This is a genomic window from Stenotrophomonas sp. A3_2 (genome assembly GCF_036624925.1).
Classification (GTDB): Bacteria; Pseudomonadota; Gammaproteobacteria; order Xanthomonadales; family Xanthomonadaceae; genus Stenotrophomonas; species Stenotrophomonas hibiscicola.
On the sequence record NZ_JAZKVY010000131.1, the window covers coordinates 1 to 90,310 of the forward strand.

At 66.9% G+C, this 90,310-nt stretch carries 75 protein-coding genes, 1 tRNA gene and 1 pseudogene; 24 read left to right on the forward strand and 53 right to left on the reverse strand.

Annotation, left to right across the window (positions count from 1 at the left end; genetic code table 11):
- Nucleotides 1–592 precede the first annotated feature (592 nt).
- From pepQ to rph, 7 genes are all read right to left on the reverse strand, one after another.
- Nucleotides 593–1,924 carry a Xaa-Pro dipeptidase gene (pepQ, locus tag R5H29_RS03040; protein WP_332328715.1) on the reverse strand — a complete coding sequence of 444 codons (1,332 nt, stop codon included), beginning with the start codon at nt 1,922–1,924 and terminating at the stop codon, nt 593–595.
- Nucleotides 1,925–1,999: 75 nt separating this feature from the next.
- Complete coding sequence (locus R5H29_RS03045; RefSeq protein ID WP_021203954.1) at nt 2,000–2,374, reverse strand: PilZ domain-containing protein; 375 nt, start codon at nt 2,372–2,374, stop codon at nt 2,000–2,002.
- Entirely contained in the window at nt 2,371–4,650 is a 2,280-nt protein-coding gene (locus tag R5H29_RS03050) for a DUF1631 family protein (protein ID WP_332328716.1), read from the reverse strand. Before R5H29_RS03050 ends, R5H29_RS03045 begins: the two co-directional genes overlap by 4 nt.
- Before the next feature lie 195 nt (nt 4,651–4,845).
- A complete protein-coding gene (gene hemW, locus R5H29_RS03055; protein WP_134735213.1) occupies nt 4,846–6,072 on the reverse strand; it encodes a radical SAM family heme chaperone HemW in 1,227 nt (408 codons plus the stop codon).
- Nucleotides 6,073–6,128: 56 nt separating this feature from the next.
- Nucleotides 6,129–6,725 (reverse strand): RdgB/HAM1 family non-canonical purine NTP pyrophosphatase, encoded by a 597-nt coding sequence (gene rdgB, locus R5H29_RS03060; RefSeq protein WP_005410891.1) that lies wholly within the window; start codon nt 6,723–6,725, stop codon nt 6,129–6,131.
- Nucleotides 6,722–7,111 carry a VOC family protein gene (locus R5H29_RS03065; protein ID WP_005414366.1) on the reverse strand — a complete coding sequence of 130 codons (390 nt, stop codon included), beginning with the start codon at nt 7,109–7,111 and terminating at the stop codon, nt 6,722–6,724. Before R5H29_RS03065 ends, rdgB begins: the two co-directional genes overlap by 4 nt.
- On the reverse strand, nt 7,108–7,833 hold the full coding sequence (gene rph, locus R5H29_RS03070; protein ID WP_049426699.1) for a ribonuclease PH: 726 nt from the start codon (nt 7,831–7,833) through the stop codon (nt 7,108–7,110). Before rph ends, R5H29_RS03065 begins: the two co-directional genes overlap by 4 nt.
- Before the next feature lie 124 nt (nt 7,834–7,957).
- On the opposite strand from rph, the gene R5H29_RS03075 reads away from it, so the two are divergent.
- A complete protein-coding gene (locus tag R5H29_RS03075; RefSeq protein WP_021203951.1) occupies nt 7,958–8,818 on the forward strand; it encodes a YicC/YloC family endoribonuclease in 861 nt (286 codons plus the stop codon).
- 57 nt (nt 8,819–8,875) lie between these two features.
- On the opposite strand, the gene selD is transcribed toward R5H29_RS03075, so the two are convergent.
- The 9 genes from selD to R5H29_RS03120 all read right to left on the reverse strand — a co-directional run bounded on the left by selD (nt 8,876) and on the right by R5H29_RS03120 (nt 18,999).
- A complete protein-coding gene (gene selD, locus R5H29_RS03080) occupies nt 8,876–9,955 on the reverse strand; it encodes a selenide, water dikinase SelD (RefSeq protein ID WP_332328717.1) in 1,080 nt (359 codons plus the stop codon).
- Nucleotides 9,956–9,981: 26 nt separating this feature from the next.
- Nucleotides 9,982–10,077 (reverse strand) — tRNA-Sec (locus tag R5H29_RS03085).
- A gap of 24 nt (nt 10,078–10,101) precedes the next feature.
- Complete coding sequence (gene selB, locus R5H29_RS03090) at nt 10,102–12,033, reverse strand: selenocysteine-specific translation elongation factor (RefSeq protein ID WP_332328718.1); 1,932 nt, start codon at nt 12,031–12,033, stop codon at nt 10,102–10,104.
- Nucleotides 12,030–13,454, reverse strand: a complete 1,425-nt coding sequence (gene selA, locus R5H29_RS03095) for an L-seryl-tRNA(Sec) selenium transferase (RefSeq protein WP_332328719.1) — start codon at nt 13,452–13,454, stop codon at nt 12,030–12,032. Before selA ends, selB begins: the two co-directional genes overlap by 4 nt.
- Before the next feature lie 4 nt (nt 13,455–13,458).
- Nucleotides 13,459–14,442 carry a formate dehydrogenase accessory protein FdhE gene (fdhE, locus tag R5H29_RS03100; protein ID WP_332328720.1) on the reverse strand — a complete coding sequence of 328 codons (984 nt, stop codon included), beginning with the start codon at nt 14,440–14,442 and terminating at the stop codon, nt 13,459–13,461.
- A gap of 483 nt (nt 14,443–14,925) precedes the next feature.
- The gene (locus tag R5H29_RS03105; protein ID WP_332328721.1) at nt 14,926–16,530 is read right to left on the reverse strand and encodes a glucan biosynthesis protein D; all 1,605 of its coding nucleotides are present in this window, start codon (nt 16,528–16,530) and stop codon (nt 14,926–14,928) included.
- A 105-nt stretch (nt 16,531–16,635) separates the two neighbouring features.
- Nucleotides 16,636–17,448, reverse strand: coding sequence for a bifunctional DNA-formamidopyrimidine glycosylase/DNA-(apurinic or apyrimidinic site) lyase (gene mutM / locus R5H29_RS03110; RefSeq protein WP_332328722.1), 813 nt, complete (start codon nt 17,446–17,448; stop codon nt 16,636–16,638).
- A 19-nt stretch (nt 17,449–17,467) separates the two neighbouring features.
- Entirely contained in the window at nt 17,468–17,800 is a 333-nt protein-coding gene (locus R5H29_RS03115) for an EF-hand domain-containing protein (RefSeq protein WP_155028744.1), read from the reverse strand.
- On the reverse strand, nt 17,797–18,999 hold the full coding sequence (locus R5H29_RS03120; RefSeq protein ID WP_171953204.1) for an acyl-CoA desaturase: 1,203 nt from the start codon (nt 18,997–18,999) through the stop codon (nt 17,797–17,799). The genes R5H29_RS03115 and R5H29_RS03120 overlap by 4 nt, the downstream gene beginning before the upstream one ends.
- Before the next feature lie 187 nt (nt 19,000–19,186).
- Between R5H29_RS03120 and R5H29_RS03125 the strand changes: the two genes are divergently transcribed.
- Nucleotides 19,187–19,972, forward strand: coding sequence for an ABC transporter ATP-binding protein (locus tag R5H29_RS03125; protein ID WP_227844187.1), 786 nt, complete (start codon nt 19,187–19,189; stop codon nt 19,970–19,972).
- 128 nt (nt 19,973–20,100) lie between these two features.
- Here R5H29_RS03125 and R5H29_RS03130 read toward each other — a convergent pair whose 3' ends face one another.
- Both R5H29_RS03130 and R5H29_RS03135 read right to left on the reverse strand, forming a co-directional pair.
- Nucleotides 20,101–21,303 (reverse strand): DUF4785 domain-containing protein, encoded by a 1,203-nt coding sequence (locus tag R5H29_RS03130; RefSeq protein ID WP_332328723.1) that lies wholly within the window; start codon nt 21,301–21,303, stop codon nt 20,101–20,103.
- An 11-nt stretch (nt 21,304–21,314) separates the two neighbouring features.
- Nucleotides 21,315–22,193, reverse strand: coding sequence for a hypothetical protein (locus R5H29_RS03135; protein ID WP_058983200.1), 879 nt, complete (start codon nt 22,191–22,193; stop codon nt 21,315–21,317).
- Between the two features lie 262 nt (nt 22,194–22,455).
- Here R5H29_RS03135 and R5H29_RS03140 point away from each other — a divergent pair, with 262 nt between their 5' ends.
- Entirely contained in the window at nt 22,456–23,295 is an 840-nt protein-coding gene (locus R5H29_RS03140; RefSeq protein ID WP_021204632.1) for a phosphatase PAP2 family protein, read from the forward strand.
- Between the two features lie 132 nt (nt 23,296–23,427).
- Here the strand turns inward: R5H29_RS03140 and R5H29_RS03145 are convergent, their stop codons facing one another.
- The gene (locus tag R5H29_RS03145) at nt 23,428–25,698 is read right to left on the reverse strand and encodes a TonB-dependent receptor (protein WP_058983198.1); all 2,271 of its coding nucleotides are present in this window, start codon (nt 25,696–25,698) and stop codon (nt 23,428–23,430) included.
- A gap of 159 nt (nt 25,699–25,857) precedes the next feature.
- Between R5H29_RS03145 and R5H29_RS03150 the strand changes: the two genes are divergently transcribed.
- Both R5H29_RS03150 and R5H29_RS03155 read left to right on the forward strand, forming a co-directional pair.
- The gene (locus R5H29_RS03150; protein WP_021204630.1) at nt 25,858–26,871 is read left to right on the forward strand and encodes a TIGR00266 family protein; all 1,014 of its coding nucleotides are present in this window, start codon (nt 25,858–25,860) and stop codon (nt 26,869–26,871) included.
- 184 nt (nt 26,872–27,055) lie between these two features.
- On the forward strand, nt 27,056–28,048 hold the full coding sequence (locus R5H29_RS03155; RefSeq protein WP_019658835.1) for a patatin-like phospholipase family protein: 993 nt from the start codon (nt 27,056–27,058) through the stop codon (nt 28,046–28,048).
- A gap of 41 nt (nt 28,049–28,089) precedes the next feature.
- Here R5H29_RS03155 and R5H29_RS03160 read toward each other — a convergent pair whose 3' ends face one another.
- Both R5H29_RS03160 and R5H29_RS03165 read right to left on the reverse strand, forming a co-directional pair.
- Nucleotides 28,090–30,087 carry a hypothetical protein gene (locus tag R5H29_RS03160; RefSeq protein WP_332328724.1) on the reverse strand — a complete coding sequence of 666 codons (1,998 nt, stop codon included), beginning with the start codon at nt 30,085–30,087 and terminating at the stop codon, nt 28,090–28,092.
- 85 nt (nt 30,088–30,172) lie between these two features.
- Entirely contained in the window at nt 30,173–30,655 is a 483-nt protein-coding gene (locus R5H29_RS03165; RefSeq protein WP_004153377.1) for an Lrp/AsnC family transcriptional regulator, read from the reverse strand.
- Between the two features lie 125 nt (nt 30,656–30,780).
- On the opposite strand from R5H29_RS03165, the gene phhA reads away from it, so the two are divergent.
- Complete coding sequence (phhA, locus tag R5H29_RS03170; RefSeq protein WP_019658833.1) at nt 30,781–31,674, forward strand: phenylalanine 4-monooxygenase; 894 nt, start codon at nt 30,781–30,783, stop codon at nt 31,672–31,674.
- Between the two features lie 31 nt (nt 31,675–31,705).
- Nucleotides 31,706–32,365, forward strand: coding sequence for a DUF4375 domain-containing protein (locus R5H29_RS03175; RefSeq protein WP_308305329.1), 660 nt, complete (start codon nt 31,706–31,708; stop codon nt 32,363–32,365).
- Between the two features lie 55 nt (nt 32,366–32,420).
- On the opposite strand, the gene R5H29_RS03180 is transcribed toward R5H29_RS03175, so the two are convergent.
- The 9 genes from R5H29_RS03180 to R5H29_RS03220 all read right to left on the reverse strand — a co-directional run bounded on the left by R5H29_RS03180 (nt 32,421) and on the right by R5H29_RS03220 (nt 41,898).
- Nucleotides 32,421–33,521 (reverse strand): GDSL-type esterase/lipase family protein, encoded by a 1,101-nt coding sequence (locus R5H29_RS03180; protein ID WP_332328725.1) that lies wholly within the window; start codon nt 33,519–33,521, stop codon nt 32,421–32,423.
- Nucleotides 33,522–33,622: 101 nt separating this feature from the next.
- Nucleotides 33,623–34,378 carry a 2-dehydro-3-deoxy-D-gluconate 5-dehydrogenase KduD gene (gene kduD / locus R5H29_RS03185; RefSeq protein ID WP_332328726.1) on the reverse strand — a complete coding sequence of 252 codons (756 nt, stop codon included), beginning with the start codon at nt 34,376–34,378 and terminating at the stop codon, nt 33,623–33,625.
- A gap of 71 nt (nt 34,379–34,449) precedes the next feature.
- The gene (kduI, locus tag R5H29_RS03190; RefSeq protein WP_019337387.1) at nt 34,450–35,298 is read right to left on the reverse strand and encodes a 5-dehydro-4-deoxy-D-glucuronate isomerase; all 849 of its coding nucleotides are present in this window, start codon (nt 35,296–35,298) and stop codon (nt 34,450–34,452) included.
- A 197-nt stretch (nt 35,299–35,495) separates the two neighbouring features.
- Nucleotides 35,496–36,554, reverse strand: coding sequence for a LacI family DNA-binding transcriptional regulator (locus R5H29_RS03195; protein WP_019337388.1), 1,059 nt, complete (start codon nt 36,552–36,554; stop codon nt 35,496–35,498).
- Between the two features lie 39 nt (nt 36,555–36,593).
- Nucleotides 36,594–38,183 carry a family 43 glycosylhydrolase gene (locus R5H29_RS03200; RefSeq protein WP_019337389.1) on the reverse strand — a complete coding sequence of 530 codons (1,590 nt, stop codon included), beginning with the start codon at nt 38,181–38,183 and terminating at the stop codon, nt 36,594–36,596.
- Nucleotides 38,184–38,200: 17 nt separating this feature from the next.
- Nucleotides 38,201–39,484 carry a TRAP transporter large permease gene (locus R5H29_RS03205; protein ID WP_005421133.1) on the reverse strand — a complete coding sequence of 428 codons (1,284 nt, stop codon included), beginning with the start codon at nt 39,482–39,484 and terminating at the stop codon, nt 38,201–38,203.
- A 3-nt stretch (nt 39,485–39,487) separates the two neighbouring features.
- Entirely contained in the window at nt 39,488–40,018 is a 531-nt protein-coding gene (locus tag R5H29_RS03210) for a TRAP transporter small permease (protein ID WP_019658831.1), read from the reverse strand.
- A 10-nt stretch (nt 40,019–40,028) separates the two neighbouring features.
- Nucleotides 40,029–41,030, reverse strand: coding sequence for a TRAP transporter substrate-binding protein (locus R5H29_RS03215; RefSeq protein ID WP_021204623.1), 1,002 nt, complete (start codon nt 41,028–41,030; stop codon nt 40,029–40,031).
- 40 nt (nt 41,031–41,070) lie between these two features.
- The gene (locus R5H29_RS03220; RefSeq protein ID WP_019337392.1) at nt 41,071–41,898 is read right to left on the reverse strand and encodes a 2-keto-4-pentenoate hydratase; all 828 of its coding nucleotides are present in this window, start codon (nt 41,896–41,898) and stop codon (nt 41,071–41,073) included.
- A 174-nt stretch (nt 41,899–42,072) separates the two neighbouring features.
- On the opposite strand from R5H29_RS03220, the gene R5H29_RS03225 reads away from it, so the two are divergent.
- Genes R5H29_RS03225 through R5H29_RS03235 form a run of 3 tightly spaced genes read left to right on the forward strand, consistent with a single transcriptional unit; the run spans nt 42,073 to nt 45,305 of the window.
- Nucleotides 42,073–43,047 carry an alpha/beta hydrolase gene (locus tag R5H29_RS03225; RefSeq protein WP_308305331.1) on the forward strand — a complete coding sequence of 325 codons (975 nt, stop codon included), beginning with the start codon at nt 42,073–42,075 and terminating at the stop codon, nt 43,045–43,047.
- Complete coding sequence (locus R5H29_RS03230) at nt 43,044–44,666, forward strand: carboxylesterase family protein (protein ID WP_332328727.1); 1,623 nt, start codon at nt 43,044–43,046, stop codon at nt 44,664–44,666. Before R5H29_RS03225 ends, R5H29_RS03230 begins: the two co-directional genes overlap by 4 nt.
- A gap of 51 nt (nt 44,667–44,717) precedes the next feature.
- Nucleotides 44,718–45,305: a cysteine dioxygenase family protein gene (locus R5H29_RS03235; RefSeq protein WP_019658826.1), complete on the forward strand. Its 588-nt coding sequence runs from the start codon at nt 44,718–44,720 to the stop codon at nt 45,303–45,305.
- A gap of 34 nt (nt 45,306–45,339) precedes the next feature.
- Here R5H29_RS03235 and R5H29_RS03240 read toward each other — a convergent pair whose 3' ends face one another.
- Nucleotides 45,340–49,143, reverse strand: coding sequence for a LamG-like jellyroll fold domain-containing protein (locus tag R5H29_RS03240; protein WP_332328728.1), 3,804 nt, complete (start codon nt 49,141–49,143; stop codon nt 45,340–45,342).
- 138 nt (nt 49,144–49,281) lie between these two features.
- Nucleotides 49,282–52,032, reverse strand: a complete 2,751-nt coding sequence (locus R5H29_RS03245; RefSeq protein WP_029550752.1) for a TonB-dependent receptor — start codon at nt 52,030–52,032, stop codon at nt 49,282–49,284.
- A 285-nt stretch (nt 52,033–52,317) separates the two neighbouring features.
- Between R5H29_RS03245 and R5H29_RS03250 the strand changes: the two genes are divergently transcribed.
- The 4 genes from R5H29_RS03250 (at nt 52,318) to R5H29_RS03265 (ending at nt 55,583) form a co-directional block, all read left to right on the forward strand.
- On the forward strand, nt 52,318–53,337 hold the full coding sequence (locus R5H29_RS03250) for a sugar kinase (protein ID WP_155028732.1): 1,020 nt from the start codon (nt 52,318–52,320) through the stop codon (nt 53,335–53,337).
- A complete protein-coding gene (gene eda, locus R5H29_RS03255; protein WP_155028731.1) occupies nt 53,324–53,962 on the forward strand; it encodes a bifunctional 4-hydroxy-2-oxoglutarate aldolase/2-dehydro-3-deoxy-phosphogluconate aldolase in 639 nt (212 codons plus the stop codon). The genes R5H29_RS03250 and eda overlap by 14 nt, the downstream gene beginning before the upstream one ends.
- A gap of 96 nt (nt 53,963–54,058) precedes the next feature.
- Nucleotides 54,059–55,087: an alcohol dehydrogenase AdhP gene (adhP, locus tag R5H29_RS03260; protein ID WP_180877398.1), complete on the forward strand. Its 1,029-nt coding sequence runs from the start codon at nt 54,059–54,061 to the stop codon at nt 55,085–55,087.
- A gap of 103 nt (nt 55,088–55,190) precedes the next feature.
- Nucleotides 55,191–55,583 (forward strand): hypothetical protein, encoded by a 393-nt coding sequence (locus R5H29_RS03265; RefSeq protein WP_332328733.1) that lies wholly within the window; start codon nt 55,191–55,193, stop codon nt 55,581–55,583.
- Between the two features lie 75 nt (nt 55,584–55,658).
- On the opposite strand, the pseudogene ligD reads toward R5H29_RS03265, so the two are convergent.
- The 3 genes and pseudogenes from ligD to R5H29_RS03280 form a co-directional block, all read right to left on the reverse strand.
- A pseudogene (ligD, locus tag R5H29_RS03270) lies at nt 55,659–56,606 on the reverse strand (non-homologous end-joining DNA ligase); the annotation flags it as partial.
- 109 nt (nt 56,607–56,715) lie between these two features.
- On the reverse strand, nt 56,716–57,636 hold the full coding sequence (locus R5H29_RS03275; RefSeq protein WP_021204616.1) for a Ku protein: 921 nt from the start codon (nt 57,634–57,636) through the stop codon (nt 56,716–56,718).
- Between the two features lie 163 nt (nt 57,637–57,799).
- The gene (locus tag R5H29_RS03280; protein WP_021204615.1) at nt 57,800–58,198 is read right to left on the reverse strand and encodes a hypothetical protein; all 399 of its coding nucleotides are present in this window, start codon (nt 58,196–58,198) and stop codon (nt 57,800–57,802) included.
- A gap of 148 nt (nt 58,199–58,346) precedes the next feature.
- Here R5H29_RS03280 and R5H29_RS03285 point away from each other — a divergent pair, with 148 nt between their 5' ends.
- The gene (locus R5H29_RS03285; RefSeq protein ID WP_332328729.1) at nt 58,347–58,685 is read left to right on the forward strand and encodes a hypothetical protein; all 339 of its coding nucleotides are present in this window, start codon (nt 58,347–58,349) and stop codon (nt 58,683–58,685) included.
- Nucleotides 58,686–58,766: 81 nt separating this feature from the next.
- On the opposite strand, the gene R5H29_RS03290 is transcribed toward R5H29_RS03285, so the two are convergent.
- Nucleotides 58,767–60,857: a TonB-dependent receptor family protein gene (locus R5H29_RS03290; RefSeq protein ID WP_134732002.1), complete on the reverse strand. Its 2,091-nt coding sequence runs from the start codon at nt 60,855–60,857 to the stop codon at nt 58,767–58,769.
- A 172-nt stretch (nt 60,858–61,029) separates the two neighbouring features.
- Between R5H29_RS03290 and R5H29_RS03295 the strand changes: the two genes are divergently transcribed.
- The 3 genes from R5H29_RS03295 (at nt 61,030) to R5H29_RS03305 (ending at nt 64,327) form a co-directional block, all read left to right on the forward strand.
- On the forward strand, nt 61,030–62,232 hold the full coding sequence (locus tag R5H29_RS03295) for an amino acid aminotransferase (protein WP_111099267.1): 1,203 nt from the start codon (nt 61,030–61,032) through the stop codon (nt 62,230–62,232).
- 259 nt (nt 62,233–62,491) lie between these two features.
- Nucleotides 62,492–63,508 (forward strand): class 1 fructose-bisphosphatase, encoded by a 1,017-nt coding sequence (locus R5H29_RS03300; RefSeq protein WP_021204612.1) that lies wholly within the window; start codon nt 62,492–62,494, stop codon nt 63,506–63,508.
- Between the two features lie 108 nt (nt 63,509–63,616).
- On the forward strand, nt 63,617–64,327 hold the full coding sequence (locus R5H29_RS03305) for a 2OG-Fe(II) oxygenase (protein WP_019658815.1): 711 nt from the start codon (nt 63,617–63,619) through the stop codon (nt 64,325–64,327).
- 62 nt (nt 64,328–64,389) lie between these two features.
- Here the strand turns inward: R5H29_RS03305 and R5H29_RS03310 are convergent, their stop codons facing one another.
- The 17 genes from R5H29_RS03310 to dnaA form a co-directional block, all read right to left on the reverse strand.
- Nucleotides 64,390–64,860, reverse strand: a complete 471-nt coding sequence (locus R5H29_RS03310; RefSeq protein ID WP_332328730.1) for a hypothetical protein — start codon at nt 64,858–64,860, stop codon at nt 64,390–64,392.
- A complete protein-coding gene (locus tag R5H29_RS03315) occupies nt 64,857–65,147 on the reverse strand; it encodes a hypothetical protein (RefSeq protein WP_019658813.1) in 291 nt (96 codons plus the stop codon). Before R5H29_RS03315 ends, R5H29_RS03310 begins: the two co-directional genes overlap by 4 nt.
- A gap of 141 nt (nt 65,148–65,288) precedes the next feature.
- Nucleotides 65,289–66,380: a PA0069 family radical SAM protein gene (locus R5H29_RS03320; protein WP_332328731.1), complete on the reverse strand. Its 1,092-nt coding sequence runs from the start codon at nt 66,378–66,380 to the stop codon at nt 65,289–65,291.
- Nucleotides 66,381–66,524: 144 nt separating this feature from the next.
- Entirely contained in the window at nt 66,525–67,268 is a 744-nt protein-coding gene (locus tag R5H29_RS03325; protein WP_111099271.1) for a pyridoxine 5'-phosphate synthase, read from the reverse strand.
- Between the two features lie 9 nt (nt 67,269–67,277).
- Nucleotides 67,278–67,547, reverse strand: coding sequence for a hypothetical protein (locus tag R5H29_RS03330; protein ID WP_019658804.1), 270 nt, complete (start codon nt 67,545–67,547; stop codon nt 67,278–67,280).
- Nucleotides 67,548–67,587: 40 nt separating this feature from the next.
- The gene (gene cls, locus R5H29_RS03335; RefSeq protein ID WP_026346894.1) at nt 67,588–69,048 is read right to left on the reverse strand and encodes a cardiolipin synthase; all 1,461 of its coding nucleotides are present in this window, start codon (nt 69,046–69,048) and stop codon (nt 67,588–67,590) included.
- Between the two features lie 101 nt (nt 69,049–69,149).
- Complete coding sequence (locus R5H29_RS03340) at nt 69,150–69,563, reverse strand: biopolymer transporter ExbD (RefSeq protein WP_005411740.1); 414 nt, start codon at nt 69,561–69,563, stop codon at nt 69,150–69,152.
- A gap of 3 nt (nt 69,564–69,566) precedes the next feature.
- Complete coding sequence (locus R5H29_RS03345; RefSeq protein ID WP_005411739.1) at nt 69,567–69,992, reverse strand: biopolymer transporter ExbD; 426 nt, start codon at nt 69,990–69,992, stop codon at nt 69,567–69,569.
- Nucleotides 69,993–70,054: 62 nt separating this feature from the next.
- Nucleotides 70,055–70,816 (reverse strand): TonB-system energizer ExbB, encoded by a 762-nt coding sequence (gene exbB, locus R5H29_RS03350; protein WP_004132614.1) that lies wholly within the window; start codon nt 70,814–70,816, stop codon nt 70,055–70,057.
- Between the two features lie 93 nt (nt 70,817–70,909).
- The gene (locus R5H29_RS03355; protein WP_332328734.1) at nt 70,910–71,575 is read right to left on the reverse strand and encodes an energy transducer TonB; all 666 of its coding nucleotides are present in this window, start codon (nt 71,573–71,575) and stop codon (nt 70,910–70,912) included.
- Between the two features lie 143 nt (nt 71,576–71,718).
- On the reverse strand, nt 71,719–72,906 hold the full coding sequence (locus tag R5H29_RS03360) for a lipopolysaccharide assembly protein LapB (protein ID WP_021204595.1): 1,188 nt from the start codon (nt 72,904–72,906) through the stop codon (nt 71,719–71,721).
- Nucleotides 72,907–73,038: 132 nt separating this feature from the next.
- Nucleotides 73,039–73,845 carry a M48 family metallopeptidase gene (locus R5H29_RS03365; protein ID WP_019658801.1) on the reverse strand — a complete coding sequence of 269 codons (807 nt, stop codon included), beginning with the start codon at nt 73,843–73,845 and terminating at the stop codon, nt 73,039–73,041.
- A gap of 71 nt (nt 73,846–73,916) precedes the next feature.
- Nucleotides 73,917–74,762, reverse strand: a complete 846-nt coding sequence (locus tag R5H29_RS03370) for a CPBP family intramembrane glutamic endopeptidase (protein WP_155028722.1) — start codon at nt 74,760–74,762, stop codon at nt 73,917–73,919.
- A gap of 67 nt (nt 74,763–74,829) precedes the next feature.
- Nucleotides 74,830–77,289 (reverse strand): DNA topoisomerase (ATP-hydrolyzing) subunit B, encoded by a 2,460-nt coding sequence (gene gyrB / locus R5H29_RS03375; RefSeq protein WP_019658799.1) that lies wholly within the window; start codon nt 77,287–77,289, stop codon nt 74,830–74,832.
- A 112-nt stretch (nt 77,290–77,401) separates the two neighbouring features.
- Nucleotides 77,402–78,496: a DNA replication/repair protein RecF gene (gene recF / locus R5H29_RS03380; RefSeq protein WP_134732187.1), complete on the reverse strand. Its 1,095-nt coding sequence runs from the start codon at nt 78,494–78,496 to the stop codon at nt 77,402–77,404.
- A gap of 979 nt (nt 78,497–79,475) precedes the next feature.
- Nucleotides 79,476–80,576: a DNA polymerase III subunit beta gene (gene dnaN, locus R5H29_RS03385; RefSeq protein ID WP_005411731.1), complete on the reverse strand. Its 1,101-nt coding sequence runs from the start codon at nt 80,574–80,576 to the stop codon at nt 79,476–79,478.
- Nucleotides 80,577–80,851: 275 nt separating this feature from the next.
- Nucleotides 80,852–82,183, reverse strand: coding sequence for a chromosomal replication initiator protein DnaA (gene dnaA / locus R5H29_RS03390; RefSeq protein ID WP_019658797.1), 1,332 nt, complete (start codon nt 82,181–82,183; stop codon nt 80,852–80,854).
- Nucleotides 82,184–82,438: 255 nt separating this feature from the next.
- On the opposite strand from dnaA, the gene rpmH reads away from it, so the two are divergent.
- The 6 genes from rpmH to R5H29_RS03420 all read left to right on the forward strand — a co-directional run bounded on the left by rpmH (nt 82,439) and on the right by R5H29_RS03420 (nt 90,241).
- Nucleotides 82,439–82,579 carry a 50S ribosomal protein L34 gene (rpmH, locus tag R5H29_RS03395; protein ID WP_005411729.1) on the forward strand — a complete coding sequence of 47 codons (141 nt, stop codon included), beginning with the start codon at nt 82,439–82,441 and terminating at the stop codon, nt 82,577–82,579.
- A 5-nt stretch (nt 82,580–82,584) separates the two neighbouring features.
- The gene (rnpA, locus tag R5H29_RS03400; protein WP_021203275.1) at nt 82,585–83,079 is read left to right on the forward strand and encodes a ribonuclease P protein component; all 495 of its coding nucleotides are present in this window, start codon (nt 82,585–82,587) and stop codon (nt 83,077–83,079) included.
- A complete protein-coding gene (gene yidC, locus R5H29_RS03405; protein ID WP_180877403.1) occupies nt 83,079–84,794 on the forward strand; it encodes a membrane protein insertase YidC in 1,716 nt (571 codons plus the stop codon). Before rnpA ends, yidC begins: the two co-directional genes overlap by 1 nt.
- Before the next feature lie 177 nt (nt 84,795–84,971).
- The gene (locus R5H29_RS03410; RefSeq protein ID WP_332328732.1) at nt 84,972–87,644 is read left to right on the forward strand and encodes a polysaccharide deacetylase family protein; all 2,673 of its coding nucleotides are present in this window, start codon (nt 84,972–84,974) and stop codon (nt 87,642–87,644) included.
- Nucleotides 87,645–87,647: 3 nt separating this feature from the next.
- The gene (gene mnmE / locus R5H29_RS03415) at nt 87,648–88,997 is read left to right on the forward strand and encodes a tRNA uridine-5-carboxymethylaminomethyl(34) synthesis GTPase MnmE (protein WP_180877405.1); all 1,350 of its coding nucleotides are present in this window, start codon (nt 87,648–87,650) and stop codon (nt 88,995–88,997) included.
- A gap of 137 nt (nt 88,998–89,134) precedes the next feature.
- The gene (locus R5H29_RS03420; protein ID WP_227845084.1) at nt 89,135–90,241 is read left to right on the forward strand and encodes a glycerophosphodiester phosphodiesterase; all 1,107 of its coding nucleotides are present in this window, start codon (nt 89,135–89,137) and stop codon (nt 90,239–90,241) included.
- Nucleotides 90,242–90,310 lie beyond the last annotated feature (69 nt).

Consider the following 90,310-nt stretch of genomic DNA (forward strand, 5'->3'; position numbering starts at 1 on the left):
GAGAGCGACGGGGTGAGGGCGGGGTACGGGGTGTCCTGCAGGGCTTGCAGCCCTGCACCCGCGGTAGTGCCGGCCGCTGGCCGGCAACCTCAACAGCAACAGCAACAGCAACAGCGGGCATTCCGTGGGATGGCGGGGTACTGTGGGTTTGCGGGGCCGCCGCAAGTACGTCCTTGTAGGCTTGGTCGCCGCATCCATGCGGCTCACACCCCGCAAACCCACAGTACCCCGCCTTCGACAGGTTCACGCGGCTGTTAATGGGTGCCGACCGTTGGTCGGCACATCTGTCAGACATCGAATGAATCATCCACGCATGGCGTGGATCTACTGGCAATTGCGGCTGTTGGTAGGTGTCGACCTTGGTCGACACAGAGCGAGCGCAGCGAGTGACCCGCTTCTGCTTTTCTTTTTCTTTTCCGTGGTTGGACGCACGCAGGAAACTGTCAAAGGCCGGGCGGCGTGGGTTTGCAGGGACCGTTGGCGCCATGGATGGCGCCATCGAGCCCCCATGGATGGGTTTACGGCGTGTCCTGCAAACCCACCCCGCCCGGCAAAGCGCGGCTTTTGCTCCAAGCGACCAACCACGAGGGGCTCAGCCGTTGGCCGCCGCAAACGCCGGCCGCGTCAGGTTGTCCGCCTCGCCCTCAGTGCACAGCACTTCGTCTTCGATGCGGATGCCGCCATACGGACGGAAGAAGTCCACACGGTCCCAGTTGATCGCATCACCATGGCCGGCGTCCTTCACTTCGTTCAACAGCATGTCGATGAAGTACAGGCCCGGTTCGATGGTCACCACCATGCCCGGTTCCAGCACGCGGGTCAGGCGCAGGTACGGGTGGCCGGCCGGGCGTTCGATGCGGCCGCCTTCGTCGCTGGCCGCGAAGCCGGCCACGTCGTGCACCTGCAGGCCGATCAGGTGGCCGATGCCGTGCGGGAAGAACGCGGCGCTGACGCCGGTCTCCAGCGCGGTCTGCGGCGAGACCTTGATCACGCCGAAGTCCTTCAGCACGCCCATCAGCGAAAGATGCGCGTCCACGTGCAGCTGCTTGTAGTCGAAGCCCGGGCGCACCGCCGCGCACATCTGCTGCTGGGCGGCGTCGACGGCGGCGATCATCGCGGCGAATTCGGCGTGGCCCTGGGCGGCGTAGGTGCGGGTGATGTCACTGGCGTAGCCGTGCGCGCTGGCACCGGCATCGATCAGGAAGCTGCGCAGCGGTTGCGGTGCCTTGCGACCCAGCTCGGTGTAGTGCAGCACGGCGGCGTGTTCGTTCAACGCCACGATGTTGCCGTACGGCAGCTCGTTGGCGTCCTGGCCGACGGCCTGGCAATAGGCCATGTGGATGCTGAACTCGTCGGCGCCGTTGCGGAACGCGGCTTCGGCGGCGCGGTGGCCACGCACGCCCAGCACCTGCGCCTGGCGCATCAGCGCGATCTCATACGGCGTCTTGCTGCCGCGGTGCCATTCCAGGTAATTCACCACCGGCGCCGGGTTGTTCGGCACGTAGTTGCCCAGCGCGCTCTGCGGTTCGCCGAGGATCGCGCAGCGCGCCGGGTCGGCCGGCAGCAGGGCCAGTGCTTCGTCCGGCTTGCGGATGATGTGGATGTCGAAGTGCTCCACCCACCAGCCGCTGGGGGCGTCCGGCACCACGTGCCAGTAGTCGAAGGGCTGGTGGAAGATCACGGCCGGGCGCTTGCCCGGAGTAAACACGATCCAGCTGTTGGGCACGCGGGTCAGCGGCAACCAGGCCTTGAACTGAGGATTGACCGCATACGGGTAATCGCGGTCGTCGAACACCTGGTAGTGCAGGGTGCCGCTGGGCACCACCAGATGGTCGAAGCCGCCGCGGGCCAGCGCCTGTTCGGCACGTCGGCACAGCACGGCCAGGTGGTCGGAATACAGGGCGCCGGGGTCTTGCTGGATCATTGCGGTGGCTCGACACGGAAAACGGTCCTAGATTCTGCCGCATACCGCGAAAAACCGCTGTGCCGGAACCGGCGCTCAGGCCGTCGAAACCGGTCCCTCGTCGCCGTCCTCGCCCACCCACTGCCGCAGCAGCTGCCGATGCTCGCGTGACAGGGTGAGGAAGCGGAAGCCGGTCCAGCTCTGCCCTGGTACGTGCGCGGGCTCGCTCCATAGCAGATGCACGCCCACGTCGATGGCCTGCTGGCGGCCATCACCCAGTGGCAACGGGAAGCGCAGCTGGTACAGCGCATCCTCGCGCAGCGGCACGCTGGCCAGCATCAGCATGCCGGTTTCGGAGACATTGCCGAGGCGCCCAACCACGCACTCGCGCATCTGGTCGGTGACCGGCACCAGGTCCGAGACCTGGCGGCGCGGCGCGCGGCGGGTGTCCTGCGGCGGTACGGCCTTCATGCGGGGGTCTCCTGTGCGCGGCCCGTGGCCAGTGCGCGCAGCGCACCGAGGCTGGCTTCCCAGGCACGGTCGACCAGCCGGCCCTTGTCTTCGGTGACCAGCTGCGCGCGGCCGGCACTGATCTGCCGGGCCAGCGTATCAAGGTCGGTATCGGCGATCTTCTGCCCGCGCGGATTGACGAACAGGGCGTGGCCGGTCAGCAGGCTGTACCAGGACAGGCGCTGGCGTCGCAGCGTGCCATCACCGGTATCGATGTCGAACCAGCTGCCGAACGGGAGCGTGGACAGTTGCTGGTAGGCGGCTTCTTCGGCACTGCTGCGAGGCGTTGCAGGCGAGGTGCCGGTGGGTGTACCAGCGTGCTCGCCCAGGCGCGCACGTGCCTTCAGGCGTGCGCTGAGCTCGGTACGCGAGGTGCTTTCATCCTCGCCACCGGGCGTGGCCAGCCTGCGCGCGACGGCGGCGGCTTCCTCGGCGTGGTAGCCGACCTGCAGCAGGGCCGCCTCCACGTCCGCTTCCAGCGCGGTATCGGTGCCGCCGGGGGCATCGATGGCCTGGGCGGTAATGGCAGCGATGCGCTCGGTCTGTTGCAGTCGTTCCTGCCACTGCGGTGAATCGTCGCCATGGCGCAGGCGGGTGAGGGTCAGTGCATCGGCCCAGGCCTGGCGCAGCAGGGTCTGCACGAAGCGCGGCGGCGACTGCGCGTCGCAGCACTGGTCGATCTGCGCGGTGGCCTGGCGGCGGGCAAGTTCCAGCCGCTCCTTGCCGCGGGCGGCTTCCACATGGCGGCGCTCGGCCAGCTCGGCGCGATGCGCTGCGGCGCGCTGATGCTGCTGCACTTCCTCGTTCGCGCTGGCGAAGGCCTCCGGCGCCCGCGCATCCTGGCCCAGCAGGCCCTGCACGCTCTGCGCCATGCGCTGCAGCAACTGCGGGTCGACATCATCGTCGCCCAGCCAGTGGGCGCCGACTTCGGCAATCTGGTTGAGCAGTTCGCGCGCGGGGTGTTCGTCGCGCACGAAGAAGCCCGGATCGGCCATGGCGGCGCGTGCCAGGGGTACCTGCAGGCGCGCCAGCAGCGCGGCCGGCACTGGATCGGGACGCTGCTGCTGTTGCACCTGCTGCATCAGCATGCGCAGCAGGTCGAGGCTGTCGCGGTCGTGGCTGCCCAGCTGGGCCTGCGTGCCATGCTCGCTGCGCAGTTGCGCCACCACGGCCGCCTGCAGGTCGGCTACGCCGGTGGCGGCGCTGGACTGCGCCTGCAGGCGTGCGAGAACCGCATCCACGGCCGCGCTCGGCACTGCATCGCGATCCGCAGGTGCTGCGCTGGCATGGCGTGCCTGCTGCAGCAGCGCATGCAGCGCGCTGCCCGTGGAGGTGGTCAGGCCCGGCGAGGCCGCGCCGGCTGTGCTGTCATCCTGGAAAGCGTCCTGCACCAGGCTGGACCAGGAGCCGGCCGGTGCCGATCCGTTCCAGCCGGTCAGTGGCGCGGCGGCACGCTTTGCGGGCTGCGTGGCGCGACCACCGCCCACCGACTGGGTGATGATCCGCCGGGTGCTCGATGAACGCGCCAGATAGGGGGTGTAGACCAGGCCGGGCAGCACGCCGTGCTGGGCCAACAGGGCATTGGCACGGTCGAGGATGTCGCCCAGGCGTTCCAGCACCTGGCGTTCGAAGCTGCGGTACAGCGCCAGCTGAACGTCGACGGTGAGCGAATCCTGTTCGGCAATCCGGCGCAGCATGGCGCACAGTGCCTGCGGTGCCAGTGGCAGGGTGTCGGCCTCGAAGGCCGGTGCTGCCGCCAGTACGCCCAGGCGTTGGCCCAGCAAGTTGAGCGTGTTGGTCGAACGCAGCGTCTCCCGCCGCACCATCTCGGTCAGCAGCAGGTCGCGGTCCACTTCATGTTCATCGACCAGCGACAGCCCGAGCATGCCGGGCAGCGGCGGTGGCGTGGAACCGGGGCTGAAGTGGGCCGTGGGTTCGCGCAGCCGTATCAGCGCATCGGCCACGGCATCAAGCATGCGGTCAGCGAAATGACCGGAAAAGGCGTGCAACTGGCCACGCTGGGCCATCAGCTCGGCCTGCTGCTGCGGATTGCGTGCGCGATCGGCATCGTGCAGCAGGGTCTGCTCCAACGCTTCGACGGTCAGGATCAGCGGCGCGGCCAGCGTCTGTCGGCAGAGGCCGATCAACGCACCCAACAACTCGCGCACCCGCGGTGGCAGGTTGCTGGCGGCGAGCCGGGCTTTGTCGGCGGAGGTGAGGGAAAAGACAGCTGACATCGGCAGGCGGTATCCGGATTCCCGCGGATCGATCTTGTGAATCTACCGTGTCGGCCGCAGTCGGCGCTACTTTAGGCTGAACGGGAATCGCATCCGCCCGGTATGGCCCTGATGTGCGGTACTGCCGGCCGCTGGCCGGCAGCGCTGTCTTTACCGGAGTGCCAGTGGCCGGCACTACCCTCTGCCAAGCGAAGATCACTCCTCCAGGAACAGGCTCACCACATCGTTGGTGAATCGGCGGCCCAGCTCGGTCGGCTGCACATGGCCATCGGTCATGTCCAGCCAGCCGCGCTGCACGGCCTCGGCCAGGGGAGCGTCCAGCACGCTGCGCGGCAGCCCCGTGCGCGACTCGAAATCGCGCAGGCCAAAACCTTCGTGCAGGCGCAGCAGGTTGAGCATGTATTCGAACGGCAGGCGCTCCGGCGCGATCACGTCGTCGCCGCCGAACGAGGCGGGCGTGCCGGCGCTGTCCAGGTAGGCCTGCGGGTGCTTCAGCTTCCAACGCCGCAGCACATGCTCCTCGGCGCCGGAACTGATCTTGCCGTGCGCGCCGGCACCGATGCCCAGGTAGTCGCCGAAGCGCCAGTAGTTCAGGTTGTGCGCGCTCTGCCGGCCGGGGCGCGCATAGGCGCTGACCTCGTACTGGCCGAAACCGGCCTGTGCCAGCAATGCCTGGCAGTGTTCCTGCATGTCCCAGGCGTTGTCTTCGTCGGGAATGCCCTGCGGCGGCCGCGCGAAGAACACCGTGTTCGGTTCCAGGGTCAGCTGGTAGTGGGAGATGTGTGCCGGCTGCAGCGCGAACGCGCGTTCCAGGTCGGCCTCGGCACCGGCCAGGGTCTGTTCCGGCAGCGCATACATCAGGTCGATGTTGACGTTGTCGTAGCCCGCGTCCTGCGCCATCTTTACCGCGCGCTCGGCTTCGCCACTGTCGTGGATGCGGCCCAGGCGCTTGAGCATCGCATCGTCGAAACTCTGGATGCCGAAGCTGAGGCGGTTGACGCCGGCCGCGCGGTAGCGGTCGAAGCGGCCATGCTCGGCGGTGCCCGGGTTGGTTTCCAGGGTGATTTCGGCGTTGGGGGCAAAGCGCAGGCGCGCGCTGGCCTGCTGCAGGAAGCGGTCGATCGCCTCCGGCGGGAACAGGCTGGGCGTGCCGCCACCGAAGAACACGCTGTGCACCACCCGGCCCCAGACCAGCGGCAGGTCCTGGTCGAGGTCGCGCAGCAGCGCATCGATATAAGCGTCGAACGGCAGCTCGCCCTTGGCCTGGTGCGAATTGAAATCGCAGTACGGGCATTTGCGCACGCACCACGGCAGGTGCACGTACAACGACAGCGGTGGCGGCACCAGCCGCGGCGGGTTGTCGTGGTCGGCGGAGCAGGCTTCGCCGGGCAGGTGGTTGCAGTGGTCGTGGGCGTGCGGCATGGGCTTCTTCGGTAGTGCCGGCCGCTGGCCGGCTTCCCAGGGTCGATCGGGTGGCGTCAGTACAGCGTCGCCAGTTGCTGCTTGAGCTGCTGCAGGGCAATGGCGCGGTGGCTGATGGCGTTCTTCAGTGCCGGCTCCATTTCCGCGGCGGTCAGGCCGTGGGTGGTGTCCAGGAATACCGGGTTGTAGCCGAAACCATTGGTGCCGCGCAGTTCGCGGATGATCTGGCCTTCCCAGCGGCCTTCGCAGATCAGCGGCTGCGGGTCGGTGGCGTGGCGCAGCAGCACGATCACCGCATAGAAGCGGGCGCTGCGCTGGCCATCGGGAATGTCGGCCATCGCGTCCAGCAGCTTGGCATTGTTGGCCGCAGCATTGGTCGGGTGGCCGGCATAGCGTGCGCTGTACAGGCCCGGCGCACCGCCGAGGGCATCGACGATCAGGCCCGAATCATCGGCCAGCGCCGGCAGGCCGGTCGCTTCGCAGGCCGCGCGTGCCTTCAGCAGCGCGTTCTCGACGAAGGTCAGGCCGGTCTCTTCCACATCGCCCAGGCCCAGTTCGGCGGCCGAGGTGATCTGCAGCGGCAGATCGGCAAGGATCTCCTGCATCTCCACCAGCTTGCCGGCGTTGTGGCTGGCCAGTACCAGTTTCTTCATTGACGGGGCTCCAGCAGGTCCCAGGTGTTGCCATACAGATCGCGGAATACCGCAACCGTTGCATAGGGTTCTTCGCGCGGCGCTTCCAGGAACTCGACGCCGGCGGCGACCATCGCCGCGTGGTCGCGGCGGAAGTCGTCGGTGTTGAGGAAGAAGCCGACGCGGCCGCCGGTCTGGTTGCCGATGCGGCTGCGCTGTTCCTCGTCGCTGGCGCGGGCCAGCAGCAGGGCGGCGGCGCTGCCGTCTGTCGGGCCGACCACCACCCAGCGCTTGTGGCCCTGGTCGATGTCCTCCAACAGTGCGAAGCCGAGCTTGCCGGTGTACCAGGCAATGGCTTCGTCATAGTCGGCCACCACCAGGGTGGTCAGGGCGATGCGGCGGTTCATGCCGACAGCGCCGCCTGCTGCGCGGCCAGCAGCTCGGCCACGCCCTTCTCGGCCAAGCCCAGCAGCGCGTCCAGTTCATCGCGACGGAAGGCGTGGCCTTCGGCGGTGCCCTGCAGCTCGATGAAGCCGCCACCGTCGTTCATCACCACGTTCATGTCGGTGTCGCAGTCGCTGTCTTCGGCGTAGTCCAGGTCCAGCACCGGGGTGCCGCGGTACACGCCTACCGACACGGCAGCCACTGCGCCCAGGATCGGGTTGCGCTTGATGTCGCCACGCTTCATCAGCACGTTCACCGCATCGACCAGCGCCACGTAGGCGCCGGTGATGGCGGCGGTGCGGGTGCCACCGTCGGCCTGCAGCACGTCGCAGTCGAGGGTGATGGTGCGCTCGCCCAGCGCGTTGCGATCCACGCAGGCGCGCAGGCTGCGGCCGATCAGGCGCTGGATCTCCAGCGTGCGGCCACCTTGCTTGCCACGGGCCGCTTCACGGTCGCTGCGGGTGTGGGTGGCGCGCGGCAGCATGCCGTATTCGGCGGTGACCCAGCCTTCGCCCTTGCCGCGCAGGAAGCCCGGCACGCGGTTCTCGACGCTGGCGGTGCACAGCACACGGGTTTCACCGAAGCACACCAGCACCGAACCTTCGGCGTGGCGGGTGAAGCCGCGTTGGATGACGACCGGGCGGAGCTGGTCGGGCTGGCGGCCGCTGGGGCGGGAATCGGACATGGTGCGGGTTCCGTAATGGCGAGGGAGTACGCCGCCACGCCCGCGGCCTTCACGGGGCGGGCAAGGGGGCTCTGGTGAGGGCGCTAGGGTACCATTCCCCCTTTGCACGCACCGGACACAATCCATGATTCGAAGCATGACCGCCTATGCCGGCGGCGAGCGGGTCACCCCGTGGGGCACGCTGGGCTGCGAGCTGCGCTCGGTCAACCACCGCTTCCTGGAGGTCGGCACCCGCCTGCCCGAGGAGCTGCGGGCGCTGGAACCGCAGCTGCGCGAGCGCATCGCCGCGCGCCTGAGCCGTGGCAAGCTGGATCTGGTGATGCGCCTGCGCGCGCCGGAAGCGGCGGCCAACCTGCAGGTGGACGAGGCGCTGCTGGGCCAGCTGGGTCGCCTTGCGCACCGGCTGACCTCCGATTTCCCCAACCTCCAGGTCAGCTTCACCGACCTGCTGCAACTGCCGGGCGTGACCCGCGGTGAGGCCACCGATGCCGCCGCTCTCCAGGCCGAGGCACTGGCCCTGCTGGACCAGGTGCTGGAAGGTTTCGTCGAGGCCCGTGAGCGCGAAGGCGGCAAGTTGTCGGCGGCCATCAGTGAGCGCGTGGACGGCATCGAACGCATCGCCACCGAAGTGCGCACGCTGATTCCGGCCATTCGCGACGGCCAGCGCAGCAAGCTGGCCGCACGCCTGGCCGACCTGCCGCACCCGGTCGACCCCGGCCGCGCCGAGCAGGAACTGGTGCTGTGGCTGCAGAAGCTGGACGTGGATGAAGAGCTGGACCGCCTCGGCAGCCATATCGTCGAGATCCGCCGCGTGCTCAAGCAGCGCGAGCCGGTCGGCCGCCGCCTGGACTTCCTGCTGCAGGAGTTCAACCGCGAAGCCAACACGCTGGGCTCGAAGTCGGTGGACAGCCGCACGTCCAATGCCGCGGTGGAGCTGAAGGTGCTGATCGACCAGATCCGCGAGCAGGTGCAGAACATCGAGTGATGTTGCATCCAGCGATACAGCAGGGGCGCCTTCGGGCGCCCTTGTCGTTCCAGCGCATCAGCGCACGCTGACGCCCGGCGCTCCTTCGGCCAGCCGCCCCACCACGGCCGCCTGGACGAGCCCTGCGTCGTGGAAACAGGCCAGCACCGCGTCCACCGCTTCCGGGGCACAGGACACCAGCAGGCCGCCGCTGGTCTGCGGGTCGGTCAGCAGCGGCTGCCAGTGTGCCGGCAACCCATCGGCGAAACGCACCTCGGCACCATACGAGGCCCAGTTGCGGTTGGATGCGCCGGTCACGCAGCCACGCTGCAGCAGCTCCAGCGCCTGCGGCAGCAGCGGCACCTGTGCACTGTCCACCTCGGCAGCGACACCACTGGCGCGGCACACTTCCAGCAGGTGGCCGAGCAGGCCGAAGCCGGTGACGTCGGTCATGGCATGCACGCCGTCCAGCGCAGCCAGGGGCACGCCCACGCTGTTCAGGCGGGTGGTCGACGCGATCATCTGCCGGTAGCCGTCGGCATCCAGCACTTCTTTCTTCAGTGCTAACGAATACACACCCACGCCCAGCGGCTTGCCCAGCACCAGCACATCGCCGGCGCGGGCATCGGCATTGCGCTTGAGCCGCTGCGGATCGAGCACGCCGATCGCGGCCAGGCCGTAGATGGGTTCCACCGAATCGATGCTGTGACCACCGGCCACCACGATGCCGGCGTCGGCGCAGGCGCGTTCTCCGCCCTGCAGGATGCTGCGGATGGTGTCCTGCGGCAGCGCGTTGATCGGCATGCCGACGATGGCCAGTGCGAACAATGGCCGGGCGCCCATCGCGTACAGGTCCGACAACGCGTTGGTGGCGGCGATGCGGCCGAAATCGAACGGATCGTCGACGATCGGCATGAAGAAATCGGTGGTGGCGACAATCGCCTGGCGATCATCGAGGCGGTACACCGCGGCGTCGTCGCTGGTCTCGCGGCCAACCAGCAGTTCGGCCGGTGCCGGAAGTGCTGGAACGCCGCGCAGCAGTTCGCTCAGCACGCCCGGCGCGATCTTGCAGCCGCAGCCGCCGCCATGCGCGAGAGACGTCAGTCGTTGCGGGGCATCGGCCGTTGACGGGGCGGGGGACTGCACGTGCGTGGCCATGCCGACATCTCCAGCGGAAACACGAATGGCGGAAGACAGCAGGAGTCGAACCTACCAGGGAACGATCGACGCCCCCTACTGGGTTTGAAGCCCAGCCGCATGCCCGGATGCGCATGCCTTCCGAAAGTACGGCGGTAGCGGTGGGCTCAGTCGCGGGCTGCGTTCCACTGCAGGTCGCCGCGCGGCCGATGCTGGTCACCGACGCGTCGAGTGTAGCCAACGCGGTTGAAGAACTCCAAGATCTGGATGCTGCGCTTGCGGCCCAGGCCGATGGCATCGCGGAAAGCGGCCGCATCCACCGCGCCGCTGGCCTGCGACAGCTGCGCGACGATCGCGGCGAGTTCGGCAATGCGTGCGGGTGCATAGAACAGGTCCGGCACCACCTGGAACAGCTCGCCACGTGCGGTGGCGCGGCGCAGGACGGCGCGGATCTCGTCTTCGGCCATTCCGATCTCCGCGGACAGGGTGCGCACCCACGGTGGATCGAAGCCACCGGCGTGCAGTTGCGGCAGCACGCGTTCCAGCAGCAGACGCTCGCGTTCCGGTGGCGCATGGTCATGGCCGGGCAGGCGCCACCAGGCACCCACGCGTTGCACACTGCCGTCGTCCAGTAGCTCCTGCAGCAGGGCATTCCAGAGGCTCGCTGCAAGCGAGGGCAGGGTGCTGCGCTGCAGGCGGCCGCTGTCGACACCGGGTTCGTCGGGGCGTCGCTCATGCCAACTGCGCAGTGAGGTGACTACCTGCTCGCGCAGCAGCTGCCAGTGCGAGGCGAGGATGACCACCGTGTCTTCGCGGGTGATGACGCGCTGTGCGCCTGCGGGAAGAACGATCCGGTCGGCGGCGCGCCGGCAGTAGCGCTGCAGCGCGGCCATGGCAACACCGAAGGGCGCCTGCTGCAACAGTGGGCCGATTCCCGCACCCGCGGCCAGTTGCTCCAGTGCTCCCAGCCATGCGAGCCGTGCAGGACTGCGTCGGCGCCGCTGTGGCGGGTCCGGATCGAGCACGAGGCCGCCGCCCAGCGTGTGGGTGGCCGCTGAATCGCGGGCAATGAAGCGGTCGCCACACATCGCACAGACCGGAGCATCGAACACCAGCTGCACCAACTGCCCATCACCGTGGTCATGGTTCTCCAGCAGCACCACATGGGCCTGCCGGTGCATCGTGCCCCAGTGGATATGCAGCGGTGCCCAGTCGCGCAACGGTGCGGCCAACGCGGACAGCCGCAACCGCACATCAACGCGGGTGGTGGCCAGCAGTGCGCGTGCGTCGGCGATCCAGTCACCGCGGCGGATGTCATCACGGGCGATGGCCGCCAGGTTCAGCGCGCAGCGCTGCCCGGCCATCGCGTGGTCACTGGCCTGGTTCTGCGCGTGGATGCTGCGTATGCGCACTTCAGTGGCGGCCGGCATCAGCTGCAGATGCTCACCCACCGCGGCGATGCCGCCGTGCACTGCGCCGGTCACCAGCGTGCCGTGGCCGGCCAGCGAGAACACGCGGTCCACCGGCATGCGGAACAGCTCGCTGCGCAGTTCGGCCTGGCGCGTGCTGGCGTCGTCCGCCGCCCAAGCGTGCAGCTGGGTACGCAGCGCGTTGATGCCAGCATCGTCGGGTGCGGTGCTGTTGCAGGTGAACACAGGGGAATCCTGCAGCGGCGTGCCGGCCAGCAGGGCAGCGACCTCGATCTCGACCCGGGCCAGGCGCGCCGCATCCACACGGTCGATCTTGGTGAGCGCCACCGCACCGCGGTTCACGCCCAGCAGTTGCAGGATGGCCAGATGCTCGCGGGTCTGTGGCATCACGCCGTCGTCGGCAGCGATGACCAGCAGGGCGACGTCGATACCCGTGGCGCCGGCCACCATCGTATGCACGAAGCGTTCATGGCCCGGCACATCGACGAAGCCCAGCGTCGCGGCCGGACCTTCGACGTCCCCGCTTTCCACCGGGACATAGGCGTAGCCCAGTTCGATCGATATGCCGCGCGTACGCTCTTCCCGCAGGCGATCGGTTTCGATGCCGGTCAGTGCGCGTACCAGGCTGGTCTTGCCATGGTCGATATGCCCGGCGGTGCCGACGATCATGCCTGCAGCATGCTCCATTGGGCCAGGAAGGCCGCTTCGTCGGCGGGTTCCAGGCAGCGCAGGTCCAGCCACAACGCGTCATCGGCAATGCGGCACAGCACCGGGCGCGGCAGCTGACGCAGATGCCTGGCCAAGCGATCCAGTCCGCCACGGCGCGCGCAGATAATGCGCAGTCCGGCGCTGGCCAGCTGCGCCTGTGGCTGGGCGCCGCTGCCGATCTGGCTGTTCATCGAAGCAGGCTCGAGGGTGTAGTCCGCCGCCAGCGAGGCACGCATCGGCTGCAGCAGGCGCTGGGCCTGCGCATCGATATGCTCCTGCGTGCGCGAGAGCGTGCGTAGTGTCGGCAGCCGCTGTGCCAGCAGCTCGGGTTCGCGGTACAGGGCCAGCACCGCTTCCAGTGCGGCCAGGCCCATCTTTTCCATGCGCAGTGCCCGCTTCAGCGGGTTGCGGTTGATCCGTGCAATCAGGTCGGCGCGGCCGGCGATGATCCCGGCCTGGGGCCCGCCCAGCAGTTTGTCGCCACTGAACGAAACCAGATCGGCGCCGGCCGCCAGTGCTTCCTGCACGGTGGGCTCGTGCGGCAGGCCGAAGGCCGCCAGCTCGCACAGGCTGCCACTGCCCAGGTCCACCACCAGCGGCAGGCCATGTTCGTGCGCGATCACAGCCATTGCCGCAGTGTCGACCTTGGCAGTGAATCCGGTGATCGCGTAGTTGCTGGCATGCACCTCCATCAGCAGCGCTGTGCGCGCGCCGATGGCGTTGGTGAAGTCGGCCGGATGGGTACGGTTGGTGGTACCCACTTCCAGCAGCCGCGCGCCCGCGCTGCGCATCACATCGGGGATGCGGAAGGCACCGCCGATCTCCACCAGTTCGCCGCGCGACACCACCACCTCGCGGCGGTTGGCCAGGCTGTTGAGCAGCAGCAGGACCGCCGCCGCATTGTTGTTGACCACGGTGGCGGCTTCGGCGCCGGTCAGTTCGCAGATCAATGCCTGCACCCGCGCATCGCGGTCGCCGCGACGGCCACGGATGACGTCGAACTCCAGATCCACCGGCGCGGTCGTCGCGCGGGTGACGGCCTGCACCGCAGCCTCGGGCAGCAATGCGCGACCCAGGTTGGTATGCAGTACGGTGCCGGTCAGGTTGAACATCGGTTGCAGGTCCAGCCGTGCATCAGCTGCCAGTGCGGCCTCGACTGCCGTCGCCAGCGCCGGGCCGTCGACCGCTTCCTGCAGCTGCGCGGTCGACAACTGACCGGTGCTGATACGGTCGCGCAGCACCTGCAGGTGCGAACGCAGCAGCTGGGTGATGCGGCTTCGACCGTGGCCTTCGATCAGTGGCGCCAGTGCAGGCAGGCGCAGCACCCGGTCCAGCGAGGGCAGGGCGGCGGCCGATGCCGGGGCGGGGGGCATGGCTGTCATCGCCTCAATCGCCGTCGGATTGCCACAGCAGAGGATTCTGGCTGGCACGCGCATAGCCTTCCTCGGCCAGCAGCAGATCCAGCGCCAGCGTGCCGAGGTCATCGGCCACCGGCTCCAGTGACGGTTCCTTTTCCAGATACAGGATCTTGCGATAGCCGTGGCAGTGGTCGCAGGTCTCGGCGCGTACCGCGCTCTCGCGCACCGCCTCGCCGCTGTCGCCATCCACGTCGGCCAGGGCGCGATAGGCGATGTCCTTGCCGGCGGCACCACACTGGCTGCACTGCACGCGCACGTAGTGCCACTGGCAGGCGCACAGCGAGCACGACAGGTAACGGTAAGATGCATAGGGTGGGCGTGCCTGCACCACGCTGGTCACCGGCAACGTGCCGCACAGCGGGCACAGCCCTGGCGCATCAGCCAGCGGCTTCAGGTCGGTAGGGCGGAAGCTGGCTGCGAGCACCGCCCAGTAAACCTGCAGTGCGGTCATCACCAGCAGTGCAGCGACCGCATCCACCGATGGCGCGTCATCACGCTCCAGCACCGCGTGCGCCTGCGCATCCAGCCAGGCGTCATCGGCAGCCGCGACGCGTTGCAGCTCCTGTCGGGTTTCCAGCGGCAGCCCCATTTCGTCGGCACAGTGCTGGCACAGCGTGCGCAGCCAGTCGCGCCAGCATCCATCCAGCTGAAGCGAGTTGGCCGGCCGCAACGGCATGCCGGCACCGGCCGCCGCACTCGACTGCTGCGCACGTGCCTGCGATTGCAGCGCTTCGCGTTGCTGTGGTGTCAGTTCGTCCAGCAGTGCCTGCTGTGCATCTGCCAACGCCGCCAGCAGCTGCAGGTAACCGCCGATGGCACTGTGCGCGGCCAGGCTGCGCAGGCGTGTCGCGCGCTCGGCGAACAGGGAAGCGACATCGGGCAGGATGATGCGCGGAACATCGCGCGAGGCCAGTGTCTCGATCTCACCGGGTTCAAGGATGCGTTGCGCCATGCAGGGCCAGCCAGAAGAACCAGGCTCCATCCTCGCCGTTGTCAGCGCTGGCGTCCAGCGTGTTGCCGGCCATTTGAAAGGTTGGGGTCAGATCCGTTTTCCACAGGAAAACGGATCTGACCCCATCGGTTGGTTGAAAGTGGATCCCGAGCGTTGGTCGGGATTCGATCAGTGCCGACCAACGGTCGGCACCCACCGACAGATCGCGGCCAACTGTCGAGGGCGGGGTGGGGCCGGTTGCGGGGGCGTGAGCCGCATGGGCCCGAGGCATGCTTCGGGCGGGTTGGGCAGGACGCCCAACCCCGGTCTTGCCGTGTGCGCAGGACAGCGCACACGAGCAAGCGGCGACCGAGCTTACAGGGACATACTTGCAGCGTCCCCCGCAACCGGACCCACCCCGCCATCCCACGGAATGCACGCATTTGACGTTGCCTTGGCTTGAAGCGGGTGCAGGGCTGCAAGCCCTGCAAACCCAACCCCCTCTTAGTACAGCGTGCGCTCCGGCGCTCCGGCCGGCGGCGGGGTGTACTGGTACAGCCAGGTCTCGGTGAGGGTCTTACCACCACTGCGCAGGAACAGGCGGATGTCGATCTGCTCGGTACTGCCTTCCGGCGGCACCAGGTCGAACATCGCGCGGTAGCCGTTGATCTCGCGCAGCGGCCGCGCCGACACGATCTCGACCCGGCCCCGGCTGGCTTCCACCACCGCCTCGACCTCGCCCTTGTCGATCAGCCTGGCCAGTTCGCCACCTTCGAAGTCCACCGCGAAGCGCCAGCTGAAGTACTCGCGCTTCTTGCCGACCACACCGCCCAGGCCGGTGCGGCTGGCCACGCAGTGCGCCATCGGCGGCCGTGTCGGCGGCTCGGCGCCCCAGTACAGGCGGTAACCGACCAGCAGCTCCTGGCCCGGCTGCGGCTTTTCCTTGGGATTCCAGAACGCCACGATGTTGTCGAAGGTCTCGTCCACGGTGGGGATCTCCACCAGCTGCACCGAGCCCTCGCCCCATTCGCCCTTCGGCTCCACCCACAGGCACGGCCGCTTCTCGTAGAACACGCCGTCATCCTGATAGTGGTCGAAGTTGCGGTCGCGCTGCAGCAGGCCGAAGCCGCGCGGGTTGCGGTCCACGAACATGTTGAAGCGCAGGTTGCGCGGGTTCAGCAGCGGGCGCCAGATCCATTCGCCGGCACCGGTCCACAGCGACAGGCCGTCGGTATCGTGGATCTCCGGGCGCCAGTCCCAGCCCATGCGGCGGTCGTTCTCGCCCACCTGGTACATGCTGGTGCACGGCGCGATGCCCAACCGCTCGATCGCCTTGCGCGGGTACAGCGCGCTGTCGATGTCCATCAGCAGCACGTCACCGTTGGTGATCGCGAAGCGATAGGCACCGGCCACGCTGGGCGAATCCAGCAGGCCGTAGACCACGATCGTGTCCGAATCAGCCGACGGCTGTTCCAGGTAGTAGGCGATGAAATCCGGGAATTCCTCCGGCTTGCCCATGCCGGTATCGATCGCCAGGCCACGCGCGGACTGGCCGTACTGCCCCTCCTTGCCGACCGCGCGGAAGTAACTGGCGCCGAGGAAGGCGGCGAAATCGCGGTCGGTGTCCTTGCGGGTGTTCAAGCGGAAACCGGCGAACCCCAGGTCGGCCGGCAGCTCGCCGTCCTTGATGCCGCTCTTGCCGTAGTTGAATGCCGCGCCGTCATAGGCCAGCTCCTGCGCCTTGCCGTCGACCACGTCGAACATGCGCACCGGCGAATGGAAGTACAGGCCCAGATGGAAGAACTTGGCCTGGAACCTGCCGGGCTGGTCAGCCCACAGCGCATGGTCCTGGCGGTAACCGATCGACTGGTACTGGTCCCAGTCCAACCCTTCCAGGCGACCCGGCAGCACCCGCTTGTGGCTCTTGTAGGGCGCCTGCGCCAACGCGCGCGCCTGGCCTTTCAGGGTGGCGAAGTCGAACGGCTGCGGCTGGCCGAGGCGGCGCAGGCCCATCTGGCCGCTCCTGCTGGCCGCGCACGCGGGCAGGGACGGCAGGCCGAATGCAGCCAGGGCTAGGGAGGCATTGCGGATGAAGTCGCGTCGTTGCATGCAGGCGCGTCAGGCACAGAGGGAAGGTCGGCCATGATAGGCAGACAAACGTTAACGGGCAGCGGAGACGTCTCCTGCCCGTTCAGCTGCCGCTGGCCGCCCGGCTCAGCGCTGGCAGTGGTTGCACCAGACGCTGGCGCGCTGGCCGATGGTGGCGTGCTTCAGCGCGCGCCCGCAGTTCGGGCACGGCAGCCCGTCGCGGCCGTACACCAGCAGCTCCTGCTCGAAGTAGCCCGGCGCACCGTCGGGGCTGATGAAATCGCGCAGGGTGGTGCCGCCGCGGGTGATGGCGTAGCCCAGGATCTCCTTCACCGCGTCGGCCAGCCGCTGGTAGCGTTCTCGCGAGATCTTTCCTGCCTCGCGCAACGGACTGATACCGGCCTTGAACAGGCTCTCGGCGGCATAGATGTTGCCGACGCCCACCACCACCGCCTGGTCCATCAGGAAGGTCTTCACCGGCGCACTGCGGCCCCGGCTGCGGGCGAACAGGTAGTCGCCGTCGAAGGCCTCGTCCAGCGGCTCCGGACCCAGCCCCTGCAGCAGCGGGTGGACCTCGCCGGCCGGCTGCCAGAGCAGGCTGCCGAAGCGGCGCGGATCGTTGAACCGCAGCAGGCGGCCGTTGTCCAGGCTGATGTCGACGTGGTCGTGCGTGCGCAACGGGGTATCGCCGGGCAGCACGCGCAGGCTGCCGGACATGCCCAGGTGCAGCACCGCGCTGCCGACGGCGGTATCCAGCAGCAGGTATTTGGCGCGCCGGCGGATGTCCTCGATGCGCTGCCCCGGCATCAGCTCGGCCACTTCCGGTGGAATCGGCCAGCGCAGGTCGGCGCGGCGCAGGATCACGCCATGCACGCGACGGCCCTGCAGGTGCGGCGCCAGGCCGCGGCGGGTGGTTTCGACTTCGGGCAGTTCGGGCATGGGGTGATTCTACGCCCGCTCAACGCGGCGGCGCGGACAGCTCACGGGCGTCGAGGAAGCCATCACTATTGGCATCCTGCTTATGAAAGCGCTGCACGATCACCTGCCGCTGCTGCTCGCGACTGATCGTCCTGCCCTTGCCACCGGGCAGCTCCTCGGCCGTCAGCACACCATCACCGTTGCGGTCCATGCGGTCGAAGGCATACAGCATCCACTGCACGTACTCGGCCTCGCTGACCCTGCCGTCGCCATCGCGGTCCATCCGCTGCAGATAGCTGGCGGTGTCGGTGACCTGGGCCAGCGCCGCGCCCGGCAGCAGTGCCGCCAGCAGAAGCCCGTACCCTGCCCTCACGCGCCCACCAGGCTGTAGCCCTTCAAGCGTGCGGCGTAGGCCTGCAACGCCGCGATACCGCTTCCCTCGGCCTCGCGGCACCACGCCTGCAGCTGATGCAGGCGCTCGGCAGCATCGTGGCCGCGCGCCTCCAGCAGTGCCGCCAACCGCGCGCGGTACTCGACCAGGGTGCGGATGCGCGGGCGCTGTGCCACCCAGGCGCTCAGCTGGGCACGGCTGTCCGGCTTCAGCCAGCGGCCATCGTTGACCAGACCGCGGCGCAGCCGGCGCGGCAGCAGGCGACGCAGTTTGGCCCCGGCCTGCGCGGCTTCCTCGCGCAGGGCCGGCATGAACACGTTGCGCTGGTAGTCGGTCATCGCCTGGAAGCGGTGCGACAGCAGCGCCTTAAGGGTCTCGGCATCGGGCACGGCGATGTTCGGGCGTACGTCCATGGCCGGTGCCACCCGCAGCACCCTGGCCAGTCGCAGCGCCTGCAGCAGGCGGATCGCACTCCAGCCGATGTCGAATTCCCAGCGCCGCATCGCGAAGCGCGCCGAGCTGGGGAAGGCATGGTGGTTGTTGTGCAGCTCCTCGCCACCGATCCAGAACCCCCACGGCGTGAGATTGGTGGAGGTATCGGCAGACTCGTAGTTGCGGTAGCCCCACCAGTGGCCCAGGCCGTTGACCACGCCGGCCGCCCAGAACGGGATCCATGCCATCTGGATCGCCCACAGGGCCACGCCGGGCAGGCCGAACAGCACGCTGTTGATTGCCAGCAGCAGCACCGGGCCCAGCGTGGCGTGCGGAGTGTACAGGTGGCGCTCGATCGCATCGTCCGGGGTGCCGCGCCCGTACTGCTCAATGTCCGCGCGCATGCCACGCGCTTCCCGATACAGCTCCACGCCATGCCAGAACACCGTGCCGATGCCGCGGGTAACCGGGCTGTGCGGGTCGTCCTCGGTCTCCACCTTGGCGTGGTGCTTGCGGTGGATGGCCACCCACTCGCGGGTGATCATCGAGGTGGTCAACCACAGCCAGAAGCGGAACAGGTGGGCCAGCGCCGGGTGGAAATCGACCCCGCGATGGGCCTGGCTGCGGTGCAGGTACAGGGTCACCGAGAAGATGGTGATCTGGGTGAAGACCAGCAGCACGGCCAGCATGGCCCACCACCCCAGGCCGAGAACACCACCAGTCAACAGGGACATCAGGGCATCAGGCATGACGGCTCTCCGGATCCACGCGGGGATGGCAGACATGATGGGCGCTTGCGTTGCAAACTGCATCCCTGCGGCGATGTATCGCATCGCCATCCGTGGCACCGTTCACAGTTGGGGACCTGAGTTGTCGAGCCTTGATCCACGCGCCAGCCGCATTTCCGCCGCCCCGCCCGTCGCGGAGCTGCCCCCCTTGATCGAACTGGACCGCGCCACCGTGGTGCGTGGCCAGGTGAAGGTGCTTCATGGGCTCAGCCTGCGCATCGCGCAGGGCCAGCACACCGCCCTGCTCGGCCCCAACGGCTGTGGCAAATCGACCTTCATCAAGCTGATCACCCGCGAACTGTATCCACTGGCGCAGGGCGACGGCACGGTGGCGGTGAAGGTGCTGGGCCAGAACCGCTGGCAGGTGGACCGGCTGCGCTCGCAGCTGGGCATCGTCACCGGCGACCTCAGCAGCAACCTGGCCGACATGCCCGGCCTGACCGTGGAACAGGCGGTGCTGTCCGGCTTCTTCGCCAGCTACGTGGTGCCGGCCTTCCGCGAGGTGACCGCCGACATGCGCGCCCGTGTCGGCGAGACACTGGCGATGACCGGCGCGCTGTCCCTGCGTGAACGTGCCTACGCCGAGCTGTCGGCCGGCGAAACGCGCCGCGTGCTGATCGCGCGCGCGCTGGTCAACCGGCCGCAGGCGCTGCTGCTGGACGAACCCTCCACCGGGCTGGACCTGGTCGCCCGCGAGCAGCTGGTGGCGACCATGCGCGTGCTGGCCCAGCAGGGCATCACCTTGGTGCTGGTGACCCACCACATCGAAGAGATCATTCCCGAGATCGAACGCGTGGTGCTGCTGCGTGACGGCCGCGTACTGGCTGACGGTACCCGCGCCGAGCTGCTGCGCAACGAACCGCTGTCGGCGGTGTTCGGTGGCGCGATCACGGTATGCGAGCAGGAAGGCCGGCTGACCGCGTACGCGGGATAATCGACATGCCACTGTAGAGCCGAGCCTATGCTCGGCTGCTTCTGGCCGCGGGGAACGGCAGCCGAGCATAGGCTCGGCTCTACAGAAAACGGTGCAGCGGGCCGGAACCCGGCCCGCTGCACCCTTGCTCAGAACCTCAACGCCAGCGCGCGCGACTCGATCGGTGCCATCCGGCTCTGGTCCTGCAGCTGCAGGTCGCGCAGCTCGTACGGTGCGCCAAAACCGGCCGGCAACGCGGCCTGGTCGAACGGCAGCACCAGCTGGCCTGCGCCCGGGCCATCGAACCACGCCGCCGCGTGCGCCTGTGCAACCGGCTTCAGCTGGCCATCGCGGCCGGTGGCATACAACGTGCCACGCGCCTCGTAGCGACCGGCGGCGGCCACCTGCAGCGGCAGCGCGACCTGGCGGCTGGCCGGGTCGGGTGCCGCCTGGCCACTGAAGCGAGCAGTGGGCCGTGCCACCGCGAAGGCCACCTTGCCATCGCGCAGCACGCCATCGGCCTGGGCGAACACCTGCAGTTCCCACAGCCCCTGCACGGTGCCGACGTCGGCCGGGATCCGCACCTGCGCGCGCAGGCTGCCATCAGTGGTGCGCAGCAACCGCTGCGGCCAGCTGCGGCCATCCGGTGCGACCAGCAGGGCTTCACCGCCCAGGCTGCCACGGCGCGAGGCCAGCTGCGCGGTGGTGGCGCCGTCTTCCAGCAAGCGTGCCTGCAGCTGCACGTTGCCACCGGCCAGCACCTGCGCCTGGTTGGCCTGCACTTCCAGCCGCAGCGGGCTGTTCGGCTCAAGCACCTGCACCACATAGCGGCCCTGCGCCTGCGTGCTCTGCAGCGTGTACGCACCGGCCGAACTGGTCGCGCCGGTGCGCAGCATGCTGCTGCCATCACTCACCGGCATGCCGGCATCCTGCAGCGCGCGCGCATCGACACTGCGGGCCACGCTGCTGCGGCCAGCCGGGTCGCGCATCTGCAGGGTGTTGGCAGGCAGCGCGCGGGCACCTGCGGCCGGGCTCAGCTGGATCACCGCATCGGGCGCCGTCAGCGGCAGGTCCAGGCCGCGTTGCAGCTGCGAGCCATCGACCTGCTGCCAGTAGCTGCGGCTGACCGAGGCATACGGCGTGGCCGCCTGCAGCGGTTGTGCCGGGTCCAACGCCCAGGCGAAGGACAGCGGTGCACGTTCGCTGTCATCGGCCGGCAATGGCGCGGCAACCAGCGCCGCAGGCACCTGGTCGCCCACGCGGGCCGCCTGCAGAGGCTGCGCGGCCTGCGCGGCGGAAAGGGACAGGACTGCCAGCACCGCACTGGCCAGCAGGGTGGAATGAATCGTCATGGTCGTCTCCCTCACTGGGTCAGGTCGTTGCGCAGCAGGGTGCCGAGGCCGAAGCACTCGCGGCGGCTCTGGTTGTGGCTGAGCGGCTCTGCCCCCTGGGTGCGCTGCGTGTCGGTGAACCAGGTGGTGCCGGCGGCCTTCTGGCTGCTGCACTCCAGGAAGCCATCGGAGCAGGAGGACAGCCAGTTCTGGGTGAACTCCAGGCCGACATTGGCGGCGTAGCCACCGCAGTAGCTGTTGCTGTCCCATACCGCCGATTCCACGTCGCTGCCGACCACCGCACGGAACGGCTTGGGCAGGGCGGGACGGCCTGCGGTGCCGTAGAGGTTCTGCGCGTTGTAGGTGGCCATGCTCGCCACCTGCTGCTGGCGCACCGCGTCGTTCTTGTAGCCCAGCAGCCAGCCCAGCGAGGTTTCGAAGGTATTGCCGTTGAGCACCGCATCGGCCAGCGGCGTGCCCGCCGAAGACGGCGCCAGCGCGGTGACCTTGCGCACCGTGCGGATGATCTTCGGATAGCGGCTGTCGTAGGTCGGGTTGGACAGGATCCAGCGCACCACGTTGCCGCCGTTGGAGTGGGTGATCACCACCAGCTGGGTGATGCCACGGCTGTCGATGAAACGGGTCAGCTGGTTGGCCAGGCAGCCGGCCGCCTCCGGTTTCCACATGTACTGGGTGAAATCGCAGTTGATGACCACGTAATTGCTGCTGTTGGGCAGGCCCTGGCGCACGGTGTCGATGATGGTCGGCTGCCAGTAGTCCTGGGTGGCGTTGGTCTGCGCGCCGGTGCCATGCACGAAGGCCACGCCGACCACGTCGGCGGCCTGCGCCGGCGCTGTTGCAAGCCCCAGGAGCAGGGCCAGGACGGTACTTCCTGTTGCGGTGCTGCGCATCGCGTCTCTCCCTCTGTCTTCGGATCCCCCCGACCCGGCTGGAACTGGACGGCCTCTGGTGCCTGCCGATGTGCCGATGCTCACGGCGCGGGCGCGTGAAAGTCCGTGCGCTGCGCCCGGATTCAGGAGACTGGCGTCACTTGATGACGTTTTTCATCTTGTTTCGATGACCATGCCGGTTCTGGCCGTATGACCGATGGCCACTGCGGTGCCGCACTGGGACTGCGATCATGACGCGATGTTCTTTCTCCGGAGCCCGTCCATGTCGCTGATCTCCCACCCTGCCCGCCCGCTGCTCGGCCTTGCCGTGGCCGCTGCCCTGGCCGGTTGTGCCGCCACCGCCGCCAAGCCGACCGCCGTCGAAGCCAACATCACCACCAAGGCGGTGGGTTATCTGGACAAGAGCGCGGTTCCGGCCAGCCTCGACCTGGTACCGGCACCACCGGTGGCCGGTTCGGCCGCGTTCGCCCTGGACGAGCAGGTCAGCCGTGAGGCCCGCGCGCTGCGTGGCAGCCCGCGCTTCGCCCAGGCCGGCGTCGATGCGGAACTCGGTTTCCCCGAAGGCGCCAACCACTTCTCCTGCGCCGCCGACATCGACGTCGATGCGGTGAAGACCCCGGCGCTGTATCGCCTGCTGGAGCGCAGCCGGATCGACGCCAGTGCGGCGACCAAGGCGGCCAAGAACCACTACCAGCGCCCGCGTCCGTTCATGGTCAACGGTGAACCGACCTGCTCGCCGAAGGACGAAGACGGCCTGCGCAAGAACGGCTCGTACCCGTCCGGCCACACCTCGATCGGCTGGGCCTGGGCACTGATCCTGTCGGAGATCGCGCCGGACCGCGCCGATGCCATCCAGGCCCGCGGCCGCAACTACGGCGAGAGCCGCCTGGTGTGCAACGTGCATTGGCAGAGCGACATCCTCGAAGGCCGCTTCATGGGTGCCGCCGCCGTGGCCCGCCTGCACGACAACGCGGCCTTCAACAAGGACCTGCTGGCCGCACGCAAGGAGATCGAAGCGGCGCGCAAGGCCGGCCTGCACTCCAGCCGCGACTGCGCCACCGAGAATGCGGTGCTGAAGGTGCGCCCGCAGAGCGCGCTGTAGGCCACGCCTCTGTAGAGCCGAGCCATGCTCGGCTCAGAGCAGCCGAGCGCAGGCTCGGCTCTACACGAAGCAGGAAACAGAAGGGCCGGCAGTGCGCCGGCCCTTCTGCATTGCATCAACGCAGCCACCGCATCAGAACTTCGCGGTGAACTCCACGCCCCAGGTACGCGGCTCGTTGAGGAAGCCGGTCAGGTTGTTGAAGTCGATCGCGCCGACCACGCGGGTCTGGTTGGTCAGGTTGCGACCGAACACCGCCACGTCGTACTGGCCGTAATCCCAGTTGTAGCCCAGGCGCAGGCCGCCTTCCAGCGAACTGCGGCCGCGGAATTCCGGCGACTCGTAGATGAAGAAGTTCACCGCGCTGCGGTAGGCCCAGTCGGTGTAGGCGTACAGCTCGCTGCCATCGCTGAGCGGGAAGCCCACGCGCAGGGTCGCGTTGTGGATCCATTTCGGCGCCTGCGGCAGCGGGTTGCCGTTCACCAGCGCATAGGTGCCGCCGTTGATGACCGTGGTCGGGTCGTTGATGGTGCAGCCACCGCCGCAGATCGCCACCGCAAGGTTCTTGTCCTTGATCTCGGTGTCGTTGTAGCTGCTGCCGAAGGTCAGCAGGACGTTGTCGGCCAGGTAGGCTTCCAGGTCCAGTTCCACGCCCTGGCCGATGGTCTTGTCGGCGTTGAGCAGGGTGGCGGTGTTGTTGGCACCGCCCACGGCGATCAGCTGCTGGCCGTCAACGTTGTAGCGGAACACGCTCAGGCCCAGGCGCGCGCGGCGCTCGAACAGGTCGGCCTTGATGCCGGCCTCGTACGAGATGACCTTCTCCGAATCGGCCTGCGACAGGCCCGGCGCAAAGGCCAGGCGGCCCTGGATCGACGGCGCGCGGAAGCCCTTGGCGACGCGGGCGTAGGCGTTGATGTCGTCGGTCAGCTTGTACACGCCGCTGACGTCCCAGCTGACGTCGTTGACGTCGGTGTTGGCCAGGTACGGGCCGCTGACCGGGGTGCCGAACGGAACGGCCTGCAGCACGCTGGCGCTGAAGTCCTTCTTGTCCTGGGTATAGCGCACGCCGGCACGCAGCTTGAAGCGGTCGGTGACATCGAAGTCACCCGAAGCGAACACCGCCCACGCCTTGTTGCGCTGGTTCTGCACCACGTGTCCGGTCTGCGGGTTGCCCGGGGTCAGCGAGTCGTAGTTGAAGTTGTTGATGGTCACGTCTTCATCGAAGTAGAAGACGCCGGCCTGCCAGTCGAAGCGGCCCCATTCGTTGGACTCGATGCGCACTTCCTGCGTCCACTGGCGGTGGTGCGGCAGGCCGTCGGCCGACTCCGACGAGAACGGAATCAGGCCCGGACCGTAGTTGCCGGCACCGAGGAAGGCCGCGCCGTAGCCACCGTCGATGTCGCCACGGTTGAGCGACTCGGCGGTTTCATAACCGGTGATCGAATGCAGGGTCACCGAACCGAGGTTCCACTGCAGGCGCGCGCTGCCGCCCCAGGTCTCCAGGTCGGAGAAGTTGACGCCGTCGTTGGCCACCTTGTCGCGGTCGAAGTTCTCGACCAGCGAATTGCCACCTTTCTGGATGATGTTGGCGCGGAACAGGCGGGCGGTACCGTTGAGCTTGCGCTTGTGCAGGTTGAACAGTGCTTCGAAGTCGTCGCCTTCGTACAGGAACTGCACGCGGCCGGCGGCTTCGTCATAGCCTTCGAAGCCACTGTTGGGAGCGCCGACGCGGGTGTTGTCGACCCAGTCGTCGCGGCGCTGGTAGATGGCCGAGACGCGTGCCGACCAGCGGTCGGTCAGCGGGCCGCCGTAGGCGCCCTGCACGTTCCAGCTGTTGTAGCTGCCGTAGCCGACACGGAGGTAACCATCGGCATCCTGCGACGGGCGTGCCGAATCGAACTTGACCACGCCGGCCGGGGTGTTGCGGCCGAACAGCGTGCCCTGCGGGCCACGCAGCACTTCCACGTTGGCCAGGTCGAACAGCGGGAAGCCCTTCAGCAGCGGGCTTTCCTGCACCACGTCGTCATACACCAGCGACACCGGCTGCGAGGCATTGAGGTCGAAATCGGTGTTGCCCAGGCCGCGGATGTAGAAGCGCGGGAAGGCACGGCCGTAGGACGACTCGATGTTGAGGCTGGGCACGCGTGCGGCCAGGAAGCGGATGTCATCGCCGGCCGAGCCGAGCACATCCAGCTTCTCGCCCTGGATCGCGCTCAGTGCGACCGGTACGTCCTTGGCGTTCTCGACGCGCCGCTGCGCGGTCACCTGCAGGGCATCGAGGGCAACCGGATCCTTGGCAGCGGGAGTTTCCTGGGCGGCCGCAACCAGCGGCAGCAGGGCGGAAAGAGCGGCAACGAGGGGGCGCGCGACCGGAAGGCGGCCACGGGAAGTACGGGTCGGGGACATGGCGGTAGGCTGTGTTTGGAGGGGTGGTAAAACGGCGCTACCAGATAATTGTTGCAATACAGCACCTGCCCCGCAAATGCCCGCCGTTCATGGGCCTGTCGCCCCGGCCCGGGCGCCCTCGCTAGACTCGGGGGTTTCCAGCCCTGCGGAGCCGCCGCGATGACCCAGTGGTATTTCCATGCCTCCGCCCAGGCCGAGCGTATCGGCCCGCTTGATGACCAGGCTGCGCGCCGTTATGCGCAGGCCAACCCGCGCGCGCTGGCCTGGTGCCAGGGCATGAGCGGATGGACCTCGATTGCCGAGGTGCCGGAGCTGCAATCTGCGGCCCCGGGCATGCCGAACAGCCCGCCGCCGGTCCCCTCCGCCAGCGGCCGCGCCGACGACATCGAATTCCGCATCGTCGGCCATGAAATGCAGTTCGTGGAGATCGAGCTCGACCCCGGCGAGAGCGCCATTGCCGAGGCCGGCGCATTGATGTTCAAGGACGCCACCGTGCAGATGGACACGGTGTTCGGCGCCGCCAACGGCGACCAGGGCGGCGGCTTCATGGGCAAGGTGATGGCCGCCGGCAAGCGCGTGCTGACCGGCGAGAGCCTGTTCGCCACCGTCTACACCCAGAGCGGCCACGGCAAGGGCAAGGTCGCCTTCGCCGCGCCCTACCCGGGCACGGTGCTGGCAATGAAGCTGGACCAGCACGGCGGCCGCCTGGTCTGCCAGAAGGACAGCTTCCTGGCCGGCGCGCGCGGCGTGCAGATCGGCGTGCAGTTCCAGCGCAGGATCATGACCGGCCTGTTCGGCGGCGAAGGCTTCATCATGCAGAAGCTGGAGGGCGACGGCTGGGTGTTCATCCACGCCGGCGGCTGCGTGGTCGAGCGCGAGCTGGCTGCCGGTGAGCGGCTGGACGTGGATACCGGCTGCGTGGTGGCCTACCACCCCACCGTGGACATGGACGTGCGCCGTGTTGCAGGCATCAAGAGCATGCTGTTCGGCGGCGAAGGCGTGTTCCTGGCCACGCTGACCGGTCCAGGCAAGGTCTGGCTGCAGTCGCTGCCGTTCTCGCGCCTGGCCGGCCGCATGTGGATGGCCGCGCCGCAGGGCGGCGGCCAGAACCGCGGCGAAGGCTCGGTGCTGGGCGGCCTGGGCCGGATGCTGGACGGCGACAACCGGTTCTGACCGCCTCGCGGTAGTGGCGGGGGCGGGGCGGGGGGGGGGGCGTTTCTACCGGGGGCGCCCGGCCGCGGCGCGGCACTACCCGAAGCATCCGATGAATGGGCGGGCCGACCTACCCTGCCCGCCCTGCGGCACCTTCGGTATGCTGGCGCCCTTTCCTGAATCCGGCGCCGCGAGCGCACTGCCGATGAGCCTGTTCCGACCCCGCATGCTGCTGTCCGTCGCCCTGATCGGCCTGCTGGCCGGCTGCGGTGGCGACCCGGTCCGCCCTGCGCCGCCGCCGGCGCCAACCGTGGTACCGCAGGCCAAGCCGGTGAAGATCGGTATCGCCCTCGGTGGTGGCGCAGCCAAGGGCTTCGCCCACATCGGCGTGATCAAGATGCTGGAGGCCAACGGCTTCGAACCGGCCGTGGTGTCCGGCACCAGTGCCGGCAGCGTGGTCGGCGCGCTGTATGCCAGCGGCATGGATGCGTTCCAGATGCAGAGCAAGGCAGTGGCGCTGGATGAAGCCAGCATCCGCGACGTGCGCCTGTTCTCCGGTGGCCTGGTGCAGGGCCAGAAGCTGCAGGACTACGTCAACGAGCAGGTCGCCAACCGCCCCGCCGAGCGCCTGAAGAAGCCGTTCGCCGCAGTCGCGACCCAGCTGGAAACAGGCGAGCGCGCGATCTTCGTGCGCGGCAACGTCGGCCAGGCCGTGCGCGCCTCCAGCAGCATTCCCGGCGTGTTCGAACCGGTGAAGATCGGTGGCCGCAACTACATCGATGGCGGCGTGGTCAGCCCGGTGCCGGTCGATGCCGCGCGCCAGCTCGGCGCCGACTTCGTGATCGCCGTGGACATCTCCAGCAAGGCCAGCGGCAAGGCGCCGACCGACATGCTGGGCATCGTCAACCAGTCCATCTCGATCATGGGCCAGCGCCTGGGCGAGCAGGAACTGGCACGCGCCGACATCGTCATCCGCCCGAAGGTGCTGGACATCGGCGCCGCCGATTTCAGCCAGCGTGGCACCGCGATCCTGGAGGGCGAAAAGGCCGCAATGGCCGCGATGCCGCAGATCCGCGCGAAGATCCAGCAGCTGCAGCGTGCACGCGCCGCGGCCGCCGCACCGGCACCCGTGGCCGCGCCGAAGTGCGAGGAAGCCTCGCGCCTGGGCAAGCTGATGGGCCGCAAGGACAAGTGCTGAGCTGAGCCGGCGTGTCGCTGCCAGACAGCGACGCGCGCGTTCTAGCGCGCAGGCCGGTAACCGCTGGCCTGCTGCCGCTCGCGCCTGCGCGCCTGACGGGCCTGCTCCTGCAGTGTCGCCGTGTGCTGCAGCTGTTCCATGCCATCGGCCGGCACATGCAGCTGGCGTCGCGCACGGGTGAGTGCCAGATAGACCGCGCGCACCGGGTTGTACCAGATGCGCCCGCCCTGCCCCGCACTGAAGCAACCGGGTGACAGCGAGACCACGTCGAACTGCAGGTTCTTCGCGTGTTCGGCCAGGCACAGCGCCACCCGCCCTTCAGCAGGCGTGTCCTGGTCGTCGAGCGCCTGCAGCAGTGACTGCACCCGATCGGCAGACGCAAACAGTTCGACCAGCGCGCCCTGCCCTTCGTCGGCCTGCGTGGCCAGGAAGCGCTCCTGTGCCGGGTCCGAGGCGCTGTCGCGGCGCCGGCGCCACGCATCCAGCGGCCGCTGCAGCACGCTGCGCAGCGCGCGCAGCGATGCCGGATGCAGATAGGGCCGCAGCCCGAGCGCGTGCAGCTGTGCCGCATCCAGGGCCAGATCGGCGACGCTGCCATGGATGCGCAGGCCCTCGCTCGGCACCTGCGCCCAGTGGCGGTAATGCAGCACACCGGTGGCGCGGTCGGCGGCACCGACGAACGGCCCACTGTCCTGCCCCAGTCCATCCAGTGCCAGGGTCTGGTTGACCAGGCCCTCGACCTGGTTGCCCTGGCGCACCGACTGGTGCATTTCCAGCACCTTCGACGCGGCCCAGCGCGGCACCGTACCGGTCAGGCACTGGTGCGGATCCCCCAGGCTGACCACGCCAGGCGCATGGCCGGCCAGCAACTGCTTCCACGACGGGCTCAGGTCATGCGCCTCGTCCACCAGCAGCATGCCCATGTCCAGCGGCGGGGTAACGCCGCGCAGCGCCAACCACTTGCCGATGTGCGCCGGGCTGAGGCTCAGCAGCGTGCCCCGCTGCAGTTCGGCGTCGAACATGCAGCGCCAGACGTGCTCGGCGGCCGCCATGTACGGCGACACGTCGAGCATCGCGGCGGGCACCGACCGGTCGAAATGCTGGAACGCCAAGCCCGGTGCAGACGACGCGCACCAACGGTTGATGGCCTCGAACGCAGTCAGCAGCACCTGCTCCGGGCTGCGCCCACCGATGCCCTGCAGGCCGATGCGGCCGGCAATCTCGCGCGGCGTGCGGGTGCTGCGCCGGTAGCTGGCAACGAAGCCACCGGTGTGGCCGCTGCGCGCGGCATGCTGCGCCACGCGGTTGGCGAACTCGATCTGGGTCAGCAGGCGCACCGCGGTGCTGGCCGGCACGCGGCTGCGGAAGGCTTCCACCTGCCCACGCGAGGGCGCCACGTAGGTGTAGCGGCCGGGCCGCGCCTCCATCAGCGCCAGCACCAGGTGGCCCTTGCCGGTGCCGGCATAGCCATCGAGGTCGATCAACTCATCGGGGTTGGCGGCGATGGCGCGCAGCACGCGGGCCTGCTCGGAGGTGTACAGGCCATGGTGTTCGACCGCACGCGCGTCCTCGGCGGCCACGTCATCCTGCGTGAGCGCCTCGTCACTGGAAAAGGTGGCGGGAAAGCGGATCTCATGCTCGGTCAGGGTTTCCTGGCAGGCCTGCTGCAGGGCCAGGCCCGGATACTCCAATGGCGACTGCGCGATGACGTCCTGCAGGATCTGCGCCGGCGCCAGCAGCACGCCGTGGGCGGCCAATGCGGTCAGCCAGGCATCCAGCTCCGGCTGGCCTCCGCCACCGGGGCCGGCCAGCTCCGCGGCGGCGCCTTCGTTGCCAGCAAACAGCGCGCAGGCATCATGCAGCAGGCGTTCGATCTCGGCCGCTGGATGCAGGCGCGCCCGGCACAACTGCGCGGCCATCAGCCCGGCCTGCTCCACTGCCGTCTGCGGCGGCGTGCCGTGAGCGATGTAACGTGCCAGCGACTTGCGCTGCAGCGGCAGGAAGATGGTGGTGGGCACCGGGTGCTGGAGTTCGGACATGCGTGGAACCGGAAAGGAACGCTGCGGCGCGCGCAGGGCGGTGATGCTCGGCTACCCGCCCGGCCGCGTCAAATCGCCGCTGCGCTCATTCCAGCTGCGACAACGGCAATGCCTGGAAGCCCTTCACCGTGCGCAGCACGAAGCTGGAATTGGCGTCGGCCACGCCGCCGGCGTTGAGCAGGCGGTCCAGCAGGAAGTGCGAAAAGTGCTCCAGGTCGCGCACGTAGACGTGCAGCAGGTAGTCCATGTCGCCGGTCAGCGCATGGCAGGCCACCACCTCGTCCCAGCCCTGCACGCTGTCCACGAAGTGGCCGATGGCGGCCTGGTCGTGCTTTTCCAACTGCACGCGCACGAAGGCCTGCAGGCCCAGGCGCAGCTGCCGCGGCTCCAGCCGCGCGCCGTAGCCGACGATCACGCCCTCGCTTTCCAGCCGCTGCAGGCGGCGCAGGCAGGCCGAGGGCGACAGGTTCACCCGAGTCGCCAGCTCCGCGTTGGTGGCGCGCCCATCCCGCTGGATTTCAGCCAGCAGGCGTATATCCGTGCGATCAAACTGGACTTCTCCGGCCATTGCTGCTCCGCAACATGGTGACTGCGCAAGGATATTGCGCCAACAATGCCAATCGGCGCAACTTTTGCAACCCTGTTGCGCGCGCCCTGCCCTAGCATCGTGGCTATCCCTTCAAGGAGTGCCCCATGGACCTCGCCCAGCCCCGCCGCGTCGAACACCAGCAGACCGACAAGGGCTACGTGCCGGTGTACACCACCGCGCTCGTCGAGCAGCCGTGGGACACCTACAGCGCCGACGACCACGCCACCTGGAGCACGCTGTACCAGCGCCAGCGCGAGCTGCTGGTCGGCCGTGCCTGCCAGGAATTCCTGGACGCGCAGGACGAGATGGGCATGAACGCGCACATGATTCCGCGCTTCGACCAGCTCAACGAAGTGCTGGGCGCGGCCACCGGCTGGACCCTGGTCGGCGTCGAAGGCCTGCTGCCGGAACTGGATTTCTTCGACCACCTGGCCAACCGCCGTTTTCCCGTGACCTGGTGGATCCGTCGCCCGGACCAGATCGACTACATCGCCGAGCCGGACCTGTTTCACGACCTGTTCGGCCACGTGCCGCTGCTGATGAACCCGGTGTTCGCCGACTACATGGAGGCCTATGGCCGTGGCGGCGTCAAAGCCCACGCGATCGGCCCGGACGCGCTGCAGAACCTCACCCGCCTGTACTGGTACACGGTGGAGTTCGGCCTGATCGACACGCCCGACGGCCTGCGCATCTACGGTGCCGGCATCGTGTCGTCCAAGGGCGAGTCGCTGTACTCGCTGGAATCGGCCGCACCCAACCGCATCGGTTTCGACCTGCAGCGGATCATGCGAACGAAGTACCGCATCGACACCTTCCAGAAGACCTACTTCGTCATCGACAGCTTTGAACAGCTGATGCAGGCGACGTCGCCGGACTTCACCCCGATCTACGCGGCACTGGCCGACCAGGCGCACCTGCCTGCCGGTGACGTGCAGGCTGACGATCACGTGTTCCAGGCCGGCACGGGTGAAGGCTGGGCGGACGGCGGCGACGTGTGATGCGCGCTGCCGCGCGGCTATCCTGCACGGCATGACTGATGCATTTGCTTCGCTGCGCGTAACCGATGTCGCTTTCGACGACGACTTCATCCTGCTGACCCTGGCCGATGGCCGCCGCACCCGCCAGCCGCTGCGCTGGGTACCTGCGTTGTTCGAAGCCGATGCAGGGCAACGCGCGCGGTGGGTCGCCACCGCCGATGGCCTGGGCGTGAACTGGCCGGCGCTGCTGCCGACGCGCGAGGCTGGCGTGGTCGATATCCTCAACCAGGTCTGGGAAGACCGCTACGAGGCCGCGCTGGCGCGACTGAAGGCAGCCGCGTGGACGCTGGATGCGCTGTCCGACGAAGACCAGCTGCTGGTGGCGCTGTGGCGCATGGAGGCCGACATCAACAACGGCGGCTTCATGCAGTTCCTGTGCAACTGGGGCGACCCGACCTGCCAGCTGGCGTTGCGTGCGCTGCAGGCGATGGGCGCGGCGAAGACCCACGCGATCCTGGCCGGCATGCGCGGGCTGGTCGACCGGCTGGAAGATGACCCGGCGGTCAAGCAACTGACCGACCTGTACGGCGCGATGACCGAACAGGAGCAGGAGGCGCTGCACGCCTTCGACGAAGCCTATTTCGAGCGACCGGAAGACCTGGCCAGGTTGGGGCTGAAGCACTTCGGCCCGGAGCCTGTCGAACGACGATGACCATGCACTCCGGCGCTGTTCTGTAGAGCCGAGCCCATGCTCGGCTACGTTTCAATCAGCGCGGGTACACCAGCAGCACCACCAGATCCTCCTCACCCACCTGCTGCAGCGCATGGTGGCTGCCCTTGCGGGTCAGCAGCGCGAGCCCGGCGTGCACGTCGTACTGCCTGCCATCCAGCACATAACTGCCCTGCCCACTGACGATGTAATAGATCTCGTCCTTGTGCTGCGGATGCAGGCCGATGCCCGCGCCTTTGTGCAGCACACGCTTGCGCAGCACGAACGGCAGCCCTTCGGCATCGGCGAAGAACGGATACGCCGTGGTCGGGCCGGCACCGCCGTGCGGGCCTGCTTGCGTGCGCACAACACTGTCTTCGTGCACCACCTGCGAGGGCAGGGCTGGGTCGCTACCCTGCCCTTCCGCCACCACGTCGCAGTCGATATCCCGCACCAGCGCCGGCTGCAGCGCGGGTAGCAGCGGCACCGCCTCGCGCAATACCAGGCAGGCCACCGCATGTGCGCCGGCCACGCTTAAATGGGTGCCGTCGGCCTTGTTCTGTTCGGGCACGAACAGGAAGTAGGGTCGCGCGCCCTCCTCACCCAGCGCGCGGATCCAGCGCATGCTGCGGTCATTCAGATCAATCAGCGCAATCTGCTCGCGCGCGGCCAACGCCTTCATCGACTGCGTGTAGCGGCCATGCGTATCCAGCAGTGAACCGAAGTCGTACAGCAGCCGCGCCACCGGCGTGACCAGCACCGGCGTGGCGCCCTTTGCGCGGGCCACCTGTACGTAACGCATCAGCAGGCGTGGGTAGTCGCTGTCCGGATCGGTGTAGCGCGTGCGGTCTTCGAACTTCGCATCGTTGTGGCCGAACTGGATCAGCAGCACGTCGCCTTGGCGCAGCTCGGCGGCGATGGCCTCCAGGCGCCCTTCCTCGATGAAACTGCGCGTGCTGCGCCCGCCCTTGGCGTGGTTGTGCACCTCCAAGCGCGCCGGGTCCAGGTAGCTCTGCAGCGCCTGGCCCCAGCCGGCCTGCGGCGCGCGCTCGGGGCCGTATGCGGCCGCAGTGGAGTCACCGGCAATGAAGACCCGCACGGGCGCCGCCTGCGCGGTGGTGCACGACAGCAGCAACAACAAAGGCAACAGGGTGCGCATATCCGGTCTCCGGTAGTGCCGGCCGCTGCCCGGCAACCTCATGAACGGCGGAAGCATTGCCAGGACGCCGGCCAGCGGCCGGCACCACCGCGGATCACGCGTCAGCGCGCCAGCCAGCCACCATCGACCGGCAGCACGGCGCCGTTGATGTAATCCGACGCCGACGAGGCCAGGAACACCGCCGCACCGGCCAGGTCATCCGGCGTGCCCCAGCGACCGGCCGGGATGCGCTCCAGGATCGCCTTGTTGCGCGCTTCGTCGGCGCGCAGCTCGGCGGTGTTGTCGGTGGCCATGTAGCCCGGGGCGATGGCATTGATGTTGATGCCCTTGCCCGCCCACTCGTTGGCCAGCAGCCGGGTGATGCCGGCGATGCCGCTCTTGCTGGCGGTGTACGACGGCACGCGGATACCGCCCTGGAAGGACAGCATCGAAGCGATGTTGATGATCTTGCCGTGGCCCTGTTCGATGAAGTGGCGGCCGGCGGCCTGCGAAATGAAGAACGCGGACTTGAGATTGACGTTCATCACGTCGTCCCAGTCCTGCTCGCTGAAGTCCACCGCATCGGCGCGGCGGATCAGGCCGGCGTTGTTGACCAGGATGTCCAACCCGCCGAGGCCTTCGATGGTCTCGCGGACTACGCGCGCCACCGGCTCGATGCTGATCAGGTTGGCTTCGATGGCCAGGCAGCGGCGGCCCAGCGCGGTGATCTTTTCGATGGTATCGGTGGGCGGGGCGATGCCGGCCACGGCCACGTCGGCGCCAGCGGCGGCCAGTGCCACGGCGATGCCCTGGCCCAGACCGGTATTGCCACCGGTTACCAGAGCGACCTTGCCTTCCAGGCTGAAGGGATTAGCCATTGCGTATGCGTTCCTTGATAGAGACGAGCGGTGTCGACGGCCGGCACACGGTGCGCGGCGGCCAGGCGGGCTTACTTGAGCTGGCAGATGTCCAGCACGTGCATGTCGGTGTAGTCCAGGTTCTCGCCACCCATCGCCCAGATGAAGGCGTAGTTGCTGGTGCCGGCGCCCATGTGGATCGACCACGGCGGCGACACGACCGCTTCGTTGTTCTGGATCACGATGTGACGCTGCGCGGCCGGCTCGCCCATGAAGTGGTAGACGCGGTCGCTGTCACCCAGGTCGAAGTAGAAGTAGACCTCGCTGCGACGGTCGTGCAGGTGCGGCGGCATGGTGTTCCACACGCTGCCCGGCTTGAGCACGGTCAGGCCCAGCAGCAGCTGCGAGGACTGGCAGGTGGCCGGCACGATGTACTGGTAGATGGTGCGCTCGTTGCTGGTTTCCAGCGCGCCGCGGTCCAGTGCAACGGCGTCCTTGATGGACAGCTGCCTGGTTTCGAAGCGGGCATGGGCCGGGGTCGAGGCCAGATAGAACTGGGCGGGGTTGGCGGCGTCCTGCGAGGCGAACACGACCTCCTTGCTGCCCATGGCCACGTACAGACCGTCCTTCGGACCCAGCGTGTAGCCGGTGCCATCCACGGTGACCGTACCGGTGCCGCTGCCGACGTTGATCACGCCCAGTTCCCGGCGCTCCAGGAACGGGTGGCCTGCGGCCGAAGCGGGTTCGGTCTGGGTCGGCAGCGCAAGCGGTGCGTCCACCGGGGCGGCGCCACCAATCACGAAGCGCTCGTAGTGGGTGTACTTGAGGGTCACCGCACCGGCGTTGAACAGGCCATCGAGCAGGTACAGGTCACGCAGCTGGTCGTTGCTGGCACCGTGGATGGCATCGGGATGGGTGGCGTAATGGGTCTTGCTGTACATGGCGTCTCCAGAGCGGGGGGCGGGCCGACGGGTCGGCCCCGGCGCGGTTCACGGTCGATTCTAGCCAGACAGGAAACCGGTGTCATTTTGCGTCGCACGATGCCGGGATGGCTCGGGCAGGGCGCGGTGGATCGGGTGGATGGGGCAGGGGCGTGTCACGACCAGAGGTCGTGACCTGCAGGATTGATCCTTGGGGATCAATCCTCCGGCGGCTGGCAGGAATCGCGGACGATCAGGTGCGGCCGCACGCTGGCAATGGGCAGCGCGGCCTGGCCTTCGGGCTGGATCAGCATCGCCGCGGCGGTGCGTCCGGTATCGCGCGTGTGCCGGCGCACCGAGGTCAGCGAGGGCCACAGGCGCGAGGCAAGCGGGCTGTCGTCATAGCCGACAATGGACAGCTGGCGCGGAATGTTGATGCCCGCGCGCAGCGCCACCTTGTAGATACCGGCGGCCATTTCATCGTTGCCGGTGAAGATGGCGGTCGGGCGGCGCTTGCCCAGCAGCAGTTTCTCGGCAGCGGCGACACCGGATTCGAAGGTGTAGCCGGCCTCGATGATGCGGTCCTTCGGCAGCTCGATACCGCGTTGCGACAGTGCGTCGATGAAGCCGGCGGTACGTTCATGGGCCGAACGGTAGGCGCTGGGACCGGTCACCAGGGCAATGTCACGGTGGCCGAGCGAGAGCAGGTAGTCGGCGGCTTCGGCCGCACCATCGCGGTCATGGGTAACCACCATCTGCGAGCTTTCGTCCAGCGGCAGCGCTGCCACGCGGGTAAACCGGCAGCCGATCTCATCGAGCATGTCCGCCAGCGCCTGGTCTTCCGAGGCACGCGGCACCAGGATCACGCCGTGCAGCTTCTGCTGCTGCACGAAGCGACGCACGCCTTCGATGTAGCCGGGGCTGCGGCTGTCACAGGGATGCACCACCAGCTCGAAACTGGATCCACGCAATGCATCCAGCGCGCCGTACTGCATGTCCACGATGTACTGCGCGGTGGGGTTGTCGTAGACCATGCCGATCAGGAAGGAGCGGCGGAACGCCAGCCCGCGGGCCAGTGGATCGGGCGTGTAGCCCACTTCACGCATCAACGCTTCCACCTTGTCGCGCGTGTCCTTGCGCACCAGTGGCGAGTTGTTGATGATTCTTGAAACCGTTTTCTTGGATACACCCGACAGTCGCGCGATGTCGTTGATGGTGGCTGCCTTGCCCTTCGCCAATGCCGGCGTAGCGGCATCGTTCTTGTTGCGCACTGACATGTTTTGAACCCGGTAAGTCTGGGGATTCCGGCTCCGCGCTCAGTCCAGCGCGCGGTAGCGGAAGTTGCGGAAGGTTACCGCACCGTCGCCGGCCGCATACAGCGCCGGCTTCAACGCCAGGAACCTGCCCGCGACATTGTGATGGTAACCGGACACTTCCATCTGAACCGGATACTTCTGCCAAGTGTGCCCGTCGGTGCTGGAGTGGAAGGTGACGATGTGGCGGTTGTTGGTCACCCGCAACCACAGCCGGCCGCCGCGGCCCGGGGCCGGTCGGGCAGGGCGCTCCTCGCCGTAGCGATGCATGATGAACGACTCGCCGTTGCTGCCCACGCCCGCGTACAGCCGGTCGCTGTAGAACAGCAGCGCGCCTCCCACGGCACCGGGGGCGATCTCCATCTCCACCTCGAACTGATAGGCCCGGTCGCCGGCGATGGTGGTCAGCGGCGAGGCGTCGCGCGGCGTACTGCCCTTGCCCTGCAGGACAAGGCCGTTGCCACTGAAACCCAGCCGGCGGTACTCATCCTGCGCCGGGTTGAAGAACGCCCACTGCGGGCCAAGCGTGCTGCCGCGGAAATCATCCGACAGCGCCATGCCATGCGGCGACAGCGCCTGTCCGGCCGGCTTGCGCAGTGGCTGACCAAGGTCTCCGCCCGTGGCCCGGAACCAGCCGTCAGCGGTCCATTCGATCGGTTCGAGCAGGGCCTGCCGACCCAGCGTCCAGAAGCCGTTCTCGTACCCGTGGTACATCATCCACCAGCGTCCATCGGTCCCTTCGATCACCGTCGCGTGGCCGCGTGACCACCAGGGCTCGGCCGCCGACTGCGTGCGCGTGATCGGGTTGTTGGGCGCGTTCTCCCATGGTCCGTGGATCGAACGCGAGCGCGCGGTGATCACCATGTGCCCGGTCGGCGGACCGGCGGTGCCGCCCACTGCCGTGGTCATGTAGTACCAGCCGTCGCGGACGTGGATCTTCGGGCCTTCCTGCGCGTAGGCCTCAACGTCCCAGTCCTGCGGGTAGCGCCAGCCGTCATAGACGTGTTTCGGCGTGCCGACCACGCTCAACCCGTCGTCGGCCAGCTGCACGTAATCACCGCCACTGAGGAACAGGTAGCGCTTGCCGTCTTCACCCACTGCATGGCCGGGATCGATGTAGCCACCCAGGCCGATGTCGATCGGCGCGCTCCACGGGCCCTTGATGTCATCGGCCCAGACCACGAAGTTGCTGCGGCGCTCGCCGGTGCGGGCCGGGAAGTAGATGAAGTAGCGCCCCCGATGCTTGACGATGTCCGGCGCCCAGATCGCCCCCACGTTGCGGGTGACCGCATGTCCCAGCGGCTGCCAGTTCACCAGGTCGCGCGAGTGCCAGATCGGGAGGCCGGGGTAGGCGTCGAACGACGACAGCGTGAGGTAGTAATCGTCCCCGTCCTTGAGCACCGAGGGATCCGGATGGTCACCGGCCAGCACCGGATTGAGGAACGTGCCATCGCCCCGGTCCGCCTGGCGCTGGTGTTCCAGCCCCCGCGCCCACTGCGCCGGCGCGCGCGCGGGCTCCGCCGCGGGTGCAGGCCGTGCCGGCAGCAACAGCACGAGCAGAGTGATGGTGGCGGCGATACACAGTGCACGCATGGCAGTCTCCTTGTGGCTCAGCCGCGCAGCGCGGCGGGCAGCCACAACGACAGTGAGGGGAAGAAGGCCACGACCAGCAGCACGGCGAGCGCGGCGAACCAGAACGGCCAGATCGTGCGCATGCTCTGGCCCACGCTGATCTTGCCGATGGCCGTGCCGATGAACAGCACCGAGCCCACCGGGGGCGTGACCAGACCCAGGCCACCGGTGAGCACCAGCACCAGGCCGAAGTGGATCGGATCGATGCCGTAGGCGCGCGCCACCGGCAGGAAGATCGGCGTGCAGATCAGGATCATCGGCGCCAGGTCCATGAAGGTGCCCAGCAGCAGCAGCATCACCACGATCATCAGCAGCACCATGAACTGGCTGTGCGCGAACGACTGCAGGAACTCGACGGCGGCCGCGGGCACCTGCAGGTAGGCCAGCAGCCAGCCAAACACGGCAGCGGTGGCGATCACGAACAGGATCACGCCCGTGCTGCGCGCAGCGTGGATGACGGTGTCGAAGAACTCGCGCCAGCGCAGTTGCCGGTACAGCACGGTGGTCACCAGCAAGGCGTAGACCACGGCGATGGCTGCGCTTTCCACTGCGGTGAAGATGCCGGCACGGATACCGATGAAGATCAGCGCGACCAGGCCCAGGCCGGGCAGGGCGGAGACGATGCGCAGGGCCACGGCGCGCCAGCCGGGAAAGACCTCCACGCCATAGCCGCGGCGGCGCGCCACCGCATAGCCGGTGACCATCAGCGCCAACGTCATCAGCAGCGCGGGGACAATGCCGGCGGCGAACAGATCGGCGATGGACAGGCCCCCACCGGCAGCGGCCGAGAACAGGATCAGGTTGTGCGACGGCGGCACCAGCAGCGCCACCAGCGCGGCGGTGATGCTGACGTTGACGGCGAAATCGCGGTCGTAGCCGCGCTTGACCATCTGCGGGATCATCGTGCCGCCGACCGCCGAAACGTCGGCGATGGCCGAGCCGGACACGCCGCCGAAGAACAGCGAGGACAGGATCGAGACCTGGCCGAGGCCACCGCGCAAGCGCCCCACCAGCGACGAGGCCAAGGCGATCAGGCGCTCGGAGATGCCGCCGCGCATCATGATCTCGCCCGCGAAGATGAACAACGGAATGGCGATCAGCGAGGCCGAGCCGGTACCGGCCGAGATCTGCTGCACCAGCACGATGCTGGGGATATCCAGGTAGAGCAGGGTGGCCAGCGCGGCAGCGGCCAGCGCGTAGGCCACCGGCACGCCGAGCAGCAGCAGCACGGCAAACACGGAGAACAGGATGGTGATACCCATGGATCAACGATCTCCTTCAGCGTCTTCGGCGCCGGTGGCGCGGGCCTGCAGCGCGTTCCACGCACGGTTCAGCGCGAACAGCAGCATCAGCCCGCCGCCCACCGCCAGTGGCAGGTAGTTGATGCTCTGCGGCAGATCGGCGCCGGCGGTCTTGATGTCCAGGCCGTCGAGCAGCAGATCACCCGACCAGAAGGCGATGAAGCCTCCCAGCACCGCCACCACCAGCTGCACCAGCACGTCCACCGCACGGCGCAGGCCGGGGCCCAGGTAGGCATGCAGCAGAAAGAAGCCGAAGTGGCGGTTGGTGTGCACACCGCAGGCGGCACCGAGGCTCATCGCCGTGGCCAGCAGCAGCAGCGTGACCGGCTCGGTCCAGCTGGGCGAATCGTTGATCACGTAGCGCGCGAACACCTGCCAGCCCTGCACCACCACCAGCCCCAGCAGGGCAGCAACGGCGCCGTAGATGGCGATGTCGGCGATGCGGTCCAGCAGGCGCTGACCAGGCCCGGTGGCGGGCGTCGTCGTCTCGATCATGGCAGTGTCCTCAGGCGGCGCGGATGCGGTCGACCAGCGCGGCGATCTCCGGCTGCTGCAGGTACTGCTGCAGCAGCGGCTGGGCGGCGGTGCGGAAGGCGGGCATGTCCACCTCGTTGGCTTTCACCCCATAGGCCAGCACGGCGCGGCGTGCGGCGTCCTCCGACGCATCCCACTGCTCGCGCATCACCTTCACCGACGCGCGCGCGGTCTGCAGCAGCAGCTGGCGGTCGTCAGGCGACAGGCGTTCGAAACTGGCGCGCGACATCAGCAACACATCCGGCGCGTACGAATGGTCGCTCTGCGACCAGTAGTGCGCCGCTTCGAAGTGGCGGCTGGAATGGAAGCTGCGCATGTTGTTCTCGGCGCCGTCGATCATGTGGGTTTCCATCCCGGAGAACGTGTCGCCCAGCGACATCGGCGTCGGGTTGGCGCCGAGCAGGCGCATCAGCTGGATGAAGATGTCCGATGAGGCGACGCGCAGCTTCAGGCCGTGCAGGTCCTTGGGGGAAACGATGGGGTGCTTGGTGTTGTAGAAGCAGCGTGCACCGGAATCGTAGATCGCCAGGCCGACCAGGCCGCGGCCCTGGAAGCCGCGCAGCACGGCTTCGGCCACGCCGTCATCCAGCGCGGCACGCTGGTGCGCCACCGACGTGAACACGTAGGGCAGGCACAGCGCCTGGGTCAGCGGAAAGGCATTGTTCAGCGCACCGGCATACACGCGGGTGATATCGATGGCACCGAAGCGCGCCATGTCGATCGCCTCGGATTCGCGGCCCAGCTGGCCGGAGTGGTACTGGCGCAGGCGCAGGCGACCGTTGGTTTCGCGCTGCAGCGTTTCGCCGATCCACTTCACCGCGGTGACGGTAGGGTAGTCGGCCACATGCACGTCGGTGGCGGTCAACAGCGCGCCACCGGCCATATCGCCGCCCGGCCCGCGGCCACAGGCGGCGAGCATCGGGGTGGCCAGGGCAGCAGCGCCACCGGCCAGGAAGTTACGTCGTGTGATCATCTGCGCCCTCCCGCGCGTGTTCACCAGGGCAGCCCCGCGGTCATCCCGCGGGCACGGCCCGGCAGGCAATGTCACCGAAGCCGGCAAAGCGCACCAGCGCCGTTTGTCCTGCCTCGATATCGTGGATGCCGGTGGCATTGCCGGTGGCGATCAGGTCGCCCTTGCGCAGCGGCCGGCCACGCAGGGCCGAACGGGACAGCGCAAAGGCATAGGCCGCGCGCAGGCCACCGGGCAGGCGGGTGGCGCCACCGGTGCCGACCACCTCACCTTCGATCAGTGTCTCGGCACGCAGCGAGTTTTCGTCGCGTGCGGTCCAGTCGACGATCTCCGGGCCCAGCACCAGGCCGTTGTTGTTGCCAAAGTCGGACACCACCACGCGCGGACCAAGTTCGTTGATGGTGGCCAGCGGGCTGCTGGCCACTTCCACGCCGATATAGAGGCGCGCAGGCAGCGCTTCGGCCTGTTCCGGGGACCAGTCCAGCTGTCCGGCCGGCGCGTCCTCCAACAGCTCCAGCACGTACTCTGCTTCGACTGCGCCGAAGCCCCCGACGAAGACCGGGATGTCGGTTGTTCCACCGGTATCATTCCAGAGCTGACGTTTGAAGATCGGCCCCAGCAGGCGCTCATCGCCGGAGCCGTCGCGGCGCTCGGCAGCGATGTAACCCACCTTCCAGCCGACCACCGTATCGCTCCACAGGCCAATGGCCTGGTCCTGCACGTGGTAGGCAGCCACCAGATCGACGGGGATCTCTCCGGGGAACGCGGGCAGGGCCTTGCCTGCGCGGCGTGCATCGGTGAAGGCGCGGGCGATGGCGGCTGCACCGTCCGGCGCCGGCCTCTGCCCCTGTGTGCCGTGTTCGTTGCTCAAGAACGGTCTCCCTCTGCGTTGTTGCACTGCCCATCGACAGCGTCTGCAGGAGGTGTATATGGTAAACCGGTGTCATCACGCAAGCCGCAGCGCATCACACCCGCTTCCGGGGCGCCTGCGGCACGCTGCCCACCCTTCGCTGGAGCCCGGTCCGCCATGCGTCTGCCCCCTCTTGTGCTGTTCCTGTGCGTTCTGTTGACGCTTGCCCCGGCACGTGCCAGCGACGTCCCGCTGCGCGACGGCCAGCGGCTTGCCGGGGAGGTGGCGGGCGAACGCCTGCCGCTGTGGCCGGACGGCCAGGTACCTGGCCAGAGCGCTCCGGCACGGAAGGCGCGGGTGGTTGAGCGCAGCCCCGATCCGGCCCATCCGGACCGGTTCGTGGACGGGATCGATGCGCCATACATGATCGTGCACGCGCCGCCACGTCCGAACGGGCAGGCGGTGCTGGTCATTCCGGGCGGCGGCTACCAGCGGGTGGTAATCGACAAGGAGGGCAGCGCGCTGGTGCCGGACTGGGTGCAGCGGGCAGGCTTCACCCTGTTCGTGCTTCGCTACCGCCTGCCGCAGCCGGGCAGGGACCGCCAGGCGGCGCTGGCCGATGCCCAGCGTGCGCTGCGGGTCGTGCGCGACCAGGCCGCGCGCCGCGGCCTGGAGGCGGACAATGTGGCGGTCATGGGCTTTTCCGCCGGCGGCCACGTGGCTGCGCGGCTGGCCACCGGCTTCGATGCGCCGGTCTATCCCGCACGCGATGCGATCGATCAGCTGAGCGCGCGCCCGGCACGGGCGGTGCTGGTCTACCCGGTCATCGACATGGGCGCGCATGCGCACAGTGGTTCGCGCGGGCGATTGCTGGGCGAGCGCCCTGACCCCGCATTGGCGACGCAGTACTCGGTGCAGGAGCACGTGCGTGCGGACATGCCGCCGACGATGCTGATCCATGCCAACGACGATCGCGTGGTCAGCGTGCACAACAGCGAGGTGATGGCGCAGGCGCTGGCCAGGGCGGGCGTCGAGCACGAACTGCATGTGTTCGCCCATGGTGGCCACGGCTTCGGCATGCGCCTGCAGCCCGGCTCCACCCTGGCGCAGTGGCCAGCGCTGGCGCAGGCATGGCTGACAGCAGGAAAGGATGCGGAGCGCAGCCGATGACGGGAGCACCCGACGATCTGCAGCGCCGCCGTTTCCTGCGCGACAGCGCGCGCTGGGCGCTGGCCACGGCCACGCTGGTGGCACTGCCGGCAGCGGCGATGCCCGGTGCACGCGACGAACGCCTGCCGATCGTCCGCGTGCGCGGGGGGCGCCTGCGCGGCCAGCATGAACAAGGCGTGCTGGTATTCCGCGGCGTGCGCTACGGCGCCGATACCGGCACCCATCGCTTCCAGCCACCACGCCGGGAAGCGGCATGGAACGGGATCGCCGATGCACTGGACTATGGCGCGGCCGCACCGCAGGGCGGCGCGGAAGGCCCCGGCAGCGAAGACTGCCTGTTCCTCAACGTCTGGACCCCCGCACTGGGGGATGGCGGCCGCCGCCCGGTGCTGGTCTACATACACGGGGGTGGGTTCAACAACGGCTCCGGCAGCGATCCGCTGTACGACGGCAGTGCGCTGTGCCGCCGCGGCGATGTGGTGGCGGTGACCCTCAATCATCGGCTGAACACCTTCGGTTACCTGTACCTGGGCGCACTTGGCGACGCACGCTACGCCGCGTCGGGGAATGTCGGCCAGCTCGACCTGGTACAGGCGCTGCAGTGGGTGCGCGAGCACGCGGCGATCTTCGGCGGTGACGCTGGAAACATCACCGTGTTCGGCCAGTCCGGGGGCGGCGCCAAGATCGCCACGCTGATGGCGATGCCGGCGGCACGCGGCCTGTTCCAGCGCGCGTGGACGATGAGCGGGCAGCAGGTCACCGCGGCCGGCCCGCGTGCCGCCGCGCAGCGCGCTGCCATCGCAATGGAGGCAGTGGGTGCAAAGGACCTGTCTGCCCTGCTGCGGCTCCCGGCCACGGATCTGCTTGCAGCCACCCGTGCCCGCGATCCATCGCGGGTGGAAAGCACGTCGCTGTACTTCGGGCCGGTACTGGACGAAGTCTCCCTTCCGGTGCATCCGTTCTGGCCGCAGGCGCCGCGGCAGTCGGCCAGCATTCCGATGGTCATCGGCAGTACGCGCGACGAGACCCGTGCCTTCCTCGGCAACGATCCGGCCAACTTCACCTTGACCTGGGAGACGCTGCCGGCACAGCTGCAACGCCAGCAGTTCGTGGATCTGCTGCCGCAGACGGTGATCGCCGAGTACCGGCGCCTGTACCCGCATTACACGCCTTCGGAGGTGTTCTTCGCGGCCACTACCGCAGGACGTTCCTGGCGCGGCGCAGTGGAGGAGCTGGAAGCGCGTGCGCGCCAGCCCAGCGGGGCCGCGCCCACCTGGGCCTACCAGCTGGACTGGGGCTCACCGGTGGAGCAAGGCCGGCTGCGCGCCTTCCACACGCTGGACATCCCGCTGGTGTTCGACAACGCCGGCCTGCCCGGCGCACGCACCGGTGGCGGCGCGGACGCGCATACGCTGGCGGCGACAATGAGCGACGCACTGATCGCCTTCGCGCGCAACGGCGACCCCAATCATCGCGGAATGCCGCAATGGCCCCCCTACGCGCTGCCCCGGCGGCAGACCATGCTGTTCGATCGCCAGAGCTGCGTGGTGGACGATCCTCGTGCCGGCGAACGTGCGCTGTATGCAAAAGTACCGTTCGTGCAGCGCGGCACGCAGTGATGACACCGCGGTGCAAACATTCTGTTAACCCCTCTCGGCTAGAGTCGGGGCATGGGAACGATGTCCTTGCCACCGTCATTCACCGGCCGGGAGCGGCTGTTCGCTGCGATCGATGCCGCGGTGATGCTGGGCACGCCGGAGGCCATCACCGGTGCGCTGCAGCAGGTGCTGCGCGAGGCCATCGTCGATCCGTCCATCCAGCTGCCCCCCTGCGTGCGGCGCCCCGTCGAAGGGCATTACGCACGCCGTGAACTGCACCGCAGCCCGACCCTGGGCTACAGCGTCATCGCCATGTGCTGGGGCCCGGGCCAGGGCACGCCGCTGCACGACCACGATGCGATGTGGTGCGTGGAAGGCGTCTGGCAGGGCGAACTGATCGTCACTCCCTATGCGCTGATTGAACAGGATGGCGAACGTCATCGCTTTGCCGCCCAGCCCACGCTGTACGGCCACCGCGGTAGTGCCGGCAGCCTGATTCCGCCGCACGAGTACCACACGCTGTGCAACGCCAGCGACGCGGACGTGGCCGTGTCGCTGCATGTCTACGAGGGCGTGATGGAACGCAGCGCGGTGTTCGAGCCGTTGGATGATGGCTGGTACCAGCGCCGGATGAAACGGCTGGAGACCGAGGCGTCCTGACCCACGCCGGATCATGCCCGGCGTAATGCAGGCATCATCGCGGCACGCCGACCACGTTGTTGAGCCGGGTCACTTCCTCGCCACCGTCGGCCAGCGCCACGCGCACGCGCAGGCCGCTGCGGTCACCGGCCGGCAACGGCAGCCAGACCTGCACGGTCTTCGGCTGCAGGTCACTGGGTGCCCCCAGCGCCGGCACGTCCGTGCGGGCGATCTCGCGACCGCGCGCGTCTTCCAGCATTGCTACGGCCACGCCGGTGCCGACATGGCCCAGGCTGTGCACGGTCACCTGCAGCTGGCTGCCGTCGATGCGTACGTCGCCGCGACCCACGCCCAGGTCCGGCCGTGTTTCCACCGGTGTTCCCTCGGACACGCGTTCGAACTCGAACACCTCGGTACGCCCGGGACGGAACTGCAGCGCCACCGAAGCGCTGGTTTCCAGCTGTACGCGGCGTTCGGCGGGCGTGCCGTCGATGTGGCCATCGCCATCGGCATCCACGCCGCTGCGTATCCGCCAGGTCCCGCTGGCCACGTTCCAGCCGGTCATGTCGGCGCCGATGGTGCGCGTGCCCAGGTTGTAGCTGGTAACGGTGAAACGTTCACGCGACGGCGCATGCACCAGCAGGGCGACCTGTTCGGCCGCTCCATCGCGGTCGAAGCGCCAGCTGACGGTGTGGCCGGGCCAACTCTGGTTGCGCTTCAGCGCGATCCCACCCAGGCGTGCGCGCTGGAGGAATTCACTGGGCGCTTCCACGCGGTCGGACCACCAGTGGCCCTCGGTGTTCATGTACGCGCGCTGCACTTTCGCCTGCAGGCCGTCGGCATGCAGGGCGGCGATGTATGACCTGTCGCCGCTGGCCTGCCAGGCCATCAGGCTGGCGAAGCCGGTTTTTCCCGCGTCGGCCTCGGCGCGCAGCAGCGGATACCAGTCCTGTTGCCGGCCCAGTACGTCCACGACGTTCTCGCCCAGGTTGGCCAGTGCGCCCGGGCCGCCACGGGCCACGCGGTAGTCCAGTGCCTGCAGGTACTTCGCATCGCCGCTCCAGCGCCACGCCGCCCAGAAGGTGTGCATCGTGTCGCCACTGCCGGAGCCGTTGTTCAACTCGCCGCCGCGGGTGGCACCGCTGGCCCAGTTGATCTCGTTGGGCAGGGTGAAGCGTCCCTTGTCGTCCTTGCCTGCGTGGGCCAGATAGCCATCGGCCAGGCCGATCACCAGCCCGCGGCCGGTGGGATCGGCGTTGTACTGGCCCAGCAGGAACGCCGGGTGCAGCACCGGGAACGAATACGGCTTCTGCCACTGCCAGTTCGGTTCGCGGTAGACCTTGTTGCCACCGAACCAGTTGCTGGAGAACAGCAGGTGGCCCTGCGGGTTGCGCAGGATGATGCGCTCGTCGAAGGCCTTCACCGTTTCCATCAGGCGTTCCAGCGTCAGCGGATCGCCCCAGTTGAGGTAGAGCATGGCGCTGTTGGTGTTGATGCCTTCCTCATAGGAATGCAGCTCGTCGGTCTCGATGGTACTCAAGCCGTTGCTGAACATGCCGTTGCGGTACACCGCGTCGGACAGCGCGGTCAGCGAGGCGTTCAATCGATCCGGCTGCACGCCCATCAGGGCCAGCCCCGGCCACTGCTGGGTCAGGTCGGAATCGTCCGAAATGCCACCACCGAAGTCACCGTAGGCCACCTGCCGTTCGTCGATCCACCAGTCGACGAACTGCCGCACCTGCGCCAGGTCCTGCACCTGGTTGAATGCCCACGCCGGCACGCCCCTGGGCACGGCAGGCGCCGTGTAGGGCGGGCGGCCCTGGCTGTTGTAGCTGATGTAGTTCCAGTACAGGCGGCCGAGTTCATGGTCCGGATCCACCCGCAGCAGGTCGCTCAGGTCCGCGTACACGCGCGCGTACAGGCGCTGGCGCTTGGACGTGGTGTGCTCTTCCACCAGGAAGCCCCAGTTGTCGCGCACCTGGTTGAAGCGGTCGGCCACGTGCTCCTTCTGCGCGTCGGCACGCGGCTTGAACACCAGCCGGACCTGCGCACCGTCGAGGGCATCGGCATCGAAGCCTGGTGCGGCCGAGGCGATGCTCAGCCACAGGCTGTCCGGGGTGAGGATGCGATCGCGCAGGTCCAGCCACAGCGTGCGCGCCTGCCGTGGCGGCACCGACACCGATACATCGATCATGTCGCGCGCCGGCCAGATCGGATCCTTGATGCGGATGTTCAGCGGGATCAGTCCATCGTGGGTGGGCGGCAGGTCCAGCGCGGGAAGGTCGATGGCCACGCCGTCCAGGCCGTCGTGCATGTTCTCCCAGCTGTAGGCCCAGCTGCGGATCAGCGGCTGGTTGGCCGGTGCATCGCCGACGCCCGAGGGGATCAGCACGTGCAAGATCGGCCGCGGCTGCGCCGGCAGGCTGTCGGCACCCCGGCGGCGTGAGCCTGCGCCCTTGGGCAGGGCCATCACCGTGCTGCGTTCGGCGGCCGGGAAGCGGCCATCGATGTAGTGCCGCAGTGCATCGAGGTTGGTGTAGTCGGGCAGGGCCTGGCTGTCGATCACGTAGGTCTGCTTGACCGTGCCTTCCGGCTCGGCGCCCTCGCTCACGTTGTAGGCCCAGACTTCCTGGATCGGGGTTTCCTGTTCGACGTTGCTGAAACGGAGCACGCCGCCCTGCTGCGCGGGAATGTCCTGCACGCTGCGCACCACGCCGCGCGGGCGCGTGGCCAGCACCTCGGTGGCATGTTCGGCGTCGGGTCCATGGGCCAGGCTGCCGAACGCCGCACCGCGGATCTCCATCCGGTTCACCGTCTCGCCGGCCGGCAGGGTCAGGTCCAGGTGCTGGCCGCTTTCCACGTAGGTGTTCCAGTCCGGCAGCTGGAAATAGTCGTTGCGGCCGGGCAGGCGCGAGCGGTTGTAGACGCCCGGCCAGGTGGTTTCCGCGATGCCGTCGGTGGCCTTCCACATCCACGCCTTGTGGTCGCGCGTATCGGCGAATTCGATCTTGCGGATGCGGGTGCCGGCCGACGCCAGCGCAGGCGGTGCCGCGCCTTCCCAGCCGAAGCGATGGCGCCACGCGCGCTCGTCGCTGGCCGGCGCCACCGCGCTGGCCGGCGCCTTGCCGCCTGCCAGTGCCTGCACGGCGGGGGCGTCGAGCATGCGGTCGTAGACCCGGATGTGCTGGAAATCGCTCCCACGCAGGAAGTTGTAGCGACTCTGCACCTGGTACGGTGCCATTACCCGCCCGGCAAGGCCGAGCTGGTCCAGCGCGGCATCGTAATTGCCGGTGGCCTGCGCGCGCGCCACTTCGCGGCCATCGATGAACAGGCGCACGCCGTGGTCCTCATCCCAGGCGAAGGCCAGGTGCAACCACTGGTCGGGACGCGGCAGTGCATCCATGCGGAACGACACGCGTGTGCGTGCCAGGTTGGCATCGGTGACGAAGGCATCGAAGCCGTGCCCGTTCCAGTCGATGCGCAGCCAGGCCATGTCCCAGCTGCTGTGGTCGGCGTAGCCGACGCGAAAGATCACGAACGGCGCTTCACCCACCGCGTAGCGCGAACGCCAGTCGAAGGCCAGCGTGCCGCGCTGGGCCAGGATGTTGCCCGGCGCGTCCCAGGCAAGCACGCCGTCGTCTTCCCATTGGATGGCCTTGCCATGCTCGCCGTCGTCGACCACCGCGACCTTGTCGCGAAAGTTCGCTACGGCCTCACCGTGAGCGGTCACGGCCTGCAGGCCGTGATTGGCATCCACATGGAAGAGCAGGGTAGGGACATCGGCGGCGGCCGTCGCGGGGCCTGCAGCCAGGGCCACTGCCAGCAGCAGGCAGCGGGACACGGTCGTGCGGTGCGGCATGGAGACATTTCCTTTCAACGGGCGACGGCCGGCGGCGGGCCGCCGGACCGTAGCAAGGCCACGCCGCAGCGGCACCTTGCGGCGCAGCAGCGGTCATGGCGAACCGCGGCGCGTATCGGTACCCGCCGCCGGCGTTGCTCAGAACTTGTAGCGCACGCCCAGCAGGAACTGGCGGCCGGTTTCGGTGTACTGGAGTGGCAGGCGGCCGGTGGCGGGCGAGTACACCCATTCATCCGAGGCTTCGTTGGTCAGGTTGATGCCTTCCAGGCTCAGTTCCAGCTGGTCGCTGATCTTGTAGCGGATGGACGCATCAATGACCGTGGTGCCGGTCATGCCGTGGTAGCCGTCCAGGTTGAAGCCGGTTTCCTGACCGGGCACCTGGGTGAGGTAGTCATCGCGGTTGGTGGCGGAGACGCGGCCAGCGAAGGTCTCGCCTTCGTAGAACAGCGTTGCGTTCCATGACGATTTGGACAGGCCCAGCAGATCGTTCTTCATCACTGGCTGGCCAGCCGAGTTGATGTACTGGATCTTCGATTCGACCCAGGTGTAGTTCAGCTGCACGCCCAGGTTCGACCACTTGCCCGGCAGGAAAGTGAAGGGCTGGGTGTAGTTCGCCTCGGCGCCGTACAGCTCACCGCCGGGGGTATTGACTGGCCGGGTGAAGGTGAAGTCGTCGGTGGGCGAGGCGCCGGTACCGGTCAGCAGTTCGGCAGGCAGGCCGCTGTCGGTGTACGGGCGGTTCTCGCGCAGGGTCTGCACCGAGGTCTCGATGTCCTTGTAGAACAGGCCCAGGCCCGCCATCGCGCCTTCGGCGAAGTACCACTCGAAGCCCAGGTCGACATTGGTGGCGCGCGTCGGGTCCAGGTTGGGATTGCCGCTGGAGATGGTGCGCGCACCACCGGCCACGGCCACGGTTGCACCTGGCGTCAGGCTGCCCAGGCCCGGGCGGGTCATGACCTTGGCCGCACCCAGGCGGATCAGGAAATCGGGCGTGACCTCGGCCACCAGGTTGAACGAGGGCAGGGTGTCATCGTAGGTGCGGGTGGCGGTGGTGGAGGTGGTACCACTGGCCAGCGTCGACAGCCCGGTGGAGGTCTGCCTGGTGCGCACGTAGCGCACGCCGAAGTTGCCCGACAGCGGCAGCGAGCCGATTTCGGTGCTGAACTCGCCCATCAGGTAGGCACCACGGTCCTTCTCTTCCACGCTGCGCACGTTGTTGGCGCGCGGCGCGACGGCATAGATGCCGCTGTTGCTGTAGATGTCGAACTGGTCGGCGATTGCATCCAGGTTCGGCACCACCCAGTTGGACGGATTGCCATTGATGCCCTTCAGGCCGGCCTGGTTGATCATGTCCACGGGCACGATCCTGCTGCCGCTGGCGAAGGTCGGCACGGCCAGTTCGCTGGCACGGCGCAGTTCGGTGGTCTTGAACGTGTAGTCCTTGGCAAGCACGCCGCCCTTCAGGCGGAAGCCGGGGCTGATGTTCCAGTTGAAGTCGATCTGGCCGGTATCGAAGTCGTTGTCCACGTACTGCGGGCGCAGGCGGATTTCCGCCAGTTCCCAACCGTTGGGGTCGGTCGGGTCGATGCCGTAGTTGAGGATCGGGAAGCGGCTGTTGCCACGGTAGTCGTAGCTGTAGCCCTTGACGTCGTACTTGTCCATGATGACGGTGGTCTGCACTGGATTCTCGTGCCTGGAGCGCGAGATGCCCAGCTTGCCGGACACGGTGAAGTCGTCGCCGAAACGGTGCTGGCCGTTCAGGCTGATCTGCTTGAACTCGGTGCTCCACTCGTCGTGGCGGTTCTCGGTACGGATGTCGACGTTGTCGAATTCACCGTACAGCAGCGCGCCGTTGCGGATCTCGCCGTTCCTGACGATGGTGCTCGGCTTGCCGACCAGGCGCGGGGTGCTGCTGCTGCCACGGCTGAAGGAAATCGCTTCGATGTACTGCTCGTCGCGGGTGGCATCGATCTTCGAGTACAGCATGTCCAGCGATACTTCACTGGCATCGCTGGGCTTCCACTGCAGCGAGCCGGTCACGCCCAGGCGCTTCTGCTCGTGTTCCATCTGCACGTAGCGCGGGAAGCGCGGGTGGAATACATCAGCGGCGCGTGCGGCGGCGAACGGCGATGACGCAGCGAAGTTGCCATTGCTCGGGCCGTTGGCCCAGCGGCCGGTGTTGGAGCCTTCCTCCAGTGCCTGGCGCTCGGAGTAGGCCACCGACAGGAGGGCGCCGAAGGTACCATCGGCGAAGGTGTTGGAGACCAGCGCGGCCAGCCGCGGGTCGGCCTTTTCGGCCATCTGGTTGTAGCCGGCCTGGCCGCTTGCGGCGAAGGTGAAGCCGTCGTAGTCGAACGGGCGCGCGGTGCGCAGGTCGACAGTGGCACCCAGCGAGCCTTCCTCGACGTCGGCCGAGGCGGTCTTGCGCACCACCAGCTGCGAGAACAGGTCCGAGGCAAACACGTTGAAGTCGAAACCGCGGCCGCGGTTGGTACCACCGCTCTGGTCACCGGCGCCGACGGTGGTCAGCGCTTCCATCCCATTGATGCGCACGCGGGTGAAATCCGGGCCCAGGCCGCGCACCGAGATGTTGCGGCCTTCGCCGGCTTCGCGTGTGATCACCACGCCCGGAATGCGCTGCAGCGATTCAGCCAGATTGAGGTCGGGAAACTTGCCGATGTCTTCGGCGACGATGGCATCGACCACGCCGGCCTCGCCGCGCTTGATGTCCAGCGCCTTTTCGACACTGGCGCGATAGCCTGTGACGTTCACCGTGTCCAGGTCGGTAGCGGTCTGCTGCTGGGCGGCCGCGCTGGTGGACAGGGCGAGTCCCACCCCCAGGGCCAGCAAGGTAACCGGTGTCTTTTTTCCATGGATCCGAGATTGCATGCCTTTCCCCTCTCCCAAAGGTCTGGTATCGCAGCTGCGCGGCGAAATGACACCGCTAGTCAAAACCGACGTTAGCAGCACCACCGGGATCGGGCATCTTGCACCGCAACAGATTTGCAATGTCTCCAAGACGCTTGCAGGACAAAGGTTTCGACATATCGCCCAAGCGCTCTCAAGGCGTCTTCGGTCTAGAATGACACCGCTAGCCAATCGCCACGCCCCTCGCGTGGTCCACTTACACGCCATGCAGTGTCCCATGCTGGTGGCACGCGTGAAGGAGCTGAGATGGGTCGTATCGTGTGTTTTGGAGAGTTGTTGCTGCGCCTGGGTGCCCCCGGCAACGAACTGCTGCTGCAGTCGCCGCAACTCCAGGTCCATGTGGGAGGGGCCGAAGCCAACGTGGGTGTCTCGCTGTCCCGGCTTGGACATCAGGTGGCCATGGTCAGCACCGTGGCCGGCAATGCGCTGGGGGCGCATGTACTGGGTGAACTGCGGCGGCACGGCGTGGATACGCGCGGTGTGCGCGAGGACGCCGAGGGCCGCATGGGCCTGTACTTCCTCACCACCGGCGCGGTACAGCGCGCGAGCGAAGTGGTCTACGACCGCGCGGATTCGGCGTTCGCGCGCAGCGCTGCAGCCGACTACGACTGGCCAGCGCTGCTGCAGGACGCGCAGTGGCTGCACGTCTCCGGGGTCAGCCCGGCGTTGGGCCCGCACGTGGCGGCGGCCACGCTGGCGGCGGCGCGCGCGGCAAGACAGGCCGGTGTCCGCGTCTCCTTCGACGGCAATTTCCGGCCCCGCCTCTGGCAGCGCTGGGGAGGCGATGCGCAGGCGGTATTGCGCGAACTGTTCGCGCAGGCCGACATCGTGTTCGCCGACTACCGCGACATGGAGGTCGTACTGGGCACCCGCTTCACCCAGCCGGACCTGATGGAGCGGATCGACGCGGCCGCTGCCGCCGCGTTCGGTGCCTTTCCGCAACTGCAGTGGATGGCCTGCACGCAGCGGCAGGTGCTGAGCGTGGACCACCATGTGCTGGGCGCTGTGCTGCTGGGTTGCGACGGAACCCGCGCACAGGCCCCACTGCGTCATCTGCAGGGCATCGTCGACCGCATCGGTGGCGGTGATGCCTTCGCGGCCGGCATCCTGCATGGCATCCTGTCCGGCCTTGATGCCGACGCCACCGTGCGGTTCGGCCTGGCCGCCGGGGCGCTGAAGCACTCCATCCCCGGCGATTTCAATCCTGTCAGCGAAGCTGACGTGCTGGCCCTGATGGGCGAGGAGCGATTCGATGTCCGCCGCTGATCCGCGCGTACGCGCGGTCCTGAAACTGGCACCGGTGATTCCGGTGTACACCCCCGAAGACGTGAATGACGCGGTCGAAGTGGCCCAGGCCCTGTTCCGCGGCGGCCTGCCGGTGATCGAAGTGACCCTGCGCACGCCGCAGGCGCTGGACGCGATCACGGCCATGGTCGAGGCCGTACCGGACGCGGTGATCGGTGCCGGCACCGTGCTTACCCCGGCGCAGATGCAGGCGGCGAAGCAGGCCGGAGCGCGTTTCGCGGTGTCCCCCGGCGCCACGCCGGCACTGTACGCGGCCGCGCACGATGCCGACCTGCCGTACCTGCCCGGTGCGGCCACGGCCTCGGACCTGATCCTGGGCCTGGAGCACGGCCAAGACACGTTCAAGTTCTTTCCCGCCGTGCAGGCCGGCGGTGCCGCGCTGCTGGCGGCCTGGCACGGTCCATTCGCCGACGTGCGCTTCTGCCCGACCGGTGGCATCAGCGCGCAGACCGCGCCGCAGTTCCTGCACCTGCCCAACGTGCTGTGCGTGGGTGGCTCGTGGTTGACCACGCCGGCACTGCTGCAGACCCGCGACTGGGAGGCCATCGAGCGCCTCGCCCGCGAGGCCTCGGTGCTGGCCAGCTGAACCCGGCGCACGGATCTTCAAAGGTTTGATCGTGATCAAAGCGCCGGCCTCGTGCCGGCGTCATTCTGTGGGCAAGCGCACTACGGAGATCCGAACATGAATTCCACCATGAAGGCCGCTGTCGTGCGTGAGTTCGGCAAGCCACTGGTCATCGAGGAAGTCTCGGTACCACGCCCGGGGGCGGGCGAGGTACTGGTCAGGATCGAGGCCTGTGGTGTCTGCCACACCGACCTGCACGCCGCCGAGGGCGACTGGCCGGTCAAACCGAACCCGCCGTTCATCCCCGGTCACGAGGGCGTGGGGCACGTCGTGGCCGTGGGTGGCGGGGTCGGGCACGTCAGGGAAGGCGACAGGGTCGGCATCCCCTGGTTGTACTCGGCGTGTGGCCATTGCGAACACTGCCTGGGGGGCTGGGAAACGCTGTGCGAAACGCAGCGCAACACCGGTTACTCGGTCAACGGCGGCTTCGCCGAGTACGCACTGGCCGATGCCAACTATGTCGGCCTGCTTCCAAAGGACGTGGGCTTCGTGGAGATCGCGCCGGTGCTGTGCGCCGGCGTGACCGTCTACAAGGGCCTGAAGGTCACCGACACCAGGCCCGGTGACTGGGTGGCGATCTCCGGCATCGGTGGCCTGGGCCACATGGCCGTGCAGTACGCCCGCGCAATGGGCCTGAACGTGGCGGCGGTGGACGTGGATGACAACAAGCTGGCGCTGGCGCGGCAGCTCGGCGCGCAGGTCACCGTCAACGCGCGTACCACCGACCCGGCCGCCTTCCTGAAGAGGGAGATCGGTGGCGCACACGGTGCACTGGTCACCGCGGTGTCGCCGAAGGCGTTCGAGCAGGCACTGGGCATGGTCCGCCGCGGCGGCACTGTCTCGCTCAATGGCCTGCCGCCCGGCAACTTCCCGCTGGATATCTTCGGCATGGTGCTCAACGGCATCACCGTGCGCGGCTCGATCGTCGGCACCCGCCTGGACCTGCAGGAATCGCTGCAGTTCGCTGCCGAGGGCAAGGTCGCCGCCACCGTCAGCACCGATCGCCTGGAAAACATCAACGACGTGTTCGCACGCATGCACGCGGGCACCATCGAAGGCCGCGTCGTACTGGACTTCGCCGCCTGACCCTCCGTGCATGGCCGCCGCCGCTCCGTCCCCCTCTCCCACGGACGCGGCGGCCATGCCGATTCATCGCCAGCGGGCACTCGCGCGGCCGTACAATGCGTGCATGCCCGGCGTGCTCAAGATCCTGTTCCTGTCCATCGTTGCCCTGCTCGGCGGTGTACTTTCACTTGCGCTGGTGAGCAGCGTCGCCAGCTGGCTGCCGCCGCTGCTGGGCATGCCGCCGGACAACAACAGCGCGCAGCTGGGCTGGGACCTGGCCTTCAGCGTGCTCGGTGGCATCGCGGGTATCGCCTTTGCCACCTACTACGCGCCCTGCTGGCCGCGTTCGCACGGCTTCTCGATCTGGTCGCTGGTCGCGCTGGGCTGTGGCTACGCCATGTGGACGGCGGGTGCGGATTTCCCGCTCTGGTTCGTCATTTCGCTGCTGGCGTCGCTGCCGCTGCAATTGCTGGCCGGCTGGTGGTTTGACCGTCGTCCCTCGCGCGATGCAAGGTGATGCCGCCCCTGTAGAGCCGAGCCTGTGCTCGGCTTTCATGCACATTTACACAGGCAGCCGAGCATAGGCTCGGCTCTACAGGTCCATCCGCGGCAGCGTCTGCTTCAACGCATCGATGCCCTGCCACGGATCCGCTTTCAGCCGCTTCGCGCGCGCCAGCGCCTTGGCCATCGAAAACGCATCGGCCGCACCGACGCGTGCCAGTTCCTCCCAGCGCAGCGGTACCGCCACACCGGCACTTTCACGCGCACGCAGCGACCACGAGCACACGCTGGTGGCGCCCCGCGTATTGCGCAGCCAGTCGATGAAGATGACGCCGCCACGCTTGGCCTTGCTCATGGTCGCCACGTAGTGGTCCGGCGCGCGCTCCGCCATCGCCCGGGCAAATGCCTCGCAGAACACCCTGGCCTGTTCCCAGTCGGCCCTGGGCTGCAGCGGCACCACAACGTGCACGCCCTTGCCACCGGACAACCGCACGAAGCTCTTCAGGCCGGCCTCCTGCAGGCGGTCACGGACGTCACGCGCAGCGGCCTTCACCTGTGCCCAGCTGACGCCTTCTCCAGGGTCAAGATCGAACACCAGCCGATCCGGATGCTCGGGGTCGGCGACGGTTGCACCCCAGGGATGCAACTCCAGGGTGTTCATCTGCACCAGCTGCAGCAGGCCCCGTGCGTCGTCGATGTAAACGTAATCCTCGCGCCCGCTCTTCTGCTGCAGCGGCACCGCATGTACCGCATCGCCCAGACCTGCACCATGGTGCTTCTGGAAGAAGCAGGCCTTGCCGACGCCGTCCGGGCAGCGCAGTAGTGACAGCGGACGCGCGCTGATTTCCGGCAGGATCCAGCGCGCCATGCGCTGGTAGTAGTCGGCCACGGCGCCCTTGGTCAGCTTCTGCTTTGGAAAAACCACCCGCTCCGGATGAGTAATCTGGACCTCGCCTCCAGCTTCGGTATCTGCGATGTTCATTCCAAGGTCCTCCTTCGGCGTGTCGCTGCGCAGCCGCTTGAAACCAGCCTGGCGCAGGTAGGCCGCCGCGTCGGATCACCCTGCGCGGGCGTGTCGTCAGGCGCCGGCGTCTGCCCTGCGCCGCCGCCAGGTCGGCGCTTTCGCCGGTACTGCTCCAACGACATGCTCAACCTGCCTTGCGGCGTGCAGCGGTCTTCTTTGCAGCTTTCTTCGCAGCCTTCTTGGCTGCCTTCTTTACCGTGGATTTGGTGGCTGCTTTCCGCGTTGCCGTCTTTTTCGCTGGCGTGCGCTTGTTGGCATCCAGGCTCTTCTGCAGCAGCGCCATGAAATCGACCACATTGGTGCTGGCGTCCTCGCGCGGTGCAGGCTCATCGTCGACCCGCGTGGTACCCCCCTTGGACTTGATGCGCTTGTTCAACACCTGCTGCAGGCGCTCGCGGAATTCATCGTGATACTGCGACGGATCCCAGTCGCCGGCCATCGACTCGATCAGCTGTTCGGCCATCGCCGTTTCCTTGCTGGTGATGCGGTAGTCGGACAGCTTGCCGGTGGGCAGCTTGTACTCCTCCGGATCCACCAGTTCCTGTGGATAGCGCAGGATCATCAGCACCAGTGCGTCCTCATGCGGCATCACCGCGCACAGGTACTCGCGTGTGCGCACGACCACCCGCGCGATACCGACCTTGCCGGTGCTGCGCAGGGTCTCGCGCAGCAGCACATAGCCTTTCTCGGCCTTCTTGCCGGGCACCAGCAGATACGGTTTCTCGTAGTAGCGCGGATCGATCTGCGATGCATCCACGAACGATTCCACTTCTACGGCCTCGTGGCTTTCTGGTGCCGCCGAACGGATATCGCCTTCCTCCAGCACGACATAGCTGCCCTTGTCGTACTCGTAGGCCTTGACGATGTCCTTCCAGGGAACTTCCTCGCCCGTATCGGCGTTGACCCGCTCAAAGCGGATCGGCTTGCGATCGCGGGAGTCGAGCATGCGGAACTGCAGATCGACCTTGCGCTCTCCGGACATCAGTGACACCGGCACATTGAGCAGGCCGAACGAGAGCGTGCCAGTCCAGATCGGGCGGGCCATGGGCGTACCTTTGGCGGAGCAGGGCATCCAGCTTCGGATGGGCGGTGTAAACCACCCGTGTCGATACCGTGCACGCGGGTTCTACGGAAAACGGTAGTGCCGGGCACTGGCCGGCGGAACTCGCGGCCTGAAGTTTCCCGGGGTTGCCGGCCAGCGGCCGGCATTATTGCAGCAACGGCCTCACCGCCGCCGCCGGGATATGGTCCAGCGCGCGCCAGGCGTCCTCCACGACCGGGCGTGCCTGCGACCAGCCCAGCCGCGACTGCCCGCGCATCTGTTCCCAATGCTCGGCCAGTTCCTCGCAGGTATCGGCAGCATCACCGCGTGGCCAATCCGCGGCATGGGTCGTCAGCGCGAAGGCATATACCGGGCACAGATCGCGCCAGTTGCGGTGGCTTTGGCCACGCCTCTCCTCGTAGTCGCTGATCATGTACTGCAGGTAGTCCTGCGCCACCGCCTGCGGATCTTCCTGGCGGCGCGTGCGGCGCTGGGCAGTGCGCTGGCCGAGTGGATCGAGCAGGGCGTTGAACACGGACGGTGCGGGTCGTTCAAGACGGGGCATGGCCGGCTCCTGCAGCGGGGGCGGGTGGGCAGGAATACGCGCGGTGCCGTTACCGGGGGGTGAGCGAGATGTTCATGACGCCAGGTTCGCAACGGCTTTACCTGCGGGGCGGTGTAGTGGAATCCCCCCCAAGGGCAGGTACCAGACCATGAGCCGAGAGACCTCGCGAGACCCGCTGCGGGAGAACCACCCGCCCATTCCCGGCGAGCAGCGCGGCAAGCGCGATGCCGACAACGCCGACTACCGCGGCACCGGCGCGCCGTTCTTCGATGCCGAGCATGACCACCTGCCGGTGAAGCACGAGGCTGAACAGGCGGCCCAGGACCGCAAGGATGGCGGTGACCGCCACCGTGGTGGCCAGGAGAGCCCGCTCAAGCGCCGCGAGCGCAAGCAGCGCGCCAGCGACAACCAGGACGAGGCGCTGGAGGAGACGTTCCCTGCCAGCGACCCGACCTCGCCGTTCGTGCCGGCCAAGACCCCCGACTGACCGGTAGTGGGGGGCGCCGGGCCGCCCCCCCGTGGGCGGCCGTGCAAAACGCTTGGGCGCCCCGCGGCCGGCACTACCAACTCAGCGCCACGACCACTGCAGGCCGACGTTGGCTCGCCGTCCCGGTCCCGGCTCATAGAAGCGCCCGTTGCCGTCATTGACGATCACCGAGCCGATGTAGGCTTGGTCCAGCACGTTCTCCAGCCGGGCGAAGGCGCGCAGCTCACCGCCCGGCAGCGTCCATCGACGGCCGGCTTCCAGGTGCAGCAGGGCGTAGCCCGGCGCGCGCTCGGTGGCCACGTCATTGACCACAGTATCGCTGCTGGCCGAGGCCTCCAGCGCCCACTGCCACTCAGCGGGGCTCCACTGCAGGCGTGCGAAGGCCTGTTGGCGGGGCACGCCGGGCAGGCGGCTGCCTGCGGCGACCAAGGTGTTCGAGGTCAGGTAGGGCGAGCGCACCTGAGCCTGCAGCCAGGTCCATGCCAGCTGCAGTTCCAGCTGTTCGCCCAGCGGCTGCCGGTACTGCAGTTCCATGCCCTGGCGGCGGGTGCGGCCGATGTTGCGATAGGTGCTGCGCCCGCCGATATTGCTGGCAACTGCCAGCTCATCGTTGGTATCTGCGCGGAATACGCTGACATCGAGCTGGGCTCCGCCTTGCGCGTGCCACTTGCTTCCAATCTCCAGATTGCGGCTGCGGGCGGCCGCCAGATCCAGCGCCAATCCCGCCTGGCCGTCGGCGCGATAGCCCAGTTCGTTGAAGGTAGGCGTTTCGAAGCCACGTCCCACCGCCGCGTGCAGCCGCCACTGCGGGCTCGCTTCGAAGCTGATCCCGGCCGCCGGCGTGGTCGCCTGGTAGCGCCGGTGACCACTGTCATCCGGGTTGCGGGCGGTGATGTAGCGATCGTCCGAGTTGAAACGCACGGTGCTGTGGCGCAGGCCGGCCAGCAACGACCAGCGCGGGCTCCATTGCCACCAGGCCTGGGCGAACTGGTCCACGTTCTGCACGACGTCGATCTGGTCACGACGCAGCCGTCCACGCACGCCCAGGGCGCTGCCGAGGAAGTTCTCATGGCCGGTGCGATGCTGGCGCTGGCGGTCGGCGCTGAGCCCGGCCACCAGGTCCAGCGGCCGGCCGGCAAGGTCACCCTGCCAGCCCCAGCGCGCGTCCAACCCGCCGTAGCCGCCCTCCAGATCGATCACCCCACCGGCATGCAGGGGGTTGGCCTGGGCGGTCGGTGGGATCGGCAGGTATTGGCGTACCGCGCGCTGGCCGGCATAGCCCATCAGCTGCCAGCGCTGCGGCCCGGTTTCACGTGTCCAGCGCAGGCCGGCCTGCTGCTGGCGCACCGATTTGCGGGTGTTGTACTGGTGCGCGACTGCCGTGGCCTGGCGCGGATCAGCCGCCACCTGGGCACGGGTCAGGCCCAGCGGGTCCTGCGCATCCGGTGCATCAAGCGCATTGAGCAACAGCTCCAGCCGCCCGCCGCCCAGCTCGCCCCCGATGCGCGCGTTGAGCGATTCACGGCGTGCCTGGCTGTGATCGCGCCAGCCATCGGTGCGGAAGTGATTGGCGGCGATGTTGTAGTCCAGTACTTGGCCGGCACCCTTCAGCTGTGCACCGACGCTCAGCGTGTTGTCGGCACCGGCGCTGAGCCGCAACCGCCACGGGTCGCCGGCCTGGCCCTGTTCGCTCCAGACCTGCAGCACGCCACCGGAGGAATTGCCGTAGAGCGCGGAAAACGGCCCACGCAGCACCTCGATGCGTTCGGCACCAAGCAGGCTGGCATGTGACAGCTGGCCTTGGCCATCGGGCATGGTTGCAGGGACCCCGTCGATCAACACCCGTACCCCGCGCACCCCGAAGGTCGAACGCGCGCCGAAGCCACGGATCGACAGCTGGGTGTCCTGGGCGAAGTTCTGCCGGTCGCGCGCCAGCAGACCGGGTACCCCAGCCAGCGCTTCGGACAGCTGCGCGCCGGTGCCAGCGCGGCCGGCATCGATCCAGACCGTGTCCTGGCTGGCCGGCAGCGCGAACGGGTCGATGCCCGGCACCCGTGCAGCCTGTACCTGCACCGCCGGCAGGGCGGTGGGCGCAGGCGCGGCCATCACCGCCCAGGGCGACAGCAGCAGGGCGGAAAGCGGCAGGCTACGGCGGCGTGCGGCAGTTTTCATGATTCAGGTTGATGGGTCGGGCGGCAACGCACGCCATGGTACGGGGCCGTGGATGACGATGGCGGCGGCCAGCCCCCGGCAGGCTTTGTTACGATGGGCTGTTTCCGGCCGAAACGCCGCAGACCGCGTAGCGCACTTCCTCCCCCTTTCCGTCTACCGAACGAGTACCGCCGTGTCCTTCTTTGCAAACGTGGAACTGGTCCCAGGTGACCCGATCCTGGGCCTGACCGAGGCGTACAACGCCGACAGCCGCCCAACCAAGGTCAACCTGGGTGTGGGCATCTACTACGACGAGAGCGGCCGCATTCCGCTGCTGCGCGCCGTCAAGCAGATCGAGCAGCAGCTCGCCGCTGAAGCCAAACCGCGCGGCTACCTGCCGATCGACGGCCTGCCGGCGTACACGCAGGCCACGCGTGAGCTGGTGTTCGGCAAGGATTCGCCGCTGCTGGCCGCTGGCCGCGTGACCACCGCGCAGACCGTTGGTGGCAGCGGTGCGCTGCGCGTCGGCGCCGACGTGCTGAAGAAGCTGCTGCCGCACGCCACCGTTGCGCTGAGCAACCCGAGCTGGGAAAACCACCGCGCCGTGTTCAGCGCGGCCGGCTTCGAGGTGCTGGATTACACCTACTTCGATCCGACCACCCACGGCGTCAACTTCGACGGCCTGCTGGCGGACCTGGGCAAGCTGGAAGCCGGCACCGTGGTGCTGCTGCACGCCTGCTGCCACAACCCCACCGGTGCCGACCTCACGGTCACCCAGTGGAAGCAGGTCGCACAGCTGCTGAAGGACAAGCAGCTGTTCCCCTTCATCGACATGGCCTACCAGGGCTTCGACAAGGGCATCGAGCAGGACGGCGCCGCGGTGCGCATCATCGCCGAAGCCGGCATCGACAGCTTCATCGTCGCCAACTCGTACTCCAAGTCGTTCTCGCTGTATGGCGAGCGCGTGGGTGCGCTGTCGATGGTGGCGCCGACCGCCGCTGACGCCAAGGCGGTGCAGTCGCAGGTCAAGCGCGTGATCCGCACCATCTACTCCAGCCCATCCACCCACGGTGCTGCGCTGGTGGCCGGCGTGCTGACCCACCCGGAACTGCGCGCGATGTGGGAGCAGGAGCTGACCGAGATGCGCGAGCGCATCCATGCCCTGCGCCAGGGCCTGGTCGAGAAGCTGGCCGCTGCAGGTGCCCCGCAGTTCGGCTTCATCAACGAGCAGGCCGGCATGTTCTCCTACTCCGGCTTGAGCCGTGAGCAGGTCGAGCGCCTGCGCGACGAGTTCGGCATCTACGCCGTCGGCACCGGTCGCATCTGCGTGGCCGCGCTGAACCAGAACAACCTGGAATACGTCGCCAAGGCCGTGGCCACCGTCGCCAAGGGCTGAAGCAACGCTCCAGTGGCTTGAGGACAAAGGCGCCGAAAGGCGCCTTTGTTTTTTGCGCCCTGGTCTCTGTAGAGCCGAGCCTACGCTCGGCTTGTGCGGCATGAAGGACGAAGAGCAGCCGAGCGCGGGCTCGGCTCTACAGAAGGAAGGCGCCACGAGCGCAACGCATCTGGAAACGATTACGCCTTCCCGCGCTCACGCACGCCCCCGCCATACGGGCGACAATAGGCGTTTTCCCGCTGCCGAGACCTGCCCGCCCATGTCCCGTACTTCGTTGACCCGCTTCCTGATCCAGGAACAGCACGCCGGCCGCATCAATGCCGACCTGCGCCAGCTGATCGCCGTGGTGGCCCGCGCCTGCACCAGCATCTCCATCGCCGTCAGCAAGGGCGCCCTCGGTGGCGTGCTCGGCGATGCCGGTACCGGCAACGTGCAGGGTGAAGCGCAGAAGAAGCTGGACGTCATCAGCAACGAGATCCTGCTTGAAGCCAACGCCTGGGGTGGCCACCTCGCCGCCTGCGCCTCGGAGGAAATGGACCACAGCCAGCCGGTGCCGGACATCTATCCGCGCGGTGATTTCCTGCTGCTGTTCGACCCCCTCGATGGCAGCTCCAACATCGACGTCAACGTCTCCGTCGGCACCATCTTCTCGGTGCTGCGTTGCCCGACCAATGTCGAACTGCCGGGCGATGACGCCTTCCTGCAGCCGGGCAGCAAGCAGATCGCCGCTGGCTACTGCATCTACGGGCCCAGCACCCAGCTGGTGCTGACCGTCGGCCATGGCACCCACGCCTTCACTCTGGACCGCGAGAAGGGCGAGTTCGTGCTGACCACCGAGAACATGCAGATTCCGGCGGCCACCCAGGAATTCGCCATCAACATGTCCAACCAGCGTCACTGGGAAGCGCCGATGCAGGCCTACGTCAGCGACCTGCTGGCGGGCAAGGAAGGCGCGCGCGGCAAGAACTTCAACATGCGCTGGATCGCCAGCATGGTGGCCGACGTGCATCGCATCCTGACCCGCGGCGGCATCTTCATCTACCCGTGGGACAAGAAGGATCCGTCCAAGGCCGGCAAGCTGCGCCTGATGTACGAGGCCAACCCGATGGGCCTGCTGGTCGAACAGGCCGGCGGTGCCGCCTCGACGGGCCGTGAGCGCATCCTCGACATCCAGCCCGACCACCTGCACCAGCGCGTGCCGGTGTTCCTGGGTTCGCGCGAGGAAGTGGCCGAAGCCGTGCGCTACCACCACGCGCACGACGACGCACAGGGCTGACGGCCTATCGCCTGACAGACGTCATGGCAGTTCGATGACATGACCGCAGGGTGACACCGGGGGCGGCAAACGGCACCATCAAGCCGTTGCCGCCGAAGGAATGCATGCATGCACGAGCAGGGCCCGGTCGATTTCATCGAAGTCATCCACAACGCGGTCCCCAGCGAGGTCTGCGCTGCGATCGTCGAGCGGATGCGCGCCGCACAGGGGCTGCGGCCAGGTGCGGTAGGCAGTGGTGTGTTCCCGGAACTCAAGCACAGCAAGGATCTGCGCATCAGCGGACTTGATGGCTGGCAGGATGTGGACCATCAGCTGCAGCATGCGGTGTTCAATGGCCTGCTGACTTATCTACGCCGTTATCCACAGGCGTTGATTGCGCCGCTGATGTTGCAGGTCCAGGACAGCAACGGCCAACCGCGACGCCTGTCTGCCGAGGACTTCCCCGACATGCCGCCACAACAACTGGCGGATCTTGCGCGCACCTGCCTGCGCCCCGGCGCCATCAACCTGCAGTGGTATGCGGCGGGCGAGGGCGGGTACCCCTACTGGCACTGCGAGCTGTACCCGAAGGATGTGCAGGCCGAGACCCTGCATCGGCACGTGTTGTGGACGCTGTACCTCAACGACGAGTTCGAAGAGGGCGAAACCGAGTTCCTGTTCCAGGAGCGGAAGATCGCACCACGCACCGGTAGCCTGCTGATTGCGCCGACTGCGTTCACCCACACCCATCGTGGCAACCGGCCACAGGGTGGGGACAAGTTCATCGCGACGAGTTGGATCCTGTTCCAGAGCGCGCAGAAGTTGTTTGGGGGAGGGTGAGGGCATCGCGCCCCTCCCGATTGAGGCCGGTATCCAGGCAAGTTCGTTATGCCGTCGGTGGATTACCGGGCCTCAGGAGAGCAGTAGTAGTCGCCGCCCCTGTCCGAGTCCCAGTAGGTTCCTCCATAGAGCTTCACCGTACTGCCCCTTGTCGTCAGCTCTACCGAGCGCGCCAGGCGATCCTCGCAGAAGACCATCAATCTGTAATCGCGCCGCCGTTTGTCTTTCTGCAGTCGCCACCGCTTCTCTGCGGCTTGTTTGATGAAGGAAGCGGCGATCTGCTCTGGATCAGATTCGAGTTCAGCGTCGAAGACGGCCCCCAGGAACGTGACCTTCGGTAAGAACGTAACGTTCGTGGGATGGACCCCTGAAGGGAGTTCAAAGGTATCGGTGGCAGCGCGCAGTTCTGCTTCTGTAGGCTTTCCGGTCCAATCGCCACGTCCGATGGATCCAAACATTGAAAGATAAGTACCGCTTGTGAGGGCCGCAATGACAGTGCACAGGAGCAGATGACGCAACGGTACCTTTTTCAAGGCCCATTCCCCGACTGTCGTTGTTCGTCGCAACTTGAATCCCGCAAGGCCTCAGTCGTCTTTGCCCCGTGCACCGGATCATGGATGCTCGACGGAGCGAGGGGCTTGCGAGGACGACGGCGATACAGGATCCCTCCCGCTGCCCCACCAAATATGGCAGTGCCGAGGCCGATCAGCTCTTCGCTGCCTAGCGGATCCGCTGACAGCAATTTGGCCACCGTCAGTAGAAGAAAGTTCCATGGGAGCATCCACAGGAACGCGATGCCCAGCCAGTAGATGAACTTCATTTCATGCGCTCAAGGATCCGGAAGCGTCGACTCGACCCGGTAGGCGGAGCTGTTCTGCATCCATGATGCTGAACTCCCCTCTCCCCAGTCCCCGCCTTTGCTGCGGATTGTTACCGTTGCGTGGCGCTGCGGTCCAGAGTTCTAGAACAGACTGCCCTGCGGTGACTCTTTCTTTGGCAGCAACGGCTTCTGGAACCGGCTGCAATCCAGCTTCGGCCAATGGCTGTTCTGCGCATTGAAGCCCAGCCGCTTGCGTGCCAGCTTGAAGCGGTTGCTCAACAATTCCGCATACACACCCTGGCCACGCATGCGGGTACCGAACTGGCTGTCGTAGTCCTTGCCGCCGCGCAGCTGCTGGATGGTGCTCATCACGTGCGCGGCGCGATCGGGATGATGGGTGTCCAACCAATCGCGGAACAGCGGGGCCACTTCCAGTGGCAGGCGCAGCAGCACGTAGCCTGCGGTGCTCGCACCTGCGTCGCGTGCGGCTTCCAGCACGGCTTCCAGCTCGCTGTCGTTGATCCACGGAATCACCGGCGCCACCATCACCCCGACCGGAATGCCGGCTTCATGCAGCCGCTTCATCGCACGCAGCCGTGCGTGCGGTGCCGATGCGCGCGGTTCCAGCTTCGCGGAGAGATGCGGGTCCAGCGAGGTCACCGAGAAATGCACGCTGACCAGGTTCTCCGCCGCCAGCGGTGCGAGCAGATCAATGTCACGCTCGACCAGCGCGTTCTTGGTGATCAGCGAGAACGGATGCTTGGTTTCCAGCATCACTTCGATCAGCTGGCGAGTCAGTTTGAACTTGCGCTCGATCGGCTGGTACGCATCGGTGTTGATGCCCAGCGCGATCGGCTGCGGCACGTAGCCCGGTTTCGACAGTTCCTTGCGCAGCAACTGCGGCGCATTGGTCTTGGCGAACAGCTTGGTTTCGAAGTCCAGGCCCGGCGACAGGTTCAGATAGGCGTGCGAGGGGCGCGCGAAGCAGTAGGAACATCCATGCTCGCAACCGCGATACGGATTCACCGACTGGCTGAATCCCACGTCCGGTGAATTGTTGCGGGTGATGATGGTGCGCGCGGTTTCGGCGCGTACTTCGGTGCGCAGGCGCGGGGCGAGGAATTCTTCGCTCTCGTCGGCCGCCCAGCCGTCGTCCACCGCCTCGCTGACGGTGCTCTCAAAGCGCCCGGCAAGGTGGGACGTGGAACCTCTGCCCTTGATCGCGATACCCATTGCGACAGGTTACGCCGCAGCCGTCTCAATGGCTGCGACGGCTGCCTGAAGGGTTCAGGGCAAGTCTGAGCCGAGCGTGGGCTCGGCTCTACAGTGGATACGGATACCTTTTGTAGAGCCGAGCCTACGCTCGGCTGCAATACATCAAAGCAACGCCAAGTACCCGCGCACGGTTGCATCCAGCCCGTCATACAGCGCCTCGCCGATCAGCGCATGGCCGATCGACACCTCCAGCACGTCCGGCACGTGGGCCAGGAAATCGCGCAGGTTGTCCTGCGACAGGTCGTGGCCGGCGTTGACGCCCAAGCCCACCGCCTGCGCCCGCCGCGCCGCAGTGGCGAACAGTTCCAGCATCGCCGCAGCGTCGCCAGCCGCGTGCGCTTCGGCGTAGGGGCCGGTATACAGCTCGACACGATCTGCACCGACTTCGGCCGCCTGCTCCAGCAGTGGGTTGCCAGCATCGACGAACAGGCTGACCCGGCAGCCCATCGCCTTCAGTTCGGCCACCAGTGGTCGCAGCCGCTCGGCATCCCGCTCGAAATCGAAGCCATGGTCGGAGGTGATCTGTCCATCGCCATCCGGCACCAGCGTCGCCTGCGCCGGGCAGGTCTGCGCGCACAGCGGCAGCAGGCCTGGGTAGCCCTCGCGCGGCGGCGCGAATGGATTGCCTTCGATGTTGAATTCCACACCACGCGCACGGGTCAACGTGGACAGCGCCAACACGTCCTCGGCGGTGATGTGGCGGCGGTCCGGCCGCGGGTGCACGGTGATGCCATGTGCACCGGCATCCAGGCAGGCCTGGGCGGCACGCACCACGTCCGGTTCGGCGCCGCCGCGCGAATTGCGCAGGACGGCGATCTTGTTGACGTTGACGCTGAGCTGGGTCATGGAACGGAACTACTTGGAAAGAGGGGACGGATCGTGGTCGATGGGGTCTTCATCACGGCGGGCCTGGGCCTGCTCACGCAGGCGGCGCAGTTCTTCGGCATCGACCAGCGTGGACGGATCGCGCTGCAGATCACCGAAGCGGGCCACGTAGCGGCCACGTACCCAGGCCAGCAGGAAGGCGAGGGCGGCCAGCAGGCACAGGCTCATCAGCCCGGCGCTGGGAGTCTTCAGCGCGAAGGCGAAACAGCCCAGCGCCAGCAGCAGGTACAACCAGTACATAGTCGGGCTCCCCGGGTGATCGGCGCAGTGTAGCGCTGCGTCAGAGCAGCGGCGAGGCCAGCCGGGCGAAGGCTTCGGGCAGGCGGTGCAGCCACAGCGAGCGGCCGGCCTGGTCGTGCACCCGCGTGGAACGGTCGAATTCGCCCTGCAGCAGTTCGGCCAGGGCAGCCACCCGGTCACGGTCGCTGATCATCATCGACAGCTCGAAGTTGAGCCGGAAGCTGCGGTGGTCGAAGTTGGCGCTGCCGACGATGCAGACATCGTCGTCGGCGATGAAAGCCTTGGTATGCAGCATGCGCGGGCCGTACTCGTAGATCTTCACCCCTGCGTGCAACAGTTCATCGAAGTAGGAGCGGGCGGCCTGGGTGACGAACCAGGAATCGCTCATCTTCGGTACCAGCAAGCGCACATCCAGGCCGCCGAGTGCAGCCGAGGTCAGCGCCATCCGCGCCGCTTCACCCGGCACGAAATACGGTGTGACCAGCCACACGCGCTCGTGCGCTTCCTGGATCGCCGCCACATGCAGGCGATGGATCGTTTCCCAGCCCGAGTCCGGGCCGGAGACCAGCACCTGGGCGTTGATCGCACCGTCACCGCGCAGCGGCATGTCGGCTGGCCACAGGCGGGCGATGTCCATGCGCGAGGGATCCTGCCCGCTGGCGTAGAGCCAGTCCTCGGCAAATACCAGCTGCAGGCTGCGCACTACATGGCCGCGGATGCGCATGTGCAGGTCGCGGTAGGCATCCGCCCTGCGGCTTTCATCCTCGTCGTCGGTGATGTTGATGCCACCGGTGAACGCCAGCCGGCCGTCGACGATCACCAGCTTGCGATGGGTACGCAGGTTCAACCAGGGGCGCTTGAACGGCTTCAGCAGCTGCCGTGGGTGGAACCAGATCGCTTCACCACCGGCGTCGAGTAGCGGCTGCAGGAAGCGGCGGGGCAGGGCGGAAGAGCCCACGGCGTCGAGCAGCAGGCGAACCTGCACGCCGGCCTGTGCGCGTTCCACCAGCGCGTCACGCAGGGCGGTGCCAGCATGGTCCGGGTTGAAGATGTAGTACTCCAGATGCACGTGGTCGCGTGCCTGTGCGACGGCCTCAAGCAGCGCCGCGTAGGTCGCCGCGCCGTCCACCAGCCATGTCACTTCGGTGGCGCTGCTCGGCGCAAGCCCGGTCGTGGCCTGGGCGATCTTGGCCAGCTCGGTGCAGTCGGCGTCGGGTGGGCAGACGTCGCTGTAGTGCTCCATGCCCGACCGCGCGCGGCCACGGCGCAGACGCTGCCGCTTCACCTTCTGCGGGCCCAGCAGGTAGTAGATGAACAAGCCGAGGTAGGGCAGCAGCGCCAACGACAGGATCCAGCTCAGCGTGGCGACCGGCTCACGCTTCTGCAGCATGATCCAGCCGGTCAGCGCGAGCAGGTACAGCAGGTAGGCCACCGCCAGGATCGAGCCAAGGTGGGCGATGCCGTCGAGCCAATGACGCAGGGAGTCGAAGAGGGCGAGCATCCGCCGATCATAGCGGTCCAGGCCGGCAGGCATAAAAAAAACGCCCCTGTCTCCAGGGGCGTCTGCAGTCGCGTCATGACTGTTGTGTTGCGGTGTAGCGATTACTGCTGCACAAAACCGATCTTCTTCATCTGAGCGTTCTTCGCAGCGGCCAGAACCTTGGCCATCACGTCGTACTCGGAATCCGGGCTGGCGTCGATGCGCAGTTCCGGCTGGTTGGTCGGGTCACGCTGGACCTCCTGCTCCATCCGCTGCTGCAGCTCACTGGTATTGATCGGGCTGTTGTTCCACGAGACCTGGTTGCTGGCGTCGATCTTCAGTTCGATCGGCGGCGGCGGTTCGACCAGCTGCGGCGGTGGGTTGAGCACGCGCTGCGGCAGGTCCACGGCGATCGGGTACGTCATGATCGGCGCGGTCACGATGAAGATGATCAGCAGAACCAGCATCACGTCCACGAGGGGCGTGACGTTGATGTCTGCCATGGGGCCCTTGCCACCACCACTACTGAATGCCATGGCTTATTGCCCCTTTTCTTTGGTCGCGACGAAGCCGACGTCAAGCATGCCCTGCTCCTGCGCGACCTTGGTCAGGTCGTTGATGACACGCATCTTGGTGGTGCGGTCACCACGCAGGTTCAGCGGCGGCTGCGGGGTCTGCTGGGCGGCGGTCGCCAAGCGCGACTCGAGAGTCTGCTTGTTGATTTCTTCGTCGTTCCAGTAGATCGAGCCGTCTTCCTTGACTGCCAGGGTGATCGGTCCGGAACGCTTTTCAGCGTCTTCCGGCTTCTGGATCAGGTTGGCTTCCGGCAGATCCACCTTGACCTTGTGGGACATCAGGGGCGCCGTGATGATGAAGATGATCAGCAGCACCAGCATCACGTCCACGAGGGGCGTAACGTTGATGTCGGCCATGGGGCCGCCGCTGTTACCACTACTGAAAGCCATAACGGGCTCCGTCTAGATCTTGGTGACTACTTACGTTCGTCGCTGGGTGACGCGCGCCGCAATCAGCGGACGCGCGAGCCGGTGGCGAAGAAGTCGTGCAGGTCGTGCGCGAAGGTATCGAACTTGCTGATGGTCGCGCTGTTGATCTTGCTGAAGAAGTTGAAGGCGAACACGGCCGGGATCGCGACGAACAGACCGATCGCGGTCATGATCAGCGCTTCACCCACCGGGCCGGCAACGGCGTCGATCGAAGCGGAGCCGGTGGCACCGATCTTGATCAGCGCGCCGTAGATGCCCCACACGGTACCCAGCAGACCGACGAACGGAGCGGTTGCACCGACGGTGGCCAGCAGGGTCATGCCCGACTGCAGCTTGTTGCTTTCGCGGGTCACGGCCTGACGCAGGGCGCGGTCGACGAACTCCGAACGGCTCAGGTTCTCACCCACGCCGCCGGTGGCGCCGCCTTCAGCGCGCTGGTGGTGGGCAGCCGCCTGGGCAGCGTCCAGGGCGATCTTCGAGAACGGCTCGGAAGCCGGCTGTTCTTCCATCGCACGGATGGCGTCCTGCGCGTTCGGGGTGTCCCAGAACAGGCTGACGACGCGATCGGCGGCGCTCTTCAGGCGGGTAGCACGGAAGATGTTGATGACGGTCCAGTACCAGGACATGGCCGACATGACGACCAGGGTCAGCAGCACGACCCAGGAAACCGCGAAATCACCCGGCTTGGTGGTCATTTCGTGGATCAGGTGCTCGAAGCCCATCTGCGACAGGGCGTTGGACGGATTGCCCCCGGCAGCAGCGGCGATGAAAATTTCCTGCAGCATGACGCTTACCTTTGTTGTGTGTGGTGATAAAGGGTGTAGCTAAGCTAAACAATCGAACCGGGAGCGGGGGTGGCCGGCGGCCACCCGGGCGCATCAGTTCAGCGCAAAGTTGACCGGAACGCGAACGCGACCTGCCGTCTTCTTACCGCCTGCTTCAGCGGCGTTGAAGCGCCACTTGCGAGCCGCTTCCATCGCAGCACGGTCCAGGTCGCGGTTACGGCTGGACTTTTCCACCGTGACATTGGTGACGTTGCCGTTGGCATCGACATCAATGATCAGGATCACTTCGCCCTGGATACCCGCGCGGAAGGCTGCCGGCGGGTAGCGCGGCGGATTCATGGCCTTCGACGAGATGTCCACGCTGGCCTCGATCGAGGTCGGCGGTGCCGGCGGTGCCGGCGGCGACGGCGGGGTGACGATGTCGTTCGGGCGCGGCTCCGGCACGTCCACGACCGGCGCCTGCGGCGGCGGCGGGACCGGCGACGGCTTCGGCGGCGACAGATTCTTCACCGGCGGCGGTGGAGTATCCGTCGGCGGCGGCGGCGGCGGCGGGGGCGGCGGCGGCGGTGCGTCGACGATGGTCACCATGACGTTGCGCTCCTTCTCCGCAACGGCCTTGGGAGCCACGGCGGGAATGAGGAGCATCATGAAGGCGGCCAGATGCAGGGCAATTACAAACGCGATGCCGACGATGCGAGGCCAGCTCAGCCCCTTGTCATCGGGTTGTTCGTACCGGTGAACGACTAGTTGTTCCGTCATGCGCCAAGAGCTCAATAGTGGGGCCGGGATGCCGGGGGCGGAATCCCTGATCAGCGGTGCATGACACCGCAGGAACCTCCAAGCTTATACCAATCCTGAGCGCCTGCGCATCAACTGTGCAGGCATTCAGGCGTTATTCCTACTTACTTCAGGTTGATGATTTTCTTGGCATCAGCCTGGTTCTTCACACCCTTCGCCAGCGCCTGCTGGGCGGCCTGCTTGGCCTCCGGGATACGACCTTCGGCATGCAGGACGCGTGCCAGGTTCAGGTAGGTCTCACCGTCCTTGGACAGCGGGGCAGCCTTCTGCCACGCATCGATCGCCTGCGGCACCTGGTCGGAGTAGTAGTAGGACTGGGCCAGCGCCAGGTAGACCTGGTAATCCGGCTTCAGGATGCCCTTCTGCAACCCTTCGTTGATGACCGCGATGACGTCCTTTTCCTTGTGTTCGGTGTTGGCATAGATCGAGTACAGCTGCTTGTACTCGCGCTCTTCGGTGAGCTGGCCGCTGCTGCGCAGCTTGTCCATCACCGCGGCGGCCTTTTCCATCTGGTCGGCCTGCATGTACATGCTGGCCAGATTCAGCTGGGCCTTCTTGTCGTTCGGGTTCTTGGCGGCCAGAGCCTCGGCTTCCTTCACCGCTTCGCCGGACTGGCCGGCTTCGGCGAGGGCCGCCATCAGCAGCTGGTTCCAGTTGTCCTTCGGTTCGGTGGCACCGGCGATGGCCTGCTTCAGCACCGGGATCGCTTCCTGGTAGCGCTCCAGCTGGTACAGCGCCTGGCCCTTGGCGATCAGCTCTTCCGGCTTGGTCGACTTGCTCTCGGCGAAGTACTTGTCCAGGGTCGCCAGGCCTTCGGCGGTCTGGTCTTCCTGCAGCTGCAACTGGCCCAGCATCAGCATGGACTGGAAGTGGCCGTTGTTGTCCAGGCCGTTGAACTGCAGGACCTGCTTCAGGTAGGCAATGGCAGCCGGGGTATCGTCGGTCTGGTAGGCAGCCTGCGACGCCAGCTGCGCGGCCAGCGACTTGTCATACTCGTTCGCGGCGCTGTCAGCCAGGATCGCGTCGGCCTGCGTGCGCGTCTCCGGGAACTTTTCCTTGTTGTAGCTGTCAATCATTTTCTGAAGCTTGCTGCCCAGCTTGGCCGATGCCTTGACGGTCGGCTCCTGGCGGGTCGCGTTGGGGTACAGCGCTTCGGCCTTGGCCTGCTTGCCGCCGCGGTTGCCACGCTCGGAGGAACGCGAGGATTGCGCGAAGGCATCAGTGACCACGGCGCCGGTCAGGGCGGTCGCGACGAGGACGGAAAGCACAGCTTTGTGGTTACGGAAAATCATCGTTCACCTCGATCGAACCGCCGGATAGCGGCAAAGTCGGACTGTCAGAAAAATCTGAGCCGCCAAACGTATCAGAAACAGATGGCGTGAGAAATCGTTTTATGTGCTGCAATACAGCATAGAACTGCGCACTCATCCGCACTTTGGCCGCAGCCCGGCGGCCTGCGCCTGCTGGTAGACCGGCGTCAGCCCCGGCGCATCGCGCCGCAGTTCCTGGATGCGGTTGGCCGGATCAGGGTGGGTGGACAGCCACTGCGGGCTGCGGCCACCACTGGCAGCCATCATGTTCTGCCACAAATCGACCGCCTGCGCCGGGTTGAAGCCGGCCTGGGCCATCAGTCGCTGGCCGATTACGTCGGCCTCACTCTCCTGGGTGCGCGAGCCGGGCAGCAGGAAGGCCGCCTGCGCGCCCATTCCGCCAAGCTGGTTGACCGTGCTGGCGGCACCTTCACCGTACGCCGCACCGGCCAACGCACCGAGCACGGCCAGTCCGGTCTGTGCGCCCATCTGGCGGGTGATGCGCTCTTCGTGGTGACGGGCAATGACATGCCCGATTTCATGGCCGATTACGGCAGCCAGCTGATCCTGGTTCTTGGCGACGGTGAAGATGCCGGTGTTCACGCCAACCTTGCCACCGGGCAGGGCAAAGGCGTTGGGCTCCTTGTCGACGAACACGGCCGTCTCCCACCGTACGCCACGGTATTGAGGCGGCAGCTGCGCGACCAGAGCGTTGACCACGCACTGCACATAACCGTTCTGGCGGCCGTCGGTGCTGATCTTTTCCTTCTGCTTGGTTTCGGCGAACGCCTGTGCGCCGAGCTGGTCCAGCTGTGCCTGCGACACACCGCCCACCATCTGCCGGCGGCCGGTAGGGGAGGTCGTGGTCGCGCAGGCGCTGACCAGGGTGGTTATGACAAGGGCCAGCAGCAGTTGTTTCATGGGTCCACCCCCGTGTTCATATGCGCAGTGTGTAGCGTAGCGGCTTAATCTTTCGTCAAGCGGACACGGCGTTACGTTGCCCCGAAAAACACAAGCGCGGCAAGCGCCACGCCGTTGTTCAGGGCGTGCGCGGTGATCGCGGCCCAGAGCGTGCCGGTGCGCTGGTACAACCAGCAGAACGCGGCGCCCATGCCGCCATAGACCAGCCACAGCTGTGCGATTTCGGCCGGGCCGTTTGCACTGGTGCCAGGGATTTCATGGATCAGGGCGAAAGCAAGGCTGCTCAGTACAATACCCAGCCACGGGCGCCCCGCCTTCCACAGGCGTCCAAACAGCACGCGGCGGAACAGCAGTTCCTCGTAGGCCGGTGCCAGTACCACCGCGAACAGCATCAGGAACAACGGGAAGCGCGCGATCGCGCTCTGCATCAGCGCCAGGTTGGTGGGGACCGGTTCGATGCCGAACTGCTTGGCCAGGAAGGCGATACCGTTGCTGCCCAGCACGATCAGGGTCGCCACCAGCAGGGTCCAGCCCCAGGTGGAGGGGCGGCGCAGTGCCTGGCGCGACGCATGACGTTCGGCGGCGTTGGCCGGCCGTCGCCAGAAGTACAGCAGCAGCGCGGCGCCGCCGGTGGCAAACAGCGCCATGAGAATCTGCGCAAGTGCGCCGGGCTGGCCCAATGACGCCGCCACCGAACTGGCGTCGGGTGCGCCAGCGCCGGCCTGCGCGGTCGCGTAACCGACCACCACGCCACGGTACAGGCCCCACAGCACGCCGCTGATCAGGCTCAGGCCGAACAACGTGACAGCGGCGATGCCCAGGTCGATGAAGAACCCCGCCAACGGCGAAACCGCACGCGGCGCGACAGAAGATGGCGGAACCGGGGGCGGAGCGGAAACCGGGGCGGATGCGGACATCAGGTACCTGCGTTCAAGAGTCGAAAGCCGGCGCGCCTCCCCGCGCGCCGGCCGTGTCCGGATTGTGTCAGATATCCAGGTTTGCGACCTTCAGCGCATTGTCTTCGATGAAGTCGCGACGCGGTTCGACGACATCGCCCATCAGCGTGCTGAAGATCTGGTCGGCAGCGACAGCGTCTTCGATGCGCACCTGCAGCAGTCGGCGGGTCTCCGGATTCACCGTGGTGTCCCACAGCTGCTCCGGATTCATTTCACCCAGGCCCTTGAATCGCTGGATCTGGCGGCCGCGCTTGGCCTCCTCGAGCAGCCAGTTCTGTGCCTTGGCAAAGCTGTCCACTTCGATCGACTTGGCGCCGCGGGAAATGGTGGCGCCTTCGCGGATCAGGCCGTGCAGCAGCTTCGAGGCCTGATGGATCGCGCGCAGTTCGCCGCTTTCAAACGCCGACATCGGCAGCACCTGGACGTGCTGTTCGCCCATGTGGCGACGGGTCACCAGCACAGCGGCCGGGCGCTCGTCGTTGGCTTCCTGCAGTTCCAGCGTAAAACGCGGGCTGCCCAGGCTGCCCTGGTTGAGCCGCTTGGCAAGTGCATCCAGCCCTTCGCCTTCACCCGCACTGCGCAGGCTCTCCAGGTCCATCGGCACGAAATCGACCAGCGCTTCAAGCAGGTTGCGGTCGTAACGATGTGCGTTGCGCTCGATCGAATCCAGCGCGGCCGCGTAGGCCAGAAGCAGCTTCTCCAGCGCAAGGCCTTCGATGCCCGGTTCGCCGGTGGCCGGCACCAGCGTGGCGTTTTCCACCGCGCTGCTGGCCAGGTAGCTGTCCAGCGCCGGGTCGTCCTTCAGGTACAGCTCCTGCTTGCCCTGCTTGATCTTGTACAGCGGCGGCAGGCCGATGTAGACGTAACCGCGCTCGATCAGTTCCGGCATCTGACGGTAGAAGAACGTCAGCAGCAGGGTGCGGATGTGAGCGCCGTCGACGTCGGCGTCGGTCATGATGATGATCTTGTGGTAACGCAGCTTGTCCGGGTTGTACTCGTCGCGGCCGATGCCGGTGCCCAGCGCGGTGATCAGCGTACCGACCTGGTCGGAGGACAGCATGCGGTCGAAACGCGCGCGTTCCACGTTGAGGATCTTGCCGCGCAGCGGCAGCACTGCCTGGTTCTTGCGGTTGCGGCCCTGCTTGGCCGAACCACCTGCCGAGTCACCCTCGACGATGAACAGTTCGGACAGCGCCGGATCCTTTTCCTGGCAGTCGGCCAGCTTGCCCGGCAGGCCGGCGATATCCAGCGCGCCCTTGCGGCGGGTCAGGTCGCGGGCCTTGCGCGCGGCTTCACGCGCGCGCGCGGCGTCGACGATCTTGCCGGCGATCGCCTTGGCTTCGTTGGGGTTTTCCTGCAGGAACTCTTCCAGGCGCGCACCAAAGGCGTTTTCCACCGCCGGACGCACATCGGAACTGACCAGTTTTTCCTTGGTCTGGCTGGAGAAGCTCGGGTCCGGCACCTTCACCGACAGCACCGCGATCATGCCTTCGCGCATGTCGTCGCCGGTCAGGTTGATCTTGGCCTGCTTGGCGATGCCGTTCTGCTCGATGTAGTTGTTGAGCACGCGGGTCAACGCACCGCGGAAACCGGCCAGGTGGGTACCGCCGTCCTTCTGCGGAATGTTGTTGGTGAAGCAGTACATCGTCTCCTGGTAGGAGTCGGTCCACTGCAGCGCCACCTCCACGACGATGCCGTTGTGCTCGCCAGTGACCGAGATGACGTTCGGATGCAGCGGGGTCTTCAGCTGGGCCAGATGCTCCACGAAGCTGCGGATGCCGCCTTCGTAGTGGAAATCATCGCGACGGCCATCACCACGCTCGTCGGCAAGGACGATCTTGACGCCGGAGTTCAGGAACGACAGCTCGCGCAGGCGACGGGCCAGGATGTCGTAGTGGAATTCCACGTTGTCGTGGAAAGCGACGGTCGACGGCCAGAAGCGCACCGTGGTGCCGCGCTTGGTGGTGGTTTCCAGCTTGGCCAGCGCGGTCACGGCGGCGCCGTTGCTGAACTCCTGCTGGTAGTGGAACCCGTTCTGGAACACATCCACCACCAGCTTCTGCGACAGCGCGTTGACCACGCTGACGCCGACGCCGTGCAGGCCGCCGGAAACCTTGTAGCTGTTGTCGTCGAACTTGCCGCCTGCGTGCAGGACCGTCATCACCACTTCGGCAGCGGACACTTCGCGACCAAGCTTGGCGCTCATCTGCTCGTGCTTGCCGGTCGGAATGCCGCGGCCGTTGTCGGACACGGAGACCGAGCCATCGGCGTGGATGGTCACTGCAACGTGGTCGGCGTGGCCGGCCAGCGCCTCGTCGATCGAGTTGTCGACCACCTCGAACACCATGTGGTGCAGACCGGTACCGTCATGCACGTCACCGATGTACATGCCGGGACGCTTGCGGACAGCCTCCAGGCCTTCCAGGGCCGTAATGCTGTTGGCGTCGTAGTTGCCGTTGTTTGCCGGGGTGTTCTGTTCGTCGCTCATTGCGCTTGCCGTAGGCTCCGCAGGTCGGCCACCGCGTGGAGCGGTGTGCCGAGAATGAAAGGATTCCAACCCGAATTATACCAGCCGGGGTCGAGCGGCCCTGGTGTGCCCACTATGGCACAGCCACGATCTGTGCATGTTCCACGTGGAACCGGGCAATATGGGTCAGCTCCTGCAGCGCTGCCGGGGTTTCGGTGGCAGTGACAAAGATCTGTGCCGGTCCGCTGAGCAGGCGCTCCAGTACCCGCGCCTGGTGGGTCCGATCCAGCTCCGAAGCCAGATCGTCGAGGGCAATCACCGGCCACTCGCCGCGCTGCTCTGCGTAGTCCTCGGCCTGTGCCAGCAGGCACGCCAATGCCGTCAGCTTGGCCTGGCCGCGAGAGAGCGCGTCACGACCGGGAATGCTGTGGAAATCCACGCTCCAATCGGCCCGGTGCGGCCCGACCGAGGTGTAACCGGCCTGGCGGTCACGTTCCCGTGCCAGAAGCAGGGCATCGGCCAGAGGAAGCTCATGCCGACGCCACCCCGCACTGAGTTCCAGGCCCTGGATGCCGAGCTGCGGCGCCAGGCTGGCAGCCAGCGCCACGGTGCGCTGCTGCAAGCGCTCCAGGTAGTGCTGGCGACGACTGGTCAGAGGCTCTCCGGCCTCCGCGAGCTCATGATCCCAGGTATCGAGCATCCGTGGCGGCCCGCCTTGCTTGAGCAGGGCGTTGCGCTGCTTCAGCGCACGCGAATAGCGGCGCCACAGGGACAGGAAATCAGGTTCCACGTGGAACAAGCCCCAATCGAGGAAACGGCGACGGGGTTCACCGCCTCCACTGACCAGCGCGTGGCTGCCGGGCTCGAACGTCACGACGGCCAGCGCTGCGCATAGATTGCCCAACTGGGCCACGTCCTCACCGTCCAATCGTCCCTTCCAGTCCTGGCCACTGTGGCGCAGGCCGGCCTTCCGGCGGTGCGGCGGGTGGTTCGCGCGTTGTTCGTCCCATTCGACGAAGATTTCCAGGGCTTCCTGGCCCTGGCGCACCAGACCATCGCGTACCCGGCCTCGGAAGCTCCGCCCATACGCCATCAGATGCAGGGCTTCGAGCACGCTGGTCTTGCCGGCACCGTTGTCACCGGTCAGCAGGTTCAATCCCGGCTGGGGCGACAGGTCCACCGCACTGAAGCGACGCAGTTGATGCAAGGCGAGGCGGCGGATCTGCATGGGGCGCGAAAGACCATCCGCACGAGGCGGTAGAGGGGCAGGGAATCCATCAGCTTACTGCATCGGTCAAGCCGGGCGCGGTGGCAGGCCGGTCGAGCCGAAGGTGCAGCTTCTGCACCCATCGATGGACGCGTTCCACGTGGAATGCGGATGACGCGCTCGCACGTTCCGGGCTGCAAAGGCCCGAAATTTCTTCAAATCTGCGCGAGGTTCCAGCGTCCAGGCCCTCGGATTTCGCCGATTTCGCGAGCACTGCAGGGCTACCCGCTGGACACCTCGCGGGTGGCTCCGACGGATGACCCCGCCGATTCCTTCAAATCTGCGATCCGATGCCTTGGAGGGTTCCACAGATTTCAAGAAATTCAGGACGCTCGTTCCACGCTGTCCACAGCAGGGATGTATGACTTATACACAAGGTATGGGCAATCTGTGGATAAAAAAGCCCTTTTGTTAAGCGCTCAAAACTATCCACAGGTTCCCCCCCAGCCCGAGGACCCTCTATACAGGGGGTTTCAGACTCATAAATCCCTTTAAAAACAAATAGATAATACATTTTTCCACGAAATCTGGCTCTACCATCACCACCACGCTTTAGATTTATACCCAGATTTAGAAGCTAGGATTTCCCCAAATTGCCCCCGAGCCGGTCTGTGGACAGTGCAGTTTGCAGAAGCGGAGGACCTCCTCCAGGAAGAGGATCTGCTGCTTCCAGCAGTGAAGATCAGGACAGCGAAGTGGGATATGCGAAGAACTCGCTGCCAGAACCCCAAAAACATGGAGCCCGACGAGCACTGCAAGGCGCCCCCCCAGGGTCCTGGATCCTGAGTTGCTTCGAGCAAGCGAGATCGAGTTGGTCTGGAGCCAAGCAGGGCGCGTCCGGACTTTCTCCGATCTGTTTCGACAATGCTCCACGTGGAACATAAAAAAACGCCCGGGAGGTCCCGGGCGCTTCTGGGTTCCACGTGAAACAGCGTTTGCGTCAGAGACGCAGCGGCATCACCACGTGGCGCGACTTCTCGCTGCTGGACTCACGCACCAGCGCCGAGGAGTTGGAGTCGCGCAGCTGGATGATCACTTCCTCGTCGCGCAGGGCGGAGAGGGCATCCAACAGGTAGTTCACGTTGAAGCCGATGGCCAGATCGCTGACCGTGGTGTCGGCCTCGATCTCTTCCTGGGCTTCTTCCTGTTCCGGATTGTGCGCGCTGATCTTCAGGTTGCCCGGCGAGACTTCCACGCGAATGCCGCGGTACTTCTCGTTGGACAGGATCGCAGCGCGCTGCAGCGAGGCACGCAGTGCTTCACGATCAACCTTCACTTCGCGGTCGGCGCCGATCGGGATCACCGCTTCGTAGTCCGGGAAACGGCCATCGATCAGCTTCGAAGTGAAGGTGACATCGTCGCGCTTGACGCGGACGTGGCTACGGCCAACTTCCAGCTCGATCTCGCGATCGCCGCTTTCCAGCAGGCGCTGCAGCTCGGTGACGCCCTTGCGCGGCACGATGATCTGGCGCTTGGAACCGCTGGGCTTGGCCAGGTCGGTTTCGCAAAGGGCCAGGCGATGACCGTCGGTGGCGACGGTGCGCAGCGCATCGCCGCGCAGGTCGAACAGCAGGCCGTTGAGGTAGTAGCGCACGTCCTGCTGGGCCATCGCGAACGCGGTGCGCTCGATCAGCTCCTTCAGGGTTGCTTCGCCGATGGCCACGCGCTCGGTGGCTTCCACCTCGTCCACCGACGGGAAGTCATTGGATGGCAGGGTGGCCAGGGTGAAGCGGCTGCGACCGGCCTGCACGGTGATCTTGTCACCGGTCTGCGAGACGGTGATCCGGCTGCCGTCGGGCAGGGCGCGGATGATCTCGAACAGTTTGCGGGCGGGAATGGTGGTTTCGCCGTCCTGGGCATCTTCAACCGCGATCCGCGACACCATCTCCACTTCCAGGTCGGTACCGGTCAGCGACAGCTGGCCGTTCTGCACCTGGACCAGGAAATTGGCCAGAACCGGAAGGGTCTGGCGGCGTTCGACCACGTTGACGACCTGTGCCAACGGCTTGAGAAAGGCTTCGCGCTGCAGTGTGAAACGCATGTGGTTCCGTGCCCCTATGCTTTAAAAAATGTGGAATAAATCAAAAGCTTGGTGGTGCTGGTAGAGACAGAATCGCTGGAAAACAACGCTAAGTCTTTGTAAATAAAAGAGTTTCTGGCCTCGAAACCCTCTGTATTACCGACCCCCAGAGGGTGGGGAAAGCTGTGGATAACTCCAGCGCGATCTCAAACGCCATTTTTATCCACAACGTGTCCCGCGCTTGCTACCGGATTCTGCACCGTTTTGTGCGATGACGCCTCATCGGCATCCGTGCATCATTCGCTCAGCTTCCGGATCAGCTTGTCCCAGTCCTCGCGAAGCTTGCCGTCGGTTTCCATCAGGGTCCGGATCTGGCGGCAGGCATGCAGCACCGTGGTGTGATCGCGACCGGCAAAGGCGTCGCCGATCTCGGGCAGGCTGTGCTCGGTCAGTTCCTTGGTCAGGGCCATGGCGACCTGGCGCGGGCGGGCCAGCGAGCGGGTCCGACGCTTCGACAGCAGATCCTTGATCTGCAGGCCGTAGTAGTCGGCAACGGTTTTCTGGATGTTGGGAATGCTGATCGCCTGCTGCTGGGCGCGCAGCAGGTCGCGCAGGGTTTCCTGGGCGAATTCGGTGGTGATCGCGCGGCCGGTGAAGTTGGCGCGGGCGGTCAGGGTATTGAGCGCACCTTCGAGGTCGCGCACGTTGGAGCGCATCTTCTTGGCGATCAGGAACGCAACATCATCGGGAATCTCGGCGCCACGTTCGCGCGCCTTGGCCAGCACGATCGCGGCGCGGGTCTCGAAGTCCGGCGGTTCGATCGCGACCGACAGGCCCCAGGCAAGCCGCGACTTCAGGCGCGCTTCCAGGCCTTCGACCTCGCGCGGATAGCGGTCGCAGGTCAGGATGATCTGCTGCTTGCCATCGAACAACGCGTTGAAGGTGTGGAAGAACTCTTCCTGGGTGCGGTCCTTGCCGGCGAAGAACTGGATGTCATCGATCAGCAGCGCGTCGACCTGCTGGAACTGGCGCTTGAACTGATCCATGGTCTTTTCCTGCAGGGCCCGGATCATCGCGCTGAAGAACTGTTCCGAACGCAGGTACAGCACCTTCGCGCCCGGATTGGCCTGGCGCATGGCGTTGCCGGCGGCGAACATCAGGTGGGTCTTGCCCAGGCCGGTGCCTCCGTACAGCAGCAGCGGGTTGTGCGCGCGGTCGCCCGGCTTCTGCGCTGCCTGGAAGGCGGCGGCCAGGCCCAGCTGGTTGCTGCGGCCTTCGACGAAGTTGGCGAAGGTGTAGTGATTGTCCAGATTGCCGGCAAACGGCACCTGCGGTTCGCTGGACACAGGCGCCGACGACGTGGAAACCGGCGCGTTCTGCGTCTCCACAGGGCGCGGGCGCGAGCCGATTTCAAGAAAAACGTCGCTGAAACCGGCGAAGTGAGCCAGCAGTTCGCGGATCCGGGCCAGGTACAGCTCGCGGACCTGGTCGACGATGAAGGCATTTGGTGCATACAGCACCAGGCTGTCCACGCGCAGATCGGCCTGCAGCGGCTTCAACCAGGTATGAACGTCTTCCGGCGGGAACTCCGCTTCGAGGCGCTCGAGACTACGGGACCAGGCATCCATCAGCAATAATCGTCCGGTGGCCGGTGCATGGACGCGACAAGGCGCCCAGACACAGGCCGGAAAGGGGGGAAATGGATGGCTCAGACTACCACCGAGCGCCCGCCTTCGGAATGCTTGTCCCCTACTTATTCACAAAAACATCCACAGCTATTGCACAGCCCGGTGAATTCGCGTAGTCCCCAGGGGTTGACGTGAGGGGGGAGACCTCTCTAGAATTTCCGGTTCTTTCCGTCCCATTCATACGAGAGGCCCCCAATGGCCACGAAGCGCACCTACCAGCCCAGCAACCTCAAGCGTAAGCGCGACCACGGCTTCCGTGCCCGTATGAAGACCGCTGACGGCCGCAAGATCCTGTCGCGTCGCCGCGCCAAGGGCCGCAAAGTCCTGAGCGCCTGATTGCCATGCCGCACATCGCGGCAGACGCAATCCCTTCGACAGTGAATACTGCAGACCCGCGCAAGCGATTCCCTCGCTCTGCGCGGGTTCGCACGCGTGCCGAATACTCAACGGTCTTCAACGGCGCCCGCCGTGTGTCCGATCCGCTGATGACCCTGCACTGGCTGCCGGCTGACCGGCCGGCCAGGCTGGGTCTGGCGGTTTCCCGCAAGGTCGATCCGAACGCCGTCGGGCGTAACCGGATCAAGCGCGTCCTGCGCGACATCCTGCGTCAGACACGTACCGACATCCAGCCAGGCGACTTTGTCGTCGTGGCTCGTAGTGCTGCGCGTTCCGCCAGCAACGACGAGATCCGCCAGGCCTTCCTGCGCCTGCTGCGTCGCCTGCGTGCATTGCCCACGCCGGGCGTGGACGGCACAATGCCGCCGCCTGATGGCATCGCAACTCCTTCTTTGACCGAGCCGGCATCGCGTCCCGGCCCCGCCGAGCCTGTCCGCTGATGAACCAGACCCGCGTATTCCTCATTTTTGCCTGGCTGATGGTGGCCGTGCTGCTGTGGATGGAGTGGAGCCGTGAAAAGGCTGCTCCGACCCCGGCACCAACCACCTCATCGGCCCCGGCCGCCGCACAGAGTGTTCCGGGCGCGAACCCCGGCGCCATCCCCAGCGCCCAGGTGCCGGGCGCCCCCGGCCAGGCCGCCGCACAGGCCCAGGCCAGCGCTACCCCGGCCAGCCAGCGCGTGACGGTCACCACCGACGTGCTGCGCCTGGTGCTCGACGGCGGCCGCGTGCTCGACGCCGAGCTGCTGCAGTTCCCGCAGACCAAGGACGAAGGCAGTCCGCCGGTCCGCCTGCTGACCGAAGACCCCGCCCACCCGTACAGCGCGATCAGTGGCTGGGCCAGCGAAGACAAGAACACCCCGGTTCCCGGCGCCGACGGCTTCAAGCTGGTGGGTGACACCACCGACTTCGTGCTGGCCAAAGGCCAGAACGAACTGCAGATCCCGTTCGTGTGGACCGCCGACAACGGCGTGACCATCAAGCGCACCCTGACCGTCTCGCGCAACGAGTACGCCGTGCGCTTCAAGGACGAAGTCAGCAACGCCGGCACCGCGCCGTGGAACGGCTACGTCTACCGCACCCTGGACCGCACCCCGACCATCCTGTCGCGGAGCATGACCAACCCGGATTCCTTCAGCTTCAACGGTGCCACCTGGTACGACAATGACAAGAAGTACCAGCGTCGTGCGTTCAAGGACTACCTGGAAGACGGCACGCTGAACCAGAACATCACCGGCGGCTGGCTGGCGATGCTGCAGCACCACTTCTTCACCGCCTGGATCCCGCAGAAGGACCAGACCGCACACTACGTGCTCTCGCAGGTGGCCGGTCGTGACCTGATCGAAGCGCGTGGCCCGGCCTTCACCGTGGCGCCGGGCCAGTCGACCAGCACCGAAGCCCGCCTGTGGGTCGGCCCGAAGCTGGTCAACCTGATCGCCAAGGAAGATGTGCCGGGCCTGGACCGCGTGGTCGACTACAGCCGCTTCTCGATGATGGCGGTGATCGGCCAGGGCCTGTTCTGGGTGCTCAACCAGGTGCACAAGCTGGTCGGCAACTGGGGCTGGGCGATCGTCGGGCTGGTGGTGCTGCTGAAGCTGGTGCTGTACCCGCTGTCGGCAACCCAGTACAAGAGCGGCGCCAAGATGCGTCGTTTCCAGCCGCGCATCGCGCAGCTGAAGGAACGCTATGGCGATGACCGCCAGAAGTTCCAGACCGCGATGATGGAGCTGTACAAGAAGGAAAAGATCAATCCGATGGGCGGCTGCCTGCCGATCCTCATCCAGATGCCGATCTTCTTCGCCCTGTACTGGGTGCTGGTGGAATCGGTCGAACTTCGCCAGGCGCCCTGGTTCGGCTGGATCCAGGACCTGACCGCACGCGACCCGTACTTCATCCTGCCGGTCATCAACGTGGCAGTGATGTGGTTCACCCAGAAGCTGACCCCGGCACCGGGCATGGACCCGATGCAGCAGAAGATGATGCAGTTCATGCCGCTGGTGTTCGGCGTCATGATGGCCTTCATGCCGTCCGGCCTGGTCCTGTACTGGGTGGTCAACGGCGGCCTGGGCCTGCTGCAGCAGTGGTGGATGACCAAGCGCCATGGCGGCGAGCCGGTCCCGGCCACCACCGCTCCGGCCCCGGTCAAAAGGAAGTAATCCCGACCGCAGGTCACCTGCTTTGTAGAGTCGACTGTTAGTCGACTGGCGGATGAGCAGTCGACCCACAGTCGACTCTACCGCCCCGATCGACGCGAGGAGCCCGCCGCAAGGCGGGCTTTTCGCATGCGGCGGTAGAATCGCCGGCACATCGTCCCTCCCGCCCTCGAGTCCGCCATGTCGCGTGCGTCGTCGTTCCGCCTGTTCCTGCCCTCGCTGTTGTTGACCCTGGTCGTTGCCGGTTGTGGCGACAAGGATGCGAAGGCGCCGGCGACCACCGTCACCCAGGCGAGCGCGCAGGCCGCGGCCGCCGCCGATCCCGCGGCCGCACCGATGCTGGTGGCCCTGCAGAAACAGCTCGACGGTTACCGCCGGATCATCGTGCTGCTGGCAGACGAGCAACAGCAGTCGGCCGCCGACCGCGGCACCTCCACGCGTGTGGGCCAGCAGCTGTTCCACGATGGCCTGGAACAGCGCACGGCGATCGCCGCGCAGTTCGACACCCTGCTGCGCGGCTCCAGCCCGCAGCGCTTCGCCACCCTCGGCACCGTGCTGGACTACATCGAGTCGGCGCCGGAACTGTTCGACGCCGACCGCCTGGCCTTTCGCGAAGTACTGCGTGATCTGCATGAGCGGGTCAGCACCGATTCCTCGCTGCCGGCGGTGAAGCTGCACCAGCGCATCGGCGAGGACCTGGAGGCGCTCGATGAGATCGAGCGCAACTACAACCAGGAACTGACCCGCATCTTCAGCCGCTTCGAGCGCACCCGCGCCATCGCGCTGAAGCGCGAGAAGTGGGAGGACTACATCGCCCACCTGCACAAGGACTACAGCCGCGAAGCGATCCTGCGCGACTACGGCGTGATCGAGCCGTACCCGATGTCGATGAAGGACAGCGACCGCGAGATCTTCGGCCGCGACCTGCCGGCCAAGACCGTGGTGCTGACTTTCGACGACGGTCCGCACAAGGCCTATACCGATGAAGTGGTGGCCATCCTCAAGCGCTATGACGTGCCGGGTGTCTTCTTCGAAGTGGGCCGCAACCTGGGCAAGGTCGAGGCCGACGGCAAGGTCAGCCTCGGCCCGATGGCGAAGATCAGCCGCAACCTGATGGAAGAAGGCTATGCGGTCGGCAACCACAGCCTGACCCACGCCCAACTGTCGCGCACCACCGGTGACGCGCTGCGCCAGCAGGTGCTCGACACCGACACGCTGCTGAAGGATGTCGACAGCAAGCGCGCGCCGCTGTTCCGCTTCCCCTATGGCGCGCGCAACGCCGAAGGCCTGCAGCTGCTCAACGAGGCCGGACTGAAGTCGATCATGTGGAACATCGATTCGATGGACTGGGCCGACCCGGTGCCGGAATCGATCGTGCAGCGCGTGCTGGACCAGGTGAACAAGGAACAGCGCGGCATCATCCTGTTCCACGACATCCACGATCGTGCAGTGAAGGCACTGCCGCAGATCCTCGACCGGCTGATCGCCGATGGCTACCAGTTCGCCGGCTGGAACGGCCGCGACTTCACGGTCGCCCGTGCGCGCAAGGGTGACGCCAGCGCCGCCACCGTCACCACCGGCTACGAGAAGTCGTGGGCGATCGTGGTCGGCATCGACAACTACGCCAAGTGGCCGAAGCTGGAATACGCCAGCCACGACGCGCAGGCGGTGGCCGATACCCTGACCGGGCAGTTCGGCTTCCCGTCCTCGCAGGTGATCGTGCTGAAGAACGAGCAGGCCACCCGCAACAACATCCTGGCCGCCTTCCACGACCGCCTGGCCGATGACCGCACTGGCAGGAACGACCGCGTGTTCGTGTTCTTCGCCGGCCACGGCGCGACCCGCCAGCTCGCCTCAGGGCGCGACCTCGGCTACATCATCCCGGTTGATTCGGACCCGAAGGAATTCGCTACCGATGCCATCGCGATGACCGATATCCAGAACATCGCCGAGAGCATGCAGGCCAAGCACGTGATGTTCGTGATGGATGCCTGCTACAGCGGCCTGGGCCTGACCCGTGGTGGCCCGTCGTCGTCGTCGTTCCTGCGCGAGAATGCCCGCCGCAGCGCGCGGCAGATGCTGACCGCCGGCGGCGCCGACCAGCAGGTGGCCGACGCCGGCCCGAACGGTCACTCGGTGTTTACCTGGGTGCTGCTGCAGGCGCTGGCCGGCAAGGGTGACCTCAACGGCGACGGCCTGATCACCGGTACCGAGCTGGCCGCCTACGTGGCGCCGGCCGTCTCGGCCGTTTCGCACCAGACGCCGGCCTTCGGCAGCCTGCCCGGTTCGCAGGGCGGCGAGTTCGTGTTCCAGGTGCCGGACAGCCAGGAATTCCTCAACGCCGATACGCGCCAGCTGACCGCCGATGCAATCGCACTGAACAACAAGGTGGATGCCGCCAGCGAGGCCAAGGGCAGCCAGGCGCCGGTGACGGTGGCTGACCTGCAGGGCGGCAAGGCCAAGCTGGTAGTGCCCTCCGCCGGCCCGGCGTCCGACCGCCAGCGCGCGCAGCAGGCCAACGACCGTGGCCTGCAGCTGTACCGCGAGAAGCAGTACGACGAGGCAGCCGCGCAGTTCACCGAAGCACTGAAGCTGCGTCCGGACTTTGCCCAGGCCGCCAACAACCTCGGTTTCGTCTACTACCGCCAGCAGCGCTATGCCGAAGCGGCGCGCTGGCTGGAGAACACGCTGAAGATCGACCCATCGCGCGCCGTGGCCTATCTCAACCTGGGTGATGCCTACTTCAACGCCGGCGACAAGGCCAAGGCGAAGCAGGCCTACACCACCTACCTGGCGCTGCAGCCGCAGGGCAGCGGTGCCGCGCAGGCACGCACGCAGCTGGAGAAGCTCTGAGCCATGAACGACGCGATCCGCACCGACACCATTGTGGCCATCGCCAGTGCCCCCGGCGCGGGCGGTGTCGGCCTGGTGCGCCTGTCCGGTCCGCGCGCAGCGGCGATTGCCAATGCGCTGGGGGCGCCCGCGCTGCGGCCGCGCCACGCGCACTATGCGCGCCTGCGCGACGCCGATGGCGAGGTCATCGACGATGGCATCGTGCTGTGGTTCCCGGCACCGAACAGCTTCACCGGCGAAGAGGTGGTGGAACTGCAGGGCCACGGCAGTCCGGTGCTGCTGCAGCAACTGGTCGCGCGCTGCATCGCGCTCGGCGCGCGCCAGGCGCGGCCGGGCGAGTTCAGCGAACGCGCGTTCCTCAACGGCAAGCTCGACCTGGCCCAGGCTGAGGCCATCGCTGACCTGATCGCCGCCGGCGACAACCGTGCCGCACGCGCGGCGCGTCGTTCACTGGATGGCGTGTTCTCGCGCCGCATCGAGGCCGTGGTCGATCAGCTGGTGCTGCTGCGCATCCACGTGGAAGCGGCCATCGACTTCGCCGACGAACCGCTGGATACGCTCGGTGGCGCACAGGTGCGGCGCGGGCTGGAACAGGCGCGCAGCGACTTGGCCCTGCTGCGCCGCGATGCCGAACGCGGTCGCCGCCTGCGCGATGGCCTGCATGCGGTGCTGATCGGTCCGCCCAATGCCGGAAAGAGCTCATTGCTCAATGCGCTGGCCGGCAGTGAACGCGCCATCGTCACCGACATCGCCGGCACCACCCGCGACACGCTTCGCGAGACCATCCGCCTGGACGGGCTGGAACTGACCCTGGTCGATACCGCTGGCCTGCGCGACGGCGGCGACGCCATCGAACGCGAAGGCATGCGCCGCGCCCATGTGGAGATCGAGCGAACCGACCTGGCGCTGATCGTGCTGGATGCGCGCGATCCGGCGACCGGCGAAGCGGCGCTGGGCGAGGCCGTGGCAGCGGTGCCGCACAAGGTCTACATCCACAACAAGTCGGACCTGCTGGATGCGCTGCCGATGCTGGACGACCCGGACCGTGTGTTCGTCTCGGCTGCGACCGGTGCCGGCCTGGAGGATCTGCACGCGCGCCTGCGTTTGATCGCTTCGGCCGGGGCAGGGGAGCAGGCGGATGGCGAGTTCTCCGCGCGCACGCGGCATGTGGATGCAATCGAGCGTGCGCAGGAACACGCGCAGCGCGCCGATGGCGAGCTGGCGCAGGAGCACCTGGAACTGGCCGCCGAAGAGCTGCGGCTGGCGCATGACGCGCTGGGCGAGATCACCGGGCAGATGAGTGCGGATGATCTGCTGGGAAGGATCTTCTCCAGTTTCTGCATCGGCAAGTAACTATACAGCCGAGCCCATGCTCGGCTGCTCTACCCGTCAGCCGAGCATGGGCTCGGCTCTACAGGTGCGGGCTTCCCCCACCTGTCACATTGCCGCCGCATACTGACGCCCATCACATACCGCTTGGGGAAGTCGCAGTGAAGTCGTGGGGTTGTGCGTTGCTGTTGTCGCTGGCCGTGGCACCATCGGTGGCCATGAGTGCTGAATCCTCCACCCCGGCCGCGCACAAGGTGTCGGTCTACGGCCATCGCGGCGCAAGCGCGCTGTTGCCGGAGCACACCCTGGCGGCCTACGCCCAGGCGATCGCCGATGGCGCCGACTACATCGAACCGGACCTGGTGATGACCAAGGACGGGGTGATGGTGGCCCGCCACGAGAACGAGATCGGTGGCACCACTGATGTGGCCTCGCATCCGGAGTTCGCCAGCCGCCGCACCAGCAAGGTCATCGACGGGCAGAAGGTCGACGGCTGGTTCACCGAAGACTTCACCCTGGCCGAGCTGAAGACCCTGTACGCGCGCGAGCGCCTGCCGGAGCTGCGCAGCACCGCCTACGACGGCCAGTTCCGCATCGCCAGCCTGGACGAGATCCTGGCCTTCCTGGTCCAGCAGGCCGGGCGCGCCAACCGCGGCATCGGCCTGGTGCCGGAGATCAAGCACCCGACCTACTTCCAGTCGATCGGCCTGCCGATGGAAGACAAGCTCCTGACCGCGCTGCGTGGCAATGCCTATACCAACGTCGGTCCGGTCACCATCCAGTCGTTCGAGACCGCCAACCTGCGCTACCTGCGCGGCAAGATCCCGCGCGGCAGCAACATCCGCCTGCTGCAACTGCTGTGGAAGGGCGGCACCCAGCCGGCCGACATCGCCAAGGCCGGTGGCACGCTGACCTACGCGCAGATGATGACCCCGGCCGGACTGAAGGACATCGCCAGCTACGCCGACGGCATCGGCCCGGAACTGCGCTCGATCATTCCGCTGGATGCCAAGGGCGCGCTGAGCACGCCGACCACGCTGGTACAGGACGCACATGCAGTGGGGCTGATGGTGATTCCGTACACCTTCCGTCCGGAGAACCACTTCCAGGCCAGCAACCTGCGCAAGGGCGCCGACACCGCGCGCAATCCCGAAGGTTCGATTGCCGAGATGCACGCCTATCTGGCGACCGGCATCGATGCGTTCTTCACCGATGATCCGGCGCTGGGCCGGCAGGCGGTGGATGGCATGGGCGCGGCGGGGAACTGATCGACCCCTGGCCGCCGGGCATGGCCCGGCGCTACCCAGGGCGTCCACACGGTAGCGCCGGGCCATGCC

Coding starts and splice junctions, on each gene's coding strand:
- R5H29_RS03305 (WP_019658815.1), top strand. CDS start 63,617: ATGCACGAGCAGGGCCCGGTCGATTTCATCGAAGTCATCCACAACGCG.
- R5H29_RS03210 (WP_019658831.1), bottom strand. CDS start 40,018: ATGATCGAGACGACGACGCCCGCCACCGGGCCTGGTCAGCGCCTGCTG.
- R5H29_RS03340 (WP_005411740.1), bottom strand. CDS start 69,563: ATGGCATTCAGTAGTGGTGGTGGCAAGGGCCCCATGGCAGACATCAAC.
- R5H29_RS03195 (WP_019337388.1), bottom strand. CDS start 36,554: ATGTCAGTGCGCAACAAGAACGATGCCGCTACGCCGGCATTGGCGAAG.
- R5H29_RS03120 (WP_171953204.1), bottom strand. CDS start 18,999: ATGCCTGATGCCCTGATGTCCCTGTTGACTGGTGGTGTTCTCGGCCTG.
- R5H29_RS03280 (WP_021204615.1), bottom strand. CDS start 58,198: ATGCCCCGTCTTGAACGACCCGCACCGTCCGTGTTCAACGCCCTGCTC.
- R5H29_RS03250 (WP_155028732.1), top strand. CDS start 52,318: ATGGGTCGTATCGTGTGTTTTGGAGAGTTGTTGCTGCGCCTGGGTGCC.
- R5H29_RS03215 (WP_021204623.1), bottom strand. CDS start 41,030: ATGATCACACGACGTAACTTCCTGGCCGGTGGCGCTGCTGCCCTGGCC.
- R5H29_RS03175 (WP_308305329.1), top strand. CDS start 31,706: ATGACTGATGCATTTGCTTCGCTGCGCGTAACCGATGTCGCTTTCGAC.
- R5H29_RS03205 (WP_005421133.1), bottom strand. CDS start 39,484: ATGGGTATCACCATCCTGTTCTCCGTGTTTGCCGTGCTGCTGCTGCTC.
- rdgB (WP_005410891.1), bottom strand. CDS start 6,725: ATGAAGAAACTGGTACTGGCCAGCCACAACGCCGGCAAGCTGGTGGAG.
- R5H29_RS03135 (WP_058983200.1), bottom strand. CDS start 22,193: ATGCGCAGCACCGCAACAGGAAGTACCGTCCTGGCCCTGCTCCTGGGG.
- R5H29_RS03275 (WP_021204616.1), bottom strand. CDS start 57,636: ATGGCCCGCCCGATCTGGACTGGCACGCTCTCGTTCGGCCTGCTCAAT.
- gyrB (WP_019658799.1), bottom strand. CDS start 77,289: ATGAGCGACGAACAGAACACCCCGGCAAACAACGGCAACTACGACGCC.
- R5H29_RS03245 (WP_029550752.1), bottom strand. CDS start 52,032: ATGCAATCTCGGATCCATGGAAAAAAGACACCGGTTACCTTGCTGGCC.
- R5H29_RS03165 (WP_004153377.1), bottom strand. CDS start 30,655: ATGGCCGGAGAAGTCCAGTTTGATCGCACGGATATACGCCTGCTGGCT.
- R5H29_RS03370 (WP_155028722.1), bottom strand. CDS start 74,762: ATGTCCGCATCCGCCCCGGTTTCCGCTCCGCCCCCGGTTCCGCCATCT.
- R5H29_RS03050 (WP_332328716.1), bottom strand. CDS start 4,650: ATGTCAGCTGTCTTTTCCCTCACCTCCGCCGACAAAGCCCGGCTCGCC.
- rph (WP_049426699.1), bottom strand. CDS start 7,833: ATGTCCGATTCCCGCCCCAGCGGCCGCCAGCCCGACCAGCTCCGCCCG.
- selA (WP_332328719.1), bottom strand. CDS start 13,454: ATGACAGCCATGCCCCCCGCCCCGGCATCGGCCGCCGCCCTGCCCTCG.
- R5H29_RS03315 (WP_019658813.1), bottom strand. CDS start 65,147: ATGAAGTTCATCTACTGGCTGGGCATCGCGTTCCTGTGGATGCTCCCA.
- R5H29_RS03355 (WP_332328734.1), bottom strand. CDS start 71,575: ATGACGGAACAACTAGTCGTTCACCGGTACGAACAACCCGATGACAAG.
- R5H29_RS03300 (WP_021204612.1), top strand. CDS start 62,492: ATGTCCCGTACTTCGTTGACCCGCTTCCTGATCCAGGAACAGCACGCC.
- rpmH (WP_005411729.1), top strand. CDS start 82,439: ATGGCCACGAAGCGCACCTACCAGCCCAGCAACCTCAAGCGTAAGCGC.
- yidC (WP_180877403.1), top strand. CDS start 83,079: ATGAACCAGACCCGCGTATTCCTCATTTTTGCCTGGCTGATGGTGGCC.
- pepQ (WP_332328715.1), bottom strand. CDS start 1,924: ATGATCCAGCAAGACCCCGGCGCCCTGTATTCCGACCACCTGGCCGTG.
- R5H29_RS03075 (WP_021203951.1), top strand. CDS start 7,958: ATGATTCGAAGCATGACCGCCTATGCCGGCGGCGAGCGGGTCACCCCG.
- R5H29_RS03265 (WP_332328733.1), top strand. CDS start 55,191: ATGCCCGGCGTGCTCAAGATCCTGTTCCTGTCCATCGTTGCCCTGCTC.
- dnaA (WP_019658797.1), bottom strand. CDS start 82,183: ATGGATGCCTGGTCCCGTAGTCTCGAGCGCCTCGAAGCGGAGTTCCCG.
- R5H29_RS03045 (WP_021203954.1), bottom strand. CDS start 2,374: ATGAAGGCCGTACCGCCGCAGGACACCCGCCGCGCGCCGCGCCGCCAG.
- rnpA (WP_021203275.1), top strand. CDS start 82,585: ATGCCGCACATCGCGGCAGACGCAATCCCTTCGACAGTGAATACTGCA.
- R5H29_RS03240 (WP_332328728.1), bottom strand. CDS start 49,143: ATGCCGCACCGCACGACCGTGTCCCGCTGCCTGCTGCTGGCAGTGGCC.
- R5H29_RS03130 (WP_332328723.1), bottom strand. CDS start 21,303: ATGACGATTCATTCCACCCTGCTGGCCAGTGCGGTGCTGGCAGTCCTG.
- selB (WP_332328718.1), bottom strand. CDS start 12,033: ATGATCGTCGGCACCGCCGGGCATATCGACCATGGCAAGACCAGCCTG.
- phhA (WP_019658833.1), top strand. CDS start 30,781: ATGGACCTCGCCCAGCCCCGCCGCGTCGAACACCAGCAGACCGACAAG.
- mutM (WP_332328722.1), bottom strand. CDS start 17,448: ATGCCCGAACTGCCCGAAGTCGAAACCACCCGCCGCGGCCTGGCGCCG.
- R5H29_RS03410 (WP_332328732.1), top strand. CDS start 84,972: ATGTCGCGTGCGTCGTCGTTCCGCCTGTTCCTGCCCTCGCTGTTGTTG.
- R5H29_RS03065 (WP_005414366.1), bottom strand. CDS start 7,111: ATGAACCGCCGCATCGCCCTGACCACCCTGGTGGTGGCCGACTATGAC.
- R5H29_RS03365 (WP_019658801.1), bottom strand. CDS start 73,845: ATGAAACAACTGCTGCTGGCCCTTGTCATAACCACCCTGGTCAGCGCC.
- cls (WP_026346894.1), bottom strand. CDS start 69,048: ATGCTCGCCCTCTTCGACTCCCTGCGTCATTGGCTCGACGGCATCGCC.
- R5H29_RS03140 (WP_021204632.1), top strand. CDS start 22,456: ATGTCGCTGATCTCCCACCCTGCCCGCCCGCTGCTCGGCCTTGCCGTG.
- R5H29_RS03150 (WP_021204630.1), top strand. CDS start 25,858: ATGACCCAGTGGTATTTCCATGCCTCCGCCCAGGCCGAGCGTATCGGC.
- adhP (WP_180877398.1), top strand. CDS start 54,059: ATGAATTCCACCATGAAGGCCGCTGTCGTGCGTGAGTTCGGCAAGCCA.
- selD (WP_332328717.1), bottom strand. CDS start 9,955: ATGGCCACGCACGTGCAGTCCCCCGCCCCGTCAACGGCCGATGCCCCG.
- R5H29_RS03345 (WP_005411739.1), bottom strand. CDS start 69,992: ATGGCTTTCAGTAGTGGTAACAGCGGCGGCCCCATGGCCGACATCAAC.
- R5H29_RS03200 (WP_019337389.1), bottom strand. CDS start 38,183: ATGCGTGCACTGTGTATCGCCGCCACCATCACTCTGCTCGTGCTGTTG.
- R5H29_RS03285 (WP_332328729.1), top strand. CDS start 58,347: ATGAGCCGAGAGACCTCGCGAGACCCGCTGCGGGAGAACCACCCGCCC.
- R5H29_RS03155 (WP_019658835.1), top strand. CDS start 27,056: ATGAGCCTGTTCCGACCCCGCATGCTGCTGTCCGTCGCCCTGATCGGC.
- R5H29_RS03235 (WP_019658826.1), top strand. CDS start 44,718: ATGGGAACGATGTCCTTGCCACCGTCATTCACCGGCCGGGAGCGGCTG.
- R5H29_RS03320 (WP_332328731.1), bottom strand. CDS start 66,380: ATGGGTATCGCGATCAAGGGCAGAGGTTCCACGTCCCACCTTGCCGGG.
- R5H29_RS03325 (WP_111099271.1), bottom strand. CDS start 67,268: ATGACCCAGCTCAGCGTCAACGTCAACAAGATCGCCGTCCTGCGCAAT.
- R5H29_RS03105 (WP_332328721.1), bottom strand. CDS start 16,530: ATGCAACGACGCGACTTCATCCGCAATGCCTCCCTAGCCCTGGCTGCA.
- kduI (WP_019337387.1), bottom strand. CDS start 35,298: ATGTACAGCAAGACCCATTACGCCACCCATCCCGATGCCATCCACGGT.
- R5H29_RS03230 (WP_332328727.1), top strand. CDS start 43,044: ATGACGGGAGCACCCGACGATCTGCAGCGCCGCCGTTTCCTGCGCGAC.
- exbB (WP_004132614.1), bottom strand. CDS start 70,816: ATGCTGCAGGAAATTTTCATCGCCGCTGCTGCCGGGGGCAATCCGTCC.
- R5H29_RS03160 (WP_332328724.1), bottom strand. CDS start 30,087: ATGTCCGAACTCCAGCACCCGGTGCCCACCACCATCTTCCTGCCGCTG.
- mnmE (WP_180877405.1), top strand. CDS start 87,648: ATGAACGACGCGATCCGCACCGACACCATTGTGGCCATCGCCAGTGCC.
- R5H29_RS03145 (WP_058983198.1), bottom strand. CDS start 25,698: ATGTCCCCGACCCGTACTTCCCGTGGCCGCCTTCCGGTCGCGCGCCCC.
- hemW (WP_134735213.1), bottom strand. CDS start 6,072: ATGCCGCACGCCCACGACCACTGCAACCACCTGCCCGGCGAAGCCTGC.
- R5H29_RS03180 (WP_332328725.1), bottom strand. CDS start 33,521: ATGCGCACCCTGTTGCCTTTGTTGTTGCTGCTGTCGTGCACCACCGCG.
- kduD (WP_332328726.1), bottom strand. CDS start 34,378: ATGGCTAATCCCTTCAGCCTGGAAGGCAAGGTCGCTCTGGTAACCGGT.
- dnaN (WP_005411731.1), bottom strand. CDS start 80,576: ATGCGTTTCACACTGCAGCGCGAAGCCTTTCTCAAGCCGTTGGCACAG.
- recF (WP_134732187.1), bottom strand. CDS start 78,496: ATGCAGATCCGCCGCCTCGCCTTGCATCAACTGCGTCGCTTCAGTGCG.
- R5H29_RS03330 (WP_019658804.1), bottom strand. CDS start 67,547: ATGTACTGGTTGTACCTGCTGCTGGCGCTGGGCTGTTTCGCCTTCGCG.
- fdhE (WP_332328720.1), bottom strand. CDS start 14,442: ATGGCGCAACGCATCCTTGAACCCGGTGAGATCGAGACACTGGCCTCG.
- R5H29_RS03360 (WP_021204595.1), bottom strand. CDS start 72,906: ATGATTTTCCGTAACCACAAAGCTGTGCTTTCCGTCCTCGTCGCGACC.
- R5H29_RS03290 (WP_134732002.1), bottom strand. CDS start 60,857: ATGAAAACTGCCGCACGCCGCCGTAGCCTGCCGCTTTCCGCCCTGCTG.
- eda (WP_155028731.1), top strand. CDS start 53,324: ATGTCCGCCGCTGATCCGCGCGTACGCGCGGTCCTGAAACTGGCACCG.